The organism is Cytobacillus sp. EB106-05-05-XG126 (genome assembly GCF_058791715.1).
Window position 1 is genome coordinate 1,339,216 of sequence record NZ_JBYTDU010000001.1, and the last position, 115,343, is coordinate 1,454,558.

General features: G+C 41.0%; 104 protein-coding genes, 1 tRNA gene, 2 pseudogenes, 2 riboswitches and 1 other annotated feature (1 of these 110 running past the window's edge). Of the genes and pseudogenes, 24 read left to right on the forward strand and 83 right to left on the reverse strand.

Annotation, left to right across the window (positions count from 1 at the left end):
* Positions 1-310: 310 nt before the first annotated feature.
* A complete protein-coding gene (lipP1, locus tag AC3WTL_RS06690; protein ID WP_492369232.1) occupies positions 311-1,255 on the reverse strand; it encodes a LipP1 family hormone-sensitive lipase in 945 nt (314 codons plus the stop codon).
* 67 nt (positions 1,256-1,322) lie between these two features.
* Positions 1,323-2,969 carry a flavin-containing monooxygenase gene (locus AC3WTL_RS06695; protein WP_492369233.1) on the reverse strand — a complete coding sequence of 549 codons (1,647 nt, stop codon included), beginning with the start codon at positions 2,967-2,969 and terminating at the stop codon, positions 1,323-1,325.
* A 176-nt stretch (positions 2,970-3,145) separates the two neighbouring features.
* Between AC3WTL_RS06695 and AC3WTL_RS06700 the strand changes: the two genes are divergently transcribed.
* Positions 3,146-3,841: a response regulator transcription factor gene (locus AC3WTL_RS06700; protein WP_197246222.1), complete on the forward strand. Its 696-nt coding sequence runs from the start codon at positions 3,146-3,148 to the stop codon at positions 3,839-3,841.
* A gap of 66 nt (positions 3,842-3,907) precedes the next feature.
* On the opposite strand, the gene AC3WTL_RS06705 is transcribed toward AC3WTL_RS06700, so the two are convergent.
* The 7 genes from AC3WTL_RS06705 to AC3WTL_RS06735 all read right to left on the reverse strand — a co-directional run bounded on the left by AC3WTL_RS06705 (position 3,908) and on the right by AC3WTL_RS06735 (position 11,810).
* A complete protein-coding gene (locus AC3WTL_RS06705) occupies positions 3,908-5,182 on the reverse strand; it encodes an L-cysteine desulfidase family protein (RefSeq protein WP_197246224.1) in 1,275 nt (424 codons plus the stop codon).
* Between the two features lie 139 nt (positions 5,183-5,321).
* A complete protein-coding gene (locus tag AC3WTL_RS06710; protein ID WP_492369234.1) occupies positions 5,322-5,669 on the reverse strand; it encodes a hypothetical protein in 348 nt (115 codons plus the stop codon).
* Between the two features lie 153 nt (positions 5,670-5,822).
* Positions 5,823-7,262 (reverse strand): Kelch repeat-containing protein, encoded by a 1,440-nt coding sequence (locus AC3WTL_RS06715; RefSeq protein WP_492369235.1) that lies wholly within the window; start codon positions 7,260-7,262, stop codon positions 5,823-5,825.
* Positions 7,263-7,527: 265 nt separating this feature from the next.
* Positions 7,528-9,045 carry an osmoprotectant update ABC transporter permease/substrate-binding subunit OpuFB gene (opuFB, locus tag AC3WTL_RS06720; protein ID WP_492369236.1) on the reverse strand — a complete coding sequence of 506 codons (1,518 nt, stop codon included), beginning with the start codon at positions 9,043-9,045 and terminating at the stop codon, positions 7,528-7,530.
* Positions 9,042-9,995 (reverse strand): ABC transporter ATP-binding protein, encoded by a 954-nt coding sequence (locus tag AC3WTL_RS06725; protein WP_197246232.1) that lies wholly within the window; start codon positions 9,993-9,995, stop codon positions 9,042-9,044. Before AC3WTL_RS06725 ends, opuFB begins: the two co-directional genes overlap by 4 nt.
* A gap of 176 nt (positions 9,996-10,171) precedes the next feature.
* On the reverse strand, positions 10,172-10,474 hold the full coding sequence (locus AC3WTL_RS06730) for a hypothetical protein (protein ID WP_492369237.1): 303 nt from the start codon (positions 10,472-10,474) through the stop codon (positions 10,172-10,174).
* Positions 10,475-10,604: 130 nt separating this feature from the next.
* Positions 10,605-11,810, reverse strand: coding sequence for an NAD(P)-dependent malic enzyme (locus AC3WTL_RS06735; RefSeq protein ID WP_197246234.1), 1,206 nt, complete (start codon positions 11,808-11,810; stop codon positions 10,605-10,607).
* A 139-nt stretch (positions 11,811-11,949) separates the two neighbouring features.
* Between AC3WTL_RS06735 and AC3WTL_RS06740 the strand changes: the two genes are divergently transcribed.
* Positions 11,950-12,843 carry a LysR family transcriptional regulator gene (locus AC3WTL_RS06740; RefSeq protein ID WP_197215004.1) on the forward strand — a complete coding sequence of 298 codons (894 nt, stop codon included), beginning with the start codon at positions 11,950-11,952 and terminating at the stop codon, positions 12,841-12,843.
* A gap of 48 nt (positions 12,844-12,891) precedes the next feature.
* Here the strand turns inward: AC3WTL_RS06740 and AC3WTL_RS06745 are convergent.
* Both AC3WTL_RS06745 and AC3WTL_RS06750 read right to left on the reverse strand, forming a co-directional pair.
* Positions 12,892-13,597, reverse strand: a pseudogene (locus AC3WTL_RS06745) (gamma-glutamyl-gamma-aminobutyrate hydrolase family protein).
* A gap of 144 nt (positions 13,598-13,741) precedes the next feature.
* A complete protein-coding gene (locus tag AC3WTL_RS06750; protein WP_197215002.1) occupies positions 13,742-15,391 on the reverse strand; it encodes a catalase in 1,650 nt (549 codons plus the stop codon).
* A gap of 228 nt (positions 15,392-15,619) precedes the next feature.
* Here AC3WTL_RS06750 and AC3WTL_RS06755 point away from each other — a divergent pair, with 228 nt between their 5' ends.
* Entirely contained in the window at positions 15,620-15,745 is a 126-nt protein-coding gene (locus AC3WTL_RS06755) for a hypothetical protein (RefSeq protein ID WP_258549827.1), read from the forward strand.
* Between the two features lie 331 nt (positions 15,746-16,076).
* On the opposite strand, the gene AC3WTL_RS06760 is transcribed toward AC3WTL_RS06755, so the two are convergent.
* On the reverse strand, positions 16,077-16,862 hold the full coding sequence (locus AC3WTL_RS06760) for a glucose-1-dehydrogenase (protein ID WP_197246242.1): 786 nt from the start codon (positions 16,860-16,862) through the stop codon (positions 16,077-16,079).
* 12 nt (positions 16,863-16,874) lie between these two features.
* Positions 16,875-17,729 (reverse strand): GRP family sugar transporter, encoded by an 855-nt coding sequence (locus AC3WTL_RS06765; RefSeq protein ID WP_222496868.1) that lies wholly within the window; start codon positions 17,727-17,729, stop codon positions 16,875-16,877.
* 294 nt (positions 17,730-18,023) lie between these two features.
* On the opposite strand from AC3WTL_RS06765, the gene sstT reads away from it, so the two are divergent.
* Positions 18,024-19,256, forward strand: coding sequence for a serine/threonine transporter SstT (gene sstT / locus AC3WTL_RS06770; RefSeq protein ID WP_197246246.1), 1,233 nt, complete (start codon positions 18,024-18,026; stop codon positions 19,254-19,256).
* 118 nt (positions 19,257-19,374) lie between these two features.
* On the opposite strand, the gene AC3WTL_RS06775 is transcribed toward sstT, so the two are convergent.
* The 23 genes from AC3WTL_RS06775 to AC3WTL_RS06885 all read right to left on the reverse strand — a co-directional run bounded on the left by AC3WTL_RS06775 (position 19,375) and on the right by AC3WTL_RS06885 (position 43,355).
* Complete coding sequence (locus AC3WTL_RS06775) at positions 19,375-19,770, reverse strand: VOC family protein (RefSeq protein ID WP_197246248.1); 396 nt, start codon at positions 19,768-19,770, stop codon at positions 19,375-19,377.
* A gap of 267 nt (positions 19,771-20,037) precedes the next feature.
* Positions 20,038-20,187, reverse strand: coding sequence for a helix-turn-helix domain-containing protein (locus AC3WTL_RS06780; protein ID WP_197246249.1), 150 nt, complete (start codon positions 20,185-20,187; stop codon positions 20,038-20,040).
* A gap of 31 nt (positions 20,188-20,218) precedes the next feature.
* Entirely contained in the window at positions 20,219-20,653 is a 435-nt protein-coding gene (locus AC3WTL_RS06785; protein WP_197246251.1) for an SRPBCC family protein, read from the reverse strand.
* 14 nt (positions 20,654-20,667) lie between these two features.
* On the reverse strand, positions 20,668-21,495 hold the full coding sequence (locus AC3WTL_RS06790; RefSeq protein WP_226619123.1) for an SRPBCC domain-containing protein: 828 nt from the start codon (positions 21,493-21,495) through the stop codon (positions 20,668-20,670).
* 188 nt (positions 21,496-21,683) lie between these two features.
* Positions 21,684-26,072, reverse strand: a complete 4,389-nt coding sequence (locus AC3WTL_RS06795; RefSeq protein ID WP_248347050.1) for a TIM-barrel domain-containing protein — start codon at positions 26,070-26,072, stop codon at positions 21,684-21,686.
* A 32-nt stretch (positions 26,073-26,104) separates the two neighbouring features.
* Positions 26,105-27,058, reverse strand: coding sequence for a 1-phosphofructokinase (pfkB, locus tag AC3WTL_RS06800; protein ID WP_492369238.1), 954 nt, complete (start codon positions 27,056-27,058; stop codon positions 26,105-26,107).
* Complete coding sequence (locus AC3WTL_RS06805) at positions 27,045-27,908, reverse strand: tagatose bisphosphate family class II aldolase (RefSeq protein ID WP_197246257.1); 864 nt, start codon at positions 27,906-27,908, stop codon at positions 27,045-27,047. The genes pfkB and AC3WTL_RS06805 overlap by 14 nt, the downstream gene beginning before the upstream one ends.
* Positions 27,887-29,059, reverse strand: coding sequence for an N-acetylglucosamine-6-phosphate deacetylase (gene nagA / locus AC3WTL_RS06810; protein ID WP_492369239.1), 1,173 nt, complete (start codon positions 29,057-29,059; stop codon positions 27,887-27,889). Before nagA ends, AC3WTL_RS06805 begins: the two co-directional genes overlap by 22 nt.
* Complete coding sequence (agaF, locus tag AC3WTL_RS06815; protein WP_197207228.1) at positions 29,059-29,481, reverse strand: PTS galactosamine/N-acetylgalactosamine transporter subunit IIA; 423 nt, start codon at positions 29,479-29,481, stop codon at positions 29,059-29,061. Before agaF ends, nagA begins: the two co-directional genes overlap by 1 nt.
* Positions 29,482-29,503: 22 nt before the next feature.
* Entirely contained in the window at positions 29,504-30,379 is an 876-nt protein-coding gene (locus AC3WTL_RS06820; protein ID WP_197246260.1) for a PTS system mannose/fructose/sorbose family transporter subunit IID, read from the reverse strand.
* A complete protein-coding gene (gene agaW, locus AC3WTL_RS06825) occupies positions 30,369-31,145 on the reverse strand; it encodes a PTS N-acetylgalactosamine transporter subunit IIC (RefSeq protein ID WP_163141513.1) in 777 nt (258 codons plus the stop codon). Before agaW ends, AC3WTL_RS06820 begins: the two co-directional genes overlap by 11 nt.
* Before the next feature lie 20 nt (positions 31,146-31,165).
* A complete protein-coding gene (gene agaV, locus AC3WTL_RS06830) occupies positions 31,166-31,639 on the reverse strand; it encodes a PTS N-acetylgalactosamine transporter subunit IIB (protein WP_222496875.1) in 474 nt (157 codons plus the stop codon).
* Between the two features lie 20 nt (positions 31,640-31,659).
* A complete protein-coding gene (locus AC3WTL_RS06835; RefSeq protein WP_197246263.1) occupies positions 31,660-32,829 on the reverse strand; it encodes an SIS domain-containing protein in 1,170 nt (389 codons plus the stop codon).
* A gap of 32 nt (positions 32,830-32,861) precedes the next feature.
* Entirely contained in the window at positions 32,862-33,773 is a 912-nt protein-coding gene (locus AC3WTL_RS06840; RefSeq protein WP_197246265.1) for an ROK family protein, read from the reverse strand.
* 138 nt (positions 33,774-33,911) lie between these two features.
* Positions 33,912-34,643: a GntR family transcriptional regulator gene (locus AC3WTL_RS06845; protein WP_222496876.1), complete on the reverse strand. Its 732-nt coding sequence runs from the start codon at positions 34,641-34,643 to the stop codon at positions 33,912-33,914.
* A 262-nt stretch (positions 34,644-34,905) separates the two neighbouring features.
* Entirely contained in the window at positions 34,906-35,739 is an 834-nt protein-coding gene (locus tag AC3WTL_RS06850; protein ID WP_197246269.1) for a carbohydrate ABC transporter permease, read from the reverse strand.
* Between the two features lie 14 nt (positions 35,740-35,753).
* Positions 35,754-36,707 carry a carbohydrate ABC transporter permease gene (locus AC3WTL_RS06855; protein ID WP_396021327.1) on the reverse strand — a complete coding sequence of 318 codons (954 nt, stop codon included), beginning with the start codon at positions 36,705-36,707 and terminating at the stop codon, positions 35,754-35,756.
* A 56-nt stretch (positions 36,708-36,763) separates the two neighbouring features.
* Positions 36,764-38,014, reverse strand: coding sequence for an ABC transporter substrate-binding protein (locus tag AC3WTL_RS06860; protein ID WP_222496877.1), 1,251 nt, complete (start codon positions 38,012-38,014; stop codon positions 36,764-36,766).
* A gap of 216 nt (positions 38,015-38,230) precedes the next feature.
* Complete coding sequence (locus AC3WTL_RS06865) at positions 38,231-39,505, reverse strand: Gfo/Idh/MocA family protein (RefSeq protein WP_197214986.1); 1,275 nt, start codon at positions 39,503-39,505, stop codon at positions 38,231-38,233.
* A gap of 93 nt (positions 39,506-39,598) precedes the next feature.
* On the reverse strand, positions 39,599-40,651 hold the full coding sequence (locus AC3WTL_RS06870; protein ID WP_197214985.1) for a LacI family DNA-binding transcriptional regulator: 1,053 nt from the start codon (positions 40,649-40,651) through the stop codon (positions 39,599-39,601).
* A 371-nt stretch (positions 40,652-41,022) separates the two neighbouring features.
* Positions 41,023-41,214: a Spo0E family sporulation regulatory protein-aspartic acid phosphatase gene (locus AC3WTL_RS06875; protein WP_396021328.1), complete on the reverse strand. Its 192-nt coding sequence runs from the start codon at positions 41,212-41,214 to the stop codon at positions 41,023-41,025.
* A 214-nt stretch (positions 41,215-41,428) separates the two neighbouring features.
* On the reverse strand, positions 41,429-42,073 hold the full coding sequence (locus tag AC3WTL_RS06880) for a response regulator (RefSeq protein WP_222496879.1): 645 nt from the start codon (positions 42,071-42,073) through the stop codon (positions 41,429-41,431).
* A gap of 13 nt (positions 42,074-42,086) precedes the next feature.
* Positions 42,087-43,355 carry a sensor histidine kinase gene (locus AC3WTL_RS06885; RefSeq protein ID WP_492369240.1) on the reverse strand — a complete coding sequence of 423 codons (1,269 nt, stop codon included), beginning with the start codon at positions 43,353-43,355 and terminating at the stop codon, positions 42,087-42,089.
* Positions 43,356-44,231: 876 nt separating this feature from the next.
* On the opposite strand from AC3WTL_RS06885, the gene AC3WTL_RS06890 reads away from it, so the two are divergent.
* Positions 44,232-45,890, forward strand: coding sequence for a M4 family metallopeptidase (locus AC3WTL_RS06890; protein WP_222496881.1), 1,659 nt, complete (start codon positions 44,232-44,234; stop codon positions 45,888-45,890).
* Positions 45,891-46,095: 205 nt separating this feature from the next.
* Here AC3WTL_RS06890 and ilvA read toward each other — a convergent pair whose 3' ends face one another.
* The 4 genes and pseudogenes from ilvA to ilvB form a co-directional block, all read right to left on the reverse strand.
* The gene (ilvA, locus tag AC3WTL_RS06895) at positions 46,096-47,046 is read right to left on the reverse strand and encodes a threonine ammonia-lyase (protein WP_222497519.1); all 951 of its coding nucleotides are present in this window, start codon (positions 47,044-47,046) and stop codon (positions 46,096-46,098) included.
* A 75-nt stretch (positions 47,047-47,121) separates the two neighbouring features.
* Positions 47,122-48,144 (reverse strand): ketol-acid reductoisomerase, encoded by a 1,023-nt coding sequence (ilvC, locus tag AC3WTL_RS06900; RefSeq protein ID WP_492369241.1) that lies wholly within the window; start codon positions 48,142-48,144, stop codon positions 47,122-47,124.
* Between the two features lie 54 nt (positions 48,145-48,198).
* A pseudogene (ilvN, locus tag AC3WTL_RS06905) lies at positions 48,199-48,483 on the reverse strand (acetolactate synthase small subunit); the annotation flags it as partial.
* Positions 48,480-50,198 carry an acetolactate synthase large subunit gene (gene ilvB / locus AC3WTL_RS06910; protein ID WP_222496884.1) on the reverse strand — a complete coding sequence of 573 codons (1,719 nt, stop codon included), beginning with the start codon at positions 50,196-50,198 and terminating at the stop codon, positions 48,480-48,482. The pseudogene ilvN and the gene ilvB, both read right to left, overlap by 4 nt.
* Before the next feature lie 44 nt (positions 50,199-50,242).
* Positions 50,243-50,496, reverse strand: a binding site (T-box leader).
* A 211-nt stretch (positions 50,497-50,707) separates the two neighbouring features.
* On the opposite strand from ilvB, the gene AC3WTL_RS06915 reads away from it, so the two are divergent.
* The 4 genes from AC3WTL_RS06915 (at position 50,708) to AC3WTL_RS06930 (ending at position 54,658) form a co-directional block, all read left to right on the forward strand.
* The gene (locus tag AC3WTL_RS06915; protein WP_492369242.1) at positions 50,708-51,388 is read left to right on the forward strand and encodes a response regulator transcription factor; all 681 of its coding nucleotides are present in this window, start codon (positions 50,708-50,710) and stop codon (positions 51,386-51,388) included.
* On the forward strand, positions 51,385-52,764 hold the full coding sequence (locus AC3WTL_RS06920; RefSeq protein WP_492369243.1) for a sensor histidine kinase: 1,380 nt from the start codon (positions 51,385-51,387) through the stop codon (positions 52,762-52,764). The genes AC3WTL_RS06915 and AC3WTL_RS06920 overlap by 4 nt, the downstream gene beginning before the upstream one ends.
* Before the next feature lie 180 nt (positions 52,765-52,944).
* On the forward strand, positions 52,945-53,979 hold the full coding sequence (locus tag AC3WTL_RS06925; protein WP_492369244.1) for an ABC transporter permease: 1,035 nt from the start codon (positions 52,945-52,947) through the stop codon (positions 53,977-53,979).
* A 1-nt stretch (position 53,980) separates the two neighbouring features.
* On the forward strand, positions 53,981-54,658 hold the full coding sequence (locus tag AC3WTL_RS06930; RefSeq protein ID WP_492369245.1) for an ABC transporter ATP-binding protein: 678 nt from the start codon (positions 53,981-53,983) through the stop codon (positions 54,656-54,658).
* 57 nt (positions 54,659-54,715) lie between these two features.
* Here AC3WTL_RS06930 and AC3WTL_RS06935 read toward each other — a convergent pair whose 3' ends face one another.
* Positions 54,716-56,383: a M4 family metallopeptidase gene (locus AC3WTL_RS06935; protein WP_492369246.1), complete on the reverse strand. Its 1,668-nt coding sequence runs from the start codon at positions 56,381-56,383 to the stop codon at positions 54,716-54,718.
* Positions 56,384-56,800: 417 nt separating this feature from the next.
* Between AC3WTL_RS06935 and AC3WTL_RS06940 the strand changes: the two genes are divergently transcribed.
* Together AC3WTL_RS06940 and AC3WTL_RS06945 are read left to right on the forward strand one after the other, a co-directional pair.
* Positions 56,801-58,711: a CoA-disulfide reductase gene (locus tag AC3WTL_RS06940; protein ID WP_222496890.1), complete on the forward strand. Its 1,911-nt coding sequence runs from the start codon at positions 56,801-56,803 to the stop codon at positions 58,709-58,711.
* Between the two features lie 138 nt (positions 58,712-58,849).
* Positions 58,850-59,182, forward strand: a complete 333-nt coding sequence (locus tag AC3WTL_RS06945; protein ID WP_222496891.1) for a hypothetical protein — start codon at positions 58,850-58,852, stop codon at positions 59,180-59,182.
* 50 nt (positions 59,183-59,232) lie between these two features.
* Here the strand turns inward: AC3WTL_RS06945 and AC3WTL_RS06950 are convergent, their stop codons facing one another.
* Together AC3WTL_RS06950 and AC3WTL_RS06955 are read right to left on the reverse strand one after the other, a co-directional pair.
* A complete protein-coding gene (locus tag AC3WTL_RS06950; protein WP_492369247.1) occupies positions 59,233-59,883 on the reverse strand; it encodes a YdeI/OmpD-associated family protein in 651 nt (216 codons plus the stop codon).
* A 22-nt stretch (positions 59,884-59,905) separates the two neighbouring features.
* Positions 59,906-60,358: an SRPBCC family protein gene (locus AC3WTL_RS06955; RefSeq protein WP_252221619.1), complete on the reverse strand. Its 453-nt coding sequence runs from the start codon at positions 60,356-60,358 to the stop codon at positions 59,906-59,908.
* Between the two features lie 177 nt (positions 60,359-60,535).
* Here AC3WTL_RS06955 and AC3WTL_RS06960 point away from each other — a divergent pair, with 177 nt between their 5' ends.
* Positions 60,536-60,934 (forward strand): nuclear transport factor 2 family protein, encoded by a 399-nt coding sequence (locus tag AC3WTL_RS06960; protein ID WP_222496894.1) that lies wholly within the window; start codon positions 60,536-60,538, stop codon positions 60,932-60,934.
* A 394-nt stretch (positions 60,935-61,328) separates the two neighbouring features.
* A complete protein-coding gene (gene guaC / locus AC3WTL_RS06965; RefSeq protein ID WP_222496895.1) occupies positions 61,329-62,318 on the forward strand; it encodes a GMP reductase in 990 nt (329 codons plus the stop codon).
* A 433-nt stretch (positions 62,319-62,751) separates the two neighbouring features.
* Here guaC and AC3WTL_RS06970 read toward each other — a convergent pair whose 3' ends face one another.
* From AC3WTL_RS06970 to AC3WTL_RS06980, 3 genes are all read right to left on the reverse strand, one after another.
* Positions 62,752-63,201: a GNAT family N-acetyltransferase gene (locus tag AC3WTL_RS06970; RefSeq protein WP_222496896.1), complete on the reverse strand. Its 450-nt coding sequence runs from the start codon at positions 63,199-63,201 to the stop codon at positions 62,752-62,754.
* Positions 63,202-63,415: 214 nt separating this feature from the next.
* Positions 63,416-64,606 carry an aminotransferase-like domain-containing protein gene (locus AC3WTL_RS06975; RefSeq protein WP_222496897.1) on the reverse strand — a complete coding sequence of 397 codons (1,191 nt, stop codon included), beginning with the start codon at positions 64,604-64,606 and terminating at the stop codon, positions 63,416-63,418.
* A gap of 55 nt (positions 64,607-64,661) precedes the next feature.
* Entirely contained in the window at positions 64,662-65,234 is a 573-nt protein-coding gene (locus AC3WTL_RS06980; protein ID WP_222496898.1) for a GNAT family N-acetyltransferase, read from the reverse strand.
* Positions 65,235-65,326: 92 nt separating this feature from the next.
* On the opposite strand from AC3WTL_RS06980, the gene pdxR reads away from it, so the two are divergent.
* The gene (gene pdxR, locus AC3WTL_RS06985; protein WP_222496899.1) at positions 65,327-66,703 is read left to right on the forward strand and encodes a MocR-like pyridoxine biosynthesis transcription factor PdxR; all 1,377 of its coding nucleotides are present in this window, start codon (positions 65,327-65,329) and stop codon (positions 66,701-66,703) included.
* A 30-nt stretch (positions 66,704-66,733) separates the two neighbouring features.
* On the opposite strand, the gene AC3WTL_RS06990 is transcribed toward pdxR, so the two are convergent.
* The 8 genes from AC3WTL_RS06990 to AC3WTL_RS07025 form a co-directional block, all read right to left on the reverse strand.
* On the reverse strand, positions 66,734-67,117 hold the full coding sequence (locus AC3WTL_RS06990; protein ID WP_222496900.1) for a PH domain-containing protein: 384 nt from the start codon (positions 67,115-67,117) through the stop codon (positions 66,734-66,736).
* A 25-nt stretch (positions 67,118-67,142) separates the two neighbouring features.
* Positions 67,143-67,721 (reverse strand): O-methyltransferase, encoded by a 579-nt coding sequence (locus AC3WTL_RS06995; RefSeq protein ID WP_222496901.1) that lies wholly within the window; start codon positions 67,719-67,721, stop codon positions 67,143-67,145.
* A gap of 106 nt (positions 67,722-67,827) precedes the next feature.
* Positions 67,828-67,934: riboswitch (SAM riboswitch) on the reverse strand.
* 87 nt (positions 67,935-68,021) lie between these two features.
* Entirely contained in the window at positions 68,022-72,482 is a 4,461-nt protein-coding gene (locus tag AC3WTL_RS07000) for a coiled-coil domain-containing protein (protein ID WP_492369248.1), read from the reverse strand.
* Positions 72,460-73,206: a DUF6063 family protein gene (locus AC3WTL_RS07005; protein ID WP_222496903.1), complete on the reverse strand. Its 747-nt coding sequence runs from the start codon at positions 73,204-73,206 to the stop codon at positions 72,460-72,462. Before AC3WTL_RS07005 ends, AC3WTL_RS07000 begins: the two co-directional genes overlap by 23 nt.
* Positions 73,206-74,717 (reverse strand): hypothetical protein, encoded by a 1,512-nt coding sequence (locus tag AC3WTL_RS07010; RefSeq protein ID WP_252221613.1) that lies wholly within the window; start codon positions 74,715-74,717, stop codon positions 73,206-73,208. Before AC3WTL_RS07010 ends, AC3WTL_RS07005 begins: the two co-directional genes overlap by 1 nt.
* The gene (locus AC3WTL_RS07015) at positions 74,708-75,781 is read right to left on the reverse strand and encodes a Wadjet anti-phage system protein JetD domain-containing protein (RefSeq protein WP_315900289.1); all 1,074 of its coding nucleotides are present in this window, start codon (positions 75,779-75,781) and stop codon (positions 74,708-74,710) included. The genes AC3WTL_RS07010 and AC3WTL_RS07015 overlap by 10 nt, the downstream gene beginning before the upstream one ends.
* A gap of 263 nt (positions 75,782-76,044) precedes the next feature.
* The gene (locus AC3WTL_RS07020) at positions 76,045-76,527 is read right to left on the reverse strand and encodes an AraC family transcriptional regulator (protein ID WP_222496906.1); all 483 of its coding nucleotides are present in this window, start codon (positions 76,525-76,527) and stop codon (positions 76,045-76,047) included.
* A 126-nt stretch (positions 76,528-76,653) separates the two neighbouring features.
* Complete coding sequence (locus tag AC3WTL_RS07025; protein WP_222496907.1) at positions 76,654-77,184, reverse strand: cell wall hydrolase; 531 nt, start codon at positions 77,182-77,184, stop codon at positions 76,654-76,656.
* A 232-nt stretch (positions 77,185-77,416) separates the two neighbouring features.
* On the opposite strand from AC3WTL_RS07025, the gene AC3WTL_RS07030 reads away from it, so the two are divergent.
* A complete protein-coding gene (locus tag AC3WTL_RS07030) occupies positions 77,417-77,920 on the forward strand; it encodes a GNAT family N-acetyltransferase (protein WP_222496908.1) in 504 nt (167 codons plus the stop codon).
* Positions 77,921-78,004: 84 nt separating this feature from the next.
* Here the strand turns inward: AC3WTL_RS07030 and add are convergent, their stop codons facing one another.
* The 7 genes from add to AC3WTL_RS07065 all read right to left on the reverse strand — a co-directional run bounded on the left by add (position 78,005) and on the right by AC3WTL_RS07065 (position 85,853).
* Positions 78,005-79,006: an adenosine deaminase gene (add, locus tag AC3WTL_RS07035; RefSeq protein WP_248347003.1), complete on the reverse strand. Its 1,002-nt coding sequence runs from the start codon at positions 79,004-79,006 to the stop codon at positions 78,005-78,007.
* Between the two features lie 53 nt (positions 79,007-79,059).
* Positions 79,060-79,159: riboswitch (purine riboswitch) on the reverse strand.
* Between the two features lie 45 nt (positions 79,160-79,204).
* Positions 79,205-80,227, reverse strand: a complete 1,023-nt coding sequence (gene nadR / locus AC3WTL_RS07040) for a multifunctional transcriptional regulator/nicotinamide-nucleotide adenylyltransferase/ribosylnicotinamide kinase NadR (protein ID WP_492369249.1) — start codon at positions 80,225-80,227, stop codon at positions 79,205-79,207.
* On the reverse strand, positions 80,228-80,923 hold the full coding sequence (pnuC, locus tag AC3WTL_RS07045) for a nicotinamide riboside transporter PnuC (protein WP_248346999.1): 696 nt from the start codon (positions 80,921-80,923) through the stop codon (positions 80,228-80,230).
* Between the two features lie 30 nt (positions 80,924-80,953).
* Entirely contained in the window at positions 80,954-81,721 is a 768-nt protein-coding gene (locus AC3WTL_RS07050; protein WP_248346996.1) for an NUDIX domain-containing protein, read from the reverse strand.
* Positions 81,722-81,856: 135 nt separating this feature from the next.
* The gene (glpT, locus tag AC3WTL_RS07055) at positions 81,857-83,224 is read right to left on the reverse strand and encodes a glycerol-3-phosphate transporter (protein ID WP_248346994.1); all 1,368 of its coding nucleotides are present in this window, start codon (positions 83,222-83,224) and stop codon (positions 81,857-81,859) included.
* 258 nt (positions 83,225-83,482) lie between these two features.
* Positions 83,483-84,457 carry a bile acid:sodium symporter family protein gene (locus AC3WTL_RS07060; RefSeq protein WP_492369250.1) on the reverse strand — a complete coding sequence of 325 codons (975 nt, stop codon included), beginning with the start codon at positions 84,455-84,457 and terminating at the stop codon, positions 83,483-83,485.
* A gap of 4 nt (positions 84,458-84,461) precedes the next feature.
* Positions 84,462-85,853, reverse strand: coding sequence for an FAD-binding oxidoreductase (locus tag AC3WTL_RS07065; protein ID WP_492369251.1), 1,392 nt, complete (start codon positions 85,851-85,853; stop codon positions 84,462-84,464).
* A 199-nt stretch (positions 85,854-86,052) separates the two neighbouring features.
* Here AC3WTL_RS07065 and AC3WTL_RS07070 point away from each other — a divergent pair, with 199 nt between their 5' ends.
* Positions 86,053-86,751 carry a FadR/GntR family transcriptional regulator gene (locus AC3WTL_RS07070; protein ID WP_222496916.1) on the forward strand — a complete coding sequence of 233 codons (699 nt, stop codon included), beginning with the start codon at positions 86,053-86,055 and terminating at the stop codon, positions 86,749-86,751.
* Between the two features lie 17 nt (positions 86,752-86,768).
* Here AC3WTL_RS07070 and AC3WTL_RS07075 read toward each other — a convergent pair whose 3' ends face one another.
* A complete protein-coding gene (locus AC3WTL_RS07075; protein ID WP_492369252.1) occupies positions 86,769-88,814 on the reverse strand; it encodes a DUF4179 domain-containing protein in 2,046 nt (681 codons plus the stop codon).
* Positions 88,815-88,977: 163 nt separating this feature from the next.
* Positions 88,978-89,889 (reverse strand): SDR family oxidoreductase, encoded by a 912-nt coding sequence (locus AC3WTL_RS07080; protein WP_492369253.1) that lies wholly within the window; start codon positions 89,887-89,889, stop codon positions 88,978-88,980.
* Between the two features lie 94 nt (positions 89,890-89,983).
* On the opposite strand from AC3WTL_RS07080, the gene AC3WTL_RS07085 reads away from it, so the two are divergent.
* Positions 89,984-90,949 carry a helix-turn-helix transcriptional regulator gene (locus tag AC3WTL_RS07085; protein WP_222496922.1) on the forward strand — a complete coding sequence of 322 codons (966 nt, stop codon included), beginning with the start codon at positions 89,984-89,986 and terminating at the stop codon, positions 90,947-90,949.
* Between the two features lie 143 nt (positions 90,950-91,092).
* Here AC3WTL_RS07085 and AC3WTL_RS07090 read toward each other — a convergent pair whose 3' ends face one another.
* The gene (locus AC3WTL_RS07090) at positions 91,093-91,587 is read right to left on the reverse strand and encodes a YehS family protein (protein ID WP_222496923.1); all 495 of its coding nucleotides are present in this window, start codon (positions 91,585-91,587) and stop codon (positions 91,093-91,095) included.
* A 181-nt stretch (positions 91,588-91,768) separates the two neighbouring features.
* A tRNA-Sec gene (locus AC3WTL_RS07095) sits at positions 91,769-91,865 on the reverse strand.
* A gap of 124 nt (positions 91,866-91,989) precedes the next feature.
* Between AC3WTL_RS07095 and AC3WTL_RS07100 the strand changes: the two genes are divergently transcribed.
* Both AC3WTL_RS07100 and AC3WTL_RS07105 read left to right on the forward strand, forming a co-directional pair.
* On the forward strand, positions 91,990-92,415 hold the full coding sequence (locus tag AC3WTL_RS07100; protein WP_048008916.1) for a DUF2621 domain-containing protein: 426 nt from the start codon (positions 91,990-91,992) through the stop codon (positions 92,413-92,415).
* Positions 92,416-92,527: 112 nt separating this feature from the next.
* Positions 92,528-93,022, forward strand: coding sequence for a DinB family protein (locus AC3WTL_RS07105; protein WP_222496924.1), 495 nt, complete (start codon positions 92,528-92,530; stop codon positions 93,020-93,022).
* Positions 93,023-93,071: 49 nt separating this feature from the next.
* On the opposite strand, the gene AC3WTL_RS07110 is transcribed toward AC3WTL_RS07105, so the two are convergent.
* The 3 genes from AC3WTL_RS07110 to AC3WTL_RS07120 all read right to left on the reverse strand — a co-directional run bounded on the left by AC3WTL_RS07110 (position 93,072) and on the right by AC3WTL_RS07120 (position 95,058).
* Complete coding sequence (locus AC3WTL_RS07110) at positions 93,072-93,560, reverse strand: CcdC family protein (protein WP_197214921.1); 489 nt, start codon at positions 93,558-93,560, stop codon at positions 93,072-93,074.
* 152 nt (positions 93,561-93,712) lie between these two features.
* Entirely contained in the window at positions 93,713-94,072 is a 360-nt protein-coding gene (locus AC3WTL_RS07115) for a response regulator (protein ID WP_282956688.1), read from the reverse strand.
* 278 nt (positions 94,073-94,350) lie between these two features.
* Complete coding sequence (locus AC3WTL_RS07120) at positions 94,351-95,058, reverse strand: cytochrome c biogenesis CcdA family protein (RefSeq protein WP_222496926.1); 708 nt, start codon at positions 95,056-95,058, stop codon at positions 94,351-94,353.
* Between the two features lie 316 nt (positions 95,059-95,374).
* On the opposite strand from AC3WTL_RS07120, the gene AC3WTL_RS07125 reads away from it, so the two are divergent.
* The gene (locus tag AC3WTL_RS07125) at positions 95,375-95,545 is read left to right on the forward strand and encodes an aspartyl-phosphate phosphatase Spo0E family protein (protein WP_048009069.1); all 171 of its coding nucleotides are present in this window, start codon (positions 95,375-95,377) and stop codon (positions 95,543-95,545) included.
* A 61-nt stretch (positions 95,546-95,606) separates the two neighbouring features.
* Here the strand turns inward: AC3WTL_RS07125 and AC3WTL_RS07130 are convergent, their stop codons facing one another.
* On the reverse strand, positions 95,607-96,014 hold the full coding sequence (locus AC3WTL_RS07130) for an Lrp/AsnC family transcriptional regulator (RefSeq protein ID WP_248346985.1): 408 nt from the start codon (positions 96,012-96,014) through the stop codon (positions 95,607-95,609).
* 118 nt (positions 96,015-96,132) lie between these two features.
* Here AC3WTL_RS07130 and AC3WTL_RS07135 point away from each other — a divergent pair, with 118 nt between their 5' ends.
* The gene (locus AC3WTL_RS07135; RefSeq protein ID WP_492369254.1) at positions 96,133-96,894 is read left to right on the forward strand and encodes an MBL fold metallo-hydrolase; all 762 of its coding nucleotides are present in this window, start codon (positions 96,133-96,135) and stop codon (positions 96,892-96,894) included.
* A gap of 39 nt (positions 96,895-96,933) precedes the next feature.
* Here AC3WTL_RS07135 and AC3WTL_RS07140 read toward each other — a convergent pair whose 3' ends face one another.
* The 9 genes from AC3WTL_RS07140 to yneA all read right to left on the reverse strand — a co-directional run bounded on the left by AC3WTL_RS07140 (position 96,934) and on the right by yneA (position 105,769).
* Positions 96,934-98,727: an ABC transporter ATP-binding protein gene (locus AC3WTL_RS07140; RefSeq protein WP_492369255.1), complete on the reverse strand. Its 1,794-nt coding sequence runs from the start codon at positions 98,725-98,727 to the stop codon at positions 96,934-96,936.
* Between the two features lie 4 nt (positions 98,728-98,731).
* Positions 98,732-100,480: an ABC transporter transmembrane domain-containing protein gene (locus AC3WTL_RS07145; protein ID WP_492369256.1), complete on the reverse strand. Its 1,749-nt coding sequence runs from the start codon at positions 100,478-100,480 to the stop codon at positions 98,732-98,734.
* Between the two features lie 107 nt (positions 100,481-100,587).
* Positions 100,588-101,028: a DUF6376 family protein gene (locus AC3WTL_RS07150; RefSeq protein ID WP_492369257.1), complete on the reverse strand. Its 441-nt coding sequence runs from the start codon at positions 101,026-101,028 to the stop codon at positions 100,588-100,590.
* Positions 101,029-101,162: 134 nt separating this feature from the next.
* Entirely contained in the window at positions 101,163-101,378 is a 216-nt protein-coding gene (locus AC3WTL_RS07155) for a YneF family protein (protein WP_009330559.1), read from the reverse strand.
* Positions 101,379-101,464: 86 nt separating this feature from the next.
* Positions 101,465-101,902, reverse strand: coding sequence for a sporulation inhibitor of replication protein SirA (gene sirA / locus AC3WTL_RS07160; protein ID WP_048008923.1), 438 nt, complete (start codon positions 101,900-101,902; stop codon positions 101,465-101,467).
* 269 nt (positions 101,903-102,171) lie between these two features.
* Positions 102,172-104,178 (reverse strand): transketolase, encoded by a 2,007-nt coding sequence (tkt, locus tag AC3WTL_RS07165; RefSeq protein ID WP_404358835.1) that lies wholly within the window; start codon positions 104,176-104,178, stop codon positions 102,172-102,174.
* Positions 104,179-104,401: 223 nt separating this feature from the next.
* The gene (locus AC3WTL_RS07170; RefSeq protein WP_009330562.1) at positions 104,402-104,635 is read right to left on the reverse strand and encodes a DUF896 domain-containing protein; all 234 of its coding nucleotides are present in this window, start codon (positions 104,633-104,635) and stop codon (positions 104,402-104,404) included.
* Positions 104,636-104,779: 144 nt separating this feature from the next.
* Positions 104,780-105,427: a YneB family resolvase-like protein gene (locus AC3WTL_RS07175; protein ID WP_492369258.1), complete on the reverse strand. Its 648-nt coding sequence runs from the start codon at positions 105,425-105,427 to the stop codon at positions 104,780-104,782.
* Positions 105,428-105,436: 9 nt separating this feature from the next.
* Positions 105,437-105,769 (reverse strand): cell division suppressor protein YneA, encoded by a 333-nt coding sequence (yneA, locus tag AC3WTL_RS07180; protein WP_394583708.1) that lies wholly within the window; start codon positions 105,767-105,769, stop codon positions 105,437-105,439.
* A gap of 155 nt (positions 105,770-105,924) precedes the next feature.
* On the opposite strand from yneA, the gene lexA reads away from it, so the two are divergent.
* Entirely contained in the window at positions 105,925-106,548 is a 624-nt protein-coding gene (lexA, locus tag AC3WTL_RS07185; RefSeq protein ID WP_048008928.1) for a transcriptional repressor LexA, read from the forward strand.
* Positions 106,549-106,831: 283 nt separating this feature from the next.
* Complete coding sequence (locus AC3WTL_RS07190) at positions 106,832-107,116, forward strand: DUF4257 domain-containing protein (RefSeq protein WP_009330566.1); 285 nt, start codon at positions 106,832-106,834, stop codon at positions 107,114-107,116.
* A 497-nt stretch (positions 107,117-107,613) separates the two neighbouring features.
* Here the strand turns inward: AC3WTL_RS07190 and AC3WTL_RS07195 are convergent, their stop codons facing one another.
* The 5 genes from AC3WTL_RS07195 to hflX all read right to left on the reverse strand — a co-directional run bounded on the left by AC3WTL_RS07195 (position 107,614) and on the right by hflX (position 114,672).
* Positions 107,614-109,395: a phage tail family protein gene (locus AC3WTL_RS07195; RefSeq protein WP_492369259.1), complete on the reverse strand. Its 1,782-nt coding sequence runs from the start codon at positions 109,393-109,395 to the stop codon at positions 107,614-107,616.
* A gap of 708 nt (positions 109,396-110,103) precedes the next feature.
* A complete protein-coding gene (gene glnA, locus AC3WTL_RS07200; RefSeq protein ID WP_048008929.1) occupies positions 110,104-111,438 on the reverse strand; it encodes a type I glutamate--ammonia ligase in 1,335 nt (444 codons plus the stop codon).
* A gap of 102 nt (positions 111,439-111,540) precedes the next feature.
* Entirely contained in the window at positions 111,541-111,948 is a 408-nt protein-coding gene (locus tag AC3WTL_RS07205) for a MerR family transcriptional regulator (protein WP_492369260.1), read from the reverse strand.
* 182 nt (positions 111,949-112,130) lie between these two features.
* Positions 112,131-113,402 (reverse strand): methionine gamma-lyase family protein, encoded by a 1,272-nt coding sequence (locus AC3WTL_RS07210; protein WP_197214906.1) that lies wholly within the window; start codon positions 113,400-113,402, stop codon positions 112,131-112,133.
* A gap of 13 nt (positions 113,403-113,415) precedes the next feature.
* Complete coding sequence (gene hflX / locus AC3WTL_RS07215; RefSeq protein WP_226619000.1) at positions 113,416-114,672, reverse strand: GTPase HflX; 1,257 nt, start codon at positions 114,670-114,672, stop codon at positions 113,416-113,418.
* Positions 114,673-114,903: 231 nt separating this feature from the next.
* Here hflX and AC3WTL_RS07220 point away from each other — a divergent pair, with 231 nt between their 5' ends.
* Positions 114,904-115,343 carry the 5' portion of a trimeric intracellular cation channel family protein gene (locus AC3WTL_RS07220; protein ID WP_076255919.1) on the forward strand. Its footprint extends 175 nt past the window's final position, so only the first 440 of its 615 coding nucleotides appear in the window; the start codon lies at positions 114,904-114,906; its stop codon lies off the right edge, out of view.

Below are 115,343 nucleotides of genomic sequence, written 5' to 3' on the forward strand. Positions count from 1 at the left end.
TCCTCCCTTCCATTTTCGTCTTCATGAATTCTTTATGGTGACCATTTTCTTTTCCTCGCTTATATTTTCGGCTTCATGAATGCTTCATGACGACCGTTTTCCTTTCCTCCCTTCCATTTTCGTCTTCATGAATTCTTTATGGTGACCATTTTCTTTTCCTCGCTTATATTTTCGGCTTCATAAACCATGGCTACCATTTTCTTTCCCTTATAGTTGCTATGAACGCTTCAAGATATCTAGCAAGTAATTAATTTAAGAAGCGAACAAAAAAAAGACACTCCCAATCAGAAGTGTCCAATCTAAATATCTATTATTTTGAAGCGACACTGCCCTGGAACACACGGTTTAACGCATCTGCCGCCTGCTCAATTGACTTTCTTCCCTGCTCCAGTACACCCGGCATCCAGAAGAATCCATGGATCATGCCGTCATATCGTTTGGCTTCAACCGGAACGCCGGCTTCTTTTAAACGCTCAGCATAGGCTTCACCTTCATCGCGCAGCGGGTCAAATTCTCCAGTTAACACCAATGCAGGCGGCAATCCGCTTAGGTCTTTTGCCTGCAGAGGAGAGGCATATGGATTTTTTCCATCCTCTTCATTCCGCAAATAATGATTCCAGAACCATTCCATGCTGTCTTTCGTTAACAGGTAGCCGTCTGCATTTTCAGTATAGGATTCTGTTGCATAAGAATGGTTAGTTACTGGATAGATCAGCATCTGATAGGCAATTGAGATTTCACGCTTGTCTCTTGCCATAAGAGCCACAACGGCTGCAAGGTTTCCTCCTGCACTGTCGCCGCCGACGGCAATACGGCTTGGATCAACACCAATGGATGCCGCATTTTCAGCTGCCCACTTGGCTGCAGCGTACGAATCATCCGCAGCAGCAGGAAATTTATGCTCTGGTGCAAGTCTGTAATCTACCGAAACGACCACGCAATTCGCCAAATTCGTTAACAGTCTGCAAGGAACATCAACTGTCTCAAGGTCACCAATTACCCAGCCGCCCCCATGATAGTATACCAGCGCAGGAAATGGACCTTCTCCTTTAGGAGTATATATTCGGACAGGGATTTCTCCTCCAGGTGCAGCAATTTTTTTATTTTCAATCTTCCCTACTTCCTCCGGCTCTCCAGCGAGAGCACTGAAATCTGTGGTAAGGCGGGCTTCCTCCGGTGATAGCTGGCTCATCGGAGGAGCTCCTGCTGCCTCCATCTGTTCCAATAAAAATTTTGCCTGCGGATCTAATGCCATAATTATTTTCCCCCTATTAATATATTTATAGACAGGGCAGAATTTATTCCTGCCCAATCTATACCCACTAATTAACGGCAGTTTTTTCAGGTGCTGTCAGGATAAAACCTTCGTAGCCTTTTTCGGCGACTTCATCACAAATCTTCCGGTAGGTTCCTACACCGCCAAGATAGATTTGAAAGCCGCGGGCTTTTCCTTCGATATTGGCACCCATGTACCAGGATTCTGTTTTGGTAAACAAAGTTTGATCGGCGATTTCACGGCAGTGCTTGCTCCATGTATTTTCCGACTCTTCTTTGACTTCAATGACAGCCTGATTTTGTTCCCTCATATAGCTGATGCAATCAAATACCCACTCCACATGCTGCTCAATTGAAACCATCATATTGCTCAATACGGACGGACTCTCTGGTCCAGTCAGCATGAACATATTCGGGAAACCTGCTGTGCCGAGGCCAAGGTAGGTTCGGGTTTGTGAGCCGCCTGCCCATTTTTCTTTGAGGGAGACGCCGTTTTTCCCGCGAATATCCATCTTAAACAGCGGTCCAGTCATCGCATCAAATCCTGTGGCAAACACAATCATGTCAAACCCATATTCATTATCTGCAGTCTTAACGCCTGTTTCGGTAATCTCCTGAATCGGTGCCTTTTTTACATCCACCAGCGATACGTTATCCCGGTTATAGGTCTCAAAATAATCTGTATCTATGATGGTGCGTTTAGTGCCATAATAGAACCTCGGAAGGAGTTTTTCCGCAACTTCAGGATTTTTAACTGTTTCGCGGATTTTAGAGCGAATGAATTCAGCCACAATCTCATTCGCTTCCGATGAGATGGACAAGTCATTATATGCGTAAGATAGCTTAAGAAGTCCTCCTTCTTTCCAGGCTTCCTCGAAAACTTTTTGCCTTTCTTCAGGAGTTTCGTCAAAAACGGAAACATTTCTTGGCTCCTCCGGTATACCGGTTATGGAATGGCGCATTTTTACTCTGATATCCCCGTAATTTTTCCGTATATTTTTCAGATGTTCAGGATCATTCGGCGTATTCCTGGCCGGGCTGCTGTATTGCGGGGTCCGCTGGAATACGGTCAAATGCCCGGCTTCTTTTGCAATAACAGGAATTGCCTGGATACCGCTGGACCCTGTGCCAATGATGCCAACCCGCTTCCCTGTGAAATCCACTCCTTCATGCGGCCAGTGCCCGGTATGATGCCATTCGCCTTTAAAGTTTTCCAGCCCTTTAAATTTAGGTACATTGGACGCTGACAAGCAACCTACAGCTGTAATAAAATATTGTGCAGAAACCTTCTCACCATTATTTAATTGTACGTCCCACCTATTTTTCTTTTCATCATATTGTGCGGACTGCACCCTTGTATTGAATTTCACATCACGCCGCAGATCAAACTTATCTGCTACATAGTTTATGTAGCTTAATATTTCAGGCTGTTCGGCGTATTTTGCCGACCAGCTCCATTCTTTCAGTAGTTCCTCAGAAAAAGTGTAATTATAGTAGATGCTTTCAACATCGCATCTTGCGCCGGGATAACGATTCCAATACCATGTACCGCCGACATTATCGCCTGCTTCAAATACCCGGGTGGAAAAACCGGCCTCCCGCAAACGATGCAGCATATACAATCCAGAAAAACCAGCCCCTACGACAACAGCATCAAAATCCGTGAGAGAGTTCGATTTTTGAAATGATGACATACTTTCTTCCTCCTCATGATATTAATTTTTATGAAAGCGATTACATTTTCCTTTTTAATAAGTTCCTCCTCTCCAATACTTATAATTTTTAACTATAACTAAAGCTTACTATCATTCATTTGTATTGAATATTCATAATTTTCTATATATAATATCCCTATAAGGAAGGTGTTAATATGGCAATAGAATCTACCATTTTGGATAATATCCATAATTTAGAAGATATCGAGAGTCATGAGGAGAAACTGTATAAAATTTTAGAGGTTTATATGAACATTTTTCCTGTTAAAAACGCCTATTTATTTCGTTATTCACCTTTAGGCTTTATTGGTGAAGGTATCATCGCTATTACATGCCACGGATTAATACATATTAGAGATATCAGGGATGATGTTCGTTCATTGCCGCTCATTTACTCTGCCCTCTATGAAAGAAAAGCTAAATATTGTTCGGGAATCGAATACCTCAAGCAAATAAACATCAAATACATAACTACTTCCAATGTCAACTCCTTCCTTGCTATCCCCATTTGCTTTGGTGCAGTCCCTATCGGCTATATTTGCACAAACGAATTTGACGAACAGGGAAAAATTTCTGATCAGCAGCTTTCCTCTTATACACAGTTTGGTCAGCACATTGGAAAAACTCTTGAAAAAACAGAAGGAAAAGAAGATGCCCGGTTATTAAGCAGAAGAGAAATGGAGGTCATGAAGAGGATTTCCTGGGGAGAAAGCATAAAGGAAATGGCCGATTCCATGTTTATCAGTGAAGTCACCATCAACCAGTATATTAAAACAGCTATCAGGAAACTGGGAGCACAAAACCGGACACAGGCAATTGCGGAGATGTTTCGACGAGGGATGATTTCGTAATTCACACATGTTCATTTACCGCACCAAAAGGCCCTTTTCTTAAAGAAAGGGGCCTCTTTGAGCTGTTTATTTCTCCATCATTAATTTCAATATCAGCTCATCCGTATGACGGGTTCCTTCATTTCCTAATTTACAGAAACTCTCGATACTTTTTTCAACATCATCGTGAATAAATCCATCGGTTGATTTGATTTCCTGATCGTTGAGTGCAAGAAGGGCAGACTGCACAGCTACATTAGAACAGGTAGACACTTTCATGGCACAGCCTGCTTTAGCTCCGTCACAGATCATTCCAGAAACATTCCCGATTGTGTTTTGAATGGCTGCTTTGATTTGGTGAAGCTGTCCATCAAGCAAATATACGATGGCTGCACTTGCCCCCATTCCTGCAGCAGTTACACCGCATAATGCAGAAAGCCGGCCAAATTTGGATTTAATATGAATGGTTATCAGATGGCTGAGTGCCACTGCCCGAATCATTTTTTCATTTGTAACCTTAAGTCTTTCTGCAGCAGCAACAACTGGAAGAGTGACTGCGATTCCCTGGTTGCCGCTTCCGGTGTTTGCCATAACAGGCAATGTGGAGCCTGCCATTCTCGCATCTGACCCAGCTGCAGCCAAAGACATTGCAGCAGTGGCAATATCATCCGACAAAATCCCCATTTCCACATTCCTTTTTATCGTTTTCCCTACCTTTAGGCCGTATTCACCTGATAGGCCTTCCATTCCAATGATCCGATTGAGCTCAATACTCTTTTTTACAAGTGATAAGGAACTGATTTCCGCACTAAGCACCCATTCATATATTTCATCAATGGAGAGTGCAATTAATTCATCTTCTTCAGATTGGATTCCTATATTTTCACATCCACCCTGGTAGATAACTTCTCCATCAACCTCAATTAAAGTAATATTGCTGTGGTTATCAGAGATTACGACTCTGGAAGTGTGGATATCAGTTTTTAATACAGTTTCGATATAAAGCCTTTTCGGTGACTCCGCCTGCAGGGAAGTTACTTTTCCTTCTTTAATAAGTTTAAGAGCCAGCAGCTCATCTTCAGGCCCTACTCCCTCTAATACTTCCAGCTTTCTTGCAGGGTCCCCTGCCACAGCGCCAATTGCCGCTGCGAAATCAAGACCATAGGAACTCATGCCCGGAATTCCGACTGATTTAGCATTTTTGATGATGTTTCCGCTCGCTTTTAAGCATAGCTCTTTTATTTCCCCTTTAGCATGGCTCTTTGCAGTTGCTGCAGCGAGTGCGATCGCGACAGGTTCCGTACATCCAAGGGCAACCACTAATTCTTTTTCCAGAATTCTTAAGATCTTGTGCTTCTCCATTTTTCATACCCCTAATTGTTTAAAGTAAAAGAATAAACTTTAACTATTATAATCCAAATAGTGATAAATTAAGAGAGGCAATATTTCCTTCCAACATGAAACTCTTCGGATTCATTAAACCAGGAACAGCTCTGTCTGTTTAATCTTTGCTGAATAATGAACTTAAATTCTTCAATGTATATAATCTCCCCGTCACCATAAACAGGCTGTTATAGTTTCTTTGTACATATTCATCAATTATTATGAGACCTTTTAAAAATTGATTCACCAAATAATTTGTGTACTTTGGATCCCAGACGAAACGGTTGATTCTGATCAGCTCATCTGCGAGGATATGAAACTTAAAGTCTTCAGCAATCAGTTTGATTTGTCTTAATTTGCCGGTATCCATATAGAAGATATTTTTTTCGAGATTTTTATTCAGGAATGTCAGAAAGTCATTAATATTTTCAGCGAGCAACGTTGCTTTTTGCATTTCATGTTTCACAATCATACTCTCCTTTATTTTTTGTTCTGTTTAAGAAGAATTTATGAAAGAGAGTATGATCTTAATACAGCAAAAGGCCAGGAATCAGATGCTCCGGCCTTTTGCAATTATTTTATTTTAAAACAGTGTGATGTTCAGCATTTCAGGTCAGGTTTATCCTTTCCCAAGCATATCCTTAAGCGGATCCAGACAGTTCTTTTTCTCTTTCACCCAAACCTCGCAGCCCTCAAACGGATTGGCAGTGCCCAAATAGAGATTGCCATTTTCAGAGACAAACAGATTCCGGCATCCATAATTTTTCGGATTTCCGAGTCCGTTAATCGTCACGGGAAACCAGTGAATGCCATCTGGCGACTTCCACAGGCTAAACCCAAATGTCAAGCGGGTTGCTGGAGAAATCAAGGCAAAGAAAAGATCAGATATACATTCGATCGGCAGTAAACGCAATAGTGGATTCTCACTCCATAAGCTTTTCAGCACCTCGGGCAAAAGCGGCGGTATAAGGTCTGTCCAGTCCCAGGTTCCAAGATACAGCCAGCCATTATATTCTTTCAGCTGCCAGCAATAGCCATTGGCAATATTGCCAAATCCCGATGGAATTCCGCTTATGGCCGTACCTCTTCTCCCGGTTTCAGGGTTCGATTGTTCAACAGGCTTGCTTCCAATGACCAATTCCCATTGATCATTTTTATTGATTCGAATTAAGTCAAAGCCCTTTGGTGTTACTAGCCGATCATTCGGATCAAGGCTAAAAATGCCAAAATAAACGGCTGTACCAAGGTATAGATATCCTTTAAAGATTTCGAGGCTTAATGGCACCTCATTCCTTGCATCGCCTGCTCCTTTGTCAACAACCTTTACCCATCTGTCTGCCCTAGGATTCTCATCTTCGGATCGCCATAACTGGAAGCCTTCCGGAAGGGCTGTCCCAATATACAATCTATTATTAAAGCTCGACATAATAATTCCATTACCCTGAGGATTTTTATCCGGATCCCCTGACAGATCAATTTGCTCCCAGCCATTTTGTTCGGGATCTTCGCTCACATAAAGCAACGTATTGGAGACCTGAAGCTCGTTTCCTGGAAGCGCGGCCAAGAAAAGTTTATTGTTATGAACCACCATTGTTCTCGTTGATCCGCCCTGCAATAAGCTTGGCAGGGGACGCCACCCTTTTTCATCTGTATATTTCAAAACAAGCAGGTTTGGACTAAAAGTTGCACAGCCCGCATATAAAGCCTCTTCTCCAGAAGGTGATTTATAGGAGATCATAAATCGGAAGCCAACTATTCCAAGAGAAGGTTCTTTAAAGACGCGTTCCCATTCCCCGCAGCCATCCTTCTTATAACGCCAGATTTCACCGCTAAAGTCAGGATTCTTTGGAGTCAATTCCTCAGGCACTTCGATATCGCCAAAAATAGCTCCGCTCGAAAGGACCGAGTAGACTATATTACGGCCTGTCCCAACATAAAGATACTCTCCAAACTCGGCAACAGACCATGCGTAATTGTTCTGCATGGCATTATCGGGATTGGTTTTGTCAAACCCATTAACCGGGGTTATCCTTTTAAAGCCACTTACATTAAACCCCATCGTTTTTACACCTCATTTCGCTTTTTAATAGACTATGCGAAAGTATGAAAAACGCAGGGGCACATGTCTTGGACAAGTGTGGATTTACCGGGAAATGGAGAAATGGCCTTAGAGTGTTACCAGATCAATGGCATTTATCACAGGAAAAGGATAAATCGAGACAATAGAAGTGCAGAACCAAAAAAGCAGCCCCATTTACAAAAATGGGACTGCCGAAATGAAAGTGCTATTGTTTTTACTCGATAACTTTCCCTGTTTGTGCAGTTTATTTCAGCAATCCTTCCTTCTTAAGATACTCCCTTGCTGTTTCTTCAGGACTCACACCATCAACATTTACTTTGTAGTTCATTTCACGCATTTCATCATCGCTGATCTTTCCATCCAGCTTGTTTAAAGCTTTAACCAGCTCCGGATGGTTTTCAGCGGTTTCTTCTCTCAACAGCGGGGCGCCCTGATATGGCGGAAACAGATGTTTGTCATCCTCCAGGACAGTGAGGTTGTATCTGGCAATTTCGCTATCTGTAGAATAAGCATCCACCAGGTTGATTTCACCTTTTTCGATTGCTCCATAGCGCAGTTTAGGCTCCATGGTTAAAACAGTTGGAAATTCTACGCCATATAGCTTCTGGATGCCACGATAGCCATCTTCCCGATCTGAGAATTCAAGGGTGAAGCCGGCTTTTATGTTTTGCTCGACTGATTTTAGATCTGAAATTGATTGCAGTTCATACTCTTCAGCCAGTTTCTCAGGCACTGCCAAAGCATACGTATTATTGTAAGCCATCGGTTCTAGCAGCTCCATGCTGAATTGTTCCTTCATTCCTTTTCTCGCCTGCTCATATACCTGACCGGAGTCTGTGCTTACCGCTGTCTCTTTTAAAAATTCCGCAATAGCTGTACCGGTAAACTCAGGATACACATCAATACTGCCAGACTTCAGAGCATTGAAGACGAATGATGTTTTTCCTAACCCTGGTTTTAACTCGACATTAAGATCGGTTTCATTTTCAATCAGCAATTTGTACATATTGATCAGGATTTCCGGTTCTGAACCAAGTTTCCCGCCGATGACAATCTTCTCTTCCGGTTGATTTGCCAATAGAGGAATCGCCATAACTAATATCATCGCACCAATGAATACTCCAAGTGCTGTGAGCGATTTTTTAAATGACATTTGCTCAAACCGGCGCAGCAGCATATCAAAAAGGATTGCCAATATGGCTGCAGGGATGGCCCCAAGTATAATCAGGGCCGTGTTGTTCCGGTCAATTCCCAGGAGAATCAATTCTCCTAAACCGCCTGCTCCAATTAAGGCTGCAAGAGTGGCTGTTCCGACTATTAAAACCATCGCGGTACGGATCCCGGCCATAATGACTGGCATGGCAAGAGGAAGCTCTACCTTCATAAGCCTTTTGCGCCTGTTCATCCCCATTGCCCTTGCCGCTTCGATAATAGAATCGTCCACTTCCTTTATGCCTGTATATGTATTTCTCAAAATGGGCAGGAGGGCATATACGACTAATGCGATAATGGCAGGCACTTTTCCAATTCCAAATAAGGGGATCAATAGCCCAAGCAGCGCTAATGAAGGTATGGTCTGCAATACGGCTGTTACACCAATGATTCCTTCTGCGATTTTTTGCTTTTTTGTAAGATAGATTCCAAGCGGGATGGCAATCAGGACTGCAAAAAATAACGCAATTAGCGAAATCTGGATATGTTCAATCAGCACACTTGCTAATTGGCCTTTTCTTTCACTAAAAACTGAGCTGAGGGTGTTCATGACTTCACCTCTCTTTGCATGCTGCCTGCCAATTTACGAATAACAGCCTGCCTGTTGACCAGTCCAATGATTTCCCCGTCCTCTTCCACAGCAAGTTCATTATTAGCGGCCAATAAGCTAAGCGTTTCTTTGAGTGAAGCCGAGGCTGGAAGGACTGCCATGCTCTCTTCTGTTTCTGAAATCGGCAGAAGGATGTCATGAAGATTAAACCCCTCTATATAAGGCCCCTGTTCTTCCCCTACGAACTGCCTGACAAATTCGTTTTCCGGATGCGCAAGCAGTTCTTCAGGTGTGCCAATTTGGACGACTTCCCCGTCCTTCATGACACAAATGCGGTCGCCGAGCTTTAAGGCTTCCTTCATATCGTGTGTAACAAACACAATGGTTTTCTTTATTTTTTTCTGAAGGCTGATTAGGTCATCCTGAAGCTTTTCCCTGCTAATGGGATCCAGTGCACTAAAAGGCTCATCCATCAGGATGATGGGCGGATTGGCTGCCAGTGCTCTTGTTACGCCCACTCTTTGCTGCTGCCCTCCTGAAAGTTCATGCGGCTTTCGGCTCCGGTATATGTCAGGCTCCAATCCGACCATTTCCAATAACTCATCAATCCGTTCTTTAATTTTCACCTGCTCCCAGTTCTTTAGCTCCGGTACGATTGCGATATTTTCCCCAATTGTCATATGAGGAAAAAGGGCAATCTGCTGAAGGACATAGCCTATATTCCAGCGGAGCTCATGAATGTCATAGTCACTGATCCGTTTGCCATTTATGAAAATCGTGCCTGATGTCAAAGGAATCAGCCTATTAATCATCTTCAGAACGGTGGTTTTCCCGGAACCGCTCGGACCAATAATTACGAAGAACTCGCCTTCTTTTATATGTAAATTGATTGAATCTACAGCTTTGGTACCATCCCGATACTGTTTCGACACATTGTCAAACTGAATCATTGCTCCACCCCATTAATTTGTTTACATCTGAATTATTCCCTTAACAAATTTCTGAAAAACGGTCCTGCCCGCGTTTTCTTTTTAGCTGTTATACTATCATACAGATAGACAGGAAACATTTCCAATCCTAAGAATCCAATGAAAAGACAGCCTCCTGCATTGGAGGCTGCCAGTGTTTAAGCGGGATAACTTTTCAGGTTCTTAAAGAGGTCCGGAAAGTCTTTTCTGATTGCTTCGCGGATATCCCCGAATGCAAGATGCCGAATGGGATAGGTTTTTACTTTCTTTAAGGTGGAATGCGGGTTTCCTATAAAAATATTAACGGTCTCTTCTAAAAATCTTTCCTGTTGAAACATATAATTGTTTCGATTTTCAAAGACTTTGTTTTCTGTTTGCTCATAAATAACGTAATAGTTTTCGATGATTTCACCACGGAACATTTCCTGCGTCTCAATTACTTCGTATACTTTCATCGGCATCAGTCTCCCCTTTAAATAAATTCAAGTGACGAAGTTGATAAATTCAATCCCATTGGCAAAATCTGCAGCTTTATATTTTGGATACTATGATGGATTTCACTTGAACATGCCTAAGCATATTAATTTCATTCTATTGACTTATTATTTGGTTCTGTATAATTTCGATTTGGGCTGCACCTGTTTCCTGTGCTGCTTTTATTACTGCATCCCTTACTGCAGGAACAATCCGGCTGTCAAGCGGCCCTGGAATAACATAATCAGGTGTCAGGTCTGTAGCATCGATTAATCCCGCAATCGCTTCGACAGCTGCCATTTTCATTTCTTCATTAATTTCAGTTGCTCTGACGTCCAGGGCCCCTCGGAAAATTCCAGGGAATGCGAGGACATTATTCACCTGATTCGGCAAATCGGATCTTCCTGTTCCAACGACTTTAGCGCCTGCCGCTTTCGCCTCATCCGGCATGATCTCAGGAATTGGATTAGCCATGGCAAAAATAATGGAATTCTGACTCATCGTCTCGACCATTTCCTTTGTTAAGGCACCGGCAGAGGAAACCCCGATGAACACATCGGCGCCTATGATAACATCCTCAAGAGGTCCTTTACGTTTTCCTGGATTGGTGATTTTCGCGACAGACTCTTTGACAGGGTTCATTCGCTCCTGCCTTCCTTCATAAATCGCTCCCTTTGTATCACACATGATGATTTCTTTTGCTCCCATATTAAGGAGCAGCTTGATAATTGCAATTCCTGCCGCACCCGCTCCATTGATTACGATTTTGATTTCATCCATTTTTTTGCCGGCAAGCTTCAGCGCATTGATTAACCCTGCTGCTGTCACAATCGCTGTTCCATGCTGGTCATCATGAAAAACGGGGATATTCATTTCCTGCTTCAGCCGTTCTTCAATATAAAAGCAATTGGGTGCCGCGATGTCCTCCAGGTTAATGCCTCCAAAGGAAGGCTGCAGCAGCCTGACTGTTTTAATGATTTCTTCGGGATCCTTCGTATCAAGGCAAATTGGAACGGCATCAATCCCTGCAAAAGCTTTAAATAATGCAGCCTTCCCTTCCATAACAGGCATGGAGGCTTCAGGGCCAATATCGCCAAGTCCCAAAACAGATGTGCCGTCAGAAATCACAGCGATTAAGTTTCCTTTTATTGTATAATCATAGACCTTCTCAGGCTGGTCATGGATTCTTCGGCAAGGCTCTGCCACTCCTGGGGAATAGGCTAAGCTTAAATCCCTCATGCTGTTCAGCGGCATTTTTACATCGACCGTTAACTTCCCTTGAAACTTCTCATGAAGCAGTAAAGATTCCTTCTGCAAATCCATTCTATCCATCTCCCCTTATTGAATATTGTTAATTTTCAGTATTTGTTGTAGATTATTATATAATGAACGGCATCCATAAATGAAATACATATAATCTATAATCCTTATGCCTTTTGGTTATACGAGAGGAGTGCAGTAATTGGATATCAGGCATTTAGAATATTTTGCTGAGGTAGCCCAGCACTTAAGCTTTACAAAAGCATCCCAGACCCTGCATGTCACCCAGCCTTCCATCAGCAAAGCCATTAAAAATCTCGAAGGCGAACTGGGAGTGCCGCTATTTTACAGGTCATCGAAGCAGCTTGAATTAACGGATGCAGGAAAAGCCGTGTTAATCAATGCGAAAAAAGTGCTGGACGCATTTCAGAACCTGACATTGGAGTTAACAGATTTAATGGAGCTGAAGGGCGGTGAAATCAAAATTGGCATACCTCCCATAGTCGGCGCAGCCTTCTTTTCGAAGCTTATCAGCCAATATAAAGAAAAGTTCCCATTGATCGAAATTAAATTAACAGAAGTCGGCACGAAGAAAATAAAAAAAGGGGTGGAAGATGGCACATTGGATATTGGCCTGATTTGCACGGTCCCCTCCCATGGAAGCGGTTTTGAAATAATCAATGTCCTAAGGGATCCCTTAATGCTCATTATCCACCGGGAACATAGGCTTGCTTCAAAAAAAGAAGTGCATTTTTCAGAATTAGCCAAAGAGCCTTTCATCCTCTATCGGAAAGATTTCACCCTCTATGATCTGATTATTGAGGAATGTTTAAACAGCGGCTTTCAGCCTAATATTGTCTGTGAAAGCTCGCAAAAGGACTTCCTGCTGGGAATGGTTGAAGGAAAACTGGGAGTCACCATGCTGCCAAGCAAAATCTGTCAAAATATAAACTGCAATGACCTAGTGGTTCTGCCCATCTCTGAATCTGCTGTAAATTTAGAGCTAGGGATGATTTGGAAAAAGGATAAGTACTTATCCTTTGCGGTCCGGGAGTTTATCGCCGGTGCGGAGATTTATCTGGAGGAAGGGCAGTGAAACGGCCGTCGCAAATTTGAGAATTGCGACGGCTTTTTACTTCTGGAGCTATTGTGAGCAAGCCTTAACAAATGCATCAAATATAGCATTTGAAGGGTCATCATTCTTTTGTGTCATGCATTCAGGGTGCCACTGTACTCCTAATGCAAAGCGATGCTTTGTACTCTCAAAAGCCTCAATAACCCCATCACTCGCCTCTGCACATACCTCAAAGTTTTCAGGCATTTTGCGGACAGCCTGATGATGATAGCTGTTTACTTTAAAGCTTTGCATTCCAGTAACTTTGTGGAGGAGAGAATCTCTTTTTACATTCACAAAGTGAGTCGCATGCCAGCGGGGGGCTTTTTGGCCATGCTGCAGCAAAGGTACGCCCATTTGGGAAAAGATGTCCTGATACATATCACCCCCAAGAGCAATACTGAGGATTTGGCAGCCCCTGCATATGGCTAAGATTGGTTTATTTTGAGCAAGCACTTTTTGAATCATGCTGATTTCGAATACATCTCTTTCCGGGCAAATACTGCCCAGCTTTTGATGGGGTTCTTCACCAAATAGTGTTGGGTCGATGTCCCCCCCCGCCAGTAAGCAGCAGCCCATCAAGCGTTTCAGCCAATTTTTCGACTTTCTCATCATCCAGCAAATTAGGCACAACAACTGGAACGGCCCCTGCGTTTAATAATGAATGGATATTATCCATTGAAACGGAAAGGGTATGATCATCTAAATTTGATGTAACTCCAATAATTGGTTTCATTCGGCACCTCTGGTTATATAGTTTAGAAGATTATTCTATAGAACCGGGAAGAAGTCCTATCTGCCATAAAAAAAGAAGCAAATTAAAAAAAAAGAACTGCCCTGCAGTCAGTATTGCTGACTTTTGGACAGTCCATGTTTGCTATTAATACGGATCCGTTTCATGGCTTTTCTCAACCGCTTCTTTTGATGCCTGGTTTTCAGCGATTGAACCCTGGCCATATTTAGATCTTCCAGCGTCACGGCCTGGAATTTGTTCTTCCCCGCTCATCCCCTGGATCTCTTTCATGACTTTCCCGGTTTCTTCCTTGACACGGCGGCCATAGTCTTCATCAGCTTGTGTGAAATGCTCAAACATAGCATCCTGAATCCGTTTGTCGCATACCGCTAAAGCTTCAGACAGGTTCTTGATCAGTTCATCTCGCTCCCAGTCATCAAAGCTCCTGTAAGTATGGCCGGCCTGGCCGTAATTATTTGGCCGATCGATCGGTGCGCTCATGGCAGCCGCATTATAAGTTGGCCGATGCGGGATGCGCGCTTCTTCAGGTGCTTCCTTAAAGCCGCCCTTCATTGAAGGCTCGTAGTTAATATGCGGATTATCTCCTGCCTCTTTCGAGTCCCGAATATCCATTTGGCCGCGCTGCTGATTCGTACGTACGGGCGCTTTCGGAGCGTTAACCGGCAATTTCAGATAGTTCGCTCCTACTCGATAACGCTGTGTATCGGAATATGAGAAAGTCCGGCCTTGAAGCATCTTATCATCGGAAAAATCCATTCCATCAACAAGTACTCCCGTTCCAAAAGCCGCCTGTTCAATTTCTGCATGGTAATCCACTGGATTGCGATCAAGCACCATGCGGCCAACAGGAAGCCAAGGAAACTGATCCTCCGGCCAAAGCTTGGTATCATCAAGGGGATCAAAATCCAATTCTGGATGGTAATCATCCTCCATGATCTGTACAAAAAGCTCCCATTCCGGATAATCTCCCCGTTTAATCGCCTCAAATAAATCCTGTGTAGCATGTCCGACATTTTTAGCCTGAATCTCGCTTGCCTCTTCCTGTGTCAGGTTGCGGATACCCTGTTTTGGTTCCCAATGATATTTCACCAGTACAGCTTCCCCTTTTTCATTCACCCATTTATAGGTATTGACACCGGATCCCTGCATGTGACGGTATGTAGCGGGTATTCCCCAAGGTGAAAACAGGAATGTAATCATATGTGTGGCCTCTGGTGTCCTGGAAACAAAGTCAAACATCCGCTCGGGATTTGACACGTTTGAAACAGGATCAGGCTTGAATGCGTGAATCATGTCAGGGAATTTCATCGCATCACGGATAAAGAATATTTTAAGGTTATTACCGACCAAATCCCAGTTTCCGTCCTCAGTATACATTTTTACGGCAAAACCTCTAGGATCACGTGCTGTTTCGGGTGAATCCTTCGCACCTGCCACAGTTGAAAAGCGGACCATTAATGGCGTCCTCTTCCCTGCACCAGAGAAGACCTTGGCACGTGTATACTTCTCAACCGGCTCATCGCCCACTTTTCCGTACGTTTCAAAGTAACCGAATGCGCCTGCTCCTCTTGCGTGCACCACACGCTCTGGAACCTCTTCCCTGTCAAAATGGGAGATCTTCTCAATGAAATGATAATTTTCCAAAGTAGCAGGTCCCCGATTGCCTATCGTGCGAATGTTTTGGTTATCCGTAACAGGATGCCCCTGCCGAGTTGTCAGTGTCTCACGGCTAACATTCTGCTCATTTTCTGTATTCATATCTTTGTTATCTGCCACAATCTAACCTCCTAAAAATGAATGACCCTATTTTTCCTATGATTTAAAAATTTATACCTGAATTTACTTCAAATGTTAATTATTGTATTTACTTTCAAAATAGATTGCCTGGTTATCATACCCATAAAAATGGAAATGAAACCTTTTTGAGTAATGTACTTAATTAATTTCGTCGGAATAATGTTCATGCCTTTGTAAAAAATATTCTTGTCCAGGGGAGGTGGAGACATGCCGAATCTTAATGATAACAAGTTCAAAAAAATTCAATCTGAGAGCCAGAAGCAGGGTAAAACATACGAAGAGTATGCTGCTGAACTGGAAGCGAACAAAATGAAGGCTCAAAAAAGGAAATAAATGACTGTAAGGCAGGGAATAGCGTTCCTGCCTTTTTAGCTGCCACTGCTAATTATAGGTTCTCGCTGTATGTATCATTTCCGTGTCCTTAACAATCTTTAATCCAAAAGGTATATTTAATAATTTGTCCGCATCCCGGTCACAGTTTGTTAACATTTGCGCTTTACAATATAAATGTACCGAAACATCATAAAGCCCTTTTTCTTTACCCCTTCAGGTCCGGCCCTTTTTAAGCGGCCGGATTTTTTATGTCTATCTTTTTACCGCTGTGCACTAAAAGTTCCGTTACCTGCCTAAAAAAAGCCCCTCTCAAATGAGAAGAGCTTTCCATTCATCCTTTGCCAGCCTGAAATCCCGGATATTGCGTCATACCGCCATCAGCATACAAGGTCATTCCGGTGACATAGCTTGCTTCAGTGGATGCCAGCCATACTGCACAAGCTGCTATTTCTTCCGGCTTGCCGATGTAGCCCATGGGAATCAGCTCAACCACACCTTTCTTCAATTCAGGATCTGCCAATTTTTCCGCATTAATGGGTGTATCAATAGCACCAGGGGCAATGCAGTTCACCCGGATACCTTGCGGGGCAAACTCAAGCGCAAGTGTCTCAGTCATCAATTTAACTCCGCCTTTACTTGCTGCATAATGAACAAAATGAGGCCATGGGATTTCCTGATGAACAGATGACATATTAATGATCGAGCCTTTTATTTTGTTTTCCAGCATGTAGTCAATCGCTTCACGGCAGCCTAGAAATTGTCCCGTTAAATTCGTTGAAATCACTTTATTCCAATCCTCCAGGGTAAGTTCTTCAGATGGAACTTCATTTTCGATTCCCGCGTTATTGATCATGACGTCGAGAGAACCGAACGTTTTAATGGCATGTGCAATCATTCTTTTAATATCCTCTTCCTTTGTAACATCCCCCTGGATGGCAGAGGCACTGCCGCCGGCTTTCTCAATCGTTTCCATAATCCCCTGCACTTCCTGTTCTTCATTAAAATAGTTGATGACTACCTTTGCTTTTTCAGTACCGAAACGTTCAGCCATTGCCTTCCCGAGCCCGGTCGCTCCGCCGGTAATGACTACAACTTTTCCTTCAAGACTTGGATACATAAGATCACTCCCTTATTTTTTCGTAAAGCCGAGCAATACTCCCCCTGCAATAATAAACAAACAGCCAAGGAGAACCATAAACACCTGTTTTTTGCTTTTCCGCTCATTTAAGAAGAAAAGCCCGCCAATGGTCGATATGACAATTCCAGTCTGAGAAAGTGAAAAGCTGGTTGCCACGCCGATCTTCGGAAGGGAAAGCAGCAATCCCAGATTCCCGGTGCTCCAAATCAGCCCCGTCATGATATTACGGACTGCATATTTGTTATATGGCCTGCGGCGGAGGGTTATGAGGAATGCTCCAGTTACCATTCCAATTGCCTGCGGCAGGATGGCAGACCAGCCGTCAATTTCAAACCAGCGGATTAGTACAACATACCCGACAAAGCCTGCTGTCGATAATAGGAGTACAAGCAGGCCTTTCTTGAGACTTTTTCCCTGTTCCTTGTCATCCCCCTGTTTCAAGGAAGTCAGAACAGCACCGGCAATAATGCAGACCAGAGAGGTGACTCCGATGATAATGCTCATCCTTGTTTCCCATTCTTTAAAAATGAATACTCCAAAAAAAGTTGTTCCAATAAGCTGCAGACCTGTGGACATCGGAGCAGTCTTGGCAACCCCCAAATAGCGGACTGCCCCAAACTGATTTTTCTGCCCAATCGACCAGAACAAACCAGAAATAAAGCCGACTGCCCAAACGATATTGGACAGTTCCGGTCTCTTGAAAAGATAGACCGCAATGGCAAATAATAGGGCTCCTATTGTCGTGCCAAGCGTCTGGCTGTCTTCGTCCCCGCCAAGCTTATTGCTGACAAATACAATACTGCCCCATGAAACCGCTGCAATGAGGGCTAATAGAATTCCTGTCATGATGTGTACCTCATCCTTCGATTTTATGTACATTTTTAGATTGCGGCTATAGATAGGCACTTATTCCACAAGCAAAAAAAGTATTGAATTTTTTATTATCATTCCACAAAGATAATCTAATGAAACCAATAGCATCAGCAGGCTATCTCAAAAAAAGCCGTTTAACAGATATTTCAATATAATAATTTATCACACAATTTATAATATTTGTGTTAAACTAACAAGTATCACTGTCGAATAACAGTGATAAGCCATTATTCTCTTTTATATAATAATCATTTCGGAGGGAATCGAATGAAAAACGCAATCAGCAAGTGGAACCAAATAAGTCTGGTAAAAAGAATTCTGCTGGGCATCATCGCAGGTATTGTCCTCGCTTTGACTATTCCGAAAGCAGCGGGATGGGTCTCTATCTTCGGTACTTTATTTGTAGGTGCATTAAAAGCAGTGGCACCGGTATTGGTTTTTTTCCTGGTCATGCATGCCATTTCTAAACATAGAAGCGGACAGCAGACAAATATGAAGTCCATTATAGCTCTTTATGGTGTAAGCACCTTTTTAGCAGGACTTGTCGCAGTAGTAGCAAGCTTTATTTTTCCTGTTACCCTTTCACTTGCACCGGGAGCAGAGGATGTAACACCTCCTGGAGGGATAGCAGAAGTTCTTACAACCCTGCTGACTAACGTTGTGGACAACCCGGTCAATGCACTGATCAATGGCAATTATATCGGCATTCTGACTTGGGCCATCCTGCTTGGCATTGCCTTAAGAAAAGCAGCAGACACTACAAAAAACTTGCTCGCAAATTTCTCAGATGCCATTTCAACTCTAGTAAAGTGGGTAATAAGTTTCGCCCCAATCGGAATTATGGGCCTTGTGTTTGATGCGATTGTCAGCAATGGTCTTTCAGCACTGATGGATTACGGCAAGTTACTGTTCATCCTTCTGGGCTGCATGTTCTTTATCGCTCTGGTTGTGAATCCGCTTATCGTATTTTTAAATATTCGCAGAAATCCATATCCGCTTGTACTTAGATGCTTACGAGAAAGCGGAATTACAGCGTTCTTCACACGCAGCTCAGCAGCAAATATTCCTGTAAATATGAGCTTATGCGAAAAGCTTGGGCTGGATGAAGATACGTATTCCGTTTCCATCCCATTAGGCGCAACGGTTAATATGGCTGGTGCAGCTGTTACAATTTCTGTTTTGACTCTTTCAGCGGTTCACACATTAGGTATTCAAGTGGATTTTGGTACAGCTCTAATCCTTAGCGTGTTAGCAGCTGTTTCTGCGGCAGGTGCTTCAGGTGTTGCAGGCGGATCCCTTCTTCTCATTCCTTTAGCAGCAAGCTTATTCGGAATTCCGGATGACGTAGCGATGCAGGTTGTCGGGGTAGGATTCATTATTGGAGTTCTTCAGGATTCATGTGAAACGGCTCTTAACTCTTCATCAGATGTTTTATTTACAGCAACTGCAGAATATGCAAAAAAACGCAAGGAAGGCAAGATTGTGAAAATCAGTGCCTGATAGAAATTAGAGGAGCCAGTCCTTTGGCTGGCTCCCCCATGAAAAAAGCCCTCTCGCGATGGAGAAGGCTTTTTTCATTTATGTATTTTCCCATATGATGCTATAAGTTTAGATAAGTTTACTTGGCATTTGCGTCCGGCTGGTGAATACCGAAAATATTCCCTTCAGTATCCTTATAGTACCCCTGCCAAGCCATTCCCGGAAGAGCATACTTCGGTAATGCGACAGTGCCGCCGTTCTCAAGAATTCTGCCTTCCGCTGCATCGTAATCTTCCACGCCAATTGTGCAGGAATATCCGTTTATCGCTTGATTATCTCCTGGAGGCGGTCCCTGGCGCTGCATCAAAGCACCATTTATGCCCGTCTCTTCTTCATTTCCAGTCACTGCTCCATAATAAGGCATTCCGGCATACTCACTCCAATCCTGAAATGACCATCCGAATACCTCGCCATAAAACTTCTTGGCCCTCTCCATGTCATCCACATGAACTTCGAAATGAACTAATCTGCCCATAGTCTCCTCCTCAAACTTGTAATCGCTTACATGGTTATTATAATGGTTGTGTAAAAAAGTACAACTTAAAAAGGGACATTCACATATAGAACGGCCCCTCCACATATTCCTATTTATCATTTCTTTGCTATAAGCGACTCATTTTTGTGAATCAAACTCAATTTCTATTGCAATATCAGCAATATACTTATTGTTCAGCTCATCTTTCATCTTTTTCTCTGCTTCAATCTTCACCTTTACATTCAGGCAAACTTCAATTGAAAATCATCACCCTCCAAAGAACAATGAAAAAGTGGTTTGCGCTTCAATGGCCCGAATCACGTCCAAAAAAGAAGTTTTTCGAGAACGGCTTACATTGATGTATCCGCCTTTAACACCAGGAGTTGATTCGATCAGCACAGTTTTTACAGGTATCAACAGGAATTCTGCAATAAGTTATTAAATAAAATTACTTTTCAAGAATGGCTTTGATTTTTTTCAAATCCTTCATATTTGCTCTTCTCATCATGGGTGCCATGAAGGGAGACATGATCTTATTAAAGCCATTTGGGTTTCCTTTATTTCTTATAGTCATTTGAGTATGGTTTTCATCGATAGCTTGCCATGTATAGATGGTTTCCATGGGAAATGGGCCGTTTGCTGTTTTCATAGCTATTTTCCTTTCAGGAATGAATTCAGCAATTTCATATACATATGCAAGCTCCCTGCCAAGAAATTTTGCTTTAAAAGCAACTTGGGAGCCCAGCTGGAGCGGTTTTGGTGTCTTCCATTCAACTGATTTTATATTCACATACCAATCAGGAGCATGATCAGGGTTAGCGGCATATTCAGCAACTTGTGAAATAGGGCAATTAATTGTTATTTCTGTTAAAACATCTACCATCTCGGCCTCCTAAATTAATTGTCTTCTACGTAGTTTTTTAATAGGGTGCCAAGCAAGTATTCCCATCCCTTGGAATGCTCCTCTTCCCATTGGTCCTGAATAACACCAGAAGCTGTATGGGAAAGCTGAAGCAGTGTCCCACCTTCTTTTTCAAGAAGCCGATACGTATAGGCACTGTTGACAGCTCCCTGCATGCCAAGATGGCCATGCAGCCGTATTTCTTCAGGAGCATTCACATAATATACATTCCCCCACACCGCACCTTCTTTTTCACCCCAATTTTCGATAAATTGTCCGCCTATCACTGCCTTAAAAGTAAAGTGGGAAGTTACTCCTTTTGGAGCTATGCGGAACTCCCACCAATCTTCCACCTTTTCGGTTAATGCTCTGAATACTTCTTCACGTGGTGCATCAAGAAATATCTCCTGTTCAATGCGAAAATCCTTAGGTGATTCCATCGTTTTGTCTCCTCCTTTTTCTCTTACTGTCCTCCTTAAATTAAGCAGCGAGCTGGCAGTAGATTGCATGTATTTGTCAACCCAGCGCTCATGCACTTCCTGTAGAGGTACCGCATTAAGAAAATGCCTTTTATATTTTCCTTCCCGCCTTACCAAGACCAAGTTCCCTTCCTCTAAAATATTTAGATGCTTCATAATGGCATACCTTGTGACTTCAGGAAAATGGTCGTCTAGTTCTCCAGTCGTTCTTGGCGATATCTTAAGAATATCGAGAATTTCCCTGCGGATCGGATGTCCCAATGCTTTAAAAACGGTGGATAATTCATCGTACATTCCATCGGCCCTTTCCATAATGATCATTAACACGTGACCAAATAGTAACATGTTTTATGTGACCTTATGGTAACATATCGATCATTACCAGTCAAGATAACCATGAAAACCCCCTCTATCTATTTAGTCTGAAAAATCCGTTTTTACATATGAATGCCTTTTTAAATGATCTCTTAAAATCCTAACGAAGAAAACCATGGAACTATCCATGGCTTCCTTCAATTCTTTTATTATTGCTCTCAATTGGCGACGTTTCTCTCCCAGAATTGTACTTCTGAAACCGAAAGCATAAGCGGTCCGCTATGAGATTCTTCAAAAATAATTTTCACTTTGGCAAGCTTTTTCCCATCTGGAATTTGAGTATATTCAGATAAATGGTAGGTGACAGATTTATCTGTTGAGAGGACCTCCTTTTCTCCCAAATCGTACTCATTCCCATCTTCATCATAAGCTTTTGCACGGAGAACTTTGATTTTTCCATTGGTATATAACGGTCTGTTGAATACCTCAAATCTCGTAAGTACTGTAGGACTATTAAAGCTAAAATCAACTTCTAATGGCAGAGAAATACCATCGGCTTCCGTGATGCTCCACTTTAGCTCAGCAAGGGAAGATTCACTTATTTCACCGTCAATCAATCGAGGAAATGCCTCAGCTCCATCCTGCATTTTATCCGCTTCACCAGATACGACGATATCCCTTGCTGTCAAAAGCAGTTCCTTCGGCTCATCAGGCTGCTCGACTTCTCCAGGCTCTTCTCCAGGCTTTAAAACATGGCCGATTTTATCGATGGCATCAAAACTCGTATTTACAAGCAAGGATCTAGTAATCGGAATATCAAACTCCAAATCTTTCTTTGCTTTCAGCTTAATGGCGGCCAGTGTAGATGTACCTTCTAGTGTCTCTAGAGAGCCTTTATTTGAAAAAGCAGCCATAATTCGTTGCTTATCATTGCCAATCCCTGCGAGTATCGAAAAATTCAACATATCCTGGGTAGTGTTAGAAGAATTGACAATTCTTTCGCCGCAGCCAGTTTCTTCCTCACACTCTTTAACGATGTCATACTTATTTGGATCTATTTCAAGTTCAAGGTTAAAAGCATTAATATCCTTCAGCCCTGCACCGATAACTTCGACAGTAAACTCTTCACCTGCTTTTAATTGCTGCTTATCAGGCCGAATGCTCAGCAATCCAGCTGCAGGACGATTAGTTGGCTGCAGCTGTGTCTCACCAAGCTGTCCTGCTACATACATTAAATCATAGGAATCAATCACGCCATTATAGTTAATATCAACTTTAGACACCTGATTCCAAGAAGTATCTGTGGTGTCCACACCCATATAACTGGCAAAGAAAAGCAGGTCCTCTTCGTCGATGGCACCATTAGGTATGTTTTCACCAACTACCATTCCTTCAGTTTTATCTTTTTTGTAAGGTCTGAATTCCTGTGCAGATCCGAATTTTCCCACAGCATCCTTAATCGTTAATTTAATATACCTTGCAGTTACCTCTTCGTTAAAATTAATCGTTTTTGTCTCATTGCTCCTAATAAAAGTCCCATCGGCAATAACATTTTTGTATGTCTTGCCATCAAGGCTGACATCCAGGTCATACTTAAGAATTGTTCCGTTCCCTGCATCCGGTCTAGGCACATACTCCAGCTTATCTAATTGATAGGCAAGCTTCATATCAATCTCAAACGTATGAGGAAGAACGTTTCCTGATCCCCAAGCTGTATGCCATTGTGTATTCTCATCACCGTCTACAGCTCTCAAGGCTTCGCTCCCAGGCTGATTGCTTGAAGCACTGGCTGTCATATTCTTCGGAACGTTTCTGTATCGATCAAGCTTGGTTTTTACGGTTATTTCATCACTCCAGTCTGATGCACCCTTTGTATTAACTGCCCTGATACTATATCTGTATTCAGTGTCAAAGTTTAGACCATCGTGCTCGAAAAACGGCTCCTCATTTTCTTTTTCCAAATAAACATTTTTGTATATCATTCCATTAATTTTAAGGTCATAGGAAAGATTTTCACCTTCAACTTTATTCCAATTAAGTTTTATGCTTTTATCTGTAATATTTTCATCTGCGGCTCCGAGTCCGGAAGGCGCATCAGGCACTTCTGTATCTTTTACTTCTTTTTCTTGAGCGTTGTTAAATCCATTTACCGTAAGCATCACTTGATTCTTGGTAATATCCGTTTTCCCAATCTTTACAAATAACTTCGGAGCAGTGGTCACCTTTGTTTTGGCGAACTCAGAGTCTTCCGTTGAATATTTATTAAGATTCGGGCTTTCATTGTAGAAATAAACATTTTCCGAGCGGCTGTATTCTTCCTCTGTTAAAGCTTTTCGCAATTTGATATTTTTGCCGCCAACCTTTACATTTACAGATTCAGGCTGCTTACGTGTATTTACAAGGAATTCGGTTCCTCTTTCCTTGACCATTCCTTTGTAGCCTTTTCCTTTTGCTTTGTGAACGGTAATCTTTACTTTATCCTTTGCGACTACAGATGAAATCTTGGTTTTTGTATTCTTTCCAGTTTTGTATTCAGTTGTTTTACCGTCATCCTCATAAAGAGTAAATTCAGATTTTCCAGCTGGATATACATCAAAAATTCGAGCTTCAGATCCATCCAGCTCATTAATCGAGTTGTTTTCAGGTGCCATCGGGATGATTGCTCCATTTTTCACGAAAACTGGTGTCTTCCACAATGGGGCGTCAAAATTATTTAAAACTGCTCCTCCCTGATACTGCTCACCTGTAAAATAATCGATCCAAGTCTGGTTAGAATCCGGCAAGTAGATTCCGTTTCTTACGCCAGCTTCATGATCCTTTTCATTGTAGACAGGCGCAATAAGCATATTTGGCCCCCACATATATTGATACTGTGTATCAGTGCCATACGTAAATGGATCTTCTGGATACTCCAGCATCATTCCCCGGACAGAAGGCATCGAAGTTGAAGTGGATTCTTCTGCAATCGTATAAATGTAAGGCATCATTTGGGCTTTTAGCTTAAGATACATGCGGTTTATGGAAGTATAAGGTTCGCCATAATTCCAAGGGTTTTTGGATTTGCTATAATCGTTCCCTGATGAAGCCCATCCATCCATATCAATTTGAATTGGCGAGAAAGCCTTCCATTGAAAATCTCTTGTCTGGATGACTGGATCTCCTCCGAAAATCCCATCCATATCCGATCCAACATTCGGATTGCCGGATAATCCCGCTCCAATGTATGTTGGAATATGCATGCGGATGTATTCCCACTCTCCTCCATACTGGTCACCAGACCAAAGGGTTGCATAACGCTGGGTGCCTGCCCATCCATCGAGACTAATCACAAACGGGCGCGCTCCGCCTGAGTTTTCCTGCTTTTCGATTCCTTCAGCAGCCTGACGTGTTGCGTTAAGAGCCATGGAATAGCCCTGTCCAACCCATGCAACATCCGTTTTAATAGCTCTTACTCCTGCCTTGACCTCACCATCAAGATCCCTGCGTAATGGGCTGTCCTCAGGCAGGTTCGGGTCTGGATATAAATTGCTTTGTGTCCATAGGCCTACTTCCACATCCTTGGCATTTGCTTCATCTGCAAATTCCCCTAAATTATCCAACCCTCCATATCCGCATCCATAGCCATCATTCGGCAAAAACCATCCGAGCGGCATATCCTTTGTGACATATTGATTTAACGTATCCAAGCCTTTACCAAGCAGGGTCCTCTGATCTTTATGGCCGTTATGAGTGCCATTAAAACAATCAGCATGCCCTAAATAAAAGGCATATTCTGGCATTAATGCCGCCTTTCCTGTCAGCTCGGTATATTCATTGATAATTTCCGGAATGGAATCTTCTACAAAATAATAAGCGTCAAAACGATTTTCCTGATGGGTGAACGTTGCCATCTTGGAAAAGTCATATACACCTGGTTTAAAGGTATTTCGCATCACTCCATATCCTTCAGTGCTCAAGTAAAATGGAACAGGACTTGATGCTGCACCGGCATCCCAGCCGCCTCCGATGGCGATATTAATTTTGTTGTTTTTGTGGGAGTAATAGCCGTTTTGCTGGCCTCCACCAAAGAAATATTCATCATCATTGGCATTTAGCGTCTGTACGGCTCTATTCGCTTCAAGAGAAAGCGGCTCCTTTTCACTCCAGATGACCTTGTTATTATGTTTATTGATCAGGCTCATTCTTGAGTCCGTTTTGGAAATTTTCAGTTCCAATACCTTTGTATATATCCTAAAAAAATCGGAATCTTCTTTTACCTTTACATTTACGGTTCCATATTCTTTTTGGTAGTCGTTTTTATCTTTATCCACGATTTTAGTCACATGGTCAGGCTTGTTTGGTGTTGGGTATTCAGGAAATTCACTGCTCGGATCCAGGTGAAGCCTAAAAACATTGTCTTTCAGAAAGCTTAATTTAATTCCTTGTCCAGAAGAGAAATCAAGATAAATATCACTGCCTTCTTTTTGTATCCCGCTAACTTTGCCGATGGAAGAAGTATTTGAAGTTTCTTCAGCATCAGCTGCATTGACTGGAATAAGCGATATGACCAATAGGAATGAAAGAAATATAGAGGCAAATCTTTTCAGTTTATTTCGCTTTCTTAACAATATACGGCACCTCCTCGATCTTTTGAAAAATTTTATAAACTGCCTGACCAAGCTGAGTTTATTGAGATTTGTTCAATCAACGTATTCAAGTTTTGCAGATTTATATATCCAGTCCTTTCTTCCAGTGCATTTGCTGCACCGCAAGCAGAAGCCAGGACCAGAGTATCCCTAATAGAATTTCCTTTTGAAAGTCCAGCGGCAAAACCTGCAACGAAAGAATCGCCAGACCCCACAGCGCTGACTGCTCGAATCTCTGCAGATATTACTTTCAGCTTTTTACCTTTATAGTAAACTAGGGATCCCCTTTCACCATCTGAAACAATCACAACCTCTATGCCATTCTCAGCAATCTTCTCCATCGCGTTCCAGATTTCTTCTTCTCGCTGGCAAGAACGGCCAAGAATCCCTTCAAGTTCCTCACGATTAGGTTTGATTAAATAAGGTCCATAGGGCAGGGATTCGGCTAGTGCCTCCCCGCTAGTATCCAGAAGAACTTTAATTCCATGATTTTTAGCTTCTTTTATCATCCATTGATAGAGACTGGACGATACTCCAAAGGGCAGGGAACCACTTACTATTAGGATTTGAGCTTCCGGTATTAAGATACGCAAGCGCTGCCTTAACTCTTCCTGCTCCACGTTGGAAATAAAAGGCCCTTCCTCAAGAACTTCTGTTTGGTTATTTCTGCTGTCAATGAAGGCCAGACATTGCCTTGTTTCACCAGCAATCTGAACAAACTCATTACGCACACCCAGCTTTGCCAGTTCATTCCGAATAAAGGTTCCGTTACTTCCGCCTAAAAAACCGGTTGCGGTCACACGTTCTCCAAGAATGCTCAAAACCCTTGTAACATTCAGTCCTTTCCCCCCTGCGGATTTGAGGGGGTTTTTCGTACGTGTGCTGCTTCCAGTCTTAAGGTATTCCAGGCGATAGACAGTATCTATAGCGGGGTTAAGGGTAACGGTTAAAATGCTAGGCTTTTCCATTGCTGCCACACATCAGGATTTTTTCAACCACTACTTCCTTCATGGCTTCTTTGCCTGGTGTCATGTATTTTCGAGGGTCATTTGCGTCAGGATTTTCATTAAAGTATTGTTTTACGGCATTGGAGAATGGAATTTTAAGATCTGTTGCAATGTTTACTTTGCAAATACCAAGTTTTATTGTTCGCTTTACCATCGCATCTGGGATATCGGAAGCCCCGTGAAGTACGAGAGGAATATTAACCACAGAGTGGATATCTTCCAGTCTCTCGAAGTCGATTTTTGGCTCTCCCTTGTATAAGCCATGAGCAGTACCAATAGCAACCGCTAAAGAGTCAATCCCAGTTAATTCTATAAATTCTCTAGCTTGTTCCGGATTAGTAAATTTTGCATCCTTTTCATCAACGACGAGGTCGTCCTCCACTCCGCCAAGACGTCCTAATTCAGCCTCGACAGAAACCCCATGTTCATGGGCATACTCGACCACTTGTTTTACGATCTTGACATTTTCATCGAAAGGATGATGGGAAGCATCTATCATCACAGACTTAAAACCGAAATCTATATATTTCTTGATTTCTTCAAAACTTTCAAAATGGTCCAGATGGAGTGCGATAGGAATCTCATATCTTTCTGCTGCAGCACTTCCCATTGACACCAAATAGTCACCGCCGGAGTAAGAAATTGTTCCAGGTGTGCTTGCAAGGATTACAGGAGAGTTCAATTCTGCAGCAGTATCAACAACAACCTGAAATGTTTCAAGATTGTGAATATTGAACGCTGGTATCGCGTATTTTTCTTCCGAGGCTTTATGGAACATTTCTACTGTATTTACAATTCTATTATTGCCCATTTTCTTTTCTCCTCCATAAAAACAACTTTTCCATTAACAAAGGTGGCTTTTACATTGAATGCTTTATCTATTACAGCAACATTCAATTTCTTGCCAATTTCAATTGTGCCGGTTTCTTCCCCAATACCGAGCAATTTAGCTTGATTTATTGTAGCCATTGGCAAAATACACTCAAGCGGCAGTCCAAGGACCTCCTTGGTGTTTTTTATGCACATCATTAAATTTGTCGTACTGCCTGCCAGGGATCCAGTCTCCAATGTTCTGGCAATACCTTCTCTTACTCTGACAGATTGGCTTCCCAGTTTATACTCCCCATCCGGTAAATCCGCAGCAACCATAGAGTCACTAATCAAAAGAATTTTGTCTGCTCCTTTGGTTTTGTAAAGCAGATTAATTCCTGCAGGATGGACATGTTCCAAATCAGCTATTAACTCACAGAAGTTTTTGTCATTTGTCAGGAATGCTCCAAGGCTTCCAGGATCACGGTGGCTGAATCCCCGCATACCATTGAACGTATGAACTGAAATATTTGCTCCGTATTCAATAGCCAGATTGGCAGTTTCATAGTCTGCATTTGTATGTCCCATCGAGACAAGGATACCTTTATCCTTCAGATATGGAATAACCTCTATAGCCATAGTCTTCTCCGGTGCCAACGTTAGAATTTTTATCGTATTTTGCGAAGCTTTTATCAACTCATCGAGTTCTTCAATTGTTATTTCCCGCATGTATTTCACAGGATGCGCCCCTCTATGCTCAGGGGTTATATATGGTCCTTCAACATAGGAACCAATGATTTCTGCTCCAGCAGTATTTCCAATTTGTCTGCCAATCTCTCTTACGGCAGCTTTTACTTTCTCAAAATCGTCCGTTAGGGTTGTGGGCAAAAAAGAAGTCACACCATGCCTTGCAAGAGATAACGAAATCTCCTGCAAAGCTTCCGGTGTTGCATCCATTGTGTCTTTCCCTGAAATTCCATGTATATGAATATCAATGAGCCCAGGGATAACGGCAAATCCCGAGAAATCATGTATCTGACAGTCTGGTTTCTCATTCGTCAGATCCTTGATTAGTCCATTCTCATAAACAACATATCCCGAATGTATTCGGCGGTTAGGGGTATAAATTGTGTCTGCAAAAATAGCCTCCATTAAATACCTGCCCCGTCTTTCTTTTGACGCCCTGATTTCTGGAAACATTTTATCGCTTCTTTTCCTGAAGTGATGGCTATTTCTTTTAGTTCGTCTATGGAGACATTGTCTTTCAAAATGGCGGTTTCCATAACCATTGCCAGATTTGCTCCGCCAATAACAGCTGTATCCTGTTTGTCGTTTGTTAGAGAAACAGCCGTTTTAAAGGGCGAACCTCCAACAAGGTCGCACAGAACGAGTACCCCATTGCAGCTCTTTAAGTTTGCCAATGCTGCTTTCAACTTTACTTCAAGATCTGATGTAGATTCTGATTCTAAGAAATCAACATACTCTATCCGCGGCTGTTCCCCTGCAATCAACTTCACTGAAGAGTGAAGACCTGCAGCAAAGGAACCATGCCCTGAAACAATTAAACCGTTCATTATTTTTCCTCCTCACTCCCGTTTAAAGAATAGTGCCGAATGGGAATGGTATCTTGCCAATAATGCCAATAACAACTGTAATCAGAATTAAAATAACAGGGGACAAGCCTCTTTTTAGCAAGTAATACATTAATAAGGTATAGCCTAACGGCAGCATGTTTGGCATGATCTTATCCAGCAAATCTTCCTGCAGGGCAATTTCAGCTTTGCCTGCATGAATGACCAGATTTGCCTTTAACTGCACAAATGAGGCAATAAGCCCGCCTACCACTGTCAAGCCAACGATAGAGGCAGCATGAGACACTTTCTTGGTGTTTTCTTTTAATGAGCTGATGGCATTGGTTCCAGCATTATAGCCATATCGCATAAGACCGAAGCGCAGTCCAAAATGGACGACATTGAATATAATAAGGAACACTAGTGCACCTATTGGATTGCCAGCTGCTCCGAGCGAAGCACCTATACCAACACAAATAGGCAGAAGTGTTAACCAAAACAAGGCATCCCCGATACCACCCAGGGGACCCATCATGGCAACCCGGATAGCACGTATGGTATTGCGGTTTTGTTTTCTCTCCTCCATTGCGAGGACAATTCCCATAATGATGTTTACTAGAAAAGGATGGGTATTAAAGAATTCCATATGGCTTTTCATTGATTCACTAAGGTCATGCTTATTTTTGTGAACCTTCTTTAGCCCTGGAAGAATAGAGTATAGCCAGCCTGCTGCCTGCATTCTTTCATAGTTGAAAGATGCCTGAAGCAATAGTGAGCGCCAGACCATTTTGTTGAGGTCTTTTTTTGTAATTAACTGTTCGGCTGAAGAATCTTCATAAAACTCAGGATTGTTTGCCTGAACAGAAATTTCCGGTTCAATCGCTGCATTTTCAGATGCCACGGCCTCTCGCCCCCCTCATAGCAGCTCCCTGGCCGCCAGATGTTTTATAAAAATCATACATAGCAATTGCCAGACCGATTAGCGCGACAGCAATAATCGGCATTTGTAAATACGTAACAAGGATGAATCCAACTATAAAATAGGCAATATACTGTTTCTTCAGCATAATTTTCAGCAGCATGGCAAACCCAATGGCTGCCATCATACCGCCAGCTGTACCGAGACCTGCAATGATCCAGGCAGGAAGTGATTCGACTACACTCTTGGCTGCATCAGCTCCAAAGTAGATTGGAAGGAATGCAACCACAAAATAGAAAACGAATAGTGTTGCTATTCCAAGGTAATTAATCCTGTCGATTCCTTTTGTATTTGCTTCTTCGGCATACTTGTCAGCTTTATGCATGACAGGTGAAAAGGCCGTAAACATTAATGTGATACAAGCCTGGACTGCAACGGCAAATGGAACGGCAACTCCTATTGCAACCTGAGGCTCCTGTCCAGTTAAAATCGCAAATGCTGTACCAATTATTCCGCCGATTACAACGTTTGGAGGCTGAGCTCCTGCAAGCGGTACCATTCCTGCCCATACTAATTCAATTGCAGCCCCGGTCATCACACCAGTAGGCAAATCGCCTAGAATTAACCCAACAATGACTCCAGTTACAATGGGGCGGTGAATGTGAAACAAACCGTTAAACAAGTCGATGCCGGCAATACCTGCCCAAATGGCAATCAACAATGCCTGAAGCAATATTTCCTGATCCATCCTTCACACCATCCTTTTCCTTAAAGGAATTTATAAATGTCATCTGGCCTTTCATCAGGAACACGGCGCACTTCGAGTTTCACACCATGTTCTTTTAGTTTGCGGAATGCTTCTTTGTCAGCATCATCAACAGAAACGGTCGAGTAAATTTGTGTCTTCCCTTCAGAATAGTGCATATTTCCAATATTCACTTTGTCGATCGGAACACCTCCTTCAACCAGCCTCAGAACATCTTGAGGAGTTTTAGACACTAAGAATATATTTTGATCTTCAGATGCATCATGAATAATGTCTGCAGTTGTCTGGATCGAGAAAAAACGGACACCGATTGCTTCAGGGACTACCATTTCCATTAAGTCTTGCTGTACTTCATCTTCAGCAACCTCATCATTGGCTACAACAATTAGGTTAGCCCCAAGGTGATTAACCCAGGTAACACCTACCTGACCATGGACAAGACGGTTATCAATACGAGTCAATAAAATGTTTGGCACTTTGTATTCCCCCTATTTTTTTAAAAGTTATATATGTTAACTCCTTTAACAACCCTATTAACCATTCCGGTTGGGCTAGGGTTATCAGGTGTCACACCCAGGTGGATGGAGTTAAACAACGCAAATAACTGACCAATAACTAAGTAATTCAAAGCAACCAGATGATCATCAAGGTGAATATTCTCCTGCTGAGGAATAATAAAAGCACAGTCGCATATTTCTTCGATTTCTTTATTATTTGTATTTGCAGCCGCCACAACTGTTTTACTGCCGCCGTCATTCTTTAACTCTTTTAATAAATCAATCTCGTATTTCCTTGTATAAGGATCATTAGATAGGAAAACAAAAATCAGCGTTTCGTCATCAACCAGTGACTTGGGACCATGTCTAAATCCAAGAACCGATTCATGAAAAGTTGGTATTTTTCCGGATGTAAGTTCAAGATGCTTTAAACTTGCCTCCTGTGACAACCCTTTTAATGTTGACGAACCAAGATACACAACCCTTTTCTTATTGAGGCTGACAAGATTCTTAACCGTTTTATATTGCTGGGTTAATATTCTTTTTGCATTCTCAGAAACTACTTCTATTTTTCTCTTAAACTCTTCCAATCGATCCAATTGGAAAGTCAGAAGAGCGGATATGTACATACAGCTAAAAGAGCTGGTCATTGCAAAGCCCTGGTCATTTGATTCTTCTGGCATTAGAAGGACCAAGGTATTCTCATCTTTTCCAGCTTCTTTTGCAAGCTGTCCTTCAGGATTGCATGTGATGATAATTTGGCTTATATTGTTAATCAGTTTCTTAGCTAAAAAGTATGTAGCAACTGATTCAGGACTATTTCCGCTTCTAGCAAAGGAGACAAGTAGAGTAGGAACTTCCTTCTTAAAATAATTCAAGGGATTGGTAACAATATCGGTAGTCGAGATTGAGTCAATTTGATTAGGGAGTTCTTTTCGCAATACAGGCGATAAAGTATCCCCTACATATGCAGATGTTCCTGCACCAGTAAAAATAATCCGTGCCTTGTTGGAATGTATCTTTTCGCTGATAAAATGCTCAATTTCCACTTTTTGTTTTTCAATAATTCCAACTGTCTGAAGCCAAAGATCTGGTTGTTGATAAATCTCTTTTACAGTGTGTTTAGCCCCTTTTATTTCTTCATCATGTAAACTTTTCACAAAACTCATAGTTTTTCACTCCATTCTAGTTATCTACTTTGTTATGATGGATTCTTTTCCAACCTTTGTCTCTCAGCTGTATAAAGACATCCGAATAATCCAGCATCACCTTTCAACTTGCTTAACTGAATCCTTTCCTCAATCCCTTTTTGAAGCGGATTTTGCACCATGTGTTCTAGTTCCTGTTTAATAAGAGTTAAGAATTCAGGCTGGTTAATAATAACGCCTCCACCCATCACCACTAAATGAGGATCAATTAAAGTAAAAATTTGATGTAATCCTCTTGCTATGCACTTTGCAGCTCTTTGAATTATTTTCTCTGCAATAGGGTCTTTCCGATAATAAAGATCCATAACACCAGCTGAGGTTAATTGCGGATTTAATAATTTCTTCGCACTTTCCCTAATAGCAGTTCCGGAGGCAAGATTCTCTAAACTTATGAGATCATCACCATTCTCTAAAAGAGTCAAACCGATTTCGCCAGCAATTCCAGCTCCGCGCAGAAACTTGCCTTCTGATAAAAGACATGCGGAAATACCAGTGCTAACCGTTACATATGCAAAGGTTTCCTTTTCCATCTCCCATTCAATCCATTCGCCATAAGCTGCCATGTAAACATCGTTATCCATCGCTATTTTTGCATTAGGAAAGTATTTTTTGAATTTGTTTCTAAGTGGAAAATTCCTCCACGGAAGATTATTTTGATAAACAGCAAGACCATTTACCGAATCCACCTTGCCTGGAATCCCCAATCCAATTAACCTTATTTCTTCAGGTTTTAGTTTTTCGGCTTCCAATATTTGAAAAAACATGGCAAGTATACAATCAAATAATGCATTTTCATCAAGTGATACACTTTCAGCCTGCATTCGATGTTTTAAAGATTTTTCTTTATTAGAAACCAAGGCAGAAGCAACTTTTGTACCGCCTATGTCGGCTACTAATGCTGTCATTATTCCTTCTCCTTTCTATATAATCTTCTCGGTTATTTTTATTATTCATTATTAACAGTCAATGGGTAGTCGGGTTGTTGGTACAAGTTAAAAGAATATTTAACTCATAGCCTTGGAACTATGAGTCATTAATATCAGTTATGTTAGTTCTGTATAAAAACGGCAACGATCCCCACGTACAATAGATCGGCAAAACTCAACAGGGTTTCCCTCTTTATCAAATGCTGTCCTTTCCAGTAATAAAGCCGGGAGACCTTCCTTCGTCTGAAGATGCTCGCTTTCATCTGCACGGATTAAAACAGGCTCAAAGGCTTCTTTGGCACGTGTGATGACAACATTGAATTGCTGTTCGAGCAAATCATATAACGAAACTGGACCAATTTCATTTAATTTAGCCATATCTGGGACAGTTTTTTTCGTAAAAAAGGATGATTCAAGTATTATGGGTTCATTATTCGCACATCTCAACCGCTTTAATTCAATGACACATTCATCACTTATCATTTGCAGCCCTTCTTTAATTTTTGCAGTGGGCTTGACTTCACGAATATCTAAAATAATATCTTTTGGATTCATTCCATGTTCTTTAAGCACTTTGCTAAAACTATAAAATCCCATTAGAGGCTGCTGAAACTTTGGCTTTGATACAAACGTGCCCTTACCTTGAATTCTGTACAAAACCCCATCCTGAACAAGTTCTTCGATCGCTTTTTTGACTGTATTCCTGCTTACTCCATACTCATCCATTAATTGATTCTCAGAAGGAACTTTATCTCCTGTATTCCAGTTGCCATTGTCAACCGATTCCCTTAAAATCTCTTTAAGTTGATGATAAAGCGGGATAATACTATCATGCTGCAAATGTTTCATTTAACTAAATTCCTCCGTGTTTATGCTTTAGGAAACCTAATGTTAGAAAATTTAATTAAATTATATCATTACCTGTTAACGTGTCAACCCAACAACCCTGTTTTTTCTTTACTCTTTTCCGACAAAAATTTTTTTGTATGTTTATATTTTTAGGCCCTATTAACCATAAGCACATTTTATTTAAATATTTCCAAAACCCATTCTAAAAAAATTAGGATGGTTGTAGGTTAGGTTTAATAGATCTAATAGCTAATGTGCTCCCTTATTTCCCTCCCGTAACAGCAATACCTTCAATAAACTGCTTCTGCAGGAAGATAAACAATATCAGCATTGGCAGGATGGCTAAGAAAGATCCAGCCATTAGAATTGGGTAATTGGTCAAAAACTGCCCCTGAAGTGAGGATAATCCCACTGATAGAGTCATAGACTCAGGAGAACTATTGACAATCATCGGCCACATTAATTCATTCCAGCTCCAGAGTGTAGTAAAGATCCCAAGAGCGATTAGACCCGGCTTTGCAAGCGGGAGCATCACCTTCCAATAAATTTGGAAATGATTGCAGCCATCAAGTCTGGCGGCCTCCTCCAATTCTTTAGGAAGTCCCATGAAAAACTGCCGCAATAGAAACGTGCCAAACGCGCTGAATAAACCGGGTACAATAACTGCCTGCAGAGAATTGAGCCAGCCTAATTTCACCATAATCATATATTGAGGCAATAGGAAAACTTGCCCAGGCACCATTAAAACAGTAAGCGCTAACAAAAACAGAATGTTTCTCCCTGGAAAATAAATTCTGGCAAAAGCGTAAGCAGCTAATGAACATAGGAACAATTGGCCGACTGTCCGCAGAACTGTAATAATTACGGTATTGTACATAAATTTGAAAAAGGGCAGGAGTCCAAATACCTCTTTATAATTTCCCCACTGAAAATCCTCAGGAATCAAAACCGGGGGTACTTGAATCGATTCAGCATACGTCTTTAACGAGGTAAGGATCATCCATAAGAAAGGCAGAACCATTGCTGCAGCCCCAATAATCAGGATGAAATGGAAAAGGAATGTTCTACTTGTAATAAGCTTATGTGCTCTGTCCATCGGCATCACTCCCTTTAATCATAATGAACCCACTTTTTCTGAAGAACCATCTGGATGGCTGTAATTATTAAAATGACCGCTAATAAAAGAACTGCAATAGCCGCAGCATATCCTTTATCGTTTAGTACAAATGCATGCTGATAGAACAAATAAACAATGGACTGTGTACTTTCAAGCGCCGTGCTGCTTTTTCCAATCATCATGAAAATCAAGTCGAATACTTGAAAGGCACCAATCAGTGACATAATGGACACAAAGAAAATAACTGGTGAAAGCAGCGGCAGTGTAATTTTAAAAAACACAGTGACAGGACCTGCCCCATCTATTTCTGCTGCCTCGTAATACATCTTTGGAATGCCCTGCAGCCCTGAAAGGAAAATGACCATATTGTAGCCAATACCGCTCCAAATCGCTACCCCAATAATCGAATATAAAGCAATTTTAGGATCACTTACCCACTGCGGCCCTTCAATTCCAACCAAGGATAATAAATAATTAAACATCCCGTAGTCTGCGTTATAAAGCCATTTCCAGACCATCGCAATGGCAGCTGGCATAGTAATTACTGGTAAAAAATACAAAGTCCGATAAATAGATTTACCTTTGATATTCTGATTTAAAAGAACAGCCACAATAATGGACAGGAAAATCCCAATCGGCACGGTAAAAATAATATAGATGCTTGTGTTTTTAAATGCTTGCAGAAGAGTTGCATCCTCAAGCAATCTCTTATAATTGTCTAAGCCTGTCCACTCATACTGTCCAAATGCACCCCATTCGGTGAAGCTAAAGTAAAAATTCTGAACAATGGGCCAGAGATAAAAAATAAACAGTCCCAGCATTGTAGGTGCAATCATAAGATAAGCCCAAAAATAGTCTGAACGCTTCCTTGTTTTGGCGAGGCTCGAAACTTTTATCCTTTTGGCTGATTTTACTTCTGTCTGAAGAGGTACTTCCTTCAAAGTCATCCCTCCTTATATAAATGGAAGAGAAGAATAGCAAAATCCTTCTCTTCAATTAGTAATTACTTGGACAATGCCTCATTTGCTTTCTTTGTCAGCTCTTCTGCTGCTTCTTCAATACCTATTTCCTCACTCCAGGCCTTTTTAAGTACATCTGTTTCGTACTGCCAGATTTCCCCTGTGTTTTCCACACTTGGCAGAGGAACTGAATATTCTGCTCCATCAATAAATGCCTGAAGGTTTAAATTAGGGACTGATTCTTTCCATGCATCCTGTGTACCATTAAATGCCGGAATGACGGTTCCCGTTTTGGCAAAGACTTCTGCTGCTTCTTTTGAACCAAGGAATTGAACAAACTTCCAAGCTTCTTCTTTATGCTTTGTATTCGAAGATATTACATTGGAAAGCCCGTGAATAGAAACGGCACGTTTTTTCCCTTGTGGAACCACCGCTACATCTAAATCGGGATTTTTCTTATATTCAGGAACCATCCAAGGACCATCAAACATCATCGCTATCTTTCCAGATGAGAATAATTCAGAAGCAGCCGTTTCGGTCATCTGCGCTTGAGTTGGAGAGAGCCCTTCTTTAATAAAGCTGACATTGTATTTTAATGCCTCGATTGCTTCAGGTTTGTCGAACCCTGCGGACTTGCCATCCTCAGAAATGATATAGCCGCCATTTTGCCAGATGAAATCATAATATCCGCCTTGATTGCCCATTAATGCCGCATAGCCCCAAATTCCTTTTTCTTTGTCAGTCAACTGTTTCGCAGCTTCCTTCAATTTTTCCCAATCCCATGTTTCATCCGGGTAGGATACTCCGGCTTCATCAAAGATTTTTTTGTTATACCATAGCCCAGTTGTATCGTAATCTTTTGGAATCCCATAAATATCTCCATCTACCGTGTATAGCTCAATCAATGATTCCGGATAATTTTCTAAGCTATAGTTGTCCTTTTCCGCCATTTCACTTAATGGAAGAATGACCTTCCCTTCTGCATACTGAACAACGTGTGCTCCATTCATCCATAAAACATCTGGCAAAGCACCGCCCGTTGCCGCTGTTTCAAGCTTTTGAAAGTATTGGCCATAAGGTGTGATTTCTGTATTCACTTTAATGTCCGGATGTTTTTCATTAAATAACTTTATAATTTCTTCAATCGCAGGAACCTGCTTTTTATCCCAGAATCCATACGTAATCTCAACCTTGCCATCTTTTCCTCCGCCGGATGCTGCATCATTATCACTGCAGCCTGATAGGCCAATCACACCCAATACAACGATTAATAGCATGATGATCCATTTCTTCATCCCATTTCCCTTCTTTCCTAAAGTTTTTGTTTGCCTAACTCCAAACATAAGGGTTTATCTCTAGATGAATAAAAATGTTATGGACGAAAGGTATTTATAACGTTTACCACCTCCTTGGATAACGTTTTCCGGATACTCTGATTTCTGCATTAAGATATAATCTTAACTGGTCGAAATATATTGCAACACTGCATAAATAGCTGTGTTTACAAACTTTTAAACTTGAATATTCCCAACTAAACCATGATAATATTCATCTATATTGATAGATTGACCCTGGTTTAACCGTGACTCCTCCGCTGCAAATGCCATTAAATGACTTCTTACAGATGCGGAAACAGAAGAAACACTATCCTCCTTATTGCCATTCCTTACTTCTTCCAGGAATAGTCTCATTATTCCACGGTCTCCTCCGCCATGGCCGCCTACTGGCTGATCAAAATGAATCACTGTTTCCTGCCTGGTCAGGAAATCAAAAATTGAGATTTTATTTTCTTCCATGTTTCCGCGGATTTCACCTTTGGTTCCCATTATTTGAACGATTCGAGTTTGTTCTCTTGTAAAACCGCACATGCTGAAGGCAGCGGTTGCTCCTCCCTCAAATTCCATATTTACAACCTGATGGTCGACAACATTATTATCTGAACGATATACACACTTTCCATAAGGCGTTCCATTCAAGGCTTCAAGTATGCCTTTATTTGTATAATCTTCTGTAAATTTTTTTGCCCAGCCTCTTCCTTCACCAAGGTAATACCTTCCTGCATGGAAAGGGCACTCCAGCTCGGCAGGACATCCATCCAAGCATCGCAATGGTGCTCCTTCCGGGGCATTTTCCGCTTTAAAATGCATCAGGGATCCATACGAACTTAATAGTTTACATGGTTTTCCCAGTACATATGAAATGATATCCATGTCGTGACATGACTTCTGGAGAATCATCGGACTTGATTTTTCTTTGTTATTCCAATTGCCTCTTACAAAACTGTGTGACATATGCATAACTTCGACATTTTCATTTAATTGAAGAGATACAACTTCACCAATCTCCCCTCTGGAAATTACCTTTTTAATAGCTTTCCAAAAGTCGGTATACCTTAGCACATGACAGATCGTCAGCTGCCGGTCATATGTTTTAGCTTGTTGTTCCATTAATATACATTCTATCGGGTCTGGTGACATTGGTTTTTCCAGAAGGACATGATACCCTTGCTCTAAAGCTCTCATGGTCACTTTGAAGTGATTTCTATCAAGGGTGCAGATAATGGCAATATCGGCAATTTGTTTGTCCAGCTGTGAGATCTCTTCCCATGAATCATAGCAATTTTCATTTGGAATTTGATGTTCTTGCTGAATCCTCCCTCTCCTTTCCTTATTGGGTTCCGCAACAGCAACAATCTTTAATTCATGCGGATAATCGAGTGCATAAGGTGCATATGCTCTCGCCCCTCTGTCCCCAGCTCCTATTAGGAGCGCTGTCATTGTCTTCATGAAAATTTCTCCTCTCTATTAAGCCAAATAAACCCGGAAAATTTTCCGAATTATATCCAAACGTTTTCCAAACGTTTTTAAAAAAAGAACCGGCTAGGTCCGTTTTTTTGAAGATGTTGATTCACGAATAACTAACTCAAATGGTAAAATAATTTTGATTGGCAGAACTACTTTTTCCTCTACCATTTCCATAATCGTTTTAGCTGCCATTTTTCCCATTTCATATTTAGGGATTTCTACTGTTGACAGCGGCGGTGATGAATATTTCCCCATTTCTATATTATCTACTCCAAAGAAAGCAATATCTTCGGGGATTCTTAAATTATTTTCTATAACTGCTCTCATTGCAGCTAATGCCATTAAATCACTTGCACAAACCATAGCTGTCGGCAAGTCTCCCGGACTGCTTTTAAGGAGCTGATTCATTCCCTCATAGCTGTTTTCCATTTTCCATCTGGTATTAATAACCCATTCATCTCGAATTGAAAGGTCTGCTTCTTTCATAGCAGATTGATAACCCTTAAATCTTAATTCTTCATTCAAGTTATGAAAAGATTCATTAATTCCTCCTCCGATAAAACCAATATCACGATGACCCAGACTCACTAAATGCTGGACAACTTTTTCCAATGCCGCCACACGGTTATAATCTATAATGGCAATATCTTTATCGGAATAGTAGAAGTCAAGTCCCACAACAGGAATTGTTTGCTGTATGTAGTCAATTAAGCTCTCATCAATGCTGTCGATCAGCAGCAGTCCTTCAATCCCGAGATCGTGAATGGTCTTAAGAAGAAGTGCTTCATTTTCAATTTCATCCTTTGTAATACTTATTAATGTATAATCATTTTCCGTTAAAGTATCACGAATACCAGTATAGATATTAGAAAAGTATGGATTTAATTCAGCCTGTGTAGGATTGGCTACCCAGCCAATTTTCATTGTCCTGGCATCACTTTTATTTTGTCTGTTGCTGACCAGATTTCTTGCATGCTGATTGGGTGTATACCCCAGCTCTTTGACAGCCTGCCAGATTTTATTCCTCGTTTCCTGGTTAACATTCCGTGTCTGGTCATTCTGAATGACTCTGGAAACAGTAGAAATAGAAACGCCAACATACTCCGCAATATCCTTTAATCTAACCACAAAACACACCTCTAGGCTGTAACTTCCTGCAGCAATCGCCGGAATTTTTTGAATTTAAGTAGACTATATCACCTGAATTTATTTTAAGTCAATAGCTTTTAGTATTTATTTCGTTTTTAAATACTCCTTCCAGCCTGTATTTACACCCTATAAAATAGTAGCTTTATATTTTTTTCAGAAAGGTTGGCTGCACACACGTGATCCAAATTTCCCGATTGTCCAGTTAACAATTATTTCTTTTTCCATTAACAAAGAATCAATTTCCACTACAAAAGTGTGATTTAAAATATTTGTTTTTGGTATATTAAAACTCTCGATATCATAATCTTCTAAATGGTACGCTTTGCACTGCCCTTACATCTACACGAAAATTACTTTTTCTTCAGAAATTTCGTATTTATCTTTTGTTTTTGCTGCTCCCATATATACACGTCCAATTCCTGGCTGAGTTGGATGGTCTTTTTACTCAAGAATCCATTTTCCCTTATACTATTAATCATTTTACTTCGAGCAATTTCAATTAGATCCTCCTTACACATGATTCGGCACACCCCTCTACCCATAAGAAATTAACATTTCTGTAATAATATTTACATTCATCTTTATGTAACTATTATGGTAGAATTAATCAATTTTGAATATTGAGTGTTTGTTCTATTTATATAGACAAAATATTTTAGGTCGAACTAGTACAAAGGATTTAGATTGAATATAACACTGGTCCGGTCATTTATAGCATTAATAACCAAAAAACCTGCCTTTAGCGGCAGGGAAATTTTAATTTAAATAGGGCACCAATTTATTCTGCACAGCATAGATAATGGCTTGTGAACGACTATTCACATTTAGTTTTTTATATATTTTATTGACATGAATTTTTACAGTTTTATCGCTTATTGATAGTTGTGCGGCTATTTCCTTGTTGGACTTTCCTCTGACCAACTGATTGAGCACTTCCTTTTCCCTTTTGGTCAATTCATTATTTTGAATGGCATAGTCGTTATGGATACGGTGATAAGAAATTAATTTACTTGCCATTTTAGGATGTATAATAGAATTTCCTTGATATATTTTTCGTATTGCGTCGATAACTTCCATGGAAGAAGCATCCTTTAACAAATATCCGTCAGCCCCTTCTCTCAGGGCAGATTTAAAGTATTCATCATGATCAAACATAGTTAAGATTAGTATTTTACAGGCAGGATACCTGGCCTTGATAAGGGAAATGAGTTCAATTCCATTCTTATTAGGAAGATTAATATCCAACACGATTACATCCGGCGCAATAGTATCCAATTGCTTTAGCAATCCATCTCCTGAATCTGCCTCACCTATCAGGAGCAAGTCCTCTTCTATTTCCAAGATACTTCGAATTCCGTCTCTTAATACAGTATGATCATCCACTAACATTATATTAATCATGATCTCACTCCCTTTAATTATTGTGCCGTATGGCAAGACGGATTTCCGTGCCCTTGCCTTCTGCGCTGTCTATCTCAAATTTGGCTCCAAATTTATGTGCGAGCTCGTTCATGGTGAGGATTCCAAAATGAGGTTCTGTTTGGCATTTTATCAATTTGTCAAATAAAGAAAATCCTATACCGTCATCTTTAATTTTTATCATAGTCTGCTCTCGTCCATATTTGAGAGTGACTTGAATCTTTTCAGCCTTTGCATGTTTTACTGAGTTTTGCAGACTCTCCTGGAATATATCATAGACTAGTTTTTCTATTTGACTTCCTAAAGGGTATGGCTCCCCTTTCTGAGTGAAAATAATACTCGCTTTTCCCTCGGCCATCTTCTGGATTTTTTCTTGTATCGCCCGTTCTAATCCATTTTGTTCCAAAGGGCACGGCCTTAAAGAATATATCGATTCACGAAGCTCTTTTATACTGTCTCTTAGTTTGTCAATCCACTGTTCAATTGAATAATAAAGATTAAGGTTGTCCCCTTTATATTCATTTTTCTTTCGCAGCGCAAGCGAGGATTCCATCTGAAAAACTATACCTGCCAAAGACTGACCAATACCATCGTGAATATCACGTGCAATGCGGCTGCGTTCTTCCAAAATCATCAGTCTCTCATTTTCTAGTATTAAGGACCGTGTTTTCAATGTACTTGCCAGAACATTGGATAATACGGTTAATGAGCGAATTTCACCAAAACTAAAACCAATCTCACTTACTCTGCCGACCATTAACATACCTATTTTTTCATTGTCTACAAAAAGCGGGGAAAATGCCTGCGAGAGAATCATATTATTAAAAATTTGATTGCATGGCAACTCCTTGGAATCGTTTCCTGTCAAAATGGACATGTCTGAAACTCCTTCTAAGAATAATGAAAGTTCATCACTGAATGCTACTTCGCTTTTTACCTGTCCTTCCTTAAATAGAAGCTTCCATGTATCATTTTCTTTTGCTAATAAAACGAAAGCATTAGCATTAAAGGTCTCCGCTAGAAGGCTTTTCTTTTCATGAAGGTCATTTGTATTGATACGGTTTAATTCCGTAGTAAGGACGGACAATGCATTCAACTTCTTTTTTTCTATCACTGCTTTTAAAAGAATCGAAATGGTCATTGCTAACAATATCCAAATGGATAAGAATAGTATAGTTGTAAAATCTATAATGTCTCTTGGAAGGTAATTTGTATAAACCTCTATAAAAAATATTAGAATCACGGACATAATGCCGATAATCATTTCCTGTAAAGTTTTACTTCTCCACTCTTCCCAGGTATATGGCAATGGCCTGATGGAAAATAGAGTATCATTAATTAAATTATTAATGAAAAAATATAGAAGAGTAAAAATCAAAATGAATATAAGACTTTCTAACAAGTAATCTATATGATAATTTCCCATCCCTATCTTTATTTTATTTAGGAACCATTCAGCCCCCATCAGAGAAATTGAATATTGGGCAATATTGTAAATGGTCGAGGGAAGAGATCTTTTGTGATGAAACGATTCAAAAATAAGAATAAATGCAAAGATTACAATTGTCGTGTAAATATTGAAATATAAATTCATGACATAAAGGATTGGAAACGTCATTGTACTGAACATTCTTAAACAGAATAAGGGAATTTGAAAATACTCTGACAGCAGCATAAGTACCATCAGAAGGATTAGTATTATAGGCTTTTCTGTTAAAGATACAAAAGGGATAGAGTAAAATATAATTATCCATCCGAGTAGATCAATGAGCTTCATATAGTAGTCAGCAAACGTTTTTCGATATTGAATTACTTTATCTGTCATATGCACCTCTCCTGACAAACTTTTAAAAAAACCGGGACTGGCCGAATAGAAATCTACTAGCCAATACCGGTTCCTAACTGCATTTACATGCAAAGTTACCATTAATTATAGCTTACAAATTCTTACATGAAAATTCTACTATAGTTATAACTTATAATATAACTTAGGTTATAGACCCTCTAATACTCTTTTTTCCTCTATACCTATTTTTGATAGGCTTATTTATTCAAAGTTTTTAAAATTATTTAAAAAATCAGTTTTAGCTGATATTATTAGTCTCGCAACACACTTTATGGTACCAAGGAGGAAAATTAAGTGAACAAAAAAATTTTAGCTCTAGGGTTGTCACTCGGTCTGACTGCCAGTGCCTTCTCTCCTGCCACATCACTCGCTGCACCAAACAACGTCTTATCCGTATCCAAGTACAATGAAGCAGTTGGTTCCCCGGAATTTATTTCAGGAAAGCTGACAAATCCATCGAAGAAAAATGTTGAAGACATTGTATTCGAGTATGTGAAAGCCAATAAGAAGAAGTTCAAGTTAGGTTCAAAAACGGCACAAGATTCGTTTAAGGTAACATCTAACAAGAAGGACAAGCTGGGTTCTGCTCTTCGATTACAGCAAATGTACAACGGAGTGCCTGTTTGGGGATCCACTCAGGCTGCTGTTGTTACGGATGAAGGGATTTTAAATGTGTTCTCGGGCACTGTCACTCCTGATTTGGAAACAAAGAAAGGCCTTAAATCAGAAAAGAAAGTCAATGCTAATAAAGCCATCAATATCGCAGAAGGCGACCTTGGATTTACACCAGACTATGAGAAAAATCCATCAGCTGAGCTTGTGGTTTATACTAAAGGGGAGGAAGCGACTTACGCATATCAAGTAAACTTAAACTTCCTTTCTCCAAAACCAGGAAACTATAATTATTTTATCGAGGCCTCGACAGGCAAGATTCTAGACAAATACAATGATCTTCATGAAGCACACGCTAAGCCATCTTTTAAAAAGACCGGAAAACCGGTGACTCTTAGTGATACTACAGGTTCCGGCAAAGGCGTTTTAGGGGATACCAGGTCGTTAAATATGACTTTCGACGGAACTTCATATTTCTTACAAGATAGAACAAGGGCTGCGGGAGTATTTACATACGATGCTTCAAATCGTTCAAGATTACCTGGTACACTTTGGACAAGTCCTGACAATCTATTAAATAGCACATATGATGCTGCTGCCGTTGATGCCCATTATTATGCAGGCAAGACGTTTGATTATTATAAGAACGTGTTTAATCGCAACTCATATGACAACAGAGGTTCAGCTTTAAAATCGACTGTCCACTATGGCAGCAGGTACAATAATGCATTCTGGAACGGAAGCCAAATGGTATATGGGGATGGAGACGGTACTACATTCCGTCCGTTATCCGGTGGTCTAGATGTAGTTGCGCATGAACTTACACATGCGGTAACAGACACCAGTTCAGACTTAATCTATCAAAACGAATCTGGTGCATTAAATGAAGCTATGTCCGATGTTTTTGGTACTCTTGTAGAATTTTTCGATAATAATAATCCGGATTATGAAATTGGAGAAGACATCTATACACCAAATATCGCTAACGATGCCCTTCGATCTATGAGCGATCCAACAAAGAGCGGAGATCCTGACCATTACTCAAAACGTTATACAGGTTCTGAGGACAATGGTGGAGTACACATAAATAGCGGAATCATTAATAAAGCTGCGTATCTATTAGCGAAAGGCGGCACTCATTACGGTGTGACCGTTTCGGGTATCGGTAATGATAAAGTCGGCCAAATCTACTATCGTGCCAATACGGTTTACTTAACGGCTTCTTCTACATTCAGCCAGGCTCGCGCTGCATTAGTACAGTCTGCTGCAGACCTGTATGGTGCTGGATCTGCTGAAGTAGCTTCAGTCAATAAATCGTTTGATGCAGTAGGCGTTAAATAATCATATACAGGATGGTCCAAGAAAGTATTATATGACTTCTTAGGACCATCCTTTCGTATTTATAATCTTTTATTATATGGTAACGAATGGAATTTAAGATTTATTGCTATGTTAAGAATATCAAGATAAAAATACCCTTGAAAATTATCGAGAGAATGGTAAGGATATATATCAAAATTTAATTTTAAATTAATAAATTGGTCAGTTATAAATTTGATACATTCTTTGACTGAGATATTTCCTGATAGGTTTGCATTTTAACGGGGTCTACATTTCCTCCGCTTATGATACAGCCCACTTTCTTTTGTTCAATCGGTGCCTTTTTGTATAAAATAGCAGCCAATGGAGCGGCACCCGCTCCTTCAACCAGCATTTTTTCTCTTTCAAGCATGAACAGGATTGCATAGGCAATTTCTTCTTCAGTTACTGTTACGATATCATCTACATACTTTTCTATGATTGGAAAGGTTTTAATCCCTGGCTCCTTAACCAATATCCCATCGGCTATTGTGTTAATTGGAAGAAGAGACTTCATTTTTTGCCCTTTAAATCTCTGATAGGTTGCAGATGCCCCTGATGCCTGCACACCGATCACTTTTATTGAAGGATTGTAAGCTTTGACTCCAAGTGCAATTCCCGATATCAGTCCGCCACCGCCAATGGGTACAAAAATAACGTTTAATTGACTATTTTGCTGCAGCATTTCTAATGCAATGGTTCCTTGCCCTGCTATAACCCTATCATCATCAAATGCATGAACAAAGGTACTGCCACTTTGGTGCATTTCTTCTGCCGCTCTTTGATAGGATTCATGATATGTTTCTCCGACCAATACGGCTTCAGCACCATATCCTCTAGTGGCAGCTACCTTAGCAAGCGGAGTATGCCTAGGCATATAAATTGTCGATTTGATTCCTCTTAACGATGCTGCCAGCGCTACTCCTTGAGCATGATTTCCGGCAGATGCGGCTAGAACCCCTCTTTTCGCTTCCTGATCTGATAGGGATAAGATTTTATTCATGGCTCCTCTTAGTTTAAAGGATCCTGTCTTTTGCAAATTTTCCAGTTTTAAATAGACGTTGGCATTCGTTAAGTAATTTATTGTTGTACTTTGCTTCAAAGGAGTCTGATGCACTTTATCCCTTAATGTTTCCATTGCTTCACCAATTTTCACACTCTTAACTAAATCCCCAATGGTCTCACCTCGAATTTAATTTTTATGATCTTATTATTAAGTCAAACGCTCAGATACTTCCCTTTTTGACTCTTGCTTAACAAACGGCATCATTTTTCTCAAGCTTTTACCGACAACTTCAATCGGATGCTTCTTTTCGCGGTTATTAATCGCATTAAACACTGACCGGTTTGCCTGATTTTCTAAAATCCAGCTCTTTGAAAATTTCCCCGTTTGTATATCCTCTAATACTTCCTTCATTCGTGCCTTTGTTTCGGCGTTAATCACTCTTGGTCCGGATATAAAATCACCCCATTGGGCTGTGTCCGAAATGGAATATCTCATACCTTCCATGCCTTGCTCATACATAAGATCAACAATCAACTTAAGCTCGTGCATACACTCAAAATAGGCAACTTCCTTTTGATATCCAGCCTCCACAAGGGTTTCAAACCCCGCTTTTACAAGAGATGTCAAGCCGCCGCAAAGAACCGCCTGTTCACCGAATAAATCCGTTTCGGTTTCTTCATGAAAATTCGTTTCTAATACACCAGCTCTAGCCGCCCCGATCCCTTTTGCATAAGCTAATGCAAGCTCTTTTGCCAGGCCCGTTACATTTTGGTGAACACCGATTAATGCTGGAACACCCGCTCCCTCTTCATAGGTTCTCCGGACTAAGTGCCCTGGACCCTTTGGTGCCACTAAAAACACATCCACATTTTCAGGTGGAACGACCTGATGAAAGTGAATATTAAACCCGTGGGCAAAAGCAAGTGCCTTTCCTGCAGATAAAGAAGGCTTAATATCCTTCTCATAAACGGTCGGCTGCATCTCATCCGGCAATAAAACCATGATGACCTCTGCAGCCTCACAGGCTCCCTTGACAGGCAGCACAAGGAAGCCGTCCTCTTCTGCCAGTACCCATGATTTTCCTGGCCGTAGTCCCATGACTACTTTATGTCCACTATTACGCAAATTTAATGCATGTGCATGACCTTGTGAGCCATAACCAATGACGGCAACTGTCTTCCCTTTTAAAACTTCCTCATTTACATCCCCATTATAATAAACCTTTACCATATCAAATCTCTCCTTTTCCTCGGTCATTTACTGGAAAGTTTGTGCTTATATCAGTACCTTCTTAATCGATGACAGTTCTCTTTCAATGACATATTGGTCAGTTATATCTGTTACAGAAATGACATCAATCTGTTTATCTATTTGCTTCACCAGCTGCAGGAATTTATGATCATCCTCTGCCTCTGTTACTACTGAAATTTTCGAAAATTCTTTTGCCTCAGTGTAGACTGCTGCTGCAAGACTTTCGATTTGGTAATGATGCTTTGTAAACAAACCCATCAGACGGGTTAAAATTCCATGTTGATTATGGACTATTACCGAGACCATCCGCTTTTTCATGGTTTCACCCCAATCATCTCATGTAATCCTTTCCCTGGTGCTACCATAGGATAGACGTTTTCAGCAGGATTCACGCGGCAATCCAGCAGTACCGGCTCCCGGTCTGCCAAAACTTCCGGAAATATCCTCTCTGCTTCCTCACTAGTGCTCACTCTATAAGCTTTTATCCCATAGGATTCAGCCAGCTTTAGGAAATCTGGCTGCTGGGATAAGATAGATTGTGAAAATCGCCTATCATAAAAGGTTTCCTGCCACTGGCGGACCATTCCGAGAGATCCGTTATTGACGATTATGACTTTTACCGGCAGCCCCCATTCTTTTAATAAGATTAGTTCTTGGAGTGTCATTTGAAAGCCCCCATCCCCAACAAACGAAACTACCGTTGCACCAGGGTCTGCCAGTTGGGCACCAATGGCTGCCGGGAATCCAAATCCCATTGTCCCTAATCCGCCAGAGGTAACCCAGCGGTTTGGAAGAGAAAAAGAGTAATATTGCGCTGCCCACATTTGATGCTGGCCGACATCCGTAGTCACAATCGCATTACCTTTCGTATGATTGTGTACTAATTCTATTAAATGCTGGGGTGGAAGTAATTCCTGGGTATCGTTATACCAATAAGGATGACTTTTTTTATATTGTTCTAAATGGTTTAACCATTGTATTGAAGCTGGCCCTTTAACTTTTTGACTCATCATCATCTGTAAGACTGCTTTTGCATCTCCTGCAACCGGAAAGTGAGTCTCGACATTTTTGCCGATTTCTGACGGATCAATGTCAATATGTGCAATCTTTGCTTCTGGTGCAAATGAATCTAAATTACCTGTTAACCGATCATCGAAGCGGGCACCTATATTGATTAATAAATCACATTCATAAATAGCCATGTTCGAGGTGTAACATCCATGCATACCTGCCATCCCTAAAAATAGAGGATGCTGTGCCGGAAATCCGCCAAGGCCTAAAAGTGTGTGGACTACAGGGATTTGATAACGCTCTGAAAATGTAAGCAGTTCTTCTGAAGCTTTTGCATGCAGGACTCCTGCTCCTCCTAAAATGAGAGGCTTTTTGGATTCGCTGAGTGCGGCAAGCAATCTTTTTATCTGTAATGGATTAGGACTTGCTGTTGGGCGATACCCTGGCAGATTGATCTCAGCCTGCAGGGATGCAGCAGTATGTTGAGCTGCCAAATCCTTGGGGATATCAACCAATACAGGGCCAGGTCTTCCGGTTGTGGCAATATGAAAGGCTTCTTTCACAATTCGAGGAAGATCCTCTACCCTTTTCACCTGATAATTATGCTTTGTGATAGGTGTCGTAATCCCGAGCACATCTGCTTCCTGAAATGCATCCGTTCCAATAACCTGGGAAGCAACCTGACCTGTGAAAATAACTAGCGGCAATGAATCCATCATGGCATCCGCAATCCCTGTCACGATATTTGTTGCACCTGGCCCTGAAGTAGCCACCACAACACCCGGCTTTCCTGAAACACGGGCATAGCCTTCAGCCGCGTGGATGGCTCCCTGTTCATGACGGGCAAGAACATGCTTAATCGGTGACCTGTACAAAGCATCGTAAATACCCAAAACCGCCCCGCCAGGATAACCAAACAAAATTTCTGTACCTTCCTGTTTTAACGCCTGGATGAGAACGTCTGCCCCGTTCAGCTTCAACTCTTCTGATTCCAAATTTACCATCGCCTGTTTTGATTCCATGTACATCTCCCTCTTTTCAGGAAAATAAAAAAACTCGCCCCTAATATAGGGACGAGTTAGCTCGCGATACCACCCTAGTTCCGTTTGCGGATAGAAAAATCCACTTACGGCACCTCGATCAACGTACAATCATACGTGTTCCTTCGTAACGGGGGACCACCCGGCAATACTTACTGAAAGAGTTCAGCATTGCATCTCGGAGATGATTTTCAGATAGGTTCTGAACATCGGCTTGCACCATACACCGACTCTCTGTGGAACAGGGCACTTATCTTACTCTTCTCGTCATCGATTTTATTTTCCGAAATTTATTAATTTTAAAATTATCAGCTTTACAATCTTTTGTCAAATACTTTTTTATTTTGAAATTTTTTAGAGTTGATTAGAAAATAATTGAGCTTGGAAATAAAGTGAACAGAAGGATCGATTAACCTTTGATACTTGATGTGCAGCTTATTACCGGATATTCTATTAGTGATTTCTATTTTTTTGCATGGGGAGTATCTTAGATGACGAATATTCTAATTGTCGATGATGATATCCATATTTTAAAGCTGGTAGATGTTCATTTATCTGCAGCAGGGTATAAGGTATACGAGGCTCAGGATGGTATACAAGCTTTGAGCATCTTAAGTAATAAAAAATGTGATTTAGCAGTAGTGGATGTGATGATGCCTTATATGGACGGTTATGCCTTGACGAGAAAGATTCGTGATGTGCATGACATTCCAATCATCCTGTTAACGGCTAAGAATCAAATTGAGGATAAGGAAAAAGGTTTTCATTCCGGGACTGATGACTATATGGTCAAGCCTTTTGAACCAAAGGAGTTACTCTTTCGAATCAAAGCATTGCTTCGACGATATGATAAACAGCCTGATGAATCAATTATTCGTGTTGGACATACGACTATAAACAAAAAAAGCTATGAAGTTCAAATTGGAGACCGAACGATATTTTTACCCTTAAAGGAGTTCGAACTATTGTATTTTTTCATTTCAAATCCTATGCAGGTGTTTTCCCGGGGTCATCTTATCGAACATATTTGGGGTTTGGATTATGAAGGGGATGAACGAACTGTAGATGTCCATGTAAAAAGATTGAGGGAACGTTTTTCTAAATTGACGGATGATTTTCAAATTAAGACAGTACGCGGGATTGGTTATTTATTGGAGGCAAAACGTGGATGAAGTCTCTTTATGTGAAATTTGTTGTGATTACAACCGGAATCATGATTTTAAGCGGAATCTTAGCTTTTTTTATCTCAAATGCATATTATCAGCAAACATTAAAACCCTATAATGATCAAAAAATCACAAAAATTGCACTGGATATAACTGCATTTGCTGAAGAACATCCGAATATCAGTCTGAAGGAGTACCTAGAGAACCTTTCTGCCATAGGATATCAAATTTATCTGGCAGACGATTCAGGAAAGGAATCCTATTTTGGCGCAAAGTTCAGGGATAATACCCTCTCTCCTTCCACTAAAGAGCAAGTATTAAACGGTGATATTTATCATGGTATTATCCATTTTCCACAAAGAACCTTTGTGACAGGCTTTTTTGCAAATGAACTAAAGAATACGATAGGTGTCCCTTTAAACCATAATGGCATTAACTATGCTCTTTTTATTAGACCTGATATTAAGCTTCTTTTTAATGAGATGCATATTTTATTTGGCTGGCTTCTCGTTTTAATGATTGTGATTAGCATCTTGATGGTACTTGTCAGTACAAAATATTTAGTGAAGCCGATATCTAAATTAACAGCGGCCACAAAGTCACTTGCGAAAGGAAACTTTCATGTTGAGCTTGATATTAATCGCAGTGATGAATTAGGGGAATTATCACAAAGTTTTTTGCAAATGTCGAGTAAATTAGAACAATTAGATGAGATGAGGAAAGAATTCATCTCAAACATTTCTCATGATATTCAATCCCCCTTATCTAATATAAAAGGGTATACCAATTTATTGGAGAAAGAATCACTTGAATATAAAGAAAAAACAAAATACATTTCTGTCATAAATGGAGAAATTAACAGGCTTTCTACTTTAACAAAACAGTTATTGCTTCTTGCCACATTAGACCGCAATGAAGAAATTATGAAGAAAAAAATATTCAATGTTGCCCAGCAAATTAAGGAATTGATTCGTAATTACCAATGGGTTGTAAATGAAAAAGACATTATGCTTGACTGCTCCTTGCCAGATACAGAAATTACGGGTGATCCCTATTTACTGAATACGGTTTGGGATAACTTATTAACGAATGCTATTAAGTATAATAATCCCGCTGGCAGTATTGAAATATCGATTGAAGAAAGCAGAGGATCGGTTTTTATCACTTTTGCAGATACAGGAATAGGCTTGAACAGGAAAGAAATAGATAGAATATTTGACCGCTTTTACCGGGCAGATATCGCACGCACGCGTTCAATTGAAGGGACAGGACTTGGCCTATCAATCGCTGCCTCCATTGTTAAACTGCATGGTGGACACATACATGTGAATAGTAAAGAAAAAGAAGGCACTGCTTTTGTTGTTGAATTGCCTGTTGGTTAGTATGGGCTTTTGTGTCAGGCATTTTCCGCGGAAAATGCCTGACACTTTTTTGTAAACATCTGCTCAAATATTGGTGTGCATTTCAGAAAAGACTCCCCGCAAATTTGTAACTTGTTGTTCATTTTCTGTTCATATAAGAATTATAGACTAAGGATGTCAAAGGAGATTGGAGGAGATTTAATGAACATTGCATGGAAAGAAATCAAAAGAAATAAAATCCGTTTTTTAATATTAGGTTCAATCATTTTTCTAGTCAGTTTATTAACTTTTATTATTTCAGGTTTGGCAAATGGATTATCACAAGATAATGCTGCATTAATTAAAGACTTGCCAAACGGTGTATTCTATATGGATGAAGAAGCTGAAGAAACCCATAATTTATCAAGAATAGACAGAAGTATCCAGGATGAAATATTAAGCAAATATAAGGATGCTGCAGCGCTTTCCATACAAATGGGCTTTTTGAATGATGAAAACGATAAGCAGAGAAGCGTCGCCTTTGTTGGATCCACAGAGTCAACGTTATTTGAAAACATCAAAAGCGGGGAAATCGTGCTTGATCGTTCATTGGAGGAAGAAGGCATCAAGGTTGGAGATACCTTAAAGAATAATCAATATAGCGGCAAGTTTGTTGTAAAAGGTTTTGTGGATCAAAAGAAATATAGTCATGCCCCTGTTGCTTATATAAATTTGAAAGATTTCAAGGAAATTTACCGAGTAGAAGAAATGCAATTAATTTTCATACCCGGAGGGGATCTGGCACTAAATTTTCCTGATTTACAATCATTCTCAAAGAAAGATTTTCTCAATACCATTCCGAGTTATAGTGCAGAACAGATGTCTTTAAATATGATTGTGTGGTTTTTAGTTGTAATTAGCGGAATGCTGTTTGCTATCTTTTTCTACATGATGAACGTTCAAAAAATTGGATTATACGGTATCTTAAAAGCTATTGGAGTAAAAACAAGTTCATTGTTTAAAATGATGTGGACACAGATGCTTTTTATTACAATCATTGCACTGTTACTCTCTATTACATTTAGTCAAGTTTTTAATATGATTGCCCCTAAAGGAATGCCTTTTAGTCTAACCTCTGCTACAACAGGGCTATTGTCATTGGTCTTCTTGATTATAGGGTTTATTGGAGCTACCTTATCAGGTATACAAATTAAAAAAGTAGAACCATTACAGGCGATTCAGCAAGGAGAGGTTTAATATGACTGTATTTACAATTGATAAAGTGAGGAAAACATTTTCTAATGGTGAAGTGAAGGAAGAGATACTAAAAGGAGTTAACCTTTCTCTGAGAGAAGGTAAGATAACGGCGTTAGTGGGTGCATCAGGTTCTGGTAAAAGTACACTTCTTACAATCGCAGCTGGCCTTCAGCCTGCATCAGGTGGAAAAGTACTATTTGAAGAGGAAAATATGACTGCCATGAGTCCGGAGCAAGTCCGAAAAATACGGGCATGTAAATTTGGTTTCGTGTTTCAATTTGCTCATCTTGTTCCGTTTCTCACAGTAGAAGAACAGCTCATGTTAATGCTGGATGTTTCTGAGCTGAAATTAAAGAAGGATGAACAAAAAGCAGAAATTGAGAAAGTTCTAAAACTAGTTGGAATGGACCATCGGAAAAAAGCTTACCCGTCTTCATTGTCTGGCGGTGAAAAGCAGCGGGTTGCAATTGCCCGTGCAATCATCCATAAACCTAAAGTGCTCTTCGCAGATGAACCTACTGCAAGTTTGGATTCAAAAAGATCTAAAGATATTATGCTGCTAATCAGAGATTTAACGAAAACGCTGAACATTACCACCCTAATCGTTACACATGATGAAGAAATGCTTTCTTTCGCCGATCGTGTAATAAAAATGAGTGATGGCCAGATTGCAGGTTGATTAAAATCGGTGAAAAGGCATTACCCGTATGAATAATGCCTTTCACCTTATATTAACCTAGTAAATCCCCACGGCATCAAATCCAGATCCAGTTGCGGTATGTTCGGTGCTGCCTTCTCCGTATAGATCAATGGCAGACTGAACAATTGCCTGGCGTGCATCACTAAAATTAGAATTAGAGGTCAAATAAACAGTTAATGCACGGTAATAAATTTTCCCCAGCTTCTCCCTGCCAATTTCCTGCCCGATCAGGTAGGCTGCATGGTTTGTAATAGAAGAATTTACATGGACTCCGCCATTGTCGACATTTAAAGGCATGTCGTAATATTCATCCATATGTGCCGGATAGACTCCGCTCCCATATGCTGCTCTTTGCGGATTACTTACGACAACACTGTTTGGGTCGCTTAAGCTGCGCAACCTCGTAACACCATCAGCTTTAGCAGCCGGTGCCATAATGTCCTCGCCCATTTCCCAGTCTTCATCGTCAACCAGCACTCCAAAGACATCAGCGAAGGATTCGTTCAAGGCTCCGGATTGATTCCGGTATGCAAGGTTGGCAGTATGAGAGATTACACCATGTGTCATTTCGTGGGCGGCAACATCAAGTCCTGCCGATAATGAAATGAAGAACTCGCCATCCCCATCACCATAAGCCATATAACGGCCGTTCCAGAATGCATTGTTATAATCTGTGCCCATGTGAACATATGAATTTATTGCCATTCCTTCCCCATCGAGAGAATTGCGGTCATGCTCATTCAGGAAATACTCATATACCCTCTCAGAATTATAATGCGCATCTACTGCAGCACGGTCATAATCCCCTATGAACGCAGCCGAATTCCCGACATACAGAGCATCATTATTTGAATCCCAATCATTTTTAGAATCAAATGTAAAGATCCCCTCCAGATTCTCATGAGAGTAATCGGCTAACGCAAACTTTGTCCCGGAGGCACCTTCTTTCGTTCGGGTAATATGAAGCTCCCTATGGTCTCCATTTACCCCTTTTCCGAATCCTTTCTGGGATTTATTTTCATCAGCATGCATGATTCCATTGAATTGATCAATGACTTCACCAGATTTTGCATCTACAAACACAAACCAGTTTCCAGGCTCATCTCCCATGAAGTTTACATTTACTTTATAGGCTGTATGATTTTCCCCTTCAAACGGATAGATTACAAGTTCAGAAGTTGGCTCATATGTAAGATCCTTTGGAGCACTGACAGCGGATAAAGCTGTATTTACTGCAGCATCATGTTTTAAAGCCACCGACGTGTCCACTGCTTCATCGGCAATTGCCTGATTTATTCTTCCGTTCGCGGATACTACTTCATTATTTTCATTATAATGAACAATTACTTCGGACCCTTCTACGGTCACACCATTGACTGCCTGATTAAACCTGATATGGGTCATGCCAAGCTCATCTTTTTGTACATTTTTCACTTTCAGGTTTTTATCAGGATTTTTAATACCTGTTTGATCCTGATGCTTTTTTAAATAATTTAATGCATTCGCCGGAGTGCTGGAAGAGAATTTCTCTGCAACTCTCTCTTTTACAAATAAAGGAACACTTGCTTTCTCATTCCACTCCTTGGAAGCTTGGACAGGCTGAACCTTCGCAGAATCTGCCGGCTGGGCAAAAACAGTTACAGGAATGGAACCTGCCATTAACGCTGATGACAGCAATACAGGTGCAAGCAGCTTTTTTTTCATTATTTTGACCTCCTATTATTTAGATACTCTAAATTATAGAATAGGAGACTGCTAATTGAATGAATAATACGAATTATTTTTATATTAAATAAAATGTCGAATTAATAGTTAAAAATTACCAAATCTCTTTCCTTATACTAAATAATAATTAATATACAGGCCGAAACAATCATTTTATAGTTAACGGTGCTTTTTTGTCTATTCTGTGTACGCCACAATATTGTCACATAACAATAAACAAGGATTTTATTGCGCAACGTTATATACCCCGTATAGTATATAAATATAAACAATTTCTTTTAAACACAGAAGCATTAAAGGGGCTGAATGCACTTGTGAAGGAGTGAACACTTAAGCGATAAAAACGGGAATAAACCAATTTAAGCATATTTTGAAAATAGTCAGGAGGAATATATCATGTCAAAAAAAATTGTCATTGTAGGCGGAGTTGCCGGTGGTGCTACTGCTGCTGCACGATTAAGAAGATTAGATGAAAAGTCAGCGATCGTCCTGTTTGAACGGGGTGAACATATCTCGTTCGCCAATTGCGGCCTTCCCTATTATATCGGTGAAACCATTAAGGACCGGAATAAGCTTCTAGTGCAAACGCCAGAAGGTATGAGCAAAAAATTCAATCTGGATATCCGCAATCTTTCAGAAGTTATCGGAATAAGCCGTGAACAAAAAACAGTGGAAGTCAAAAACCTCCGAACCGGTGAAATATATGAGGAATCATACGACACTTTACTTTTATCACCGGGAGCAAAACCAATCGTGCCTCCTATTGAAGGACTATCAGATGTGCAAAATGTTTTCACACTCAGGAATATTCCGGATACAGATAAAATAAAGGCATTTGTTGACGAGCAGCATCCGGAACGGGCTGTTGTGATTGGTGGAGGATTTATCGGGCTTGAAATGGCAGAGAATTTGGCTAAGCGCGGGATTCAAGTTACAGTGGTGGAATTAGGCAAGCAGGTGATGGCCCCTATCGATTATGAAATGGCCTCTATTGTTCATTCTCATCTCATTGACAAAGGAGTCGATTTGATATTAGAGGATGGAGTCAAGGCGTTTAAGCAGAATGGGAAAACCATTGAACTGGCAAGCGGGACAGAGCTTTGCACGGACATGGCGATTTTATCCATAGGGGTAAAACCTGAAAATAAGCTGGCCCTCATGGCAGGGCTGGATGTAGGAAAGCGCGGGGGAATTTTGGTAAACGAGTATCTGCAAACGGATGATCCAGATATTTATGCCCTTGGCGATGCCATTGAAGTGAAGGATTTTATCAATGGAAATGCAGCCATGATTCCTTTAGCAGGCCCGGCTAACCGCCAGGGAAGAATTGCAGCCAATAATATTTACGGGAAGCAGGAAAGGTATAAAGGGACACTCGGTACATCCATTGCCAAAGTATTTGATTTAACCGTCGCATCCACAGGCATCAATGAAAAACAGCTGTCACAGCTGGGCATGAAATATCAGGCTGTGCATATTCATCCAAGCTCACATGCAGGGTATTATCCAGGAGCCGCTCCAATCAGTTTAAAGCTGCTCTTTAGTCCCGATACAGGAAAAATCTATGGTGCACAGGCAGTTGGAGAAGATGGAGCAGACAAACGAATTGATGTAATTTCCACAGCCATAAAAGGGAATTTGACTGTGTTTGATTTGACCGAAATTGAGCTTTCCTATGCTCCGCCATTTTCATCTGCAAAGGATCCTGTCAATATGGCAGGATATGTGGCGGAAAACATCATGAATGGCGACACGGTTACCGTCCAGTGGAATGAAATCGATGAAATCGTTGAAAATGGCGGTCTCCTGATCGACGTCCGGGAGCCAATCGAAAGGGAAATGGGCTATATTAAAGGTTCTATTAACATTCCGCTGAGTGAAATACGTGAACGCCTGAGTGAACTCCCTAAGGACAAAACGGTTTATGTTTCATGCCAGGTTGGGTTAAGAGGCTATTTGGCTTCCCGTATTCTTAAAGAAAATGGTTTTGTTGTGAAAAATCTGGATGGAGGCTGGAAAACATATGCAGCTGTTCATCACCAGAAAAAGAGAGCCATCAATCCAGATCACAAGGAGCACATCCATCCATCTATCACCATAGATGCAGCCGGGTTAACCTGTCCCGGGCCAATTATGGAGGTTCATAAAAATATAAAGTCCCTTCAGCCAGGTGAATATCTTCAGATCACCACAACAGATTGCAATTTTGTGAAAGATATTGCTTCATGGTGTGAAAAAAATGGACATATGCTGGTTCAGACTGAGCGCAGCAGCAAACAATATCAAACTACTATCCAAAAAGGGTAAGTGTTTTTCAGGATATTATGCTTGAGAAAAAGGAGGAATATCAAACTCCTTTTTCTTATGCTTAGGTTTCTATAGTACAGAATAGGCATTCTGCCTTATAATATGAGATGGCATTATTTAATGGAGGTGAATGATCCAATGGGAAACATACATAATACATTTGGGTTAAACAAATTCAAAACGATGAAGGAAACATCTAAGGGTGTTGAATTTAAACATGTTGGAAACGGCGAAATCATTTATCTGCTACCAAATAAAGAAATTACGATTGTTTTAAATCCTGAAACCGTTGAAGGCAATAAGAAACTGGAGGAAAAATCCACTGGAATGCGTCATAGTACAGTCCTGCGGGAATTCCCTAAACGGGAACATACAGGAAATGAACCAATTTCCTATGGATATGCATATAAATTTTTATCTGAAGATGAATTAGATGCATTTCTTGATGAGTTAAATACACTTAGTTTCTAAAAAAGGTTCCTGCCCCTAATTATGAAAGTAACCTGGGGCAGGAACCTTTTTTACTTCTTCTTTTGTCTAAACAAATCAACAGATTTATAACCTTGTGATAAAATATCGACCATTTGCGATTCTCGTTTCTCACGGGTTTTCTGCTGCTTAACTGAAAAGATGTAGCGAGCCCAATCTTTTTGGTAACCCGGTGTCAAATCCTGATAAAATTTCAATTCATCTGGATAATCCCCTAATAGTTTTTCAACATCTTTTACATTGTCCTGATAATTAGCCACACATTGACTAGGAGCCGATGACTTTTTCTCTTTTTTCTCTTCGCGTTTCAATCCAACAACCGTAAAGACATCATCCATACTTACCATTCTCGAGAATTTCACTTCGCTATTTTCCACATACCCATCTTCTCCCACTTTCATTGCCGGAAAAATATCATCCCTATGAACGTATGTATCATACCGTTTATTCCCTTTTTTAGGATAAGCGAAAAATAAATATCCTTTTTCGAGCAGCTGCTCCTCAGCGATCACTTTTCGGGTAAACTCTGTCATTTCATCAATTGTTTCTACAAAGATGAAGATTGCATCATGTTCACCTGATAAAGTAGTTTTGCATTCATTAAATACAGCATAGCCACTTGGCTGGTTAAGAACAGCCAAATTATTATATTTGTTAAGCTTTAATTTATCAATGATTGACATAACATTCTGCTCCTTTATACTTTCACTTTTCCAAATAGTTTATTAAAGCATCCAAATCTTTTGCACAGGCTTTCTTAAAGGCTCCAGCCATCATCTTTCCAAACCATTTCGAAAAGCCTGTAAGTCCCTTAATCTCACCAAGTAAAGTAACTTCTGAAGCATCACCTGCTGGAACGATTATGTATGTAAATATAAATTCTCCTTTGCCTGTTGTTCCTTTGGTTCCATCACAGCGGAGCACAATTTTTTTGGGCTCATCGAGTTCGACAACTTCAAAATGTTCAGAAGCTTCTTTTCCAAACATTTTCCTTGTCTCTTTCCACTGACTCCCCACTTTTAATGGCCCGCTGTCCTCCCGCTCTATTCCAACTAGTCCATTCATCCAGTCCTTTGCAGAATCAAGATCGATTAAAGCTTTATAGGCATTTTGTGCAGATACCTGAATGGATCTTTTCAATTCAAAATGGATACTCAAGCTAACCGCCTCCTTTGTCCCTTTTTTCTAATATATATCACAAATTAATAAAGTTCTCACTCTATATTAAAGTAAGATAACTAAAAGTGATTTCCCCTTATGGCAACATATTGTCATGGGGATATCTATAAATTATACTTCAATTGAATTCATTAATGAGATGAGAGGATGATTAAAATGAGTACAGAGCAACAATCGACTTCAAACCTATCACTAAAAGAGAAAGCAGTATCATTTCTGCAGCTTGTAGCATCCGGCCAAGTCCTTGAAGCTTACAAGCGTTACATCAGCCCAGATTTTTCCCACCATAATCCCTATTTCCGTGGAGATGCAGAATCTCTCAAGCTCGCGATGGAAGAGAATGCAAAGCAAAACCCTGACAAAAAACTTGATGTTAAACTCGCCATCCAGGAAAATGAAACCGTTGCCGTTCATTCCCATGTGAAGCAAAACCCTGAGGACCTCGGTGGAGCAGTTGTACATATCTTTCGGTTTCAAGACGGCAAGATTGCTGAACTTTGGGATGTAGGCCAGCCCATACCAGAGGAATCTCCTAATGAAAATGGGATATTTTAATTTCAACTCAAAAAATGCCAACTGCAGCAATGTATGAAGGATCCTCCATCTGTCTCGCTACCGCTATGTCATGGCCCCTATGGTTAAAATACTGGGTGGAATAGCCCAAGCGAGATATGTCTTATGATTCATGATAGTCCGGGGAGAAGCTTTTAAGACACTATCACTTTTATGCGTTTTCACTTTAATAAGTTGAAACAATAAACAAAATTGTATAAAATTAAAGTGGTCGAACCCTCACAATTCGACCCCCTATTATCCATTGAGCTTAGGAATTTTCTAAGCTCTTTTTTAATGATGCTTCCCTGTCAATCTGTATAAGATCGATTGAAACTGAAAAACCTATCCTTGCAATGGCCGTACGTTTTCAGCTTCGTTCAATAGGAGGATTATAATGGAAAATGTATTCGATTATGAAGATATTCAATTAATTCCCGCAAAAAGTATCGTCAATAGCCGATCTGAATGTGATACAAAGGTCTTTCTAGGGGACCGTGCGTTTAAACTGCCTGTGGTGCCTGCCAACATGCAGACGATTGTAGATGAGAAAATTGCCGTATACCTGGCAGAGAACGGATATTTTTATATCATGCATCGATTCGAACCGGAAAAGCGAATTTCTTTTATGAAAGATATGAAGGCACGGGGATTATACTCTTCGATCAGTGTTGGCGTCAAAGAAGGCGAGTATGCGTTTATACAGCAAATAGCTGATGAAAAGCTGTCACCGGAATACATTACCATTGATATAGCCCATGGCCATTCCAATGCTGTTATCCAAATGATTGAGCATATTAAGAAATACCTTCCTCAAAGCTTTGTGATTGCTGGCAATGTCGGAACCCCGGAAGCAGTCAGAGAATTAGAGAATGCTGGAGCAGATGCCACAAAGGTTGGCATTGGACCTGGCAAGGTATGCATCACAAAAATTAAAACAGGATTCGGAACGGGCGGCTGGCAATTAGCTGCACTTCGCTGGTGTGCAAAGGCAGCAAGCAAACCGATCATAGCAGATGGAGGTCTTCGCACCCATGGTGACATTGCCAAATCAATTCGATTTGGTGCAACAATGGTGATGATTGGTTCCTTGTTTGCAGGACATGAGGAGTCACCTGGAAAAACCATTGAGAATGAGAAAGACGGAAAGCTCTATAAAGAATACTTTGGCTCAGCCTCAGAATTTCAAAAAGGCGAAAAGAAAAATGTTGAAGGCAAGAGAATTTTAGTAGAGCACAAAGGATCATTAGCAGATACGCTGAAAGAAATGGAGCAGGATCTCCAGTCCTCTATTTCTTACGCAGGCGGCAACAAGCTGGATGCCATTCGTCATGTTGATTATGTTATTGTAAAAAATTCGATCTTTAATGGTGACCGGGCTTTTTAACCCGTCCATGTGATCCAATTAATCAGAAGATGCCTTCACGTTTCCATCAGGCATCTTCTGAAGTTTCAGTATTTCCTTATAGAATGGCCAAACACATACGAAGACACTCCAATTTTTCATAAAAGGTATGTTATGTACTTTTTGAGGTTATGAATCTATAGAATGCTCTACTGCATTTTCTCAGCTCGGAAAATAATACAATGCATTTTTGATTAGTTCTGGATTTGATTTGTTTACTTGCTTCTTTGGGGCGTAAGCTATTCTTTCTCCAACAGTTTAGAAATCCCGGTTAATACTTCTTCAATACTCATACTTGTTTCCATCATTCCTCCTGCATGAATTCACCTATATAAATTCCATTTAAAAATTATTCAGTATCTAGCTGGTATTCTAACTGGCCCAAAAATCGTGCCAGCAGAATAAAGCAATCAAATTAAAAGATTAATTTCATCCCTTCATGACTCGCTAAAAATCCCAGCCTGTTATAGAAACGATGTGCATCTTCACGCTGCTTATCAGTCGTCAATTGAACAAGACCACACCCCTCAGACCTTGCTATTGCAATTGCTTCTTTAAATAAGGCTTCCCCTACCCCATTTCCGCGGCAGCGCTGATCGACCCGGACCCCTTCAATTTGTGCGCGCTTCATCCCCTGTCGTGCTAAACCAGGAATGATCGTTAACTGAAGGCAGCCAATCACCGTCTGACCGTCTATCGCCAAAATAATCTGATTTCCCTCCTGTGCTTCTAATGCCTTAAATGCTTTATAATAACAATCCGGCAGAGGTTCTTCATACCTCTCGCGCTTTGCTCCTAAATCATCATCGGCAAGCAAGCGGACAATTGCTTGTAAATCTTCTTCATTTGCATTTCGAAAATGCATTGAAAAAATCACTCCTTCAAATTATAAGGGGATCGTGCTAGTAGATGTCAAAGCCAAGGACGGTACTGAGGTTAAAGTTAGACTATAATTTAGAATTTACCGATCATTGGCTGGCATTTTTAAAAAAGCCTAATTTCTGGCCTACAATCCAAGATAATTAGGCTTTGTTTGCTTTATTCCTCTTCATTTTTAAGTTCCAAAGAGAAATTTTCATTTAAAGATAGGCCTCTGCGACTCTCCCCAGCCTGCGGATCCCCTCTGTTATTTCCTTCTCTTCAGCATAACTGAAGGAAAGGCGAAGAAATTCCGTTCCAGCTGCCTGATCCATGAAAAAGTACTTGCCAGGAATAAAAGATACCCCCTCTGCAAGGGCATGTGTCAGCAGTTCCGATGTATCGGCACCGGGAATTTTCATCCACACGAAGTACCCGCCTTCAGGGACATACCAGGAAGCTGATTCAGGAAGGTACTGTTCCAGTGCGGAGGTCAGAACATCACATTTGGAGCAATATGTATCTCTCAAGGTTTCTAGTTTATTATTAAAATCCGTGTTTGCAAAATAAACAGCCATGGCAGATTGAGCAAACGGATGGTTTAAATCTTTTTTAAACCAGGCGCATGCATGGATCATTTCACTTGATCCCGCTATCCATCCTATACGCATACCCGGGGCCACAATCTTGGATAGCGAACCGACATGCAGAACTCGGGATTTCTGATCCATAGCTTTTAGAGTGGGAAGACTCTTATTAAATGATAATTCCCCATAAGCATCATCCTCTACTAATAGAAAATTATATTTGTTTGCAAGCTCCAATACATGCTGCCGGCGCTCTCCTGTCATCGTCGTCCCTGTAGGATTTTGAAACGTTGGGATCGTATAGATAAAACGCGGCTGAGCGAGCCCTTTTTGCTTTCTTTCCTCTAGAATCTCCTCCAATACCTCTGTTTGAAGTCCGTGCTTGTCTACAGGAATACTAATTATATGTTTTGTGTAATTTTGGAAAATCTCTAATGCCTCCATATAGGTGGGGGACTCTATTGCAATAATTGTCTCCTCATCAAGGAGAATGCGGGCAATCAAATCGATTGCCTGACAGGCACCCGAAGTTATCAAAAGCTCATTTTCCGCTACAGATATCCCCCGCTCTTTCAATCTCTTTAAAACCTGTTCCTTTAGTTTTAAAATCTTGGGACTTCCTATATAATGGAGCGGCAAATCCTGTTCTTCTTCTAATAGACTATTAACAGCTGCTTTTACCTCTTCAACCGGCACGAGATCAGGTGCCGGGTAGCCGCAATGCAGGCGTATACAATCCTCCGGAATCTCCGGAATCCACTCCCCTGGGGGAGTATTCTGAAGCGCCTTTTTGATTTTATCAGTAAATAAAGAATCATTATTCACTTCGATCTACACCCTTCCAGCAGTTTTATTATTCAGTATAAATGTTCTACAAAACCTAGAAAAGCAAGTTTTCTTCGAAATGTCTTTTTACTTTTCCCCAATCTTCCTTTATAACACTATAAAGGACAGTATGGCGAATTGTCCCTTCTTTTCGTATCATATGATTTCGAAGTACGCCTTCTTTTACCGCACCGGTCCGTTCGATCGCTTTTTGTGAGCGGAAGTTTTCATGTCCGGTTTTAATTTGTACACGATTCACGGACAGTTCTTCAAAACAGTATGTTAATAATAAATATTTACAGTTTGAATTAATATTCGTGCGCCAATAAAGAGGGTTTATCCATGTTGAGCCGATTTCGAGCCGTTTATGCGGGATTGAGATATCGAGAAACCAAGTAGCACCGACGATATTCCCTGTTTTTTTATGAACAATGACAAAAGCACAATCGGTGCCCTGCTTACGTTTTTGTTTCGCATCTTTTACATATTGAATGACCCGGCTTTTATCAGTTAAATCAACAGACATATGCTCCCATATGCGTTTATCCTGAGCTGCTTCGTAAATTCCTTCAATATGCTCAAGTTCCATGGGAATTAACTGCACAACATTGTTTACTAAAATTTGCATGCTATCACTCTCCTTGAATCAATTAAAACCGAATTCTGGTATGATAAAAATAACCAAAATTGAATTTTAATATAATACCAGGGAATGGTTCGATGGAATTTCAAATTTTGCTTTCGGAAAATGGGATAAAGTATAAAGAAATTTATGAACAAATTCGGCTGTCGATTTTAAATAAAAAATTGTCAGCTCATTCAAGACTTCCTGCAAAGCGGCGGCTGGCTGAACAATTGAACGTGAGCATCCTAACTGTTCAGATGGCTTATGAACAGTTGCTTAGTGAAGGGTACTGTTATTCAGCAGAACGCAGAGGCTATTTTGTTTCTGAAATTCAGGATGAATGGCACTATAGTCAGATTAATACAATAGAATTGGAGAAAAGAGTTCAGAATGAGTTTCATATTAATTTTAAAAATGGGCAGGTCGATGCCTCCGCCTTCCCCTATAAACATTGGAGCCGGTTATACAGAAAAGAGCTTAATGAATCTAATGCCGGCAATGCACCGTGGCAGGGCGAATATTCTTTGCGTGCCCAAATTGCACTATACTTACAGCAAGCTAGAGGGCTGGCCTGCCAGCCGGAGCAAGTGTATATCTTCAGTGGATTTCAACAGCAGCTGCTAAATGTATGTTTGTTTTTTAAACGGAGCGCCACCGGAATAGAAGATCCAGGTTTTATTCGGGCTAAATCTATTTTTGAGCAATTACAGCTGCCATGTTATCCGATTTCTGTGGATGAGGAAGGATGCTGTGTGCCTGATGCTGATGAGCCTGTAAAATTATTATATACCACACCTGCTCATCAATATCCTACCGGTACAATTATGTCTATTGCCAGAAGGATTGAGCTATTAAATTGGGCAATCAAACAGGAAGCATACATTATCGAGGATGACTATGATTCTGAATTTCGCTACAAAGGGGCACCAATCCCAGCTTTATCCCATCTCGATTCAGCCGGGCGGGTACTGTACTTCGGCACCTTTTCAAAAACATTGCTGCCATCACTTCGGATCAGCTATATGGTTATGCCAGCAGCCCTGAAGCAGGACTTTGAAAAATTTAATGCTTATCAAAAGTCTGCTGTTTCAAGAATCGATCAGAGAGCTGCTGCAAAGTTTATGGAAAAAGGATTTTATTTATCCCATATCGCAAAAATGAGAACTTTATATAGAGCTAAAAGGAGCTGTTTAATAGATAGCCTGGCAAAGCATCTAGGAGAAAACTTTGACATAATTGGAGATACAGCAGGTTTGCATATCATCGTGACATTACCAGAAGGATTGAATGAATCTAAAGCAATTGAACTGGCAAAGTCGGCGGGAGTTGAAATCGATGCTGTTTTACATATGTATCATCTTCACAAGCCAAACAATCAAGTGATGATTGGATATGGCGCCCCCTCAATGGACGAGATTGAGAGAGGAGTCCAATTAATCGCTAATGCATGGAAAAGTTATCTTAGCCTTTAGACTAAGTCAAATATTCAACTAAAAGAGCTCTTATCTTACAGGATAACGCTCTTTTAGTGAAGTGGTAAACAGGCTCATCTTTTCCTTAACAGCCACCATAAAATCAAACAAATTCATCCCCTGGATTTGCTGGAATTTGTACAAGTCTTGCTTATAGTACATATGAATATGTTTCCCGGTGATCCCCCTTTTTTCTTCAATGGAAGTTATATGGCTATACGCAAATTCTTCAACTAATTCATTGTTTGTTTCTGATACCGGGATTCCATAGAATAGCAGTCTTTTGTTCGTTGCTGCAAATAAGCCTGCCTGCGGTGCTAAACAGTAATGTGCAACTAATGAACAGCTTAAACATTCAATAATGTTTTCACCTTCATGCAATACATTTTTAACCTGATTTTTAATGTTGTCCATGGAACTCCCCCTCATATTTCATCTGTCAAACCGCTGTCTTAACTGCCAGTATCAGCCCAGTAGACCAATCCAATTCTGTTATGTCCAGGTCAGGTCTGTCCTGCAGAGTTTTTAGAAGTTTAGTTGCTTTGATCCGAAATTCTTCAGGCAATTTCTGCTGCGGAAACACATCATGAATCACATAAAAACCGCCGATATTTAAATGATCCAGGGTTTTGTCCAGAAGCTCGAATTTCCCCGGCCATGTATCTGCAAAAATAAAATCGAACCCTTCCGACAGGTTTTGAATAAAAGCTGCTCCGTCCTCACAGCAAAATGTAATTCTGCTGTCATTCCCGAGGTACTTTCTCGCGATCGATTGCACTGTCGGATCTATGTCAACGGTGGTAAGCTTACTGCCTTCATCCATCCCATCCATGATCCATGAAGCAGACGCTCCCGTACCTGTTCCCAGCTCCAAAAAGCTTCCTCCAGATTTAGAGGCTGCCAGCCCCTTCAGTAAAAATCCTGTTTTTATATCACATGACTGCCCGAAGCCGAGCACATCTGATTCCTGTAATATCCTCGAATATGCTTCCGGTACCTGTATAACGCCGTTTTCCATTTTGCCATTCCTCCTCTTTCTTCGTTCTAATCTAAACCAAGCTCAAATTATAAAAGAGCATCAAAAAAAGGCCTCTTTATAAGAGGCCTTTACTTATCAAAACGACCTCTTATCTCCCAGAGCGTCAACTCTGTTGGAATTAGCACCTTCCTGACATAATCAGGGGTTGCTGAGGCTTCGCAGGGCCAGTCCCTCCACCTCTCTGGATAAGAATTTGTATAAAATTTATATTTTCAACCAAGTATTGCATAGTTTCTGCCAAATGGCAATACTTTAACTCTTTTAATCTATTTCAAATTTTTAATGAACAGCTTCCTCCCCCTGATAAATCCTAAAAGCCGGAACAATCGTATCCGACACAATTTCTTTCCCCTTTTCACGGATGAAGTCCAATTTATAGTACGCTTCGAATCTCTGGCTGATTTCTGTTTTTACCAATTCAGGCGGAGTGACGACGATGAATTGGAACTTCAGCTTATGGGCTACAGCGAAAATAGGATCAAGCACATGGGCAGAAGCAGCTTGGCCGAAAGGATTATCACAGACTAGCGGAACCCAGCTTTGATCGGTTTCACTCTTGACCGAAAGAAGCATCATCATCATAACCATGCGGGCAGATAGCTTTTGACCGCCGCTTCCATCAGATTTCTTCTTCGAACCCTGGTTGATCGTCTGCCAGGTCGAATAATGCTCACGCTGCGGTTTACCGTACATGAATGCATTGTCTGTACGCATGTTATAAACCAGGAGCTCCGGATAGCGATTTCTGAGGGAAACAAATAAAATTTGCTCATCACTGATAAGCTGTTTGATTTCCTGATCAAGCACCGGATTATTATCATCAATCATCTCAAATCGCTTCGTAATTTTATTAATGGCTGAAACGAAATGCTGTTTCAGTAAAGGTTCGACATCTTCCGCTTTTTTAGGCAGGATATCTTCTTTAAGCTGGACGAGCGGAAAAGAACCCCTTTCATTCTTAAGCTTCATTTTCGCAATCATCGAGCGAATTGCCTCTGAAATGCTCATTACCTTCATGCTTGCCCTGCTTGCCCAGAAGTTTTGCGCCTTTTCCGCCCGTTCTTTGTCGCGCTCCAGCTGCTCCAGACCGCTCTGAGAAAAGCGCTTCATGTTTTGGACGACACTTTGAATATGCGCATAATGCCTTGTATCCATATGATCAAGCGTAGTTAAGACTTCATTCTTAAAGCGGATTTCCCAATCCTTGCCTTCAATAGCAAGCTTTAAATTTCTTAGTGATTGTTCAATCTTCGCATGCTTCTCTTGCCCTTCATCCTGAATAGCCTGATGTTTTTCACTCCAGGATAGGGTGCTTTGCTTTCCTTGATTCTTAATTTTCTCTATGTCTTCATCTGTAAATGCGGCCGCTTCCTCTTTAAGAATGACGGATAAATGCAATTGATCTTTTTCAAACTCAGTTATGCTTTGTTCTGCCTCTTTTTTGCGTTCTTCCGTTTTCTTTATTTCTGCATTTGTCTGTTTGGTCTGGTCAGTAATTTCGATCGTCTTCACTTCCAGATCAAGCTCTTCCCATTCTTCAGGCTTTTGATCATGCTTGGCCACTTTTTTTGAGGATTTTTTACGCTGATCCATTCCATGCTTTAAGGAGGTTTCAGCAATGGTTACGGTCTTTTCCTGCTCACGCTCTTCCTTTTCTGCTGCCTTTGTTTCCTTTGCAGCTGCCTGTACCATATTTTCCAAAATACTTATTGGTTCATCCGGTACAGAAGCGTCCTTCCACTCTTCATTAAGAGCATGAAGTTTTTTCTCCAGCTTCCTTTGCTGCTTTTGTTCGGATTCTCTTGTCGCCTGAATCGCGAGCAGTTCACTGGCTTGTTCTTCTTTTGATTTTTGCAGCTGTTTAAGCTCCTCAATGCTGCCATTGATTTCTTCTAAAATATAGGGTGATAATCGCGGAACCTCCTCAGAAGCTTCTGCTTTCTCAGCGGCTGGAAAAGCAGCACCGTCTATAAAGAAGCCGATCTTCTTAATATTTTGCTCGGCTGACAGCTTCCATTCCAGATAGGTCTGGCTCCACTTTTCCTGAAGGTCAGTGATGGTCTGAAGCTCGTTTCCCAGTTCATTCTGCAGCTTTTCGAAAACTTCCTTTTGTTTCTCTTTTTCCTGCTTTACCCGTTTATTTTCCTGATGCATTGACTTTTCACGGTCAAATTCCGTTAAGTATTCCGCATCTTTAGATAGCTTTTCAATCTTTTTCTTCGTCTTTTCCAGCTGTTCTCTAAGTCCTAGCTGCAGCTCTTTTTCTTTTTCCTCCTGCACGATGATAGCCTGCAATTCCGTTTCCCTCGAAAGCAGGGCTTCCTTTTCATGAAGAAGTACTTTTTCGATATCAATGGCAAGTTCATGGGAAAGGAATCGGTCGATTTCTTTTATAATACGGCGCAGCGCTGTTTCTGTTTTTTCCAACTCTGCAAGTGTATCTTTCTGATCGTCTATTTGTTTCGCAATCTGAATCTTCCAGTTTGTGAACTTATTTTTATCCGCCAGCAGCTCCTTCTCCGTCCCGGTGATCATCACAAAGGCAGTCTGCTGATTTTCATCCGCCATATCTTCCCGCATAAAAATCGGGACAGGACTTTTATAAATCCTTCCGCTTAGGACCTGCTTATTGATCTTTTCCCATTGCGGCCTGCTGACTACTAAGCCGTACGGCAGAAGAGGATGAGAAAGCATGTGGCTCGCCATTTCATCCGGCTTTAAGGATTGGAGAAATTGGGATCCGTAAAATACGTCAATCCCCGTCTTTTCATCAATCCATTCCTTCAGTTCCTTCACATCATTATTGGCAATCCAGAAATGCTCATCATTCAAGGCATAATCCAGCTGCGTTTCCCAGAGTGCTTTCTTTAATTCTTCCCCTTGCTCGCGATTTTGAACGAGGAGCTCTTCCACTTCATGGGCATATTTTGATAAAAGAGCATTCGTGAATGGAGCATTGACATCTTGCAGCACACCTTGGAGCTGATGGTACAGCTTTGTTTCATTTTTCTGCTGCTCTTCACTTTTCCTTTTTAGCTCTTCACACTTTTCTTCAGAAAACTGAATGGATTGTGCGAGCGTACCATGGGAAGAAGCAAGCTGATTTTGCTTTTCATTTGATCTATTCTCTTTTGCCTGTATATCTTTGAGTGCTGCTTCTTTGGTTTCTATCTGTTTATTCAGATTTTCAATAAAACCCGTTAAATCATAGGCAATGCGGTCACCGAATTCCTTGATGAGCTGTTCTTCTTTTGATTCAAAATCATTAATTTGCGTATAAAGAAAATCAATTTCTGTACGAAGCTGGGCAATCTCCTGGGTCTTTTGTTTATCCTGCTTAGACAGGTCTTTTGCTTTTTTCTTTAAAAACTTTTGATATCCGGAATATTGATGAACGGCTTCCCTAATGGAAGCAGCGGATTTCTCCCATTGCTGTGCCGCTTCTTTTTTGATTTCATCCATTCTTTGATTCACTTGCTCAAGGCCGCTGTTCTGCTCGAGCTTAGCAATCTGCTGGGAAAGCGCACCAATGCTTTGTTCACCTTCATGCCATTCTTTCAATAACAGCTGAAAAGAAAGCTCTTCTTTTCGCTCCTGCTTTTCCTTCACCGCTTCCTGCAGAACTATATGTTTCTTCTGCTCTTCCGCTAATTTCTTCTCCCAATCCAGCACTTCCCGGTGAGCTTTTGCATACTCAAGATTATCTTTCTGAAAACGAAGATCCACTTGCCTGCCTGTTAATTTTTCGATTTCCTTTTCCAGATCAATGAGTATTTCTTCTTCCGTTTTCTTCAAATGCTCCAAAGCGCCAAGCAGCTGTCTTCCGGCCTTAATGCTGTCCTCTACAATTTCCTTATGCCCGACACCCTTTGCCAGGCTCTCTTCAAAAGGAAGAATATCTTCCAGGAACTCTTTATGTGCCAGCTCTCTTTTCAGCAAAACAGGGAGATCCTTTGCGATGCTTGCCTGACTCTTGAAAATCTCCACAAGATCGTTCTTCTGATGCTCCGTCCGGTGCAGAACCTGACTGACTGTAGGAATGATCCGCTTTTGGAACAGGGAATGATCATCTTCAGCACCTTCAAAGAATTTTCCGACGCCGCCTTCATCCTTATTAATGTCCTTCATAATATCCCAATCTTTTCGGTTAATCCCATATGTATCCAGAATTCGGTAGTGTTTCTTTGTATCCCGGTAAACATCGTACCCATTCCATTTTAAATAATCCTTCAGGCCTTCTGTTTCAGCCAGTTCTCCATCTTCATAGAGCGGAATATGTTCAAGAGATGCTTCTTCTTTTCGTTCAAACTCCCTTGTATAAAAGGTAATATTCGGGACAATTTTCGCTTCCTGTTCAAGAGGTTTGCTTTCTCCGCTCTCTTCATTCATTGAAATACGCTGGTCTGCTGAAAACATTCCGCCCGTCACTAAATGCCTGCTGTCAGCCCCGTCGAGCTCCCACTGTATGAGAACATGAAAGGTATAAGGAATAAACTGCTCTTTATTATTAAAAAAGAATTGCTGATAAAAGCGGTTATTCTGCTTTCCCCATGCGGTACCCGGCTTAAGGATCTGAAATATGGTCTGCAGGAAAACACCTTTCCCTCCTCCATTCATCATCGAAATGAGGCCATTTGTGGAGGTTTCCTCATTATGAAAGTTAAATGTGGTATCCCTATACTGCTTTTGCATGCCATCATATTTCAGGCCGGCAATTCTAATCCGATGTATTTTCGGCATGCTGATCCTCCTCTGTTTTCATCAATTCCTTGAACATCTCATAACGGTCATAGTCATGATACAGGTATTCAATCCGTTCAAATAACTCCTGCTTTGGAATCGCCTTCGGTATATCCTCCCGATCCAGAATGACGATGAGTCCTTCTGTTTCCAAAAGACGCATGGCACTTGCAATCAAACCAATCCGCGTTCTGCGATTGGCTTTCCTGGCTCCATAATCATCTGTGTCGACCTCCATGTATTTCCATGTCGTCACAACGTCTCTCATATCAATTTTTTCTTCTTCTCCGAAACCCGGCTTTGCTTTAAGCAGGCTATCCCAATTCATAATGACATCATTCACTTGCCGTTCCAATGTATAAAAGCTGATCCCTTCGCGCTTCGTGCGGATCTTAGCCGCCTGATTGCGGTCGATGCCCGCCAGGAATGCCATAATGACAACGCTCATCAGGTGAAAATGTTTTTTGGTTTCAACCTGTTTATGCCTGTCCTTCATATGTGTAAAATTCGTCGCAAAAACAGAGCCGGTCGGCTGTACAACGAGCTGAATCCGTTTTGGCGATTCAATTATAAAGGTCCCGGATTCGTCTGCCATTAAAAGCACCGTCTGTCTTACATCAGGATCGAAATACGCCTGAAAGTGCTCGCTGTTTTCATCGATGACCTTGTCTTTTAATAGCGTGAAATAAACTGCTGATGCAGTCTTAATACTTTCTGCACTCATCATTTCTCCTCCTGAACACAAATTTTAAACGGAGTGATTTTCATTTGATACCAGAGGAAAGGTTCCGCCCGATGATCAAACTCTGTATAAAGTTTCAATCCTTCAAACACCTGGAATTGCGGATACTCCTGCATAAGCTTATAAAGAAGAATTTCCCTCTCATCGCTCAAGCTCTCTTCCTTCCGGTGCAGCACCTGAACCTTCAGAGGCTTTTTATCAAACATCATCCATAAATCAATCGTTTCCGATTCTTCAAACCATAAATCCTGTACCTCAAGCGGCAATGTCGTTAAATCAGCCAGGGAAAACTCTCCGTATGTCTGCAAATATTGAAACACATAGCTCCAGGCCTTGATAACAGAATTCCAGTTCGTTACGCGCTGATGGGTAATGCTTTCGTCTTCCGTTTCTTCCTCCATCGTCTCTGTCAGCTGCTTTTCATCAAATTCCTGTTCGCCCCAGATCCAATCCAAGGGCAAGATAAATTCATTCTTTGGCGAAAATAAAGGACCCAGTACCTTCTCAACATGATCGAAGGAAGATGCCCCCTCCTTCATGAACCAGTTTTCATAAATGTGCTCCCGAAACGAAACCAGGCTTGTTTCCCAAAACAGTGAAGGGTTTTCCGCTTTTAATTTCATTTCATAGGAGATATTCTGAATCACAAGCTTGGCAAAACGGTCATGCAATTGCCTTGTATGGCCGATCTTTTCCTGCAGGAGGATCAATTCTCTTTGAATGTGATCCTCTTCCTCGTTTCTTCGTTTTGTCTTCTCAATCATACTGCTGATGGTACGGAAGTGATTTTTTTCTTCTTCAAATTGCTTCTCAATTTCCGCACGGTTATCAGCCCTTTGCATTTCTTCTTCCATCAATAAGATTTTGGGATTATTGATCATTTCTTTTTGAAAGGAAAATTCTCTTGCCATTAAGCGGTTGACCCGTGAAATGAGGTGATCGAGGTTTCGGGTAGCTTTGCGGAAATTACCGTTTTTAATCAGCTGCATACTGTAGAGCTGTTCAATGGTGATTGAGAACTCCTCCGCCATTTCCCTGCTCATGAAAATCATTTCCTGTGAGACATCTGTGAGTTTGTAGACGATTGATCCGCCCATCTCCAGGTTTGTATATAATTCATCCATTGTCACATAGCGGAATACCTGCGTCTCCCATGATTGTCTGATTTCATCGTAATATAGGGCTTCAAACGGCCTGCTGTATTCTTCTTTTCCCTGATACAGAAGCCCGCTTGTGATTCGTTCAATCTGCTTATCATCAGCCAAAAGCTTCATTTGTTTAATCGAATCTTCAACCATATATTTGATATCCGATTTTCTCCGATGATCATCATCATTCAATTCCCGATAAAAAATGGTGAGGAGCACCTGCATCAGAATCGTCTGGATATGAGGCTTCAGCTCTCCGACTTCCATTCCCCTTCCAAGCTCAAACAGCGGGTTTAAACGCTGCATCCGCTGGGCGAATCCTTCCCATGACTCGTTCACATCCATCTCCTCCAAGTTTCAATTGTTAAGACTTCCTGAGGAATGCGTTTAGTTTCCTGCCATAATTGCAATAAGAGTTCCTGCTCTTCTACCGTAAACCACCGGAAGAACGCATCACGGTATTTAAGATTTTGAGGCTGTCCGGATTTCTGTTCATTACTTTGATCCATACATTCAAGCATTTTACGGTAAATCTTCAATGCAGGCTGAATGCAGCATTCCGGATATTTCTCAATCAGCCTGGGCATGATCCCGTATCCAGCTGCATCAAGATCTCCTGCATAATAGAATAGATACGATTTAGCCGGGAAAATTTTATAGAAGAACGAAAAGCTCCGTTCAATTTTCGTGCCTTCCCCATAAATGATCAGTTCCGGCTCGTAATCGAGCAGATCGCTTTCCAATAATTGAATGCTAGTATGAAAGAATGATAGATTCTCGACAATCAGCACTCGCTGAATATCTTTAATTTCTTTCCCCTGCTTCATCCAAAACACAAAAGGCTCCCCGTATCTAACCACTTTCAGCTGCTCTTCAGATACACCAATTCGTGCTAAAAAACCTTTTCCATCAGGAAAACTGATCACATCCTGCAGGAATTTTTCATGGCCGAACAGCTCCAGGCTTCTTTCCTCAAGTGAAACGGTTTCCCGTTCGCCGCTGGATTGGAGAAAAGCATATAAATTCTTGACGCGAATCCATTCCTCTTTCGTCTGCCATTCAGGGTGCCGTTCATAAAAGGAAAAGTCGAACCGATCACTTAACTTCATCATCTCGAGACGATCCCATTTGCCGGTGTGAGGTTTCACGTTCACCCAGAAATATAAAGGCAGAGACAGTGTTTTCCCGTTGTATTGATGATTATGTATAGGTGTCAGCTGCCCTTCATCCTGCAATGATTGTATGGCTTCATAAAATAGCGAATAACCGTCCATTTCATAATAATCATCCAGCAATTTACGCAGCTGAAATTCCAAATCATTTATGTTTAACTTCTTCTTTTGCTTAGGGTGCTGAATATCTTCAATAAAGCTTCTCACCCTTGTTTCGATGATGTTGATTTTGTTCACCTTCTTAAACATCTTTGGGTTTTTAGTGAGAGAAATTATCTCATACAGACAACATTTTTATTATAAACTAGTTATGGAATGGATGTAATGGATTTAATAAAAGAGAGAAGTAATGGGGAGGGGAGTAAGACAATAAAGCCTTTCCCCCATTTTAAGACACAGGGATCCATACGGCTGCAGTCAGGAATACAGGAAAAACAATTTCATAAAATATTTATTTCCCACTAACTGTAAAGTTATCATGGGACAATTCAGTAAATTCATTAGCTTGTTTTTGTTCTCAGCGGTACATATAAGTCAACTCTGCATTTCCCTTCTGCATCTTCAGCAGGATTATTCATATTAAATTCGAGGTTATGTCTATCGTAATCCGGGTCATATCCGCTATTTGGCAGCCATTCTCCAAACATGTACTGATAGGCATTATGCAATTTATCTGGGGTATCATAGAATGGATAGAGAGCATACTCCCCTGCATCAATTTTTTTAAACATTACTTCCTGATGTTCCTCTTTATTAAAGCCTTCAGGAATAGTAACACAGGCATCGTGGCGGCAATTCTTGCTCTCCACCAGATCAGGATTATCCAATGATATGCCAATGAAAGATTCCTGCGGAGGATATAATCCATGATTGCTTGCCCATCCAATCAATCTTCCCCAATGATCCTGCGGCTCAAAATAACTTCCGGTACGCCTGATATACGCTACTTCTGTTTCAGGCAATTTCTTTACAATGATCTCCATTTTAAACATCCCACTTATTGGAATTATTTCCCTTGAATTATGTTCTCTATCTTTCTTAATATTCCTTCTCCAATTTCATTTTTTCTCCAACAAAAAAAGCGCGCAGCTTTTATGCTGTACGCGCCTTTATATAGCAAATGCATGATTGCCTATTTTTTTCACAACTTCACGTGAAAAGATCCACTGGCTTGTGGCTGTTTCAGGGTTATAAAAATATAGGAACTCTTCATTTTGCTCCTTATCAATAAGAGCTGTCTCAACGGCCTGAACTGCTTCATTACTTGCCGGTTCATTGATTGAACCATTTTGAACAGGTTCAAAAGCATTCTTCTGATAAATAACATCTTTGACTGTATCCGGGAATTGTTCGTGCTCAACACGATTCAGAACCACGTCAGCAACCGCTACTTTTCCTTCAAACGGCTCCCCTTTTGCTTCAGCCTGTACAAGACGTGCAAGCAGCTTTTTTTCTTCCTCTTTGATGAATCGATGATCTGTTGATGATGACTCTTTCACGTCAACCTCAACTTTTTTATATGTTAATGTTTCTGCAGCTTTCTGATCCACTGTCTCAGCATCAAAATGATCAGCAGGAAACATGCTATATGAACCCATAATGAGTGAAATGGCAGCAACAAATGTTACTAAATTTTTCATTTGTAAACCTCCTGTTTGTAGTTTTTAGGCAAAAACAGGCCACTTATAAGGCTATCAGGTTTACAATGTGAACTCATTAGTGAATCTATGGGAGAATTACCAGTCAAGAAATAAGAATATTCAATTTGCTCTAATAATAATGTAAGATGTATATTTGTTATAGCATGCCTTGAAAATAAATAATTAAACTTGATGGTTAACAGCCTGGAAAGTGAATGAGGTGTTAAAATAATTGAAAGTACTTGAAACAGATCGATTAATTCTTCGCTGGTTAACACCAGATGATGCAGCATTCATTCTCGAACTTTTAAATGAACCTGCATGGATTCGTTATATTGGCGATAAAGGTGTACGAACGCTTGAGGATGCTAAGAATTATATTTTGACCGGACCCATGAAAATGTATTCTCAATTTGGCTTTGGCCTTTTTCTCGTCGAGCGAAAAGAAGGAAGCTCTCCTATTGGCATGTGCGGATTGATAAAACGAGATACTTTAGACAATGTTGATATTGGTTTTGCTTTTTTATCCAGATATCAAACGCAAGGTTATGGGTTCGAGTCAGCTTCTGCTACATTGAAATATGGTCATGAACAGCTGGATATGGAACGGATCCTGGCCATCACATCCTTAGACAATCATGCTTCCTCCAGACTGCTTGAAAAAATTGGTATGAAATATGAAGGGACGATTATTTTGGATAAGGAAGAGCTTAAATTGTTTGCATCCGAAAAATAAGTTCTTGGAGTTTTTTTCTATCCTTAAAAGGTGTCTCCCCCACTTATTAAAAATTAAGCCGGGGCAGCCACCTTCTTTATTAACTTAAATATCCATTAAATAGTCCATCAGTTTTTCCTTTATCTCCTCATCTGCAAAAGCTGCTTCTACACTATTCATATAAATTTGTTTATAATCCTCAGCACTCATAGCAAATTCCTTCGAAACAATATCACATTCATTTGCCATCGTTGTATCCGATACCGTTCTGTTGTCCGTATTAACCGTTACTTTTATTCCATCCCGATGGAAGTCGGAAATGGGGTGGTCGCTAAATTGGTTTACCGCTTTCGTTTGGACATTGCTGGTTGGGCACATTTCAAGCACTACCTGTTTTTCCTTTACAAGTTTATATGCCTCTTCACAGTCTTTAATAAATACACCGTGTCCTATTCGTTCAGCTCCCAGCCATTCAACAGCCTCCAGCACATTTTTTCCGATTCCCGTTTCACCTGCGTGGATGGTGACTTTATAGCCATATTCTCTTGCCAGCGCAATTGGTTCAATGAATTTTCCACAGAAGCCTTCCTCCTCGGAAGCACATAAATCAATGGCGACAACCCCTCTTCCCAGGAATGCCTTTCCCTTTTCGACGACCTCAAATGCACTTTCCACACTCATCGTTCTCATGCATGACAAAATGACATTTCCATTAATATCAAATTCTTCTTCAGCTTCTCTCATCCCTTCAATCACACTTTGGATGATTTCTTCTACGGATAATCCCTTTCGAGTATGAAGCAGAGGGGCAAAGCGGACCTCCATGTATTTCACGTTTTCCTTTGCTGCATCTTCAAATAGCTCATAGGATATTCTTTTCAAATTTTCTTTTGACTGCATGACCAAGTTAGGAATGGAGAATCTTTTTAAATATTCATCCAGGGATTCGCAATCCAACGGGGCAATTAGTTCTTCTTTGATTTTTTCTTTATCAAAAGAAGGCAGGCTGATGCCTTCTCTCTTTGCGATATCAATAATGGTTTCTGGTCTGACACTCCCGTCCAAATGGCAGTGAAGTTCAATTTTAGGCATAATAGTAAAATTCATAGCTGGACCTCCTAGATTTTTTAACAAAAAAATTCCTGATTACGAAGAAAATACAACACATGTATCTTCTTCGTAATCAGGAATTATAGGTTCCTGGTAGAGACCTCCAAACCATATTATTGGAGTTATACGAATGAAAGTATTTCATTAGGTTTTTTAAAAGGATAAATAATATTATCTTTTTTGTCAATCACTTATTTAAAGTTTTATCAGCTCTTCAATATGCCCTATTGCACCCTGAAGCCGTTCCTTATAATCTCCGCTCAGGGTTTTGTAATCAATCTTATGATTGTTCAGGAGTTTTTTTAGAGCATCGTTGTTTAGGAGCCTTACATCGTGCTCTCCATGAACACGAAGTCCATCATCCACCCATTTCACATCAGGTTCCAGGTATAGCCACAGGTCATAATCCTGCAGGCTCGCAATTTCATCCAGTACTGCTTGATGTTCATGGTTGTAAAGGTTGGAATAGAATTGAGTCACGATTGCCTCCGTATCGATAAAAACAACTTTGTTTGCTTTTTCAATCGCCTTGATTTCTTCAAGCTTATGGCCATAGGCAATTTTGTGGTAATCTTCCTTAACCATAATCCCTTCGCAGCCGCCTAATTCTTCACATACGGTTCGGCCATATTCCTCAACATAGGAAGTGTTGTAGATTTTAGCAAGATTTCTGGTCAAGGCAGATTTGCCGCAGCTTTCAGTACCCACCACTACAACCTTTTTAACGAAATAAGGTTTAACAAAGTCAGGGATGTACTCCCAATAAAGAAAAACGCCTTCATTACGGATTGCTGTTGCCGAAATATTCACATGTCCCCGATTGGGATCAATCAATTCGTGTTTGGCCTCTGGATAAAGTTCATTAAAAATATCGTTATATTCATACTCTGAACTAAATACATAATCAATGCGCTTTCCAATTGCCTGTTTTATATCCCTGGCACCTTCAGCCCAATTGTAATCTTCATTCCCCTGATGGTCTTTAATGGAAATGACCTTAACATGCGGCATATCTTTAGTTAATTGACTGAGCCAGCGCAAACGGATATGTGGCGGAATATAAGCCATTTTAGAATGCTCGCACAATTGCCTGTCACGCAGTTCGCTATGGGACAGCACAACGTACAGTTCGTCAACGATGGATGAGGCCTGAACGATGGCATAGACATGGCCAAGATGCAGGGGAAGAAACTTTCCTCCAATAAACCCGACTGTCATTTAAACCTCCTCCTTATTCTGTTTCACATATAATTTCCGCCAGTTGATATAACCATAAATACTGTTGACCAGGAAAGCCGTCCACATGACTAACATTGAAAAGTCGTTGCCGCCCTGTGTGATGAGAGCACCCGCCCAAAGGATAATGGATAATACATTAACGGAAATCCATAGGAGCCATTGCTCTGCAAATCTCTTCAGCATCAATATTTGAGCAGTAATAGAAAGAACGTTTGTAGCTGAGTCCGTCCAGACAAAATTGCCTTCTAAATATCTAAGAAAAAACCCATATCCAATTGTGAGTACAGTAATAGATACTAATGTATAGAGCCAGCCCTTTTTTGACAGACTTTTAACTTTCACATCTTCTCCTTTAACAACCTGATTTGTTTTATGCTTTCTCCACAGGTAAATACCGATAAATTGAACCGGAAAATAAAACAGGGCATTGAGCATGGCTTCTCCATAAAGACCATAACCGTAAGCAATATAAGCATAAGTTAAGGTCTGCACGATGCCAAAGTAATAGTTGGCAATCTTCCCCTTTGCCACCAGCACCACACATAACATGCCGCTTATGGATGAAATCAGGCCTAGCAGTGAATCAGACCAGGCAAAGAAAAGATAAATGTTAACAAGCGTAAATGTGATCAGCCATATAATTTCAAACCGCGTCCAGTTCTTAAAAATCCCCATGTGAATCTCTCCCCTTATATGATTTGCTTTTCACCCTTGCAGCTTATTTCTATATACGGACACAATCGGCTGAAAGTCATTAAATCGATAAAGCTGAGCCGGCGTTTTAGAATAGCGGTTTGATTTCTTGGGCTTTCCGTCTTCCGATATAGCTTCAATAAATGGAAGTGTCGGTGCTTTTCTGAAAAAGGCAGCATCAGTGGAGATCGAAGGATCATCCAACACCGTCAATAAGACCCCCTGCAGTTCAGAAAGCACAAATTCCTCAGGCAGAAAATGCTTGGCCAGTGTTGTCAGCGCCATATCTTTTTTTATAAACCAAAGTGCATCATCGATAATAGTCCGATGATCAAATGCAAGATCAAGTTCAACTGCTTCTTCAAGTGAAAATAGCTCAATTTCAGATGCATCATACGTTTTTTTCCGGCTCCTTAATGCCGCTTCATTTGCAATAACATAATGTGCATTAGAGATTATCCATCCCCGCTGATCCCGCCCAGGCGAATCGTAGATACCAAAATGCTTTATTTTCAGTTCTTCCACTCCTGTTTCCTCAGCTAACTTTCGCTCCGCTGCCTGAAATGCAGTTTCTCCTGACCGGACAAATCCTCCTGGAAGCGCCCACTTCCCTGCTTCCCTGTTCGGATTCCCTTCGTGGTCCAGCTCACTTCTTCTAATCAGCATAATCTTCAGTTCTTTTTTTGGAGGTTTATACTCTCCAACTTGTTCAGATGTGATCGTAAAAACCGCAATATCACTTGTATAACCGTCTGGTGTAATAAAGGTTTGATTCTTCAAATTCGGTTCACCTCTTTTTTTAATTAACATTTTGTTAATTGTTAATTAAAATATATTCCATTTTTTTCTTTCAGTCAATACATTTCTCATTAATACAAAAAAAACTGCTCAAAATTTCGAGCAGCTTCTTTTGTATTAATGCTGATTTTTTATTACTTCTTGTCCCCTTACATTCCATGTAACTGCAAAAATGAGGGCTGCAAGTACACAAGATGCGGTTAAGAGCATGAATCCTGCATCCCATCCAGATGCATCTACAATAACACCCATTAACGCATTAGCTGTTACAGTACCTCCAAGATAACCAAACAAACCGGTTAATCCTGCTGCAGTACCGGCAGCCTTTTTCGGAACGAAATCAAGTGCCTGAAGGCCGATAAGCATTACTGGTCCATAAATAAGGAAGCCAATAGCAATTAAACAGATCATATCGATCATTGGATTACCTGCTGGATTAAACCAGTACACAAGAACGGCGATTAATACTCCCAGCATAAACACGAAACCTGCAGGACCTCGGCGACCTTTAAAAAATTTATCAGAGATCCAGCCGCATAATAGTGTTCCTGGTATACCCGCCCACTCATACAGAAAATAGGCTACGCTGGATTTGCTCATATCAAAGCCTTTTTCTTCGCTCAAATAAGTCGGTGCCCAATCCAGAACGCCATATCGGACGAAATAAACGAAAATATTCGCAATAGCAATGGCCCAAACCCACTTATTATTTAAAACATATTTGAATAGAATCTCTTTTGTTGTTAATTCTGTTTCAAAAGTTTTCTTTGTTTTACTTGGGTAATCATTACGATATTCTTCAATGGATGGAAGTCCAGCCGACTGTGGAGTATCGCGAATAAGGAAGTATGCCACGAAAGCAATAACAATGGCTATAAGTGCGGGTAAAATAAAAACACCTTCATAGCCTGTTGAAGAACTTCCGGCTATGCCTGCAAACATTGCGGCTCCTGCCACAGCAAGAGGTGCCATAAGCCCCCCGCCGACATTATGGGCTACATTCCATATAGCTGTTTTGTTTCCTCTTTCATTGATGCTGAACCAGTGCACAAGGACTCGGCCAGATGGAGGCCAGCCCATACCCTGAAACCAGCCATTCAAGAAAAGCATAATAAACATAATAGCAACAGACGAAGTAAAGAATGGTACAAAGCCCATCAATAAAGAAATGATTCCCGAAAGAATTAATCCTGCAGGAAGAAACATTCTTGGATTGCTTCTGTCTGAAAAAGTCCCCATGACAAATTTACTGATGCCATAGGAAATAGAAATAGCGGAAAGCGCAAAGCCCAGTTCCGTTTTAGAAAAACCTTCTTCAGTCAGATATGGCATAGCTAATGAGAAGTTTTTCCTGATCAAATAATACGCTGCATAGCCAATGAAAATCCCTAGAAAAACTTGAAATCTGAGTTTTTTGTACTCAGAATCAATTTGGTTCTCAGGTAATCTCTCGATTGGGGGTGCAGGCTTGAACAATTTGAACATATGAGTTCCCCCTTGGGTAAATTTAACAACAAAATTAACAAAAAAAACAAAACCCATACTTTAATAACACTTTCAGGAATGAAAGTGCCAAAAAGCATGGGTTCTCCGTTTCTCCACCATAGTTAACTTGTCTGTGACAATTCTAGTATTATTTGTAAACGTTGTCAATAGAAATTAATATGATCATACAGTACAACAAGATGCGTGCTTTTGTCAGTCCTACTTCACACTGGCTAAAGCACGCACCAAAAATCATTCCTACAACTTCACTTCAACAGGCCGAACTGACTTATCCTCTTCACTTTGTACAACAGGCTTCTTTGACCAATAAGTCGCCAGAATCGGCCCTGAAATGTTATGCCAGGCAGCAGCCAGCACGCTTGGAAGTGCTGCCAATGGACCAAAGTGGGCAGTCGCAAGCGCAACGCCAAGACCTGAGTTCTGCATGCCAACTTCAATGGCAATCGCTCTCCGGTTTACTTCATCCTGGCCAAGCACTTTTCCTGCAAAGTAGCCAAGCAGGAGGCCGAATCCATTATGCAGCATGACGGCTGTAAAAATCAGAAGCCCAGATGCGGCAATGGTTGCCGAATTGCCTGAAACGACTGCAGCCACAATCGTGATAATCGCCGCTACCGAAATAAGCGGTAAAACAGTCAAGCTTTTTTCTACAGCCACAGGGAAGAATTTCTTGATTGCCAGACCTAGAACAATTGGAACAATGATAACCTGGACAATAGACATAAACATGGCAACAGCATCAACCGGCATCCACTGTCCCGCAAGCAGCAGGAGAAGCAGCGGTGTCATGATTGGCGCCAGTAAAGTTGAAACGGAAGTCATGGCGATGGACAATGGTACATTTCCCTTTGCCAGATACACCATAACGTTAGAGGCAGTTCCCCCTGGTACACATCCGAGCAAAACAAGTCCCGCTGCCAATTCTGCCGGCAAATTCAAAAGTTTCGCAATGACGAAAGCGACAAGCGGCATGATAATGAACTGTGCACAAACACCGATTAACACAGGCAGCGGTTTAGTAAAAATGATTTTAAAATCCACTGCCTTAAGTGTAAGCCCCATTCCAAACATGACGACACCGAGAAGGATGGTGATAAAGCCTCCCAACCCTAAAAATGGGTCTGGAAACATAAAAGCAATAACCGATGTTAAGAAAACCCACACGGCAAAATATTTCCCTGCAATGGTACTGACCGCTTCTAATACCTTCATATCATCACGCTCCTTCTTTTGTCTTTAAGATTTTATTTGGATTAAACAGGTTATCCGGATCAAGGGCATTTTTGATTTTTTCCATAACCTGAAGCGCCAGACCATGTTCTTTTTGCTGATACTTCTGCTTGCCTACCCCTACACCATGCTCACCCGTACATGTACCGCCCCGTTCGAGAGCATAGAGGACAATTTGTTCATTGAACTTTTCAGCTTTTGCCACCTCTTCGGAATTACTCATATCAATCATCAGGAGGGTATGGTAATTTCCATCCCCCACATGTCCGACGATTCCTCCAGGAAGTCCCAGTGTATCGACCGCTTCCCTCGCATGGCTGATAGCGCCAGAAAGTTCTGAAATCGGCAGACAAACATCCGTCACCATCATTTTCTTTCCGGGATGGCCATGGATATAAGCATAGGCAAGGTTATGCCTGGCCTCCCATAAGCGATTTCTTGCTGCATTATCGGTTTCAAATTCAATATCGAGACAGTGATGGTCTTCGACTATTTCTCTTGTGAACGCGACATCCTGCTTCAAACCGGCTTCATTGCCGTGAAACTCCAAAAAGAGTGTTGGACTTTCGTTATAGTTCGTTTCACTGAACAGGTTCACCTGCTTCATGGATGGTTCATCGACAAGCTCAACCCTGGCAATCGGAACACCTGCCTGTAAAATGGAAACAACCGCTTCAACCGCATCGTTTAATGAAGGAAAAGAAGCTCTTGCCGCCGTCACATGCTCCGGAATACCATATACTCTTAATGTCAGTTCTGTAAAGCAGCCAAGCGTCCCCTCAGAACCAACGAATAAACCATTCAAATGGTATCCGGATGAGGATTTAGCAGCTAAATTGCCTGTATGTATGATCGACCCATCAGCAAGTACCACTTCCAGATCACGAACCTGATCACGCATGACTCCATATTTCACAGAAGTAGTTCCGCTGGCATTCGTTGCCGCCATTCCGCCAAGCGTAGCATCCGCTCCTGGATCCACAGAAAAAAATAGTCCATATTTTTTCAATTCCTTGTTTAGCTGCATGCGGGTCACGCCAGGCTGTACCCTAACAAGAAAGTCATTCTCACGTACTTCCAGAACTTTATTCATAAGCGAAAAATCAATCGTAATTCCATGTTCGTACGGTATCACATGCCCCTCAAGACTGGATCCCAGTCCAAAAGGAACAATTGGAACTTTATATTTGTTTGCCAGCTTCACAATTTCACTGACCTGCTGGGCCGTTTCCGGAAAAACAACCAGGTCAGGAAGACTCTCCATATGGTATGATTCATCCCTGCCATGCAATTCTCTTACTGTCTGATTTTCTGTCACCTGCTGCTCAGTAAGAAACTCTCTTAAAGCCTGCAGGAGGCTCATACTCGCTGTTTCCATCCTATACTCCTTCTTTCTTATTCGGGGAATTTGGTCAAACCAATGTTATAATTGGTCCAACAAGTTAAATTAATTATACTAACTTATCAGAAGAATTCAATTATTTATTTTATTATTTTTATAGTATTGATTAATAGATTTTAGGTCTGTTACATTTAGGAAAGTAAGAAAGGCCTATTTTGAAAAGAGGGTACGGGGAATGGCAGAGAAAAAAAAGACCTATCTGGTTTTAGCAGATAAATTGATAGAATGCTATTTGGGAGGAAATCTTAAACCAGGTGAACGGCTGCCTTCAGAAAGAGAATTGGCAGTTCAATTCAATGTCAGCCGGACAACCATCAGAGAGGCCCTCAGAACCCTGGAACTGAACGGGCTCATCGATATCCGCCAGGGAGGCGGAAGCTACGTTAAAGTCGCTGAGATCAAATCAAGCAAAGAAGAGATCATCACAGCTGTCAAAGCAGAAAACCCGCTGGTATATGAAATGCTTGAACTGAGGCGTGCACTGGAAGCTGAATCCTCCTTCCTTGCAGCCAAAAGAGCCACCCCGGCAGACCTTGAGAAGCTGCGGATAGCTTTGAATCATATGGCTCTGTCCAAGCAGGACCCAGAATTAGGGTTAAAAGCCGACCTTGACTTTCACATTGGGATTGCCGAGGCCACCCATAATTCGATCTTCATAGACTTGATACATACCCTGAGGGGACATATGGAAGATACGATTAAGGCTACACAGAATCATCGCTTTAAGGATCCGGCCCGTTACGAGGATACAATGGAAGAACATAAGGAAATTTATCTGGCTATTGCCTCTGGAGATGGAGATAGAGCAAAGGAATTGATGGAGGGGCATATTACGAAAATCAGGGCGGAACTGGTGGAGTCGATGATTTTATAAAAACAAGCAGACACCAATCAGGTACCTGCTTCTATCAGCTCAGTTTCCAGCTCTATTTCATCGTCTAAATATTTGGTCGTGCTATACCCATAAATCTCCAGTGACTTAGGAGTTACTTTCTTGCCATGTATCTTTGTACTTTGAACAGTAAAGAAGTGACGGGGCTGTCCCATTACTTCGTATATTTTTGGCGTAATCTTTTTCATATCGTATTCTTTTCCATTTTTATCAACAATAATTCCTTCATGATCCATTTCCATTGAGGAATCATCACCTTCTTCAGTCACTATATTGTAATGAAGTGATTCATACGCCCGATTCTTTATTTCGTGATTACTGAAAACAACAGTAGCAGACTGACCCATTTCCACCTTATCTATTGAGATGGTACTGCCCGCATATTCAAAGGTTTGCGGATATTCCCTGGAAGCATCAAGGGCAATCGTTTTATTGTCTACAATTGACAAATAAACACTATCGAATCGAACTTTCACTTCATCGGTTTCTTTTTCAAATAGAGGTTTAAAATGAGCCTGAAACTTGCTCCATCTCAAATCATTCTGTGCATGTACGTATGAGTTCCCGTATAAATCAGCTTCAGCAACTTTATTATTAATTTCTAAATTTTCGAAATCGATCATGTCGATCCTCTTTTCCGGCTGTTCATTTTTGAGTCCATATTGCAGAATTGTCCCTGTTGGAGCAAGGATTAATTTATCAATCAAGACTGCTGTCCCCTCAATTTCAACTTCTTCATTCAATGCATACTCGACAGAGGGTTTTTTTGTAACAGGAATGTCAAATTTCCAATCCCCTTCTTCCGGTTCCATATTCACATATGAATCTGAGGAGTTTCGTTTTAATTTCAAAACCTTATTTATATTTAGCTGAATGGTGGCTTTATTTTCTTTCAGCGGCCTCAGACTCATTTTCCCATGATAAATGTTCTTTTCCTTTTTATTAAGATCTGACTCCATATCTGGCGGAATGTACATAGGATAGGTATTTGCCACCATTATTTTCATTTCGTCCTCAATAAAAATGCCATCATCAATGTTAATCATATATTGATTGTTGTCATTGATATCTTCTATTACATAAAAAATAAGAGTTTGAATCTCATCAGCAATCACACTCTTAATTTTTATTTTAACCCCATTGCTTTCAGCTTCCAGCCCCAGCCTTTCACCTAAATCCTCCTGAAGAAAAACGCGCAGCTCCTGATTTTCTTCCGTCAATGAGTAATAGATTTTTGGAAATATCCCGGTGAAGAAACCTGTACACATGAATAAGACGAAGACACTTGCTGAAATAAATCCAATTCTTTTGCTTTTCTTCTTCCTCAGCTTAATAGAATTTTCCCTTTGTGAGACTCGTTCTTTTACGTTTTCCATGAAATCTGCGGGTACGCTGAATGTCTCAATGGTTTCAGAGAAGTTCAAGATGGTTTCCTGCAGAGATGCCAGATCATCCTGGCAGTTATGGCAATGATAGATATGCATTTCAAAATCGATTTTCCGCGGCCGTTCCAGTTTTCTTTCCAGGTAATTTACGTAAAGCTTTTGGTATTCAATGCAGCCCTGATAGTCCTCTCCATTTCCCAATCCTTTTCTGAGCAATTGGAACCCTGAAAATAAAAACTCCTTTATCTGTTCAGATGACAATTGGAGAAGCTGTGCAGTGTCCTCTCTGGAGATTCCTTTTATATAGGTTAAGACCAGCACTTCTCTTTCCTGCTCTTTTAACTGCTGCAGTGCATTAAATACTCTTTCCTCTGAAGCTATTAAACTATTTTCAATAGAAAGCTCCCGGCAGATACGTATAAAAATAGATAAAACCCGCAGTTCAAAAGATGTGCTTCTTGTAAACTTTGACAGCTCCTTATGCACCTGTAAAATAGCACGATAAAAAAGCTCCTCAATTTTGAGTTGGCTCCCCAGATAGGACCAGCCGATTATATAGAGGGATCGCTGATGCTGATCGAACCATTCAACAATGGATTCTATTTCTTTTACACTTATCGTCAAGGGTAAAACGGGTTTATTTTTAGCTGGGATGATCAAGACCTTTCTCCCCTCTATGCGCCTAATTAGTAGTTTACTTGGTTTTATTATAACGTTTAAAGTGATATTATTCACCAAAATTTGGATAAGAAAGTCATATTCCCTGAAACAAATAAAAAACTCCTTTTGCAGAGTCCTGCAAAGGAGTTTTCCCAATGAAAAGCTATCTATATCCCTCAGCATTGGCAGGCTTCCCCGGCTCCTGGACCTCAACCAAATATCTGAAAGCCTCCGGCTGAGAACCATCCAAATCATGAAAATGATACATTTTCGCCAGCTCCCCGCTTGAAAAGGATCCGCCGTTCAATCGTTTTTTTTCAGGATCTTTTGCAATGGCACTAATTGCCCGTCCTATATACCTTGGTGTCTCAGATATCACAAAATGAGGCTCCTTTTCGGTGGCATCCTTCCAATTCTCCTCTGTGACCCCAAACACCTCGAGCATAATTTCAGAACGCATCCATCCGGGTGAAACAGCAACCGCGGTGCAATCATAAGGTGAAAGTTCATGGGCCAATGCTTTGGCCATACGGATGACAGAGCTTTTGGCCAAGTCATAATACAGAGACACCCGGTAGCGATCTTGATTATACTCTTCTGTTCCGTCCGTTACTTCGACTACTAATCCCCCTTTGTTTCTGATCAGAAGCGGAAGGGCATAATGACTTGTGATAATATGAGTATCAATCGCCAGACGAAGCATTCTCATTCCCTTTTCCATGGAATGCTCCCAGACAGGAATGTCCCATTCAATCAAATTTTCGCCTCCCCATATATCATTAACGAGGATATCCAGCCTGCCCTGTTCTTTCTCAATCTTTTCAATCAATGACTGCACCTGATCCGGTATAAGATGATCCACTTGAACAGCTATTCCAGTTCCGCCCAGCTCATTTACCAATTCAGCTGTATCTTCAATGGTTTCCTTTCGTCCATATTCCGATATCTGATTTCGCGTTGTACGGCCTGTAACATACACCGTCGCCCCTGCTGCACCGAGTTCCATGGCGATGCCGCGGCCAGCTCCCCGTGTTCCGCCGGCCACAAGTGCCACCTTCCCTTTTAATGATGTCATTCAGATCTGCCCCCTTTTGTGTTATATGTATACTATAATCATTAATGTTGACATCTAATGTCATATTTAAAACTTTTTTTCAGGGGTGAACAGATTGCGCGCAGACAGACTCATTGCGATCGTACTATTGCTTCAAAATAACGAAAGAATGACCTCGAGGGAATTGGCAAAAGAATTAGAAGTAACGGAGCGAACCATACACCGGGATATGGAAGCCTTGAGCGCTGCTGGCATCCCTGTTCTGGCTGAACGAGGAAAATTCGGCGGCTGGAAACTGCTTGAGAATTACAGAACAAATCTTACCGGATTAAAAGCTGCTGAAATCAAAACACTGCTTCTCTCCCCCTCCTTTGAGCACCTTGCAGACCTTGGCATCAGCAATGATTGGAAAGAAGCACGACAGAAACTTCTGGCTGCTATTCCTGTCCCACTAAAAGAAAGTGTGAAGGACATTTCCAACCGAATTCATATCGATACCAGCACGTGGAGGGAAACACCACGGGAATTGAAGTCTTTTGGAATCGTCCAGCAGGCGGTTTGGGAGGAGAAAAAACTTCAGATTCAATACGAAAAAGCAGATAAACAGACAAGCGAAAGAATAGTTGAGCCGCTAGGACTGGTCGCCAAAGGGAACACTTGGTATCTTATAGCTGCTTCTGATGCAAAGATAAAAACCTACCGAGTTTCCAGAATAATTGATGCCGTGATGATTACTGAGAACTTCAGCAGGCCGAATGACTTTGATCTCGCTGACTATTGGCAGGAATCGAAGCAGACATTCATTAGCAGCCTGCCTAAATTTGAGGTGGAAGCGGAGATTTCACCAGCCATTCTTCAGCGGATTAATTTTACTGGCCGATTTGTTCAGGTACTTCACACGGATTCGCCTAAGGAAAATGGATGGATTCCTGTAAGCCTTAGCTTTGATACCGAACAAGAGGCAAGAGAGTATATTCTTGGGTTTGGGAATCAGATTAAGATTGTATGCCCTATTTTCCTAAGAAAAAGTGTGAGGGAGATGGCTGAGGGTGTTATTGATTTGTATAAGGAAAATGAGTAATAGCAGAGAAAAGATTTCTCTGGATGACCAGCGCATTTCCCGAGACTGAGTCCCATTATTTCAAAACCGGGCCTCAATCATTTCTTGGGCTCGGTTTTGTTAATGGATCAGGGTACATTTAAGGACTTTAAACCTATCTTGCCTTATCCTCTATACTTGATCGTTAGTCCTTTTAAGAAGTTTCTGGCAAAATTGTCTAAGCAAACTTTATAATTTTTATGCCCTTCTTTTCTTAAAAAAGCTCCGAGCTCTCCTTTTGATACGTTTAATCCAGCTTTTTTGAATACATCTATCATGTCCTCTGTCGTTAAGGACAGGGCGATTTTGATTTTCTTTAAAAGGATATTGTTTATGTTTGAATAATTTTCAATGGTCGGTTCTGGCGTATTTGTTTGACCTGGTTTTGGCTCCTGTCTACCTCTCTTATAGATAATAAAACCATTTAAAAAAGAATTTAACATACTATTTGTCAATTTTATTTGTCCGTCATTTTCTTCTTCCTCATCAGACTTTTTGAGGATCCTTACCACCTCTGGCACGGACACTTCCTCTCCTCCAAGTTTAAAGATCTCAGCCATTTCACTATTTTTGATTTCTAACGCGTATCTCAAACGAATTAATATATCATTATTATCCATGATTTTCATTTCCTCCTAATTTGATGCTCTTTGCTGCTTAACTATCTTCAGTCTATCATCACAATAGCCTCATAATACATAGAAAACAGAAACAATTATCTTCTGATTGCCTAAAGAGAAATATATGAATGGCACAAAAAAGCCGCACAGCATCCCACTATGCGGAAATCATATGTATAGTTGGCGGGACCGCCTGGGAATCGAACCCAGCTAACCTGGCACGCAGGTCACAAGCGGTTTTGAAGACCGTGGAGGGCACCAGCACCCCAATCAGCCCCGTAAAGACTCTTCCTATTATAAGGGCAAATGGTGCTGCTTTCAAGACTTATGCCTCCTTTCTTGTCGTTTCACGGGACAAGGCTTATAATAAGAACAGGAAAATATGTGTGTAGGTGAAGGAAAATGCTAGAAGGTTGGTTTATGTATTTTATATTGTTCTGGGTTGTCATTCTGATTTCGTTCTTTGCGATTGGCGGCTTTTTTATGTTTCGCAAATTTTTAAAGCGCATGCCGAAAGAAGATGGCAAATCGGATTTGGATTGGGAAGAGCATTATGTCAATGAAACGCGGCATCTGTGGCAGCAGAGAGAGAAGGATCTGTTGGAGGATCTGGTAAGTCCGGTTCCGGAACTGTTCAGGGATGTTGCAAGAATGAAGATTGCCGGTAAAATTGGAGAACTTGCTGTAAATGAAAAGGCAGATCAAATTGATCAGGATCTTCTGATTCGAGGCTATATTCTAGCCACACCGAAACGTGACCACAAATTTCTGCGCAAGAAATTGACAGAAAAACAGATAAGTATCACGCCCTATGAACATTTATTCTAAGCCATTTCGGAACGCCGGAATGGTTTTTTATTTTTTCCGACTTTAAGAAGGATACTCACCACCTTTATTGAATAGAAATGGAGAGTAACTCTATTCATAAAGGAGTAATCCAATGACTACAAAAGAAGTCTTATTAAAACAGCTATCCGCCTGCCTCGACCAGCCCAATTGGTTTGTCCCGCTATCACCTGCCATCGGAGGATTATCAGCAAAAGAAGCATCCTACAAGTCAGGAACCGGTAATTCCATTTGGCAGATCGTTACCCACCTTACCTTCTGGAATGACCGCTATCTAACCAGATTCAAAGAATTGCCGCTCTCCCAAACCCATGTCGCCAATGACGAAACATTCAGCACCAATGAATCCGTTACTGAAGAGGATTGGCATTCTGCTATAAAAGCTCTTCAAAACGTCTTGACTGAGTGGATTAAAGCCCTGGAAGAATGCAGTGAAGAAAAGCTTCTCTCCTCCGCCTATAAGGAACCGATCGAATCCTGGTCGTCTGTCATTTCGAACTTAACCATCCACAACGCCTATCACATTGGCCAAATCGTAGAAATCCGGAAAATGTATGGACTATGGGACCCCAAAAATGGAGTCCATTAAATATCCATGCAAAAGCCGCCGAACGCAATACCCGGCGGCTTTCAATCTATTAAGTTGTTTTGGGATTCCCCGATCCGTTCAGGTCGTGATGAAGCTTCCGATAATTCATATACATGGCAATTCTCCACGGTACAATCATCGAAAATGCGAGAATCCAGAACATGCCGCTCAGCTGACCATAGTCGATTGTTGAGCTAAGAGCTATTTTTCCAATGATGCGGATTACAAGCAACCCTATTAATATAAAAGCAAATGCTTTGGAGCGCTTCAGATAAATTTCGCTGTCCCTGATTTCAAATGAGGATGTTTTAATTAAAAGCATGGAAAACAGCAATCCAACTGTGGCCGCTTCCAGAATCTCCAATGGAGTAACACGAAAATAAGGAACGGTAAACATAAAAGCACCTGTGCTCATAAAAATCGGCGGCAAGATAATTTTCTTGGCCGAAGCCGGCTTTTTTGCAGCCTTCATGCGGATGAACATAGCGAAGATTGCCATAAATACGGCACCGATTGATGAAATTAATACAAAGTCCATTCGATTTCATCCTCTATTTCATTTGATTACTAACCATATTATATCTTAATAAGCTTAATTAAGGTACTCAGAAGGATAAAAGTTCATCAAAAAAAGCCACTCCAGCTGATACCCGGACACATCCGTATGTCCAAGGTACCCCGAGTCAGCTCTTAACTTAATACCCGATTTACCGCTTCAAGTACACGGCCTTCATCAAATGGTTTTATAATAAAATCCTTCGCGCCAGCTTCAATGGATTCAACCACTACCTTCTGCTGGCCCATGGCTGAACACATGATAACCTTTGCATTAGGGTTGTCCCTCTTAATTTCCCGGACAGCCTCGAGCCCGCTCATTTCTGGCATCGTAATATCCATCATCACCAGATCTGGCTTCAGATTTAAGAATAGGTCCACGGCTTCCTTTCCGTTTTCCCCTTCTCCCACAATTTCATGGTCGGCTTTTTTCAGAATGCTGCTCAGCGTAACCCTCATAAACTTCGCATCATCAACTATTAAAATTCTCGCCACCGCTGTTTCCCCCTTGTAGTGCATTGGAAGCTATATCTCTATTATACTACATACATAGTAAAAAATACCCAAATAACATTTATTAAAACATCTGGCAGAAAAAAATCATTCCTTTAGAGAGATACAAAATTCCACTCCGTAAGAACACATATTTCAATATATCGAACTATCAGATATATTTCAATTGAAAGAATATGACAAATTTCGACCACCTGTCATAGCCCTTTTTCCTTATAACATAAAAAAGACACATTCCTAACTTGAATGTGCCCATGCTCTTAGAAACCAGTAAATCCGCCAAATAACGGTGAAAGGAAGATAATGATTTTTGTCATCCAGTCAAAGAATAAAACTACACCCATGATCATCATCAGCACACCGCCGATTTTCATAATCTTGGCGCTGTTTCGCCTAATCCATTGCATTTTCCCTAGGAAGAAGGAAAGAACAAAGAATGGAATAGCAAAGCCAAGAATATAGGCAATCATGTAAACCATTGCAGAATTAGGATTTGTGACCGCTAATGACCAGACCGCCCCTAATATTGGACCTGTACATGGGGTCCAGCCTGCAGCGAATGCCATTCCGATCAAAACAGATCCCAGAAGGCCCGATGGACGATTCTTAAATTCAAACCGCCTTTCTTTCATAAGAAATTCGGGCTTAATAATGCCTACAATTAATAATCCAAATATAAATACAAAGATGGCGCCAATTTGCCTGATTAAATCCTGGTATTGCTGAAAGAATTGACCAAGCAAGGTAGTTCCAAACCCAATAGCGATAAAAATGGCCGAAAATCCGATCAGGAAAAATAGTGTATGAAGCATGCTCCTTCTCTGCATCATCGCATTTTCTTCTTTAATCTCCCCTACAGACATTCCGGTGATATACGATAAAAATGCCGGATATAATGGCAGGCAGCAAGGTGAAACAAAGCTTAAAAACCCTGCCCCTAATGCAATAAATACATTCAAATCTGTCATAGTCACAACTCCTGATACTCATTCATTCCAATTTCATTCTAACAAATCCCATCCAGAAAAGATAATGGATAGTATGTGAACATTTTGTGTCACCAGCTGCTACTAAAATTCATATTAATTTTCAACCTGGAACATGTAATTTTAATGTAAATGTTACTAAAGTTTAAAACAAGTTTCTTTTGAATTTATTACCATAATTCGATATACTAGTATAGATCTTAACAAATTCTGTTATTATCTTTCAGCTTTTGACATGGATTCAAATTGGCAGAGTATAGCCTACATATAAGAAATGATCAGAGAGGAATTATTGGCCGTGTGTAAACAGGAACTGCTTACATTAATCGAACAAAAAAGAACAGAGTTAATTCAAGTGGCCATGAAAAGCGGCTTAAGCTCTGCCGCAGCAATCCGATACAGCCAGGAATTGGATGCCCTATTAAATGAATATAACCGAAGCTTCATTAAAAAAGTGCAGACACATTAAGAAACAGCCATGCAACCAATGCAGGCTGTTTTTTACATTTCGTTCCTATGGTTCTAAGCAGTTATTTATTAATAACAATCGATAATTTATAATTTGCATGCTTATTCAAGTCTGTTAAAAATTGATCTAACCGACCATTAGACTGAAATTTGCATTCAAGTATATAACAGCCATCCCCGCTGATTTTAAAATTATGTATGATTTCCTGCTGTGTTTTTACGAAGGTCAGATACGGCTGATGATTCATACTTTGAGTAATAACCGTAATAAAAGCATGGATGGAATACCCTAATTTCTCCTGGTTCACTTTGATTGTGTATCCCTCAATTACGCCCTGATCTTCTAATTTTGCCACTCTTGATGCGGCTGCCTGGCCAGTTAAATGGACTTTCTCTCCCAGCTCCTTCATGGTGATCCGGCTGTTTTTGGAGAGTTCCTCCAAAATACGCTGATCCGTGTGATCCAGCATTTTTTCAACTCCTTTCACTTTTCAAGTTAAACGGCAAAAAGACTTGATTTTATCTATGTAAGTACCAATGGGTCTTAGTATAAACTATAGGTAAATCAAAGAAAAGGAGTACATTTATATGATTATACAGCAAATCCGCAACGCTACACTCGTTGTCAATTATGCAGGGAAAAAGTTTTTAATTGATCCCTTTTTATCCGAAAAAGGGACTTACCCGCCTTTTCCAAATTCATTAAGACAAGATCAAAACAATCCTTTAACAGAGCTTCCAGCCTCCATTGATGAAATTATTCATAATGTGGATGCTGTTATTGTCACCCACCTGCATTTAGACCACTTTGATGATGCAGCCAAACAGGCATTGCCAAAGGACATTAAAATGTTTGTTCAAAATGAAGAAGATGCTGCTGAAGTAAAAAATACAGGTTTTAATAATATTGAAGTCCTCCATGAGAATACTGTTTTTGGAGATATCCAACTAATAAAAACAAAGGGCGAACATGGCAGGGGGGAAATTTTAAAACTGGCCGGTCTCGTTTGTGGAGTGGTCTTCAAACATCACAGCGAAAAAACACTTTATGTAGCAGGAGATACAGTTTGGTATGATGCTGTTCAGGAAGTCATTAAAAAACACAGACCTGAAGTCATTGTTGTAAATGGCGGAGATAACCAGTTTCTTGAAGGCGGCTCGCTTGTTATGGGGAAAGAGGATATTTATGAAGTTTCCAAAGCTGCCCCGGATGCCAAGATTATTTCTGTCCATATGGAGGCAGTCAACCATTGGACACTATCAAAAGAAGAGTTAAATAGCTATAGTAAAGACAAAGGCTTTTCCGATCAACTATTAGTGCCTGAAGATGGAGAATCTTACTCCTTTTAATAGACGAAAAGACGTGTGGCCATTCACACGTCTTTTCTATTACCCTACTGCATCCTCCACTTTTTCAGAAGTTCCATTCTGCAACAGATACATTTTATGATACAAACCCCGCTTTGCCAGCAATTCCTGGTGCGTTCCTCTCTCTACTATTTCCCCCTGATGAAGAACGAGAATCAGTTCAGCATCCTGTATGGTAGACAAGCGATGAGCAATCGCAATTGTTGTGCGGCCCTTTCTCATTTCTTCCAGTGCTGTCTGAATAGCTTCTTCTGTTTCAGTATCAATATTAGCTGTTGCTTCATCCAGCACAAGAATTTTCGGTTTGGCAGCGACCGTTCTTGCAAAAGCAATGAGCTGTCTTTGCCCGCTTGAAAAAGTCGATCCCCTCTCCACCACAGGATGGTCATAACCGTCTTCCAACTTTTCTATGAAAGTATGAGCCTGAACAAACTGAGCCGCAGCTTTAATCTCAGCATCTGTCATGCTTTCATTGTGCAGCATGATGTTATCCTTAATCGTCCCGTAAAAAAGGAAAGGATCCTGAAGGACAAGCCCCATTTTTGTGCGCAATTCTTCTGCTGGGTAGGACTTAATGCTTCTTCCGTCAATGAGTATATCACCGCGTTCATATTCATAGAATCGCATCATTAAATTAATGATAGAGCTTTTGCCGCTGCCGGTATGGCCTACGAGAGCAACGGTTTCACCCGGTTTGGCAGAAAATGAGATATTTTTCAAAACATCCCTTTTGCCGTCATAGGAGAAGCTGATGTTCCTGAACTCAATCTCTCCCTCGCTGATTTCAGCAGAATTGCAGTCCTCCTGTGCTGGGGCAAGTTCCTTTTCGTCCAGCAGCGCAAACGCTCTTGAAGCGGCAATGATTGCCTGCTGATACATGGAAAGCCTCATCATGATCTGATTCACAGGCTCAAAGAAGCGGTCAAGATAGCTGACAAAGGCATACAGCACACCGATTTCGATCGGATTGTTAAAGGAAGAAATGCCAAAGAAGCTCAATACAATAATAAGGGCCAGTACATACACAAGGTCGATGGCAGGCCTTAACAGCAGCCCATCCATTTTGATATTGCGCATACCTGCTTGATAATGCTGCTCATTGATATCGCCAAATTCCTTCCGCAGCCTTTTTTCCTGCCTGAATACCTGGATGATGGACATTCCCTGCAGTGATTCACTCAGCTTAGCATTTAGCTGGCTCAGCCTTTCCCTTAAGTCCTTATAAAATACTGAACTGTATTTACGGTACGTACGAATGATCATAAAAAGAATCGGGAGAATCACCAGGCAGAATAAAGCCAGCTTCACATTCAGGATAAACATCGCTACAAATATCCCTGTCAGCAGGAAGGCACCCTGAATGAAGGTAACCAGGACACTGACAAACATATCTTTAATCGCCTCTGTATCATTGGTAACCCTTGATACAATGCTTCCGGCAGGCGTTTTATCAAAGTATTTCAAGCCCAGTGACTGAACTTTTGAAAAAACATCCACACGCAGCTGCTGAATGATTTTCAGTGCTATTTCCTGAAATTTCAGCAGCTGAAAATACGATACCAGCACATTCATGATCTGAATGCCCAGATAGGCTGCACCAAGGGCAAATAACGGCTCGAAAACCAGGTTCCTTGGTGTTAAAAAATCATCAATAAAAATTTTAACAAGAATCGGCCCCAGGATGTCACCAACCGTAGTTAACAGAAGCAGACTGAAGGCAAGTATAATTGTTTTCTTATGCGGTTTTGTATAGGAAAGCAGCCGGAAAAGGACCTTCCGCTGCTCTTTCCCCTTCATAATCGGTGTCTTTTCCATCGTCTTATCCCCCATGCTCCACAAGCTCTTCCAGCTGCTGGCGCAGATACATATTCTTATACCAGCCTTCTTCATCCATCAGTTCATTATGTGATCCCTGCTGAACAATTTTCCCTTCATCCAGCACCAATATGAGATTCGCATGCTGAATGGCGCTCAGCCTGTGAGCTGTTATGATCGTTGTCTTGCCTGCCCGCTCACCACGTAATGAAGTGAGGATCGCTTCCTCTGTTTTCGCATCAACAGCAGAAAGGGAGTCATCCAAAATCAATACTTCAGGATTCATCACAAGGGCCCTTGCAATGGAAATACGCTGCTTCTGCCCTCCAGAAAGCGAGACCCCTCTTTCACCCACAACGGTTTTATAGCCATCTGTGAACTCGAGAATATCTTCATGGATATTGGCCAGTTTTGCTGCCGCATAAATATCTTCAAGGTCTGCATCCGGCCTCGTGAAAGCGATATTTTCCGCAACGGTGGCCGAGAACAGGAAGTGCTCCTGTGGGACATAACCAATCGCTTCCCTCAGTTTTTCGATTTTATAGCGATTTATTGGATGTCCGGCAAAAAGAATTTCCCCTTTATAGCCTTCAAACTCACGGAGCAATAGCTTCAGCAGTGTGGTTTTGCCAGCACCCGTTTTACCTGCTACGCCGAGAGTCTCTCCTCTTTCCAGTCTAAAATGAATATCCTTAAGCAGCGCTTCCTGTTCACTAGGATAGGCGAATTCCTCAATCCTGTACTCAATATCACCGCTTGGAACTTCATTGATGCCGGTCTCATCATCCTTTATATCGATTTCTTCTGCAAGAAGAGCAGAAACTCGATCATAAGAGGCTCGGCCTCTCTCGACAATGTTGAACAGCCAGCCAAAAGCGAGCATTGGCCAAATAAGGAGACCCAAGTAAGTTGTAAATGATACCAGCTGCCCGATTGTCAGCTCTCCTGCGATAACATATCTTGATCCAAATGCAATAGACAGGAAGAAAGAAATCCCTACAATAATGCTGATCGTCGGATCAAATAAAGAATCAACCTTTGCAACAGAGATGTTCTTTTGCACTACATCTTCAGACTGCCTCCGGAAATCTTCAATATCTTCTTTTTCCTGGCCGAATGTTTTTATCACTTTAATTCCTGAAACACTTTCCTGAGTTTTGTCATTCAGTGAAGAAAAAGCCTCCTGTGCTTTATGGAACCGTTTATGAAGAAGTGTTCCATACCAGCTGGTAAGAAGTGCCATGAAGGGCATCGGAATCAAACAGATCAGCGTCAGCTTCCAGCTGATTGTTGCCGCCATGGCGATTATAACGAAGCCGCCTGTCGCCAGTGAATCGACAAAGGTTAGGACCCCAGCTCCAGCCGTCTGCTGAATCGCCTGCAGATCATTTGTCGCATGGGCCATCAAGTCCCCCACCCGCTTTTTCTGGTAGAAGGACTGTGACATATTCGTAAAATGCTGATAAAGCCTGTTGCGCAGGAGTTTGGACAACTTAACGGCTGATCCGAAAATCATGATGCGCCAATAATAGCGGAGCACATACATCATGAGGGCTGTAACAGCAAGTAGTCCTATCCACATTAATAATGCTTTTGCAGTCAGCTCACCATTTTTAATGGAGTCGACCACAATGCCGACCACCTTTGGTGGAACCAGCTGAAGCATTGCCACAAATAGCAGCAGAATAATCCCGTTTACATAAGCCTTTTTCTCCTGTTTAAAAAACCACATCAAATCAAAAAAAACCTTCATACCCCATCCCCCGAAATCCAATACATAATAGCTTAAATAGTTTAACAAATATTAAGAAAATAAGGAAGATTTTTTCTCACAAGAAAAAAAGCACCCATTTGGATGCTTTATTGACCTAATGCTTCTATTCGGTTTATTAGGCTTGTTGCCTCATTAATGGTAGTAAACAGCTCTGAGTTCTCCAGCTGATCCAGAGCAAGGTTGCCGTTCTCCAATACTTTATTGATTTCAGCCAGAAGCGCTTCATTCTGGGTCACCAGCTCCTGATGAACATCTTCTGCCAGCTTCGGGATATCCTGAAGGGCGATAAATTCTTCAACTTCCTGCTTAAGTGTCAACAATCTTCCTTCAAGTTCCTGCTTCAATGCAGGATCCGCTGCCGCCTCCTGAATCATTTGCGGCGCCTCTTCAGCAAAGTCGCTTAATGTATTGATATGCTCAGTCGCTTCATTAACATAGTCAATGGAATTATTCACTTCACCCAGAACGGAACAGCCGCTTAATAACATAGAAACGGTAAGGAGCCCTATTAGAATTACTTTTTTCATTTGCTCGTTCCTTTCATGATTTGTCATAGTATATATACGGTCTGTATAAAAGAAGGTTTCATTTTGGATATAAAAAAACCACCTTCCTTGTATTGTAACAGAAAAGTGGTTTCCGATGGGATGCTTGTCCCTGATTACTTGCCAGTCTGCTTGTTCATGGCATTCATCATTTGGTTGATCTTCTTTTGAGATGGCTTCATGCCCATTTGCATCATCATCATTTTAAGCATTTGTTCATTAATTGGCGGATTTTTCTCTAGGTAGCTCATCATATATTTTCGAGCAATGAAAAATCCTAGTGCTACACCGGCAAGAAGCGCCAGTACACCAACTAGAATGTACATACCCATACTAACTTCCTCCTTCATGTTGTCTATCATACAGTGTACTAGACCAAAGGTTATTATACAATATTTGCTTCAGTTTTTCTCTTATTTTAGACGAACTTTCTCTCTTTTATCGGTTTTAGCCACCCATAGCGCTTATGCTGGAGGTCAACAGCCAGAAAGGAAGACTCGCTTTTTCGCAGCACTTCGAAAAAAACTGTCTCTGCCTCATAGCTGCCGGCCGCTTCTAAAACCAGACTCCGTTCAAAAACTTCAAGCTTAGCCCTGCTTCTTTTACTCATCTCTATATAGTATGCACTTTTTTCTATGATAAAGTCTTTTTTTCTCTGGAGCTGCTGGTGGATATATTGATGCACTTTTAAACCCGGGATTGGCTTAGTCACAAAATCAATTTGCTTCGATAGAATAGCCTTCATTTCACCTGACGAACGCTCATACTCTTCAAAAAGCTGAAAAAACATCCGCTCTCTGCCAAAATAATGGGACGCAAATTCATCTTCTATTAAATACAATTGATAAGCTCTCATCTGGCCCCTCCTTCCGGGACAATCCATTTCTTTCAATTATAAGTAAACGAATTCAAGGAATGTGTCTGAAGATGTTAAAAACTTTCACTAATTTTGTCGAAAGCGAAGAATTCAGTTGATTATGAGGATTCTTGGTGGAAGAACTGCTAAATTAGCTGATCAAACTATTTACTATGTCAATTTCCCGGTTTTACTGAAATGTAATCCTTTTTTTGAAACACATCACACAAAAAAGGAAGAGCCTCTCAGCTCTCCCTCGTCAATTAATATTATCCCTGCAGCAATGCTTTTACGCGTGCTACAACGTTATCAACTGTGAATCCGTATTCTTCCATTATCTTCTCACCTGGTGCAGATGCGCCGAAGGTATCGATGGCAAGAACATCGCCTTCATCTCCTGCATAACGGTGCCATCCAAGTGAAGATCCCATTTCAATGGCAAGACGTTTTTTGACTGTCTTAGGAATTACGCTTTCTTTGTACTCTTTTGATTGAGCCTCGAAGCGATCCCAGGCAGGCATGCTTACTACAGATGCATGGATGCCTTCGCCTTCAAGCGCTTTTTGAGCTTCAACTGCGAGGCTAACTTCAGATCCTGCAGCAAGCAATAATACATCCGCATTGCTGTTAGAAGCTGGAGAAACAACATATCCGCCTTTTTGAACGCCTTCGTATGCCGCTGAATCCGTTCCTTTTAATGTAGGAAGGTTTTGACGAGTCAATACTAATGCAGTCGGCTTATTTGTTGATTCGATTGCTGTTTTCCAAGCTGCTGCTGTTTCATTGCCATCAGCAGGACGGACAACAGAAAGGTTTGGCATTGCACGCAATGCTGCAAGCTGTTCTACAGGCTCATGCGTTGGGCCATCTTCACCGACAGCGATGCTGTCATGTGTGAACACATACGTAACAGGCAAGTTCATAAGTGCAGCCAGACGGATCGCCGGGCGCAGGTAATCAGAGAACACGAAGAATGTTCCGCCGAATACTTTTAATCCGCCGTGAAGCGCCATTCCATTCAATGCAGCACCCATTGCAAATTCACGTACACCGAACCAGATGTTGCGGCCATCAAATGATTCAGCCGTAAAGTCACCCGTCCCTTTTATCATTGTTTTGTTAGAGCCTGCAAGGTCTGCAGATCCCCCAAAGAATGAAGGCAGGTTCTGAGCGATAGCATTTAGCACTTCTCCGGAAGAAGCGCGGCTGGCAAGGCTCTTTCCTTCTTCATAAACAGGGATGTCTTTATCCCAGCCTTCAGCAAGCTCACCATTGATCGCCTGCTCTAGCTGTTTCCCTAACTCAGGATGGGATTCCTTGTATTGAGCAAAAAGGTCTTCCCATTCCTGCTGCTTTTTCGAACCGTTTTCAACAACTTGCTGCTTAAAGTGATCATATACTTCCTGTGGCACATGGAAGTCTTCTTCAAATGTCCATTTATAAGCTTCTTTTGTTAATTTCAATTCATCAGCACCAAGAGGAGCGCCGTGAACATCAGATTTGCCTGATTTGTTTGGAGAACCATAGCCGATGACTGTTTTCACTTCAATCATTGTCGGGCGGCTTTCATCCTGTTTCGCTTCTTCAATTGCTTTTGCGATTTCGTGAAGATCATTGCCGTCTTCTACACGGATGTACTGCCAGCCGTAAGACTTGAAGCGCTGTTCAACACTTTCAGAGAAAGACTTATCAAGGTCTCCATCAAGTGAGATATCATTTGAATCATAAAGAACAACCAATCTGCCCAGCTTCAAGTGGCCGGCAAGGGAAGCAGCTTCAGCCGAAACGCCTTCCATAAGGTCTCCGTCACCGCAGATGCTGTATGTATAATGATCAACAACATTGAAGTTGTCTTTATTGTATGTTGCAGCCAGGTGGCGTTCAGCCATAGCCATACCGACAGCCATAGCAATACCTTGTCCTAATGGGCCTGTTGTTGCGTCAACACCAGGTGTATGGCCGAATTCAGGGTGACCAGGCGTCTTGCTTCCCCACTGTCTGAACTCTTTAATGTCATTCATGGAAACATCATAGCCGGAAAGATGAAGAAGGCTGTATAAAAGCATAGAGCCATGTCCGGCAGAAAGAACAAAACGGTCACGGTTGAACCATTCTGGATTTTTCGGATTGTGGTTCATGAAGCGTGTCCAAAGTGTATAAGCCATTGGAGCAGCTCCCATTGGCATGCCCGGATGGCCGGAGTTCGCCTTTTCAATGGCGTCAATTGATAAAGTGCGAATGGAACTGATAGAGAGTTCATCTGTGTGATTAAACATTCAATACATCCTTTCGAGTAGTAATTCTTCACTCTTTTAATATTATCGGGTGTCCCTTTTTTTCACAACCAATAGGGTCAGATAAGGGACAAAAAAAGCCGGTTTGTTACTATATTGACACAAAAAGATCCGGCATATGTAAAAAAAGCGGAGATAGTCAGTATTGCCATCTCCTCTATTAAAAGAAGGAATACAGCGCAGTGTATCCCTTGCAATTATATTATTAGTGAAGGCGGTTTTTATTTTGGAATTCTTTCAGTTTTTTCGGAGTTACATCGTTCCCTTTCGGGTCAACGATTGTAACGCCCTTCAGCGTGTTTAACATGCCGGAGCGGAAAGTCTCCAAATACTCTTTGCGGAGAGAAGTCTGCTCTTTCGCTTCTGCTTCTGTTAATCCGGATTCCTTGGCCTTCTTTGCCAGTTCATTAATTCGGGCAAGTTTTTGTTTTGGCAGCATATATTAAAGCTCCTTTATATCAAAAGTTTACCTTTGAATAATTCTGATGGAAGTTTTTTTTATACAGCAGCTTCAGATATGGAACAATACTGAAACTCAAATGCCATCATACTAAAAATGAGCACTTTTGACAAGAAAAGTGCTCTACTCAGCATGTGAATCAATATGTTCTTTATACCTTCTATGGACAGTTGCTTTGGAAATATTATAGCCAAACCCCTTAAGCGTCGCAGCAATTTCAGCAAATGTTAACTCGTTTTTCCTCAGCCGGACAATTTCCTCTATTGGCACTTCTATTCTTTCCCTGCCGCCATTTGCACCCTGATTACTTAGGTTTTTCTCGGGCCTGTATCCTTTATCAACAGCCCTTTGCATGCCGCGTCTGATTTTGATGTTATGCAGCTTTCTCTGATACTCCTCTACCATCCCTACAATGCTAAGCACCATCGAATCTGATTCCGAAAGCTCCAGCTTGCCGTTATTAGAAATGCTGTATAATTGGGCTTCTTCTTTAAAGATGCAATGGAGAATCGCAATCTTGGCATTTCCCCTCCCCAGCCTGGTTTCATCCTGGATGAGAACAACCTTAATATCCTTTTTTTTAATTAAGTCTAAAAGTTCCAATATACCGTCTCTTTCGAGATCGTATCCGCTAGCCTGTTCGCGGATGACCTTGACTACTTCAAAGTCATGCTTTTCTGCCAGGTTCAAAAGCTCTTCTTCCTGTCTTGAAAGGGACGTTTCCTGAGTATCCTTTGTTGTACTAACTCTGCAGTAAATTATTGCTTTCATAATTTCTCCTTATTTGTTAAGGTCTGAACTCGCAAGCTCTTTATATGGCTGGTCATCCAGGGCTTTTACTGGAATAACAATTTCATCACCCGGAAAAATCCTTCCTGCCGCTATCCCATTATTTCGTTCTACCCAATTTATAAATTGATCTGTTGTCAGAGAATGCTCAGAAGAAAAGTTTTCAGCAATCCCCCATAAAGAATCACCTTCTGCAACAGTGACTTTCACAAACTTTTCCGTATCAGGTGTTTCTATCTGCACAAGCATTATAAACGATGCTGCCAAGCTTAAAACGAAGAGAATAATAGCATAAGAATATGATTTCCACAATTTTTTCAGCATAATATACCACCTCGAAAGAATGTATGTTCGTATGTGTTGATTTCATTATAGACCGAACATTTGTTTTGTGTCAATATAAATTCGAACTTATGTTTGTATCATATGGTAATTGATGCTATAATTGAGACAACAAAACACATACGAGGTGCGTAAAGATGGTGAAATTATCAAAAAGGCAGCAAGACATATTGGAGTTCATAAAAGAAGAAGTTAAATTAAGAGGATATCCCCCTTCTGTAAGAGAAATCGGGGAAGCAGTGGGCCTTGCTTCAAGCTCGACCGTTCACGGTCACCTGGCCAGGCTTGAAAGCAAAGGGCTTATCCGTAGAGATCCAACTAAACCTCGCGCCATTGAGATTTTAGATTTGGACGAGGCTTCTAACATTCCCAAGGTCAGTGCAGTCAACGTTCCGATCGTCGGTAAAGTAACTGCAGGGCAGCCGATAACGGCAATTGAAAATGTTGAAGAATACTTCCCTCTTCCGGAAAGAATGGCACCTGCTGACGAGCATGTTTTCATGCTTGAAATCATGGGCGAAAGTATGATTGAAGCAGGAATACTTGATGGAGATTATGTAATTGTCAAACAGCAGAGCACTGCCAATAATGGGGATATCGTGGTGGCCATGACAGAGGAAGATGAAGCAACTGTCAAAAGATTCTTTAAAGAAAAAGACTTTATCCGTCTGCAGCCGGAAAACTCGACAATGGAACCAATTATCCTCCGCAATGTTTCTATTCTTGGCAAGGTTATAGGCGTTTACCGTCATATGCACTAATAGATTATTAAAAAGCAGGCACCTCTGCCTGCTTTTTGTTTTTTCCATTTTTAAGAAGGTTATCAGTTCTTATTACCTGGTACTATCAGTTAAATCCTACGAAAGTCACTGATACTTTTCTTTTAGCATAAGGTTACAGTCATGTATGACTAATTTATTATTCAGAAAATTCGGTATTTTTATGCATGTTATTTTATAGTTACTTTCTATATAATGGTAATACACCGAGAATCAACCTAAGGTCGCTTGTCCAAAATCTCGACTTTAGGAGTGTGAAGAAAAAATGTTTTTGAACATTACCTTCGCTTTGTTGATTGGTGGGCTGGTCGGTGTCGTTGGACATATTCGGAAAGAAGGCAAAATGGTTAAACCCAGAAGGACAAAAAAATTCATCTATCTGGGGGTCTTTGAAGAGGTAATTATGGGGGCTTTAGCGGCTGTTTTTTTGGTCGTATCTTCAGATCCTGACTCTGCCTTAAAGGTAGTTCTACTGGCGGTGATTGCAGGATTTGGAGGAGATGCACTGCTGACATGTCTCGATTTCTTAAAAATAAGACACAAAGAATAGAGAGATGCAGAGAAATAGAAATTGGTTAAAACCTCGTTCATTTGGAAACGGGGTTTTTGCATTTTTTACATTAAAAACCCCTGACTTTATCAGCCAGGGGTTTTCATATTTTCTTAGTACATGCTCAGGTACTGCTCGCGCTCCCATGGATGCACTTGCGTACGGAACAACCCTCTGGCTTTGCATTTTTAAGCAAACTAAAAAACTAATTATTAAATTGACTTCTTCATCCCACAATTACTACACTCTCAGCTAAAGCTATCGGGGTTCATTATATTACTATCGGCTATTGGGAATTGACTAAGAGTTTTCCCAGGAAGAACAAATTAGAAAAGCTTGCAGAGTTTTATGGAGCACTTTTGAGGAAATTACTGAAGAAAATTATTAGAGCCCTCCTCGAGTGAGACGCGCTTTTGACTTCTTCTTACTAAAGAAGCAGGATTATCATCCAAGGTGAATTTGTTGGTAACTATTGATGTTAAGCTATTTTACAGTATCTAGCAAAATAGGTCACCAATAACAGGAATATCTGAAACAAGATCACAGAAAAATTCGCCAACATCTCCAAACACATCTTCAAGAGCCTCGCCTATTTCTTCTAAAGCATATCCCAGATCATTTAATATACTTGCAACAATATCGTTTGTTACATCGAACACACTGTTTAGAAGTTGAGCAATGGCTTCAGCTGAAAAGGAAAAAGCATCTCTGAGAATCTGACTTATTTGCAACAAAGATGATTCGAAAACTTGTTGAAGAGCAGTCGCAATCTCGTTGAAAGCAACCCCAATCGCATTTAAGATTATAGCGGCTGCTTGAGCAGCCAATCCAAATACTTGTTGAAGAGCAGCCGCAATCTCGTTGACAACAAACCCGATCCCTTTTAAGATTTCAGCCGCTGCTAGGGCAGCTAGTCCAAATATTTGCTGAAGAGCAGCCGCAATCTGGTTGGCAACAAACCCGATCCCTTTTAAGATTTCAGCCGCTGCCAGGGCAGCTAGTCCAAATACTTCTTGAAGAGCAGCTGCAATCTGGTTGACAACAAACCCGATCGCTTTCAAGATTTCGGCTGCTGCTAAGGCTGCTAGTACAAATACTTCTTGAAGAGCAGCCGCAATCTCGTTAACAACAAACCCGATCGCTTTTAAGACTTCAGCCGCTGCTAAGGTAGCCAATCCAAATACTTGTTGAAGAGCAGCTGCAATCTCGTTGGCAATAAATCCAATTACTTTTAGGATATTCGCCGCTGCTTGGGCAGCCAGTCCAAATACTTCTTGAAGAGCAGCCGCAATCTCGTTGGCAACAAACCCGATTGCTTTTAGGATATTCGCCGCTGCTTGGGCAGACAATCCAAATACCTGTTGAAGAGCAGCCGCAATTTCGTTGGCAACAAACCCAATTGCTTTCAAGACTTCAGCCGTTGCTTGGGCAGTCAATGCAAATACTTCTTGAAGAGCAGCCGCAATCTCGTTGGCAACAAACCCGATTGCTTTTAAGATTAGTGACGCAACCTGAGCACCCAAACCGAAAACCTGTTGAAGCGCTTGAGCAACCTCCGTAACAACAAAACCGATGTCCTTTAAGATAGTGGCCGCAGCCTGAGCACCCAAACCGAAAACTTGCTGAAGCGCTTGAGCAATTCCAATTACATCAAACCCCAGCGATCTTAGAAGATTGGCAGTTTCCGAAACTCCTAAGTCAAATACTGTTACAATTGCACCTGCTACCTCGAGTGCAGTGAATGCCTCGTTGGTAAGAATTAAGGCACTTTGTTGGAAAGTTAAAAAAAACTCAGCATTTAATTGTTCTGCAATCTGCGTGGCTGTATCACCCTGAATATTTAACTGGCGGGCACGAATGACAGGATCGTTATCAATTCTAAATCTAATTGGAACGTTCTGATTATTAAGAAACGTATTTGGTGCGACCGTAACAACAACAGGGTCTAGTTCAATAGGTGCAAGTTCTACCCCATTTCGAGTAACTTCGTTTACCTCAACGAGAAATTGAACTTGATCTCCTGGTTGAACATTTCTTGCTCTCCAGTTAACTCTATAATTGCTTTCGGAATTTGCGAGAATTTCTAACTGATCGAGTGTAACACCTGTCGTCAGATTTTCTATGGTTACAGTAATATAGCCTTGAAGTGAGTTATCAAATGTACTTGGGGCAGGCGTACCGTCTCCTATCGGCGGTAACCAGACAAATGAAAGTCTAGGGTCTAACGAACCATTAAGGGACTGAAATGGTGATATTCTAATTGAGCTCTCTTGTTCCATTTTTATATCTCTCCTTTTAATTTATTGCTTACATGATTCAATATATGTAAAGGAGTTAAATTTGAAAGGGACAAGCTTCCTATGTACATTTTATTTTAGGTGAGTGTTACTGCCTGTTTTTTAAAAACTTACTTTGCTGTTAATGGGTTTTTTGTTTTGCAAGTGGGAAGTTTTTCGTAAATATTCATTTGGTCTGAAATAATAAAAAACTCCAGTCCAAAGGATAGAACTAAAATGGAAATTTTATTTCCGATAAACTATATGAATGAGCTAAGGTGATGATTTTGCAGCTCTTCCGCTTTTATTATTCCGCAATCTTGCGCTTTTCTTTAATAAGAGGGCGTCTTTTTGTATTGCCCCAACACATTTAAGAGATTATATATTGTTAGGTAAAGAAAAGATTGTGAAGATTTCTACATAAACAAATCGGGGCATTACTTAAAGAACGGCTGCCGTTTTACAGCATTCTTTTTATTCAACTATAGAGGCAGGTTAATTTAAAAAGAAAAAGGAAAAAATTAAATTTTGTAGGGTTGGGGCAATGATGATTCCTTTTATCGTTTTAATCGTGCCCTAAATATGTCCTTAAATAAGTTTATTGCTTTAAAATGGGGCATTTTTCGGGCAAAGCAAAAAACATAACTATTAAAAAATTTCTGCCCGAATACAAAAACCCCTCAACACCAATGGTGTCAAGGGGTTTACTTTTTAGTACATGCTCAGGTACTGCTCGCGCTCCCATGGATGCACTTGCGTACGGAACATATCCCACTCGATTTCTTTCGCCTCAATGAAATGTTCAAAAATGTGATCGCCGAGGGCAGAAACAATTACCTCATCTCTCTTTAGTTCTTCAAGGGCTGCTGCCAATGTAGGAGGCAGATCCTTGATTCCCTCTTCCTCACGCTCTTCTTTTGTCATGACATAGATATTGCGGTCCACTGGAGCAGGAGGAGTCATTTTATTTTTGATTCCGTCCAGGCCAGCTTTTAATAATACAGCCATAGCCAGGTATGGGTTTGCAGCAGGGTCAACGCTCCGCACCTCAACACGTGTACTTACTCCGCGGGAAGCAGGGATACGGATGAGCGGTGAACGGTTTTGTGCAGACCAGGCAACATAGCAAGGTGCTTCATAACCAGGAACCAGACGCTTGTATGAGTTAACGATAGGGTTTGTCACAGCTGTAAATGCAGTTGCATGGTTCACGATACCAGCAATAAAGTGGCGGGCATCATCACTTAATTGAAGATCGCCGGTTTCATTGAAGAATGCATTTTTTCCATCCTTGAAAAGTGAAACGTTGCAGTGCATTCCGGATCCGCTGACTCCGAATAATGGCTTCGGCATGAATGTCGCATGCAAGCCATGCTTGCGGGCAATGGTTTTAACAACTAGCTTGAATGTCTGAATTTGGTCACAAGCTGTTAAAGCATCCGCATACTTGAAGTCGATTTCGTGCTGGCCAGGTGCAACCTCATGGTGGGAAGCTTCAATTTCAAAGCCCATTTCTTCTAGCTCAAGTACGATATCACGGCGGCAGTTTTCGCCAAGATCAGTTGGAGCAAGGTCGAAGTATCCGCCATTGTCATTTAGTTCCAGAGTCGGTTCCCCTGCATGGTCAAGCTTAAAAAGGAAGAATTCCGGTTCAGGCCCTAAGTTAAAATCAGTGTATCCAAGGTCTTCCATTTCTTTAAGGATGCGTTTTAGGTTGCTGCGCGGATCGCCAAGGAATGGAGTTCCATCTGGATTATAGATATCACAAATCAGACGTGCCACTTTGCCTTTTTCAGCAGTCCAAGGAAATACTACCCAAGTATCAAGGTCTGGATATAGATTCATGTCAGACTCTTCAATGCGCACAAAACCTTCAATTGAAGATCCATCAAACATCATTTTGTTATCCAGCGCTTTTTCAAGCTGGCTGATTGGAATTTCCACATTCTTAATTGTTCCAAGGATGTCCGTAAACTGTAAACGGACAAATTTCACATTTTCCTCTTCTGCAATACGTTTAATATCTTCTTTAGTAAACTTTGCCAATGGTAGTTCCTCCCTTAAATTTACATGAATGATTTATTTTTTGCTCTGTTAATGCGCGCTCGGAAATCCAAGACAGTATCAACGAGCTTAAAAACGGCTTTCTTAATGGAAAAAGCGGTGGATGTTGCACTGCCGGGATGAAGAGCGATTAAAACGCCCTGCCTGCACAATTTCCTTGCGAAGAAGTTTCCGGATTTCTTCATCCGATAGATCGCGTCTCGCTTTTTCAGCTTCTTTATTCATGGTTTCAGTTAGCGCTTGCTGTTCTTTAACGAAAAATAGCTGCTTGATCCCGGCCATATTTACGCCTTGATCAATTAAATCTTTGATTTCCAGAAGGACATCGATGTCGTTCAAGGAAAAAAGCCTTCTATTTCCGTCAGTTCTAGCTGGAGAAATTAATTGGTGTTCTTCATAGTAGCGAATCTGCCTTGCAGTCAAGTCAGTCAGCTGCATGACGGTACCAATTGGGAAAAGCGGCATGGAACGTCGAATTTCGCTTCCAGTCAACTTTTTCTCCCCCTTTTCAATTACTTCTTGAGTTTATTATATGTAATGTCAGAAAATGTGTCAATACTATGTTAGATTTTATGACATGATTTTTTCAAAAAATTTTTGCCTTTCATATTTTCATATAATTCTCAGTAAAGCAAAGGGACAGCTAACTATGTAGCTGTCCCTCTTATATTTACCTAATTTATTTGGACTAAACCTTTTTCCAGCAATTGGTTCAGCGCGATGCATACAGCCATTTTCACATGAGAATAAGTCAGCCCGCCCTGAACGTATGCAACGTATGGAGGCCTAATAGGTCCATCTGCCGTCAGTTCAATGCTTGCACCCTGAATAAAAGTCCCTGCTGCCATAATTACATCGTCTTCATATCCAGGCATATAAGCAGGATAGGCAGTTACATGGGAATTAACAGGAGATGCAAATTGAATCGCCTGGCAAAATGCCACCATTTTTTCTTTATCATTAAATTGGACAGATTGAATTAAATCAGTTCTTTTACTGTCCCATTTTGGATTAGAGTTCATTCCAAGCCGCTCAAGCAGTGCTGCTGTAAAAACAGCTCCTTTCAATGCCTGGCCGACAACGTGTGGAGCTAGGAAAAAGCCCTGATACATTTCCTGAAGGCTGTACAGGGACGCACCCGCTTCTGCACCAATTCCCGGGGATGTCAATCGGTAGGAACATGCTTCCACCCATTGTTTCTTCCCGACAATATAACCCCCAGTCTTGGCGATCCCGCCGCCAGGGTTCTTGATTAGCGACCCGGCCATCAAATCTGCCCCAACATGGCAAGGCTCCCTGTCCTCTACAAATTCCCCGTAGCAATTGTCAACAAAAACAATCACATCCGATTTAATTTCTCTTACAAACTGAATCATTTCTTCTATTTGTTCAATTGTAAAAGATGGTCTTGTTGCGTATCCTTTAGAACGCTGAATGCCAATCATTTTCGTGTTCGGCCTGATGGCTTTTTCAACCGCAGAGTAATTGATGCTTCCATCGTCATTCAGCGGGATGCTATTGTACTCAATGCCGAACTCTTTCAGCGAGCCGCTGCCTGTTCCCCGGATTCCAACGATTTCTTCCAGTGTGTCATATGGCTTGCCTGTTATGTACAGTAATTCATCACCCGGCCGCAATACGCCAAAGAGTGCAATGGAAATGGCATGAGTGCCTGAAATAATCTGAGGACGCACTAATCCAGCTTCCCCGCCGAATACTTCTGCATATATTTCCTCCAATGTATCCCTGCCGATATCATCGTAACCGTAACCGGTTGATGGAATGAAATGAGAATCGCTGACTTTGAAATTTTGAAAGCTCTTTAATACACGGAATTGGTTCTCATCAATCCGCTCATCAATGGTCTTTAATACTTCTGAAATTTGCTGCTCCACTTCTTTTACAATCGGCTGCAGCTTTTCTCCTTGTGATAACTGTTGAAACATGATGTTCTCCTAACTATACGGTATATTTCGTTAAAGGTCCTGAGATCTGATGGTCTTCGAGGTAATAGCCCTTGCAGACGTAGAGTTCTTTGTCTTCATTAAAAGTCAATTCCCTCAGGATGGTTTCATTCTTGAGTTGTGACAGCAGTTTCCCTTCTGTCGATGGCACCTCAACATGGTAATGCTTCATCATCCCCAGGATCATCTGCTCGATTTTCCGTTTCAGCTCATTGCGGTCAACTTCTTCAAAGGCACTGATCTGAATTGTTTCTGTCCTGGCGGTCGGGACAAAATCAGGATGCCTTAAATCTCTCTTATTATATACCGTCAGCTGCGGTATTTTATCATTTTCCAAATCTTCTATTAGTTTATTGACTGTCTGCTCATGCTGGTAATAATCCGGATTGGACATATCAACTACATGAAGAAGTAGATCTGCTTCATTTACTTCTTCCAGGGTGGAACGGAAGGCCGCAATCAGCGTAGTCGGCAAATCCTGAATAAATCCGACTGTATCTGTCACAAGTGTAATGAATCCGCTTGGCAAAATCAGCTTGCGGGTCATTGGGTCAAGTGTGGCGAATAGCTGGTTCTCTTCATAAGATTCTGCTTCAGACAGCCGGTTAAAAATCGTGGACTTCCCTGCGTTTGTATAGCCGACAAGCGCAATTTGGAATGCTTTGTTTTTCTTCCTCCGTTCACGATATCTGTCCCGGTGCTGCACAATGACGGAAAGCTGGGTCTTAATATCATCAATCCGGCGGCGGATATGCCGGCGGTCTGACTCCAGCTTTGTCTCACCCGGGCCCCTTGTGCCGATTCCCCCTCCAAGTCTTGAAAGCTGGACGCCCTGGCCTGACAGGCGCGGCAGCAGATACTGCAATTGAGCCAGCTCAACCTGCAGTTTCCCTTCTTTAGAGCGCGCTCTCTGAGCAAAGATATCTAATATCAGCTGTGTGCGGTCAATGATTCGTGCATCCAAATCTGCAGATAGATTTCGAACCTGGCTAGGTGAAAGCTCATCGTTAAATATGATAATATCTGCTTCCACTTCTTCTTGAAGTGCAGCCAGTTCCTCCACTTTTCCTTTTCCTATATATGTAGACGGATGAACCCGTACCCTTTTTTGTGTTACCAAAGCTAATACTTTCCCGTTGGCAGTCTCCGTTAAGGATTCTAGTTCTTCCATTGAATATTCAAACCGCTGATCATCTTCTTCAGTATGACAGCCGACAAGAATGACTTTTTCATAATCTGGCTTGTGTTCCAACCAGCATCCCTCTTTCATATTCTTATTTTAATTGATCATAACAAAAAAACTGGTCAAATACTAATCTCATCGCTAATTGATAGGCCTTTGGACATTACGTTTAAAATGTGTAAAAAAGGTTGAATTTCTTTTTTTCCGTGTTAAAATCATATTGTTTGGAAAGAATTTACGATTGTAATTTACTCAGACAAAAATAGATTTAGAGATTTGCATCTTGAGGAGAAATGGCATATGACATGGGAAGTTTTAAGTATGATTGGCACTATTGCGTTTGCTGTCAGCGGTGCAATTGTAGCCATGGAAGAAGAATATGATATTTTGGGTGTTTATATCCTCGGGATTGTTACTGCTTTTGGCGGCGGTGCCATCCGAAACCTGCTAATAGGTGTTCCTGTCTCTGCCCTTTGGGAACAGGGGTTATTTTTTCAGATTGCCCTTTTATCCATCACAGCAGTAATGCTGTTCCCGAACAACCTGCTCAAACACTGGCAAAAATGGGGCAATTTCACTGACGCAATTGGATTATCCGCATTTGCCATTCAAGGAGCATTGTACGCAACGGAAATGAATCATCCTTTAAGCGCTGTAATTGTGGCAGCTGTATTAACAGGAAGCGGCGGGGGAATAGTCCGCGATCTTCTTGCAAGAAGAAAACCGCTTGTATTACGATC

Excerpts from the sequence above, each read along its gene's own strand:
- lipP1 (WP_492369232.1), bottom strand. The coding sequence starts at position 1,255 with ATGGCATTAGATCCGCAGGCAAAATTTTTATTGGAACAGATGGAGGCA.
- AC3WTL_RS06695 (WP_492369233.1), bottom strand. The coding sequence starts at position 2,969 with ATGTCATCATTTCAAAAATCGAACTCTCTCACGGATTTTGATGCTGTT.
- AC3WTL_RS06700 (WP_197246222.1), top strand. The coding sequence starts at position 3,146 with ATGGCAATAGAATCTACCATTTTGGATAATATCCATAATTTAGAAGAT.
- AC3WTL_RS06705 (WP_197246224.1), bottom strand. The coding sequence starts at position 5,182 with ATGGAGAAGCACAAGATCTTAAGAATTCTGGAAAAAGAATTAGTGGTT.
- AC3WTL_RS06715 (WP_492369235.1), bottom strand. The coding sequence starts at position 7,262 with ATGGGGTTTAATGTAAGTGGCTTTAAAAGGATAACCCCGGTTAATGGG.
- opuFB (WP_492369236.1), bottom strand. The coding sequence starts at position 9,045 with ATGAACACCCTCAGCTCAGTTTTTAGTGAAAGAAAAGGCCAATTAGCA.
- AC3WTL_RS06725 (WP_197246232.1), bottom strand. The coding sequence starts at position 9,995 with ATGATTCAGTTTGACAATGTGTCGAAACAGTATCGGGATGGTACCAAA.
- AC3WTL_RS06730 (WP_492369237.1), bottom strand. The coding sequence starts at position 10,474 with ATGCCGATGAAAGTATACGAAGTAATTGAGACGCAGGAAATGTTCCGT.
- AC3WTL_RS06735 (WP_197246234.1), bottom strand. The coding sequence starts at position 11,810 with ATGGATTTGCAGAAGGAATCTTTACTGCTTCATGAGAAGTTTCAAGGG.
- AC3WTL_RS06755 (WP_258549827.1), top strand. The coding sequence starts at position 15,620 with ATGCCGAATCTTAATGATAACAAGTTCAAAAAAATTCAATCTGAGAGC.
- AC3WTL_RS06760 (WP_197246242.1), bottom strand. The coding sequence starts at position 16,862 with ATGTATCCAAGTCTTGAAGGAAAAGTTGTAGTCATTACCGGCGGAGCG.
- AC3WTL_RS06765 (WP_222496868.1), bottom strand. The coding sequence starts at position 17,729 with ATGACAGGAATTCTATTAGCCCTCATTGCAGCGGTTTCATGGGGCAGT.
- sstT (WP_197246246.1), top strand. The coding sequence starts at position 18,024 with ATGAAAAACGCAATCAGCAAGTGGAACCAAATAAGTCTGGTAAAAAGA.
- AC3WTL_RS06775 (WP_197246248.1), bottom strand. The coding sequence starts at position 19,770 with ATGGGCAGATTAGTTCATTTCGAAGTTCATGTGGATGACATGGAGAGG.
- AC3WTL_RS06785 (WP_197246251.1), bottom strand. The coding sequence starts at position 20,653 with ATGGTAGATGTTTTAACAGAAATAACAATTAATTGCCCTATTTCACAA.
- AC3WTL_RS06790 (WP_226619123.1), bottom strand. The coding sequence starts at position 21,495 with ATGTTACTATTTGGTCACGTGTTAATGATCATTATGGAAAGGGCCGAT.
- pfkB (WP_492369238.1), bottom strand. The coding sequence starts at position 27,058 with ATGGAAAAGCCTAGCATTTTAACCGTTACCCTTAACCCCGCTATAGAT.
- AC3WTL_RS06805 (WP_197246257.1), bottom strand. The coding sequence starts at position 27,908 with ATGGGCAATAATAGAATTGTAAATACAGTAGAAATGTTCCATAAAGCC.
- nagA (WP_492369239.1), bottom strand. The coding sequence starts at position 29,059 with ATGGAGGCTATTTTTGCAGACACAATTTATACCCCTAACCGCCGAATA.
- agaF (WP_197207228.1), bottom strand. The coding sequence starts at position 29,481 with ATGAACGGTTTAATTGTTTCAGGGCATGGTTCCTTTGCTGCAGGTCTT.
- agaW (WP_163141513.1), bottom strand. The coding sequence starts at position 31,145 with ATGGATCAGGAAATATTGCTTCAGGCATTGTTGATTGCCATTTGGGCA.
- AC3WTL_RS06835 (WP_197246263.1), bottom strand. The coding sequence starts at position 32,829 with ATGAGTTTTGTGAAAAGTTTACATGATGAAGAAATAAAAGGGGCTAAA.
- AC3WTL_RS06840 (WP_197246265.1), bottom strand. The coding sequence starts at position 33,773 with ATGACAGCATTAGTAGCCGACATAGGCGGTACAAAAGTTGCTTCTGCC.
- AC3WTL_RS06845 (WP_222496876.1), bottom strand. The coding sequence starts at position 34,643 with ATGAAACATTTGCAGCATGATAGTATTATCCCGCTTTATCATCAACTT.
- AC3WTL_RS06850 (WP_197246269.1), bottom strand. The coding sequence starts at position 35,739 with ATGGACAGAGCACATAAGCTTATTACAAGTAGAACATTCCTTTTCCAT.
- AC3WTL_RS06855 (WP_396021327.1), bottom strand. The coding sequence starts at position 36,707 with ATGACTTTGAAGGAAGTACCTCTTCAGACAGAAGTAAAATCAGCCAAA.
- AC3WTL_RS06860 (WP_222496877.1), bottom strand. The coding sequence starts at position 38,014 with ATGAAGAAATGGATCATCATGCTATTAATCGTTGTATTGGGTGTGATT.
- AC3WTL_RS06865 (WP_197214986.1), bottom strand. The coding sequence starts at position 39,505 with ATGAAGACAATGACAGCGCTCCTAATAGGAGCTGGGGACAGAGGGGCG.
- AC3WTL_RS06875 (WP_396021328.1), bottom strand. The coding sequence starts at position 41,214 with ATGGGTAGAGGGGTGTGCCGAATCATGTGTAAGGAGGATCTAATTGAA.
- AC3WTL_RS06880 (WP_222496879.1), bottom strand. The coding sequence starts at position 42,073 with ATGATTAATATAATGTTAGTGGATGATCATACTGTATTAAGAGACGGA.
- AC3WTL_RS06885 (WP_492369240.1), bottom strand. The coding sequence starts at position 43,355 with ATGATTATCGGCATTATGTCCGTGATTCTAATATTTTTTATAGAGGTT.
- ilvA (WP_222497519.1), bottom strand. The coding sequence starts at position 47,046 with ATGGAAACATTAAGGGATAAAGTGCATCAGACTCCTTTGAAGCAAAGT.
- ilvC (WP_492369241.1), bottom strand. The coding sequence starts at position 48,144 with ATGGTAAAGGTTTATTATAATGGGGATGTAAATGAGGAAGTTTTAAAA.
- ilvB (WP_222496884.1), bottom strand. The coding sequence starts at position 50,198 with ATGGAATCAAAACAGGCGATGGTAAATTTGGAATCAGAAGAGTTGAAG.
- AC3WTL_RS06915 (WP_492369242.1), top strand. The coding sequence starts at position 50,708 with ATGACGAATATTCTAATTGTCGATGATGATATCCATATTTTAAAGCTG.
- AC3WTL_RS06920 (WP_492369243.1), top strand. The coding sequence starts at position 51,385 with ATGAAGTCTCTTTATGTGAAATTTGTTGTGATTACAACCGGAATCATG.
- AC3WTL_RS06925 (WP_492369244.1), top strand. The coding sequence starts at position 52,945 with ATGAACATTGCATGGAAAGAAATCAAAAGAAATAAAATCCGTTTTTTA.
- AC3WTL_RS06930 (WP_492369245.1), top strand. The coding sequence starts at position 53,981 with ATGACTGTATTTACAATTGATAAAGTGAGGAAAACATTTTCTAATGGT.
- AC3WTL_RS06935 (WP_492369246.1), bottom strand. The coding sequence starts at position 56,383 with ATGAAAAAAAAGCTGCTTGCACCTGTATTGCTGTCATCAGCGTTAATG.
- AC3WTL_RS06940 (WP_222496890.1), top strand. The coding sequence starts at position 56,801 with ATGTCAAAAAAAATTGTCATTGTAGGCGGAGTTGCCGGTGGTGCTACT.
- AC3WTL_RS06945 (WP_222496891.1), top strand. The coding sequence starts at position 58,850 with ATGGGAAACATACATAATACATTTGGGTTAAACAAATTCAAAACGATG.
- AC3WTL_RS06950 (WP_492369247.1), bottom strand. The coding sequence starts at position 59,883 with ATGTCAATCATTGATAAATTAAAGCTTAACAAATATAATAATTTGGCT.
- AC3WTL_RS06960 (WP_222496894.1), top strand. The coding sequence starts at position 60,536 with ATGAGTACAGAGCAACAATCGACTTCAAACCTATCACTAAAAGAGAAA.
- guaC (WP_222496895.1), top strand. The coding sequence starts at position 61,329 with ATGGAAAATGTATTCGATTATGAAGATATTCAATTAATTCCCGCAAAA.
- AC3WTL_RS06970 (WP_222496896.1), bottom strand. The coding sequence starts at position 63,201 with ATGCATTTTCGAAATGCAAATGAAGAAGATTTACAAGCAATTGTCCGC.
- AC3WTL_RS06980 (WP_222496898.1), bottom strand. The coding sequence starts at position 65,234 with ATGCAAATTTTAGTAAACAATGTTGTGCAGTTAATTCCCATGGAACTT.
- pdxR (WP_222496899.1), top strand. The coding sequence starts at position 65,327 with ATGGAATTTCAAATTTTGCTTTCGGAAAATGGGATAAAGTATAAAGAA.
- AC3WTL_RS06990 (WP_222496900.1), bottom strand. The coding sequence starts at position 67,117 with ATGGACAACATTAAAAATCAGGTTAAAAATGTATTGCATGAAGGTGAA.
- AC3WTL_RS06995 (WP_222496901.1), bottom strand. The coding sequence starts at position 67,721 with ATGGAAAACGGCGTTATACAGGTACCGGAAGCATATTCGAGGATATTA.
- AC3WTL_RS07000 (WP_492369248.1), bottom strand. The coding sequence starts at position 72,482 with ATGCCGAAAATACATCGGATTAGAATTGCCGGCCTGAAATATGATGGC.
- AC3WTL_RS07005 (WP_222496903.1), bottom strand. The coding sequence starts at position 73,206 with ATGAGTGCAGAAAGTATTAAGACTGCATCAGCAGTTTATTTCACGCTA.
- AC3WTL_RS07010 (WP_252221613.1), bottom strand. The coding sequence starts at position 74,717 with ATGGATGTGAACGAGTCATGGGAAGGATTCGCCCAGCGGATGCAGCGT.
- AC3WTL_RS07020 (WP_222496906.1), bottom strand. The coding sequence starts at position 76,527 with ATGGAGATCATTGTAAAGAAATTGCCTGAAACAGAAGTAGCGTATATC.
- AC3WTL_RS07025 (WP_222496907.1), bottom strand. The coding sequence starts at position 77,184 with ATGAAAAATTTAGTAACATTTGTTGCTGCCATTTCACTCATTATGGGT.
- add (WP_248347003.1), bottom strand. The coding sequence starts at position 79,006 with ATGAATTTTACTATTATGCCTAAAATTGAACTTCACTGCCATTTGGAC.
- nadR (WP_492369249.1), bottom strand. The coding sequence starts at position 80,227 with ATGACAGTCGGGTTTATTGGAGGAAAGTTTCTTCCCCTGCATCTTGGC.
- pnuC (WP_248346999.1), bottom strand. The coding sequence starts at position 80,923 with ATGGGGATTTTTAAGAACTGGACGCGGTTTGAAATTATATGGCTGATC.
- glpT (WP_248346994.1), bottom strand. The coding sequence starts at position 83,224 with ATGTTCAAATTGTTCAAGCCTGCACCCCCAATCGAGAGATTACCTGAG.
- AC3WTL_RS07060 (WP_492369250.1), bottom strand. The coding sequence starts at position 84,457 with ATGAAGGTATTAGAAGCGGTCAGTACCATTGCAGGGAAATATTTTGCC.
- AC3WTL_RS07065 (WP_492369251.1), bottom strand. The coding sequence starts at position 85,853 with ATGGAAACAGCGAGTATGAGCCTCCTGCAGGCTTTAAGAGAGTTTCTT.
- AC3WTL_RS07070 (WP_222496916.1), top strand. The coding sequence starts at position 86,053 with ATGGCAGAGAAAAAAAAGACCTATCTGGTTTTAGCAGATAAATTGATA.
- AC3WTL_RS07080 (WP_492369253.1), bottom strand. The coding sequence starts at position 89,889 with ATGACATCATTAAAAGGGAAGGTGGCACTTGTGGCCGGCGGAACACGG.
- AC3WTL_RS07090 (WP_222496923.1), bottom strand. The coding sequence starts at position 91,587 with ATGGATAATAATGATATATTAATTCGTTTGAGATACGCGTTAGAAATC.
- AC3WTL_RS07100 (WP_048008916.1), top strand. The coding sequence starts at position 91,990 with ATGCTAGAAGGTTGGTTTATGTATTTTATATTGTTCTGGGTTGTCATT.
- AC3WTL_RS07105 (WP_222496924.1), top strand. The coding sequence starts at position 92,528 with ATGACTACAAAAGAAGTCTTATTAAAACAGCTATCCGCCTGCCTCGAC.
- AC3WTL_RS07110 (WP_197214921.1), bottom strand. The coding sequence starts at position 93,560 with ATGGACTTTGTATTAATTTCATCAATCGGTGCCGTATTTATGGCAATC.
- AC3WTL_RS07120 (WP_222496926.1), bottom strand. The coding sequence starts at position 95,058 with ATGACAGATTTGAATGTATTTATTGCATTAGGGGCAGGGTTTTTAAGC.
- AC3WTL_RS07130 (WP_248346985.1), bottom strand. The coding sequence starts at position 96,014 with ATGCTGGATCACACGGATCAGCGTATTTTGGAGGAACTCTCCAAAAAC.
- AC3WTL_RS07135 (WP_492369254.1), top strand. The coding sequence starts at position 96,133 with ATGATTATACAGCAAATCCGCAACGCTACACTCGTTGTCAATTATGCA.
- AC3WTL_RS07140 (WP_492369255.1), bottom strand. The coding sequence starts at position 98,727 with ATGGAAAAGACACCGATTATGAAGGGGAAAGAGCAGCGGAAGGTCCTT.
- AC3WTL_RS07145 (WP_492369256.1), bottom strand. The coding sequence starts at position 100,480 with ATGAAGGTTTTTTTTGATTTGATGTGGTTTTTTAAACAGGAGAAAAAG.
- AC3WTL_RS07150 (WP_492369257.1), bottom strand. The coding sequence starts at position 101,028 with ATGAAAAAAGTAATTCTAATAGGGCTCCTTACCGTTTCTATGTTATTA.
- AC3WTL_RS07155 (WP_009330559.1), bottom strand. The coding sequence starts at position 101,378 with ATGGGTATGTACATTCTAGTTGGTGTACTGGCGCTTCTTGCCGGTGTA.
- sirA (WP_048008923.1), bottom strand. The coding sequence starts at position 101,902 with ATGAGAGCTTATCAATTGTATTTAATAGAAGATGAATTTGCGTCCCAT.
- tkt (WP_404358835.1), bottom strand. The coding sequence starts at position 104,178 with ATGTTTAATCACACAGATGAACTCTCTATCAGTTCCATTCGCACTTTA.
- AC3WTL_RS07170 (WP_009330562.1), bottom strand. The coding sequence starts at position 104,635 with ATGCTGCCAAAACAAAAACTTGCCCGAATTAATGAACTGGCAAAGAAG.
- AC3WTL_RS07175 (WP_492369258.1), bottom strand. The coding sequence starts at position 105,427 with ATGAAAGCAATAATTTACTGCAGAGTTAGTACAACAAAGGATACTCAG.
- yneA (WP_394583708.1), bottom strand. The coding sequence starts at position 105,769 with ATGCTGAAAAAATTGTGGAAATCATATTCTTATGCTATTATTCTCTTC.
- lexA (WP_048008928.1), top strand. The coding sequence starts at position 105,925 with ATGGTGAAATTATCAAAAAGGCAGCAAGACATATTGGAGTTCATAAAA.
- AC3WTL_RS07190 (WP_009330566.1), top strand. The coding sequence starts at position 106,832 with ATGTTTTTGAACATTACCTTCGCTTTGTTGATTGGTGGGCTGGTCGGT.
- AC3WTL_RS07195 (WP_492369259.1), bottom strand. The coding sequence starts at position 109,395 with ATGGAACAAGAGAGCTCAATTAGAATATCACCATTTCAGTCCCTTAAT.
- AC3WTL_RS07210 (WP_197214906.1), bottom strand. The coding sequence starts at position 113,402 with ATGTTTCAACAGTTATCACAAGGAGAAAAGCTGCAGCCGATTGTAAAA.